This is a genomic window from Faecalicatena orotica, from assembly GCF_905197545.1.
In the GTDB taxonomy this organism is placed as follows: domain Bacteria; phylum Bacillota; class Clostridia; order Lachnospirales; family Lachnospiraceae; genus Faecalicatena_A; species Faecalicatena_A orotica.
Genome location: NZ_CAJJZH010000006.1, coordinates 173,015 through 288,357, shown reverse-complemented (window position 1 = coordinate 288,357; position 115,343 = coordinate 173,015). Strand labels below are relative to the sequence as shown.

The following is a 115,343-nucleotide window of genomic DNA, read 5'->3' as shown; positions in this document are numbered from 1 at the left end:
GGCGTTGTTCCAGATTATCAATGATTTGAAGGCGAGCGGCCTCGGAATCGTGTACATCAGCCACAGAATGGAAGAAATTTTCGAATTGTGTGACCGGGTGACTGTGATCAGGGACGGACAATATATTTCAACGAAAAATATCGCCGGGACCAGTAAGGACGATCTCGTGGCAGATATGGTCGGACGTAAGATGGGAAGTTATTACCCGAAGTCAGAGACAAAGATCGGGGAGGAAATCTTCCATGTGGAAGGGTACTATGATGAGGGATTTCTGGAAGACATCAGTTTCTATGTAAGGCGCGGGGAAATCCTTGGATTTGCGGGGCTGGCCGGGGCCGGCAGGACGGAGCTGATGGAATCGATCTGTGGATTCACAGGGCGTGCGGCAGGCACGATGTGGCTGGAAGGAAAACCACTTGAAATTAAGAACTATAAACAGGCAATGGAGAACGGGATTGTCTATGTATCAGAGGATCGCGGAAAGTACGGCCTGATCGTTGATATGACGATACAGCAGAACATTTCCCTTCCGCAGCTGGAGCGTTTCAAGAAAGGCCCGGGGTTTCTGGATGAGAAGAAAGAGAGTGAAAAAGGCAGGGAGTACATAGAGGAAGTCGGAATAAAAGCACCATCACCGGATTTCCTTGTCGCGAACCTTTCAGGAGGCAACCAGCAGAAAGTGTCCGTGTCAAAAGCACTTGCACTTGATCCAAAGCTTTTGATTCTGGATGAACCGACGCGGGGGGTAGACGTCAATGCAAAGGCGGAGATCCATAAGATCATCAGTGAACTGACCCAGAAAGGGCTGACGATTATTATGATTTCCTCAGAGCTTCCGGAACTGATCGGGATGTGTGACAGAATCTATGTCATGAAAGACGGATACATTGCAGGGTGCTTCGACAGAGAGGATGTTACACAGGAAAAGATCCTGACCGTTGCGCTGGAATCAAAGAAAGAGAGGCAGGAGGGGTAAGAGATGAATGAGAAGAAAAAGAAAGCGTCTTTTCTGACGACAGAATTTTACCTTGCGCTGTTCCTGATTCTGGTGCTTGCGTTTCTCGGAGTTGCGGCAAGAGATTTTTATTCCATCAACAATATCATGAGCCTGCTGAATACGTTCAGTTACATTCTGATCTCAGCGATTGGCATGAATATGATTATTATTACATCCAATATTGATGTATCCACGGGTGCGCTCATTTCCGTAGTATGCCTGTTCACCGCGGCAATCGGCAAGACAGGGGTGCCGTTCGCAGGTCTTCTTCCGGCAGCGATGCTGATGGGAGCTGTTTTAAGCACCATGAACGGGCTGTTTATTACAAAGATGAAGATACCGGCAATCGTGGCAACACTCGCTACGACACAGATATTTCAGGGGGTGCTCCCGCTTCTGGTGGAAGGTTCCATTTACGATCTTCCGGCAAGCTTCACATGGCTGGCATTTGACGCCAAGGTTTTCGGGATCATTCCGGCAAGCGTTCTGATCTGCCTGATTGTAACCGTGATAGCACTCATATTTATGAAATACTCCAAGTTTTCAAAGAAGATATATGCGATCGGCAACAATGCGAAAGGAGCCCGGCTTGCAGGTGTAAATGTAAACAAGACAATTGTTATTACTTATGCCATTGCAGGGGCACTGTTTGGTATATCGGCCGTGATCATTGCGACGGCAGGACAGAGAGTGACGAACACAATGGGAACCGGACTTGAGATGACATTTATCGCAGCGGTTGTACTGGGTGGAACAAGCACGGCCGGGGGCTCCGGGAAAATTATCGGAACGGTGATAGGGGCATTTATTCTGGCAATGATCGCCCCGGCAATCAATTATCTCGGAATCAGCCCGAACTGGTCTGACGCAGTAAAGGGAGCTATCATCATTATCTCTGTCGTCGTGAGCGGGGCCAAATATCTGAAGAAAAAGAGAGTCATCCATAAGGGCAGCACAGTTGAGGCAGGAGGTGGTGCATCATGAAGAAAATAATGAAGTTCTCCTTCAATAAGGCATTGTTCCTGATCTGGCTGGTTATATTTATCGGTATTTCAATTAAAAGTCCGTCCTTTTTGACTGCGCCTTATATCATCAACGTTATGCTTAGAAATATCGTAGAGATCGGGATGGTCGCACTTCCGATGACACTGATTATTATTACAGGGGGAATCGACCTGTCTGTAGGAAATACCATGATCCTGTCAGCCATGCTCGGCGGGATCGCCTATACAAAATGGGGGACCGCGGCAGCGGTGCTCGCAACCGTACTGACCGGTGCAGCCTGCGGACTTTTGAATGGCGTTATCATAGCAAAGGCAAAAATATCCGCAATGGTAACGACACTGGCGACAATGTATCTGTTCCTGGGTCTGGCAAGGGGCATTTCAAAGGGAGACAGTGTGTATTCATACGGTTTCGCGGAAGCACTTGGAAACACGTCCCTGGCTGGGCTTCCGATACAGATCTGGATTTATATACTGCTGGCCGTGATATTTACACTGCTGCTTGGGAAGGGATTGTTCGGAAGAAAACTTTACAGTATCGGACTGAATGTGAATGCAACCAGATATTCAGGCGTGAATACAGACCGGATGCTGATCATCATTTACACTGTATGTGGGATTATATGCGCACTGGCAGCGTTTATCTTCCTTGGCAGATTCACGAGTGTTAAGTATGACGCGGGAACAAGCTTCAACTTAAAAGTTATTACCATCGTCGTGCTGGGCGGAACAAGCATCATGGGCGGTGTCGGTGACATGAAGGGAACGATCCTTGGAACGCTGATCATTGCAACATTGAACAGTGGCCTGACGGTTATGAACATACCGATCGATGTGCAGACGATTGTACAGGGAGTTGTCCTGATCATAGCACTGATTGCATGTGCTGTTGTGACAGAACGGTCCAAAAAGAAACGAATCATAAAAGTAGACACCGGGCAGACGGTAAAAGCAGAACCGGTGTAAAAAAGATTGTAATACGCAAGTATTATATATACAATAAAAAGGAAAGGAAAGAGGAAGAAGTATGAAAGCAAAAGAATTAATGAAAAGGGCAGCAGGCGGAGCGTTAGCAGCAGTTATGGTATTGTCTATGCTGACAGGATGTTCGAAGACAGAGGCACCGAAAGCAGAGACGAAGACGGAGGATGATGCCTCCAAGGATGCGAAAGATTCTGATGGCGATATGACAATCGCAATGCTTCCGAAATTCAAAGGCGAGAACTATTTCGATGCCTGTAAGACAGGCGCGCAGGAAGCAGCAGATGAACTGGGAATCACTCTTTTGTATGACGGACCTTCTCAGGATCAGGCGACAAACCAGAAACAGGTTGATATTCTGGAAGGATGGATCGCACAGGGCGTAAACGTTATCGTAGTGTCACCTAACGATCCAACAGCAATTGCACCAACGCTGAAGAAAGCACAGGATGCAGGAATCAAGGTTGTAACTTTTGATGCGGATGCCCAGGAAGATTCCAGAGATATCTTTGTGAACCAGATCACGGCAGAGAGTGCGGCTAAAGGCCTTCTTGACGGTGCGGCAAATGACCTGAAAGCAAAGGGATACGGTGCAGATAAAACAGCAAACATCGCTCTTGTATCCAGTTCAGGAACAGACGCAAACCAGAAAGCATGGGAAGATGCCATTAATGCACTTCTTGAAACAGATGACTATAACTTCATGAAGATTAAGAACAAGGAAACAGATGTATATTATCCGGGAACAGACGAGACGAAGGTGAACAGCGAATGTGCAACATTGATCGGACGTATGGGTGAAGGCGAAGATAAGATTCAGGCTGCAATCGGTCTGTCATCTATGGCAACACCTGCACTTGGCGCCCAGTATCAGTCGGCATCCAGCAAACCGGACGCGAAAATCGTTTCCATGACAGGGCTTGCTACACCAAACGCATTGAAGACATACATCAAAGATGATGAAAATCCTCTGAACTCAGGTGTACTCTGGAATTGTATGGACCTTGGATATCTTGCGGTACAGACAGCATACCAGTTATCAGAAGGAACCATCACACCAGATGCAACAACAATTGATGCAGGAAGACTCGGTGCAAAAGATATCGTTGATGCACAGTGTGTATTAGGAGATGCCCTTGTATTTGATGCATCCAATGTAGACGAATTCGATTACTAAAAGAATACATACCTGCCGGGCGGCATGGGGGTTTTGCTTCGCGGGCAGGGTATCATAAAGGGGGATGCTGTACAACATGCAGCAGCCCTCATTGTGCTATAGACAGGGAGTGGAATAAACATGAAAAAGCAGAAGGCCGGGACAAAGCTGTCTATTACTTATGCGGTTTTTATCATTGTGCTGATTACGATAGTGGCAATTGTGTTTTATCGGTATAACCGTGATACGATATATGATGACGGGGTCAGCAACCTGATACAGACGACGAATGCTACAATGGAACAGATTGATAACCGGCTGACGAATATGGAGCAGGCCTCCATTGACGTGTTTACAAATTCCAATTTCCTGGAGCAGTGGCAGGAATACCAGAGGGGATGGAATCAGGGGACGGGGAGGAATGTAAAAAGAATTCTTACAAACGCTTATAAAAATAAATCGGATATCCGGCGGGTGGCTGTCTATGACAAGAAAGGCAGTTATATCTGTACGGGAAATGTGGAGACGGACAGGCAGCAGGTGATTCGGCGCGTGGAACACCTGGAGGAAAAATACAGCTTTAAGGAGGCTGACAGCAGGGTGTTTTTAGGACCGTCCGAAGATTTCTGGGAACCTTCGACAAACGCGAAAGTTATCACTGAGATTAAACCGGTGAAGACGCCTGCGAAGGAGATTGTCGGTTATATAGAAGTACAGCAGAATTATTTTTATATCCGGAATATCTGTGACGTGAAGTGGAGCGGGTATGACCTGAATACGATGGTTTTTATCGGAGACCATGCAGATCTGTTTTATGCAGACGTTACATGGAAAAAGCCGGAGAAACAGATCCAGTATTTTGCCGAACTGACGGAGCAGTATGTAAAGGTAAAGGACACCGGAGAAGAGATCGTAACGATGGCAAGTTCCAACTATTATCCCAGCCGGACGGTAATTGTACTGCCGAAAAAAGTCCTGTATAAGTCGATGCGGACCACGATTCAGGGAATCATCATGGTTGCGGTGATACTGATTGCATTTACGCTGTGTTATATTCTGTTTGTGACGAAGAAAATCATGCAGCCGATTGACACATTCGTGAAACGAATGCAGGTGACCCGTCTCGAGAATTTTACAGAACACCAGCCCACGAAGAACATGGACTGGGAGACACGGATTCTGCTGAAGGCGTTTGAAGACATGGCGGACCGCCTGCGTGAGTCGATGGAACGCCAGCAGCAGATGGCCGATGTCCAGACGAAAACACTGTTCAGTATCCTGCAGTCAGAGATCAGTCCCCACTTTATGTACAATACCCTTGGCAGTATTGCCAATATGTGTGAGAACGGAGAGCGGGAGGAGGCGGCAAATGCCTGCTACAGCCTCTCGGAGATCATGCGGTATGCATCAGATTACACGACCGTGGAAGTGACATGGCAGGAGGAACTGGACAATCTCAAGGCATATATGTCGATCATGAAGAGCAGATACCGGCAGCGGCTGGATTATGAGATTACAGTGGATGGGAATCTGGATTATTTTATGCTTCCCAAAGTAACGTTCCAGCCGATTGTGGAGAATGCGATTAAATACAGCCTTCTCGAATCCGAACATGTACTGATACAGATTTATGTTGTGGAATTTGACGGGTATGCAATTGTGGAGATCAAAGATAACGGCTGTGGAGTGACACAAGAAGATATTGAGCTTGTGAAGAGCCGGATTGAGACATTTTACAGGGATCACGGGTCAAGGGAGATCAGCGAGAATATTCAGTTTGGGGGAATGGGATTAAGCGGTACACTGATCCGGCTTTCTATTTTCTTTGGGGATGGTTTTTCATATGAAATACTGGGAAGAAATGATGCCGGAGGTACGACAATCGTTTTGAAGATGAAGCTGGAATAACAGGGGGGCTTAAAAGTATGTACAAAGTATTGTTGGTGGATGATGAGCCTGCTATACTGGAGGCAGAGAAGCGGGCAATAGACCAGAGGATCAGGGATTTTGAAGTGGCGGCGGAGGCTTATTCCGTGGACCGGGGGATTGAAATTTTCAATGAGATCCATCCCGATGTCGTACTTACGGATATGAAGATGCCGCGCAAAAGCGGGATAGAGCTGATTAAATACATCGGCTCCCAGGAAGACAAACCGGCAGTATGCATCGCCGTCAGCGGGTACTCAGATTTTCATTATGTGCACGATGCATTTATGTATGGGGGATTCGATTATCTGCTGAAACCGATTGAACCGGCAAAGATTGAAGAACTGTTTGGAAGGATCAGGCAGCTTCTCGTATCCATGAGAAATGATGCGGACAGTCCGGTAATTACTACGGAGAAGCCGTCCGGAAAAGAACTGGTGGCGATGATCGAGCACTATGTAAGAAGCCACTTGTCGGAGGATAACAGCATCATACGCATCTGCGGCAGGTATACGATCAGCCAGCCGTATCTGAGCAGGATTTTTAAAAAATATAAGAACTGCACTTATAATGAATATATTATTAATCTGAAGATCAGTGAGGCAAAAAAGCTTCTGGAGCGGCATGACTGCCTGATCGGGGAGGTGGCAGAAACACTCGGCTTCACCGACCAGTTTTATTTCAGCAAAGTATTTAAAAACAGCGTGGGGTGTACACCGCGCGAGTACCGGAAGAAGTTTTCAGAATAATAGATTTTGGATGATACAAAATAAGGAGGAACCAGATATGACAAATAGAGAGCGTGAGCAGGCAACACTGAATTTTAAAAGACCAGAGGGGAGGGGGACGGTCGCGGAGACTTTCTATCCCTGGGTGCTGACGACAGACCGTTTTAAGGAGGAAGGTATGCCTGCTAAGATTGCAGACGGGGCAAAGGATATTACAAATAATATCGTAGGCAACAAAGCGAACCAGACTGAAAAGTATCTGGCTGTAGAATGGGGGGAGGGCGTCATGGAGTACGAGAAGTACCTCGGTTTCGACCCTGTCAGAAGAATACATTTCGTACTTCCATTCAGGCGGTTTGAAGAAAAGATTGTAGAAGAGACGGCTGAACATATCATCAAACAGGATATCTACGGCAGACAGGTAATTAAAAATACAGGGTCGGACTTGGAACTGGACTATAAACCTGTGATTGAGACACAGGAAGACTGGGACCGCCTGAAGGAACACGCGGAAAAAGAGCTGGAGGAGTATTTTACGGACGAACTGATTGAGGCGGCGTACGGCCCGCTCGTGGAAGGGCACGAGAGAGGAGATTATTCGATCCGGCTGAATATCGAGGGATTCTTCTGGGTTCCAAGGGAATTGATGGGGATCGAGGCCCATATGTTTGCCTTTTATGATGAACCAGAGCTGATGCATGATATTAATGAATATATCCTGAAGATTTATCAGACCAAATTACTGAAAGTGATTGATCTGGTCAGGCCCGATGTGGTCTACCTTATGGAAGACCTTAGCGGGAAGAACGGCCCGATGGTATCACCGGAATGCTTTGATGAGTTTGTCGGGGCATATTATAAGAGGCTGATCCCCCTGTTAAAAGAGCATGGTGTGGGGAATGTGTTTGTAGATACGGATGGGGACTTTGCCCGGCTGATTCCGAATTTTATGGCAGCAGGCGTCGACGGTTTCCTTCCGATGGATGTGAATGCAGGAATGGATATCGTAGCAGTCAGAAAGCAGTTCCCGACATTAAAATTTATCGGGAGTTTTAACAAACTGGAGATCGCAAAAGGCCCTGAGGCGATTGACAGGGAGTTTGAACGCATTCTTCCGGTTATCCGCGGCGGCGGGTACATACCGGGATCGGACCACCAGGTGGCGCCGTCCACGTCTTTGGAGAATTATAAATACTATATCAGTAAATTGAAAGAGGTCATGGAACAGGCCGGGGCTGACATACAGTAATTTTGGTATTATTAGTAAATAGAACATGGGAGAAGTGTTGAGTTGCAAATTAACCAGCACTTCTTTTTTTGCACATATTTTTATGACTTACTATCTTTTTACTGTTTTAAATCGTTATACTTAATAGAATGGTAAAACGTTTTCAGTATGAAAAATGGAAAGGAGGGTTTTGTGAAATCAGATATGAAATTAATCGGGAAAATGAAACAAGGCGATGAAGAAGCTTTTGATATATTTATTCACATGTATTATCCGGAGATTCTGTCGTATTGTAATTATCATTGTTCTGATAAATGCTATGCACAAGATTTGACGCAGGAGACTTTTATACATTTTTTTGCGAACCTATCCTCTTACCGTCACAGCGGAAAAACTAAAAATTATTTATATACAATAGCAGGCAATTTGTGTAAAGACTTTTATAAAAAGAAGAAAGAACTCTATATACAAGAGCAGGATTTAGAAGGACAGCAGAATCTGCAGTATTGTTCAACGGAAGATGTGATACATAAGGTTACAATTGAATGGGCTTTGGAACAACTGTCTGACGAATTAAGGGAAGTCATTATTCTATATTATTTTCAAGAATTGAAACTTACGGAAATTGCGTCCATACTGCAGATCAGCCTTCCTTTAGTAAAGTATCGTGTAAGGCAGGCCAAAATGAAGCTTGGAGAGTTATTGCAAAAGGAGGAGGATTATGAATCTGAATGTACAGGTCAATGCCTATAAGAAGTCAGTTAGAATCAAACCAGATGAAGAAAAAATACGAGAAACGATTATAAAATCTAAAGAGGCTTTTTTTGAATATGAAGATAAAATAATGTTGTCATACTATGAATTTTTATGGTCACAGTTAAAATTAACACGAAAAAAGTGGTGGATTCTTCAAACCCTGCTCTTATGTCTTACTGGTATGATAATGCTTTCTGCGTATGAAGATATTTATATTCAAAAAAGTATGGGGATTATGGCTTCACTGTTTATTATTCTTGTTATTCCGGAATTCTGGAAAAACAGGTCATATCAATGTATGGAAATTGAGGAGGTTTCTTATTATTCCTTAAGGCAAATCTATTCTGCACGAATGGTATTATTTGGCACCGCAGATATTTTATTGCTGACAGTATTTATGGGGACAATGACAATCCGATTTCACTTTCAGCTAATGGAACTGGTGGTTCAATTTCTTTTGCCGATGCTCGTGACTGCCTGCATCTGCTTTGGAATTTTATGTAGTAAACATATTTGTAGTGAAACATTTGCAGTGTCCTTATGTGTGATTTGGAGCAGCATCTGGTCTTTTATCGTTTTAAATGAAAAAGTATATGCCATGATTTCTTTACCTGTATGGCTGTCGTTTACAGGAATTGTACTTATTGTTTTATGTGTTGTGATTTTCCGTACCATAGGGATGTGTGATAAATATTGGGAGGTGGTTTCTTATGGAAATGAGGCTGGATAATTTAACAAAGAACTTTGGGGATTTTACAGCAGTAAACAATCTGAATCTTACAATAACAAATGGTGTATATGGTCTGCTCGGCGTGAATGGCGCCGGCAAGACTACTTTGATGAGAATGCTGTGTACTTTATTGAAGCCTACAAGCGGCAGTATTACCTGTAATGGAAATGATACTTTCAAAATGGGAGGGGAATATCGGAAATTATTAGGGTACCTGCCGCAGGATTTTGGCTTTTATCCGGAATTTACAGTACAGGATTACCTTCTCTACATTGCTGCAATAAAAGGGCTCAGACCTGCCACGGCAAAAAAACGCGTGAAGGAGTTAATTCCACAAGTGGGGCTTTCTAAAGCAGCTGGCAGGAAAATGAAGAAATTGTCCGGCGGCATGAAACGCCGGACGGGAATTGCACAGGCGCTGCTGAATAATCCAAGGATTTTGATACTGGATGAACCAACCGCGGGACTAGACCCAAATGAAAGAATCCGTTTCCGCAATTTAATCAGCGGGCTTTCAGAAGATCGGATTGTCTTATTATCAACCCATATTGTTTCAGATATTGAATATATTGCCAATGAAATCTGGCTTATGCATGAGGGGATACTTGTACAAAAGGGTTCTCTGGAGGAGATTATCCATTCCATGCCGGAAAAAGTCTGGTCTTGTTTTATGGATCATGCAGCGGCCGCAGATGTAATGAAAAAGTATAAGGTTTCAAATATGAAATCAGAGTCAGGAGGTGTGGAACTGCGTATTATTTCAAAGAGACGGCCATTTGACAATGCAGTACCTGCAGAACCTTCACTGGAAGATGTTTTCTTATACTATTTTGGAGAAAAAGGTGGTGATGGGAAATGATGCGATTTGAAATCAAGAAAGTATTTTCTAAAAATGTAAACAAGATTGCATTATTGACATTACTGGTAATACTTGTAATTGTCAGTATGCTTACGGTTAACCGCGTTGAGTATACAGATGGAAACGGAAATTCTTACGCCGGAATAAAAGCAGCCCGAAATCTTAGGGAGGCAAAAAATGAATGGGCCGGTTATATTACAGAAGATGTTTTGGGAAAAGTATTTATAGAAAATAAAGAAATTTCCAACTCAAAGGATGCAATGTCCGATGACATACGGGAATCCAATAAAGCATATGCAAGAAAACAGGGGTTGAGTGATATTCTGGATATGATAATCAGTGCATACAGTAAATGGCGTGATTATGACTATTATGCAGTTGAAAATATTAGTCAGGAGGAAGCAAGGAATACTTATGAGCAGAGAATATCCGGTTTAAAGGAGTGGCTTGATTCTGGGGAGGAAGTATTTTCAGATAAAGAAAAAAACTATCTTGTCAGCCAATATGAGAAACTAAAAACACCTTTTTATTATGAATATATAAGCGGTTGGAGCGCCCTGCTGCAGAATATTCCGACTTTCATTTTGATCGTGGCCTTGATTATAGGCGTTCTCACATCCGGTATTTTTTCGGATGAGTTTCAATTGAAAGCAGATTCTATTTTCTTTTCCTCAAAATTAGGGAGGAATAAAGCTGTCCGGTCAAAAATGGCAGCGGCGTTCATGATTACTACAATTGTCTATGTCATATTTGTGTTTCTATATACAATGATTGTCCTTGGTATTTTGGGTTTTGACGGTGCTGCCTGTCCGATCCAGCTGGATATGTGGAGGAGCATATATAATATTACTTTCTTTCAGGCTTATTTACTGATTGTTCTGGGCGGATACACCGGCACTTTATTTGCATGTACATTATCCATGCTGGTATCTGCCAAAATACGTTCGACAGTTATATCTGCTATTATACCATTTATCGTATTATGCGTACTTCCGTTTACAAGCAGAATTATCACTCTGCCGCAGATCTTTAATTTATTTCCGAATCAGCTGATGGAAGTATATATTAGCATTAAGGACTTTTCGCTGTACGAAGCAGGAGGCTATATTATGAGTGATGTTATGGTAATTATACCGCTTTACATGATATTAAGCGTTGTTCTCCAGCCAATTTTATATGGCGTCTATAAAAGGGTACAAATAAGATAGCGAAACAAGAAAAGAGAAGTGCGAAACTGCTTTGCAGTTTATGAGCACTTCTCTTTTCGTAAAGGTTCCGGTATATCAATGGCTATTCATAAATTACAGCATCATCCCCATGATATAAAGATCGTAATATTTTCCGTTCAGGAGTGTGGAATTTCTGCAGCAGCCTTCTACGATAAATCCGAATTTCATATAGAGTGCAACCGCGGTTGGGTTATCGGCCCTTGTGTCCAGACGGATTCTGGTGGTCACTCCGTTTCCGCGGGCCCACTCGATCAGACGGGTGATCAGCTCGGTCCCAATGCCCTGTCCCTGATACTTCTTTGCGACTACAATTCCGAGTTCACCCTCGTGGCGTGCCTTTATCTTATGGCTGGAATTGATGGTTGCAATTCCTGCAATCTCATCTCCGTCCATCGCCATAAGCATGATGTTGGTCTCATTCCCTTCCAGAGCCTCAATAGCACTGACCTGTTCTTCGACATTTAGGGGATATTCGTCTTTCTCGAAACTGAGGAATGTGGTCTCCCCGCCGACAAAATTGTAAAATGCTACAATCTTTTCAGCATCCTCTGTCACTGCTTTGCGGTAAATAATACTTGAATCCTTCATTTGTATCCTCCTTCTCCTTTTCATAAACTGAAAATACAGTTACAAAACATAAATGGAGTCCGGTCTTATCTTTAATTGGACTGATACCATCCCCAGAAGTATAGTATCGGCCACAGCAGGCCAACAAGGTTCAGATAAGAAAAACCGACTGTAACGGATGAATAAATAATATTGGCTATATAGTAAGCGGCCAGTATGACTGCCATGATCAGTACAGACTGTTTGGATTTATACATGACTCCCATGATCCCTGATATAATAATAATCGCTGCGCCTACAATTGTCAAAATATATGAGAATGTGGACGGAACGTCGATTCCCATTGCTGCATAAGTCTGCTCAAAAGTTCCTCTCATAGCAATAGAAAAAATGCCGGAAAGCAAGCCTAACGCGCCAAAGACAATTAAGATAATTGATACTACTTTTAAAAATGTACTGCGTTTCTTCATTGTGAAACCCTCCTCGTTAAAATGAATTTAAAGTTTTAGTAATAAATATAGCTATCGTTACATCCTTCTGAGCGCTTCAATCGGACTTAATCTGGCGGCCTTTCTTGCCGGATAAATTCCAAAGACGATTCCGACGCTGCAGGAAAAGATGGTAGCGACCAATATAGCTGGGAATGAAAGCTGGGCTTTGATTCCCCCGATTCCAAGCGCGGTGATCAGCGCAGTAAGTGCGGCCCCTAATAGAATGCCTATGATACCGCCCATCCCTGAAATGATAGCGGATTCGCACAGGAACTGGGCGATGATGGATCCGGTCTTTGCCCCGAGCGCCTTCCGGATGCCGATTTCTCTTGTCCGTTCTGTGACGGATACAAGCATAATGTTCATGACCCCGATACCGCCGACGATCAGTGAGATTCCTGCTACCAGTGCGACAAATGCGGTTACGCCGTCCATGATTGAACCAAACATATCAGAGAAATCCATCGGCTTTTGCTGTATGAAAGGTGACTCGCCCAGATTCTGGTGTCTGGAATTCAGGATCTGTATCGCGCTTTTGGCAATCCGTGAAGCCTGGTCTTTGTCGTAAGCGGTGATGGATACAGAGGGAAACGCTTCTACAGGAGTTCCCAGGGAATTGGATACAGTATATGGCATTTCCAGATTTATGCTTTTGTCCATTCCCATTGCCAGATACTGCTTTTCAGCCTCCATCATTTCGGCGGAAGTTTCACGGATGCCGATGATTAGTACGTTCTGAATGCTGCTGTCTACCTGAAGTTCAATGCTCATGCCGATGACGTCTGTATTTCCAAACAGGTAGATCGCCGTCAGTTCATCAATGACACATACCATATTGGCGTTGGCTACATCATTGTCGTTAAAATATTTTCCCTTTACAAGCGGGCTCTGATACTGTGCATTTTCGTAATCCGGTGTAGTCAGCCCTACATAGGTGTCGAATTTTCCTTTTCTGGTCGAGATGGAACCAAGCGTTGCAGAATAGGAAGACACACTCTGGACAGAATCACCAAGCGAAGTCTTCAGAAACGAAATATCATCCCCGGTAATACAGTTCGGGTCTGAGACTTCTTCTGTATTAGACTGTATGGAAATTGTGTTATTCTGTTCATTTGAAGCGTCGACAACATCTTTCTTCAGTCCGTTACCGATGGAAACAATGGTAACGACAGAAGTGATGCCTATGATAATTCCCAGCATGGTCAGGAAGGAGCGGCCTTTATTGGAACGGATATTATCAAGAGCCATTTTTACATATTCTAAAAATTGTCCCATTTTATGTCCTCTTTTCTTTTCTGTCAGCCTATTCCTTTACTGCTTCTGCGGAAGCATCTGCCTCCTGTTTTTCTACAGGTGTGGCTTTCATGCCTTCCGTAATATCTACATTCAGGTCATTGACAACCTTTTCACCCTTTTTCAGTCCGCTTTTTACTTCGATCTGTGTCGTAGAGGCTGTACCAAGTTCAACCGTTTTTTTCCTGACAACACCGTCTTCAATGACATATACAAAGTCTCCGTCGGAAGAAGTGTTGATCACTTCTGTCGGGACAACGAGCACGTCATTCGCCTCTGCAACGGTCATTGTAATCTTAGCGGTGGCCCCGATACAGATGTTTTCATCCGGATTGTCAATATGAATTTCCGCACCGATGACTGGGTTCCCCTTCGCATTTTCAATTGCAATCTTATTGACCTTCTTTAACGTACCTTCATATTTGAATTCACCGACTGTAATGACTGCCTTGTTGCCGACCTTCATCTTTTCATAGTCATCCGGGGAAACTTCAATCTTTACACGTACCTTTTCTGTACTTGCGATGGTAAACATTGCCATTCCCTGTGTGGCTGCATTGGTCTGCAGTGCATCGACAGAGGCGATAACGCCATCCATGTCTGCCTTCATTCCTTCTTTGCCTTTAGCAACAAGCTCTGCCGGTGTCAGGGCGGAAAGCTCTGCTAAGTTATCGCTGATATCAAGATTCGCCATTTCGGCGGAAGTCATACCGGCGTCAGCAGATGCTGTATTGGCGGCATTATATGCAGCCTCCCACTCGGCGTATGCGGCATCGTATGCGGCTTTGAGTTCTGCATATTCGGTATTGCTGTACTCAGGATCCTTGATGGCATTCAAATCAGCTGTGGCTTTATCACATGCGGTCTTGGCTTCCGTATAAGCAGCCTGGGCTTTGTCAAAATCTTCAAACGCTTTGATCAGTGCCTTTTCTTCTTCCGTCAGACTGGTAAGAGTTGGATCCTTGGCTTTCGCAGCATCAGCTTCGGCACGACGGCCGTTGTAGCCTGCATTGACCCTGTCCATGATATTCTGTTGTTCCGTCATCACGGCCGTGTATTGGTCAATTTCCTCCTGTAGTTTTTCACGTGAGGCGTTGTTTGCATCTATTTCACTTTGAACGGTACTGAGGGCGGACTCATTCTGTGCATAAGCAGCGTCCAATTGTCCGGCCAGGTCATTTACCTTATCGGCCAGCTTGTTGGCCTGTTCAGCAGCCTGTGAGGATGCGGCGTTTGCTGCGTCTATCGCTTTGGCATTCTGCGCCTTGGTTGCCTGAGAAGCATTCAGGCTGGACTGCAGGGTAAGCTGTGCCTGCTGGTTATCACGTTCCAGATTAGTTGTGTCATAAGTAATGAGAACATCCCCGGCCTTTACCGTATTTCCCACAATAGCGCTGCACTTCTTGATAGGTGCGGATACCGGAGAATAGTATGTCTTCGTGTTCTCACTCTCAATCTTGCCGCTGGCATTGTAGACTTCCTTGATATTACCGGTGTCTACGCTGGAAACCTGCAGTGTTGCATCTTTAGCCTTGCCGCTTCCTTTGGAGAGCTGGGAAGCAACGGCAACGATGATGATAAATACGGCCGCTACAGGGATGATGACCCATCCGGGCAGCTTTTTCTTAGGCGGTTTGGAAGCTTCTTCATCTTCCAGTTCAAAGGACGACTCATCCCCGGTCATATCTGTGTCGATTGTGTCTAATATTTCATCCTGCTCTTTTTTCTTTTTGGAAAACATATTATGCTCCCTCCCTTTCTTCATTTAGATAATCTTCTTCAATCCTGCCGTCGATGATGCGGACGACCCGCTTGACCTGCTGGGCGATATCGTCATCATGAGTGATGATAATAACGGTGCGCCCTCCCTTGTGAAGCCCCTTCAGGATATCCATGATCTCTTTTGTAGACTTGGTGTCCAGATTACCAGTAGGTTCATCCGCCAGTACGATCGGAGGCTGTGCGGCAATGGCACGCGCCACGGCAACCCTCTGCTGCTGGCCGCCGGATAATTCGCTTGGCTTATGTTTCATACGGGCCCCTAACCCTACCTTCTTTAATGCCTCAACCGCGATCTTCCGGCGCTTCTGCTTGCCGAGCCCACGGTAAATCAGGGGCAGTTCTACATTCTCCACAGCATTCAGGTTTGCGATCAGGTTGAATCCCTGAAAGATAAATCCGATCTCCTTATTGCGGATATCTGACAGCTGATTGTCTGTCAGCTTAGACACATCGTGCCCGTTCAGGAAATAGTTTCCCGAAGTGGGGACATCCAGACAGCCAAGCATATTCATCAGCGTAGACTTGCCGGAACCGGAATGACCGATGATCGCAACGAATTCCCCTCTCTGAATTTCAAGGTCAATACCGTCCAGGGCACGGACCTCGTTCTCACCGGGATTGTAGATTTTATGTATGTTCTCAACTTTAATGAGTGGTTCCATGTAAAATCCCTCCATAGTTTTTGTGAAGTACTCTTAATTATATTGTTTTTTATTCACAATAAAGCACTTTGTATTACTTAACTAATACAATAATCTTTTGCACGAAAAAAGTCAATACTTTCTTGTTAAAGTTTATTTACGCTTTACTGCCGTACAACATCGTGCACTTCAACCCCGTTTACAGGCGGGTTTTCATCTGGTACAATGTTAGGTATCTTTGGTTATGATATGACAGATTATATACGGAGGGGTTGGAAGTGAAAAGATTATTACCATTTTTGAGCGGTTATAAAAAAGAGAGCGTGATTGGTCCGCTGTTCAAGCTGCTGGAAGCAACATTTGAACTGATCGTGCCTTTAATCATGGCGCAGATCATCGATGTAGGAATTAAAGAACAAAATATTCCTTATATATGGAAGATGGGGGCGGTTCTGGTTGTCTTTGGTGTACTGGGGCTTTCCTGTTCCCTGCTTGCACAGTACTTTGCAGCGAAGGCTGCGGTTGGTTTCGGGACTGGGCTGCGCCACGCATTGTTTCACCACATTGGGCAGCTCTCTTATGCTGAGATAGACAAGGCCGGGAGTTCCACGCTTGTCGTGCGAATGACCAGTGACATTAATCAGGTCCAGTCAGGGGTAAATCTGGTACTGAGGCTGTTCCTTAGGTCCCCGTTTATTGTTGTGGGGGCTATGATTATGGCTTTCACGATCGATGTGAAGGTTGCAGTGATATTTTTAATTACGGTTCCACTTTTATCTCTTGTGATTTATGGAATCATGATGCTGACGATTCCTTTGTATAAGAAGGTACAGAAAAGTCTGGATGATGTTCTGCTTTCTACACGTGAAAACCTTGCAGGGATACGTGTAATCCGTGCCTTTTGCACACAGGATCAGGAAAAAGAGGAGTTTGAGGAGAAGAGCAGTCTGCTGATGAGATTCCAGCAGCGGGTGGGGAAGATTTCAGCACTTCTGAACCCTTTGACATACGTGCTTGTTAATGTGGGAATCATTGCCGTTGTCTGGTATGGCGGAAGCGCTGTGGATACAGGAAGGATTACACAGGGGGAAGTCATCGCACTCGTAAACTACATGTCCCAGATTCTGCTGGCACTGGTAGCGCTGGCGAATCTGATCGTATCTTTCACCAAGGCCGTGGCATCGGCGGGAAGAATTAATGAAGTATTTGACCTGGAATCTGGAATCAGAGACGGCAGTGAAGATGATACATGCAGGGATTCCAATGCTCCGCGTGTAGAGGCGAAGGATGTTACATTCTATTATCAGGGAAGTAAAGAGCCGGCGCTGTCCCATATCACATTCACTGCACATGCAGGGGAAACGATAGGTATTATAGGAGGTACAGGCTGTGGAAAATCTTCGCTTGTGAATCTAATCCCCCGTTTTTATGATGCCAGCAAGGGGGAGATGCTCGTAAACGGCGTCAATGTGAAGTCGTGGAAGCTAAATGAGCTTCGTGAAAAGGTGGGGATTGTTCCCCAGAAAGCAGTACTGTTTCACGGTACAATCCGTGAAAACATGCAGATGGGAAAGGAAAATGCATCTGATGAGGAGATAAGAGAGGCACTGAAGACGGCTCAGGCACTGGAAATTGTCGAGACAAAACCGGAAGGTCTGGATACGCCTGTGAGCGAGGGCGGAAAGAATCTTTCAGGCGGGCAGAAGCAGCGGTTAACGATAGCAAGGGCACTTGTGAGGAAACCGCAGATTCTGATTCTGGATGACAGTGCGTCTGCGCTGGATTTTGCAACAGATTCCAGGCTGCGGAAAGCTCTGTCCGAGGATACGACTGGGATGACCGTATTCATCGTGTCACAGCGGGCGGCCTCTATTATGTATGCCGACAGAATCCTTGTGCTGGATGACGGGGAGATTGCAGGCTGCGGCACCCATAGTGAACTGCTTGAAACATGCAGTGTATATCAGGAAATCTGCTACTCACAGCTTTCCAGAGAGGAGGTAGGTTAACATGACGGGCAGAAAAGATAAAACGACGTGGAAAATTATACGTTTGATTAAACCATACCTGCACTATCTCATACTCTCTCTTTTATTTGCAGTCATATCTGTGGGCCTTACATTGTATGCGCCGATTCTGACAGGAAATGCGATTGACTATATTATCGGGAGCGGGCAAGTTGATTTTGATTCCGTTTTTTATATCCTGAAAATACTGACAGCGGTTGTCTTTCTCACAAGTGCTGCACAGTGGATGATGAACCTTTGCAATAATACAATTACCTACCGTGTTGTAAAGGATGTCAGGACGCGTGCATTTGCACAGCTTCAGATCCTGCCTTTAAAGTATATCGACAGTCATCAGTATGGTGAGACGATCAGCCGGATCATCACGGATGTGGAGCAGTTTTCGGATGGCCTGCTGATGGGATTTACCCAGTTATTCACAGGTGTGGTCACCATTGTAGGAACACTGGTCTTCATGCTTTCGATTAATGTGAATATTTCGCTGGTAGTTATCCTCATTACGCCGTTGTCGCTGTTTGTGGCAAGTTTCATAGCGAAGAGAACCTATATGATGTTTAAAGCGCAGTCGGAGGCGAGGGCAGAGATGACTTCCCTTGTAGATGAGATGGTAGGAAACCAGAAAGTGGTTCAGGCTTTCGGATACGGCGACAAGGCGCTGGAGAGATTTGATGAGATCAACAAAAAACTGCAGGAGGTAAGTCTGAAAGCAATTTTCTTTTCCTCGATCACGAATCCGAGTACACGATTTGTCAACGGACTTGTGTATACCGGCGTCGGTATTGTAGGAGCATTTACCGCGATGGGCGGGGCGATTTCAGTCGGACAGCTTTCCTGTTTCCTGAGCTATGCAAATCAGTATACAAAGCCCTTCAATGAAATCTCAAGTGTGGTAACAGAGCTGCAGAATGCCTTTGCATGCGCAAAGCGTGTATTTGATTTTATCGAGGAGACACCGGAAATTCCGGATGCAGGAGATGCCGAAATTATGGAGCAGGCAGACGGGAGCCTGAGGCTTGAAGATGTGTCCTTTTCCTATAAGAAAGATGTCACGCTTCTGGAACATCTGAAACTGGATGTAAAACCGGGACAGAAGATCGCAATCGTCGGTCCGACCGGATGCGGGAAGACGACGCTGATTAACCTGCTTATGCGTTTTTATGATGTAGACGCCGGCCAGATCATCTTAAGCGGACATGATATCCGCGAGGTGACCCGCGACAGCCTGCGGGCAAATTACGGTATGGTACTTCAGGATACATGGTTGAAATCAGGTACTGTAGCGGAAAATATCGCCTACGGGCGGCCGGATACGCCGAGGGAGGATATCATAGCAGCGGCAAAGGCGGCGCATGCCCACAGTTTTATAAAGAGAATGAAAGACGGATATGATACGGAGATACAGGAAGAGGGGGGGAATCTGTCCCAGGGGCAGAAGCAGCTTCTCTGTATTGCAAGAGTCATGCTGAACCTGCCGCCAATGCTGATTCTGGATGAGGCTACATCATCGATCGATACGAGAACAGAGATCAAGGTGCAGGAGGCTTTCCAGAGGATGATGGAAGGCAGAACAAGCTTCATCGTGGCACACAGACTTTCAACGATCAGGACGGCCGATGTGATTCTTGTCATGAAGGACGGTAATATCATTGAGCAGGGAAGCCATGAAGAACTGTTGGAAAAAGGTGGATTCTACCAGCGGTTGTATGAAAGCCAGTTTGCACATTAAGCCCCAGACTCTTTCCGTTCACAGAAAAAACACATTTCTGCTACATGGATGTCAAAAATTTTTCATACAATTATGCTGACTCATGGAGAAAAGCAGGTATGCTGGTAGATATCCGGAAATAAGGGGCAGAAAGGATGGTCTAATGAAAAAAAGATGGGTACGTATGATTCTGGGTATAACGATACTGTCGTTTGCATTCACAGGGTGCAGCCGTCAGGGGACGAGTGATGAAATTACTGTTTACGGACAGGTTGCGAAGATCGAGGGAGAACACATTACAATCGCACTGGCACAAAGGAAAGATTCAAGCTCCGAAATTCCGGAGGAAGACTACAGCAATGTGATATTGACAGGAGAAGAACAGGTTATCACTGTTTCTGATAAGACAGAAGTACAGGAGACCGAAGTATCTTCCGGAAAACAAGAGGAAACAGAAGCTGGGTCCATTGATGACATTGAGACAGGGGATATCATTGTGGCAATACTGGAAGGGGCAGATGCGAAGACAGTTACGATTCTGCCGGATGCCTCAAGCATTGAGAAACAGGACAGTGCAGATCAGGCAGAGACGGATGGAACTGCCAAGGGCAGCATTGAACTGTCAGCGGTCCTTCAGATAGATGGCAAAAGCGACACTTCCGATAAAGAATCACTGGGGTCAAGTAAAGAGAATGAAAGTGTTGTACTGGTAAAGAACAGTGGGACTTTGAATATGACAAATGCTAAGCTGACAAAGGCCGGAGATACAACAAGTGTGGATGAAAGTAGTTTTTATGGTGTAAATGCGGTTTTTGTAACGACCGCAGGAAGCGAATCCAGCATCGGCAAAAGTGAGATAACATCATCATCTGAAGGTTCCGGGGGGATTTTTTCTTCGGGGAAAGATGCATTAGTCCATGTCAGTGATGTGAAGATAGAGACGTCAGGGGGATCTTCAAAAGGTCTGACAGCGACATACGGCGGCACGATAGAGGCGGCTGACGTCGATATAACGACCAGCGGAGACCAGAGTCCGCCGATAGCAGCCGGAAAAGGCGGCGGAACAGTAAGTGTAACAGGCGGTAATATTTCTGCTTCCGGACAGGGGAGTCCCTGTATTTATTCGGAAGGGAAGATTGCATTGGAAGACCTGACCGGTAATTCTGAAACAGGACCGATTATCGTGGTTGATGGGAAGAATTCCGTGAGCCTGAACAAATGTGATTTTACAGGAGTCGGGAAACAGGGGATCATGCTGTATCAGAGTACTGAAGGGGATTCCAAAGAAGACCCGGCAAAACTGAAAGTAACCGATTCCAGGCTGACATCGACAGGGCAGGGACCCATGTTCTATATTACCAATACGAAGGCTGAAGCGGTTCTTACAAACACAGAATTGATATATCAGGGGAAAATACTTATTAACGCCGCCGGCAATGATACGAATAGCTGGGGGACGGCAGGAAAGAACGGGGGCGATATTACACTGACAGGAATTGCACAGAAGCTGCAGGGTGATATCATCTGTGATGAAATAAGCAGGGTGACAATAAATCTCACGGAACAGTCAACATTAAAGGGCACTGTAAATGGGGAAAACAAGGGACAGAATGTGGATATTTCTCTGGATAAAGACTCTAAATGGGAATTAACCGGGGATTCCTATGTAAATGTTATTAAGAATGATGATTCAAAATGCAGTAATATTCAGTCCAATGGACACTCTATTTACTACGACAGCTCAAATGCCGGAAACAGCTGGCTGAATAAAAAAACGATTACATTAAGCGGGGGTGGAAAACTCCTTCCGCGGTAATACTGGCACTATAATGCATAGGAAAAGGCTCTATTGAATACGCACAACCCGGATATTCCGGGCGTCACTGTATTCGATAGAACCTTTTTAACGTATAAGAAAGCAGCATCTGTTACAGAGATATGCTGAAGACTACTTCTTCGGAGTCATAGCCTCATGCTCCTGCCGGATTTCTGCAAAACATTCCTGTGTCGTCCATAACTGGTTCGTAGGAGTAAGCACTGCCTTGTAGGGGAGAGGGCCCGCCCCGCTCTTTTTTAGGGCTGCAAGTGCCTGATTCAGCCTGTTGTCATCGAAAAAGGCAAAGACAATCATCGTATCCGGCAGATCGTCCCCGTTATAGGCCCCTTCTTTGGGAACCGCGTCTTTCACACCCGCCAGTACGCCGAGCGGCTGATTGTACTCTTCCGTCTTTACTTTCTTTAGACGCACGTGTAGAGGGAATAATGCCATCTCTATTTTCAAAAGCTTCTCTTTATCTGGTACGTGAAATAATAATATAGTTTCTTTCATAGTGTAAAATCCTCCTGAATTCTCAAAAATCTAATGTAGCTTACAAGCTATTCTAATATATGTTTTACTTTATCTATACTAATATTACAAAGGGCGGCAATTTCTTCCGGTGATTTACCTTGCATGAAAAGTTTGAAGATCTGGCGGGTACGGCGTTCCCCTTCCTGTTCACCCAACTCTTTGCCCCTGCACATCCCAATTTCTTCTCCAGCCTTACGTCCGATTTCCTCGCCGGCTTTGCGTCCGATTTCCTCCCCGGCTTTGCGCCCAATCTCTTCCCCGGCTTTAAGCCCTCTCTTTTCAGCGCTTTTTATCTGGGTATTATAATCTTTCAATGCCTTTTCACGGGCCTCATATTCCAGCCGCTTTTTATCATCCGCACTCAGTTGGAGCAGTGTATTGTATGCTTCATCGAGATATTCGTTTGTCTTAGCCATAGTCTGAAACTCCTCTCTGTTTTTACCACTGAAGAACCTCATCCATGCAAGAACATCCTCGCCAGTCTTTACTTCAGGGGGCAGCTTTTTCAGTTCCAGTATCTGAAGCTCCATTTTATCGGAATACAGATCATAGGTGCTGTCATCCCGGAAATGAATCCTGCGGTAACATTCTTTGTCATTGGGAAAATGGATGAAATCTAAAATACTTACATGGATACATTTCTGCAGCTTTTCATAGGATTCACCCTTGCGGATCTGGCTGTCAAACATCTTACTGAGGTAGAACATGGCGCGTTCATCCCAGTATTCAAAGTATTTGACCTGCATTTCCATGTTCATCTGCGTCCCGTCCTTAAGCAGTACCCGCACATCCATGATTCCCAGCTTATCATCAGCCGAGTCTCTCGGAAGCAGCGTGGGCAGAAGGACCGTATCCTCGACTTCATCCGGCGACAGGTTCAGCAATGCTGAAATGAAGCCCTTCCTGACTTTGGGGTTCTGCATCAGTTCCTTGAAACAAAAGTCTACAGTGGGTAACATAATAAAGTTGTCTTTGGTCATAAAATGAAATCTCCTTTCCTGTGCAGAAAACGAATGGTACACATGTAAGGAGTTATTCTGATTTATTATTATCATATCATGATATATGGATATGTAAAAGACAGAAGTACCTTAAAAATGTAGAAGATTCATTGTTTTCTGCGGTTCTACTAAGTAATTAATTGGGTAAACCGGCGAACTGCCGATTGAAAAATGAAAGGTGACTAAAATTTATCTGAAAATGAAAATACTTTTTCTGCTTTGTTGAAATAGTACTATAAAAATGTACATATTTCTCTGATTTTGTACATAATGACGGTGAATGTGTTGAAATATAATGGAAAATGTATGTATTATACAATTACATCATGATTAATGCTTCTAAGACTAAAGAAGCGAAAAGTACATTCCGGCCGGACTGTTCTATATTCTGCACTTATTGGATGAAAAAATTTCAATGAGATTCGAGAGGAGAAGAATGATATGAAAAAGAAGTTATTGGGTATCTTGTTAGCAGGTGTGATGGTCATTTCACTGGCAGCTTGTTCGGGAGGAGAGAAGGCATCATCGGAGGATAGTACACCGAAAAGTGGGGAAACGACAGAGAAGACAGATAAAAAGGACGGAGATTTCAAAGTCGGTATTTCCATGAAGACGCTGGACGGGGCTTATTTTACAGCATTATCTACACATATTACAGATTTCTGTGAGGAGAAAGGCTGGACAGTGACAACACTGAATGCAGATTCCGATACACTGAAAGAAGCCGAAAATATGGATACATTCATTACACAGGGATATGATTTAATCTTCATGGACCCATACGATCCGGAGGGGGCAGTGGCAGCAATCGACAAAGCGAATGATGCAGGAATTCCGGTTATCTGCTGTGATAACAGCTGTGGGGAATCTGCACATAATGTGACGACAGTATTTTCTGACAACCTTCAAAATGGCCGTGAAGTAGGACTGTGGGTTGGGGCAAATTGTTTCGATAAGGACGAGCTTATCTCAGCAGTACTGATTGCAGGACAGAAAGGTGTGTATGCAGGACAGGAGAGAAGGACTGGAGTGATCTGCGGTGTTATAGAGACCCGTTCAGGATGCACAGAGGATGAAGCATGGGACGCTGCTGAAAAGATGGAAGCGGAGTTGATAAATAATGGTTCTGCTAAAAACGATGATGCAAACTTTGAAATCCGTGGTGTAGGCTGGGGAGACTGGAATGCAAATGGCGGACTGGCAGCGGCAGAGGACCTGATTGTAGCGAACCCGAATATTAACTTCCTCTTTGGTGAGAATGATGCAATGGTAATGGGAGCTATGACAGCAGTTGAAAACGCAGGGCTTACGGATAAAGTTGTTCTTGCAGCGGCAGCTGACGGGCAGAAAGAGGCATATGAATTAATCAAGAAGGGGACATCTTATAAGGCGACAGGAGAAAATAACCCGAAGGTTGTAGCAGAGACAGCAGTAGGAATCGCAGAAGATATTCTTGTGAATGGGAAAGACCCGGGCGGATATGAAAAGTATACGAAAACACCGGCTAATTGCATTAATCCTGACAACGTAGATGAATTCTATAGTCCGGACGCATTATTCTAAATATAACAGGAATCGGACAGAGGGTGCTGCCTTAAGCGGCATCCTCTGATACCAGACAAAAGCCGGGAGGAAAAAGATGGAAAATCAAGAGTATCGTATTGAAATGCTGGACATAAAAAAAGCATTTTCCGGAATTTATGCACTTAACGGAGCACAGCTTAAGGTGAAACCGGGAGAGATTCATGCACTGATCGGCGAAAACGGCGCGGGAAAGTCCACCTTGATGAAAGTTCTTGCGGGAGCGCTTCAAAGGGAAGACGGTATCGTAAAAATAGAAGGACAGGAAGTTCACTTTTCTACTCCGAAGGAAGGCAAGCTGGCAGGGATAGCTACAATATATCAGGAATTCATGCTGGCTCCGGAACTGACGGTTACGGAAAATATATTTATTGACAGGTTAAACAAAGAAGGAAAGATAATCAAATGGAAGAGGCTGACAGAGGAAGCGGCACGCCTGCTTTCTGAAATGGGATTTGATGAAATAAATCCCGGCACGAAGGTGGCAGAGTTAAGTGTTGCATATCAGCAGGTTGTAGAGATTTGTAAATCAATATCAAGAAATGCAAAGGTGCTTGTTCTGGATGAGCCGACGGCTGTTCTGACCGTGAAAGAAATTCAAAAACTTTTTAAACTTTTGAAAAAGCTGAAAGCAGATGGTGTCAGTATTATTTATATATCACATCGTCTGGAAGAGATATTTGAATTATGCGATACCATAACAGTTATGAAAGACGGCGCATTTGTAGACTGTATACCGGCGGATTCGATAGACAAAGAAGGCCTGATCCGGAAGATGGTCGGAAGAGATCTGAACCAGATGTTCCCTGACAGACATGCAGAAATCGGGGAAACTGTTCTGGAAGTGCAGCATATGACAGGATCAGAACTTGTACAGGATATCAGCTTTTCCGTAAAATCTGGTCAGGTGCTTGGCTTTTATGGACTTGTCGGTGCTGGAAGGACAGAAACTATGCGGGCAGTCTTTGGCGCAGACAAATGGGAGAGCGGAAGTATTCGTTTTCTGGGAAAGCAGGTTCACTTTAAATCACCGAAACAGGCGGTTAAAGCAAAACTGGGAATGCTGCCGGAGGACAGGAAACGTCAGGGAGTGCTTCTTGATCAGAGTATCAAGATGAATGCTTCAATTACGGCTATGGGAAAGGCACAGAATAAGGGGATATTCAGCTTAAGGAAGGAGACATCCTTCGTAAAAGAATTGTTAGGAAAAATAAATACAAAGTATGCATCTATTGAAGATCCGGCATCCAGCCTGAGCGGGGGCAACCAACAGAAGGTGGCACTGGCAAAGTGGCTTGCGGCAGACTGCAGATGCATCATTTTCGATGAACCTACAAGAGGCGTGGACGTGGGGGCAAAAACAGAAATCTACCATTGCATAAACCAACTGGCCCAGTCCGGTCTTGCAATTATTATGATCTCTTCTGAAATGCCTGAGCTTATGGGGATGTGCGATGATATTATCGTTATGCACCAGGGCAGAATACGCGGAACGTTAAGCCGCGCGGAATTTAGTGAAGATAATATTATTTTTGCGGCGATGGGAGGAGAAAAATAAATGGCACAAGAAAAAGGAAAATCAACTTTTAGTGTAAAGAATTTTATACTAAAAAATAATACATATTTAATCCTGCTGGTTTTATTTATTGTTTGTTCTATAGTATCAAGAGATTTCCTGACACTGAGCAATCTGGTAAATATCTGCCAGCAGTATGCGAGTACGGTAATTGTATCAATCGGGATGCTGTTCGTAATACTGACTGGGGGAATCGACCTTTCAGTTGGATCTATCGTAGCAATCGGAAGTGTTCTGTCTGCTTATTCATTAAGTTCCTGGGGCTGGGGTGTTGTACCGTCCTGCCTGATCAGTCTTTTACTGGGGACAGCCTGTGGGCTGTTTACAGGTTTTCTGGTTGCACGGACAGACATGGCACCGTTTGTAGCATCATTAGCAATGATGACAATGGCAAGGGGAATCGCATATATGGTATCCAATGGATCGCCGATTATGACTCCTGCCGGTTCCATCAGCGTACTGGGAACCGCAAAGGTATTTCCGTGGCTGACATGGCTTGCAGTAATTGCAGTAATAATTGTAGCTGTGGCATGGTTTGTAATAAATTACCTGTCTTTCGGGAGAATTACGATTGCAATTGGAAGTAACGAAGAAGCCGTACATCTGGCGGGGATTAACACATTTCCGGTGAAAATGGCAACGTACGCAATATCCGGCTTTTGCTCGGCAATAGGAGGAATCATCGCGTGTTCCCGAACCGGAATTGGATCTCCGGCAGTGGGAAATGGCCTAGAACTGGACTGTATAGCAGCCTGCGTGATCGGAGGAGCATCTTTAAGCGGGGGAATCGGTTCCCCTGTAAAAACGGTAGTAGGTGTGCTTGTACTGGCTCTGATAGGAAATATTATGAACCTTCTGGCAGTTCCATCTTATCCGCAGGATGTCATTAAAGGAATTATCATAATATTCGCTGTATTGCTCCAGAAAGTTACGAATAAGAATACAAAGTAAAGGAGAAATAGATGATGAAGGAAACGATGAAAGCACTTAGGATGCATGCACCATATGATTTTAGATACGAGGATGTTCCGGTACCGGAGATAGATGATGATGAAATTCTTGTAAAAATTGAAGGCTGTGGCATCTGTGCAGGTGATGTCAAGACTTATCACGGAGGGGTAAGAGTCTGGGGAACAACACCGGAAAACAGATATATCGAAGCGCCGGTTATAGGCGGACATGAATTTGTAGGACGGGTGGTTCAATTTGGAAAAAATGTTACCGGAGTAAACATAGGTGACCACATGGTGTCAGAGCAGATGGTTCCCTGCGGTGAGTGCAGGTTCTGTAAGGCAGGATATTATTCCATGTGTCAGAGACATTATATCTATGGATTTAAAAAAGAAGCCCAGGGAGGTTTCGCTGAGTATATGAAGTTTAGCAAAGAGGGGATCCATCATAAGATTCCAGAGGAGATGACTCTGGAGCAGGCTGTTCTGATCGAACCCCTGGCATGTGCAATGCATGCGGTCGAAAGAGCAAAAATACAGCACAATGACGTTGTTGTAATTAGCGGACTTGGAGCAATTGGGCTGGGGATGGTCAGTGTTGCCAGAAAACAGCAGCCAAGGCTGATTATAGGTCTTGACCTGCGGCAAAAGAGACTGGATAAGGCGCTGAAATGTGGGGCGGACATTGTGTTCAACCCGATGGAGGTAAACGTTGGTGAGGAAATCCGGAAACTGACAGAAGGATATGGATGCGATGTATATATTGAGGCATCAGGGAGTGAAAAGAGTGTCGTTCAGGGAATGGATGCTATCCGTTTTTGCGGAAGATATGTACAGTTTGGCGTTTTCCCCAAGGCAATTACAATTGACTGGAACGATATCGGGGACGGCAAGGAAATTGAGATCTACGGAGCACATTTAGGGCCGTACTGCTATGAACCGGTTATGAAAAGTATACTGGATGGTTCTATATATACGGAAGGGCTGATCTCGCATGCATTCAAAATGGAAGATTGGAAAGAGGCATTTGAAGTGGCAGAAAAAGATCCGGATGCATTTAAAGTCATGTTAATTCCGTAATCAGAATGATTGAACAAGGCTGCTGCAGATTAAACACTCATCAGACAGCAGCCTTTCTTTTTACAATGATTTATCCGTTGCAGATAAACGGTACTGGTTGGCCGTAACACCGACTTCTTTTTTAAATACCTGGCAGAAATAATTGTAGTTTTTGAATCCGGTCAGATCGACTATTTCCAGAATTGACATGTCCGTGGAGGCAAGAAGATACTTTGCCCGGTCGATGCGCTTAAGCTTTACATAGCGGCCAATACTCATATGTACTGTGTCGTTGAGCGTGTCATACAATTTCGTGCGGCTCATATAGAATTCCTGACAAAGAGCTTCGGATGTTATTTTATCATGGATATGACTGTCAATATACTCATCCAGTTTCAGGATAAATCCGTTCCGGTTGAGCCTCATGATCTCACGATACATGATATAGCAGGTACAGGCCTCCATGAGATGGGCGATGGAAAGAATCTCTTCTTTGCTGCGGATATTGATCCGGGAAACGAGATCATGGATATTTTGGATATCCAGACCATATTCCTCACACTTTTCCCGGATGGATTCTGTTAAATGTGTCTGTGCAGGAGAACAGATGATCTGTCCGAAAACAATGTATCCAATGATAATATCACTGTCCCAGAGCGGCGCTGCAACTTCTGAGAGCCCCATATGGCAGGTATATATGATCAATTTTTTTTCTTTTTTGCACTGTTCAAAAGCGTTCCTGTTACTCTGGGAGCAGAATAACTTGGTCTGGTCATTGTCGTGCATAATGGAACAGATTGGACTGTGTTCTTTTGGATAAGACAGGATTTTGGAGTAATTTCCATCATATATGGAGGCCCGGATGTGGGTCACGTTATAAAAGTCTTTTATAATGTTTTCCAATGACTCAAGTTCCAGATTAAGTGTCATGGCTAGTTCCTCCGATTCGTGGTTTAAAGAGTATTTTCATGCGATTTCTGTTAAGGGGGAAAGATACGGAATAGTATCTATAACAGTATTATCCGGCAATAAAATTGTGTTTAACTTTTGAAATGATCTAAAATATAAAATTTACATAAAAATAGTCTATACAATTATTATAACTAAATCTTCATATTATTGCAATGTTATAATTAAAACGCAAATACAGAAAGGGGAGATAGAAGTTGCTGGTTACACTAAAAGAAATTTTAGATTTATGCGAAGCTTCAAAATGTGCAGTAGGATCGTTTAATACTCCGAACCTTGAGGCCATTATGGCAGTGATACAGGCAGCGGAAGAGATGGACGTGCCGGTAATTATCCAGCATGCACAGGGACATGAGTCAATCATGCCGCTCAGGACGATAGGGCCAGTTATGATTGAGATGGCAAAGAAGGCCAAAGTACCGGTTGGGGTGCATCTGGACCACGGTGAGACCTTAGATTATATATATGATGCCCTCAATATGGGATTTACTTCGGTTATGTATGACGGCTCGGTTCTTCCTTATGATATGAATGTGGCAAATACCCGTATGGCAGTTGCAATGGCTTCACGGACAGGTGCATCTGTGGAGGCAGAAATCGGAAGTATGGGCCGCCGCGAAACCGGGGCTGCAGTCGGCGATGGAAAAGATCCGGACAAGATTTACACAGACCCTGCACAGGCGCAGCGTTTTGTAGAGGAGACTGGTATCGATGCACTTGCCTGTTCCTTTGGTACGACGCATGGTGTCTATGTCAGGGAACCAAAACTGGATTTCTGCGTGGTAGAACAGGTCCGGAAGAGAGCTCATATTCCTGTTGTTATGCATGGCGGGTCGGGAGTAAAGAAGGAAGACTTTCAGGAGGCTATCTCAAAAGGGGTCAGAAAGGTGAACTATTATACTTATATGGCGATTGCGGGAGGAGAAACCGTGGCGGATAGGTTCCGCATGGGATGTATTCCGGTCGAACATCAGGGGAAGCAGTATAAGTACTGCTATTCTCTGGTAGAAAGCAGCCGGGATACTCCGATATTATATCATGACATCGTCCAGTGGGGGACTGGGGCCATGAAGAAAAACTGTCTTGAAGCAATGGCGGTTTTTGCCATGAAATGATAGTATAGAAGCGAAAGAAGCCGATAAAAAGCCGGCTTCTTTTTTTGTCGTATAAACTGACGAAGAGGCTGAAAACTTGAAATGTAAAACAAACTTTACAAAAAATGTAAAACGCACTTGACATTTAATGTAAAGCGAACTATACTTTAATCAGAAAGACAAATACGGAAATATGATTCCGGGTTTTCATAATCCACAAAGTAGCAGAAAGGAGAAGTTCCAATGAGAAGAGATTTACGTAAGGAAGTAAAAATAGGATTATTGGTGTGTGCAGGAACGTTAACGATGGAACAGTTTTTTGCTGTGCCTGAGTTTATAAAAGGTGTGATGTTAGGATTCGGCATATGTTATGAACTAATAGGACTCCTGCCGGAAGAAAAGTACCAGAGACTGAAAGCGAAGAAGAAAGAACTTTTCAGATTCAGGTAGGACGCATACAAGGATCACAATAAAACATAAGAAAGCGGGGAAGCGTATTGATTAACCGGATTCAGGAATTAAGGAAAGCGCGGAAGATTACGCAGAATGAGCTGGCAGATGCGGTTGAAGTGACAAGGCAGACCATTATATCGCTGGAAAACGGAAAGTATAATGCGTCGTTGATTTTAGCCCATAAGATTGCACAGTATTTTGAAATGAGTATAGAGGAGATTTTTATATTTAATCTGGAGGAGGAGAACATATGATAGTGAAAACATTATTAAAAGGTGCAAAGACCGATGAGGAGTACAGGAACAAGTTGAAGAGCAGATGTAAGGCCGATATCCTGCTTTGTTTTGCGGGGGCTGCAGCCATAATTGCGGCGCTGTTTGCAATGATGCGTATGGAAACCATGCATGCAGGATTTGTATGCGGATTATTTTCAGGAACCGGGGCAGTTATCATTGTCATGGGAATTAAGGAGTATATAAAAGCAAAGAAACTTCTGCGTGATGAAAAACGTCTGAGGGCGGAACGGCTGAAAGAGTCCGATGAAAGGAACAGCCTGATCATGCAGAAGACGATGTACCTGACAGGATATATTATGCTTGGTCTCTGTTATGTGACAATGCTGATATCCGTGTTCTTCAATATGACGGTATTCTGGTGCATATGGGCAGTGACAATATTGTACTGCCTGCTTCTGGCTGTTATCAAAAAGTACTATGAGAAGAACCTGTAATTCCGGGTTCCTGATTTCAGGAAAGCAGACTGAGAAATTAAATATAAAAACCCAATATAAAAACAGGGATAAAACTGGTAAAATATTTTGGTTGACAAATAGATAACAAAGACTTATATTTGTATTAACACAATAATACAGATATGAGGAGGGGAGATTATGATTGAAATCAAAGGCATGACCAAGATTTATAAGCTGAACAAAAAGCAGATGAAGGAATCCAAGACGACGAATCCGGTCAAGACTGCTGTTAATAACCTGAGCCTGACTGCAAAGCCGGGAGAGATATATGGACTTTTAGGACCAAACGGGGCGGGAAAGACGACGACACTGCGCTGCATCTCTACGATTATCAAGCCCACAAAAGGAGAGATATTCGTTGCAGGACACGAGGTACAGAAGGAGCCGGAAAAAGTAAGGGAGAAGATCGGTTTCCTGACCGGTGATATCAAGCTGGACCCGCAGTTTTCCGTTGACTATATGTTTGACTTCTTCGGAAGACTGCATAATATACCGGAAGACAGGTTAAAGTCCCGGAAAGAAGAACTTTTTACTTATTTCGGGATCAAGGATTTTTCACATAAGAAGATCAAAGAGCTGTCAACAGGTATGGCACAGAAGGCGGCTATCGCAGTCTGCCTTGTGCACGATCCGGAGATTGTGATATTTGATGAGCCGACCAATGGGCTGGATGTTATCACGGCTAGAAGCGTAACGGATTATCTGAAAAAGCTGCGGGATGACGGCAAGCTTGTCATCATCTCCACACATGTGATGTCCGAGGCTGAGAAGATCTGTGACAGGATCGGGATTATCATTGACGGATGTAAAGTTGCTGAAGGGAATCTGGAGCAGATCCTCCACGATACGAATACAGAGGATCTCGAAGATGCTTTCTTTGAACTCTACAGAGACATAAAAGGGGGGAAGTAAGATGAGTGGAATCAGTCAGATATGCCGGAAAGAACTGGCCAGAGTATTTAAAGATAAGAAGATGATTTTTTCCGTATTCCTGCTTCCTGTCCTTATCATGGTCGGGATCATGACACTGGTCAGCAGTCTGAGCACGAGTGCACAGAATGATGTGGAAGCGCATAATTCTATTGTATATGTCCAGAATGCCCCGGACGGATTTGAAGACTTTTTAAGATCATCAGATAAAGAATGTGAGATTATCCAGATGAGTGACCGTGCAGGCACGGAAGATATGATCAGAGACGGGAATGCAGACCTGCTGATAGAATTTCCGGAAGGTTTCATGGACGCGGTTACGGAGTATAAGGCCGGTGATGCTGTCCCTCAGATCAAGACCTATTATAACCCGTCAGAAGATTATTCACGTGCGGCATATGATGCGATTTCATCAGGCGTGCTGGAAAATTACAGGGAGACACTTCTGGCAGACCGCGTGGAAGACATGGCGGGTCTGACCGTATTTACGGTGAATTCTGACAATCCGGATATGGTCATTCAGGATGAAGAAAAGGCCGGCGGGAAGATACTCGGTATGATGCTGCCTTACTTTATAACGATCCTGTTATTTGCTGGTGCGATGGGGATCGGGACGGATATGGTAGCCGGTGAGAAGGAACGTGGTACAATGGCAAGCCTTCTCGTGTCTCCGATAAAAAGAAGCTCGATCGTATTAGGAAAAGTATTCTCACTCATGATTATTTCCGGTGTCTCTTCGGTTGTCTATGTGGGGGCTATGGTAGCCTTTATGCCACAGATGATGGGCGGCATGGGAGGTTCGGATTTAGGCGTGAACCTGTCGCTGAACCCGGCACAGATAGGGATGCTGGCGGCGCTTTTAATTGCAATTGCGTTTATGTATTCCGCGATCATCGTTCTGGTATCTGTATTTGCCAAGACTGTAAAGGAAGCGAACTCCTATATCATGCCAGTGTATATGCTCGTACTTGTACTCGGAATCACAACAATGTTTACAACAAAGACCCCACAGGAATGGCTTTATGCCGTACCGATCTATAACACATCACTGACGCTGCAGGGAATCCTGACACAGGAGGTCACCATGATGCAGTATGGACTGACACTGGGAGTAACACTGGTTCTCGGAGCGGTACTGATCGGTGTAATCGCGAAAGCGTTTGAGAGCGAGAAAGTGATGTCAATTTAACCATTACACAGTATCACCGATTCTGAATGCCTGCATATAGTAACAGTAAGAATAACTGCTGTTGCCGTATGCGGGCATTTTTGTGTTATCAGAAAATGGGTCCGTATGAAGCAGGCTGACTGTTCAGGATGGGAAACTATGAGATTATGTGAACTGCGGGAAAAGGAAGTAATCAACGTATGTGACTGTAAGAGGCTGGGGTGTGTCGTAGATATAGACATCGATGTCAAAGAAGGCAGGGTTGAGGCGATCATAATTCCGGGCCCCGGGAAGATATGCGGGTTTCTGGGGACAGACTGCGAATATGTGATTCCGTGGCGCTGTATTAAGAAGATCGGTCCGGATATTATATTAGTAGAAATACAGGAGGAAAAGTTTCTTCAGAAGCTGTAAAGACCCCGCCCCGGAAAAGGGCAAAAAAGCCCGTAAATACGCGAAACATCATCTGGACACAGTAAAGGATATTGTGTATAATGAGGACAGAATTGGTAGGAAAGGCGGAATATATTATGAAATGTCCTTATTGTGGCCACCCCGATACGAGAGTTATTGATTCAAGACCGGCGGAAGAGAACAATTCCATTCGCAGAAGGCGTTCCTGCGATGTGTGCGGAAAGCGTTTTACAACTTATGAAAAAATTGAGACTATTCCGCTGATCGTGATCAAGAAAGATAACAACAGGGAACAGTATGACCGTGCCAAGATAGAACAGGGTGTTTTAAGTGCCTGTTATAAACGTCCGGTTCCTGCATCTGAGATCCAGAAGACGATAGATGAAATTGAACTGGAGATTTTTAACAGGGAAGAGAAAGAGATTCCGAGCAGCAAGATCGGCGAGATCGTGATGGACAAGCTGATGGCTCTGGACCCTGTAGCTTATGTTCGTTTTGCATCCGTTTACAGGGAATTTAAGGATGTGAATACATTTATGTCAGAGCTGAAGCAGTTCCTTGAATAAGTGATGGATATCATCTGTTTTGACAGGAAGAAAAGCACGTCTGCGGACGTGCTTTTCCATATATAAGGGGGAAACATGATTCGTATTGCAATCGTAGAGGATGATAAAGCTTTTATGAACAGGATCAAAAAGTATATAGACACTTATGTCATGGAAAACGATGTCGAAATCGATGTTTCTTGTTTTTCTGATGGAAGTGAACTGGTTTCAGACTATGAGCCGGTGTATGATATTCTGTTAATGGATATTGAAATGCCGAGAATGAACGGAATGGACGCGGCAAAGGTGGTGCGCAGGACAGATGACCGGGTCATTATAATTTTTATAACGAATATGGCACAGTATGCGATCAACGGGTATGAGGTCGGGGCTCTGGATTATGTACTCAAGCCGGTCAAATATTTTCCTTTTTCCATGAAGCTGACGAAGGCGGTTTCATCTATCCGGGAATCGGAGGCAGTAAGCCTGCTTGTTCCTCATGAGACGGGAGTTCGGAAGGTAATGTCTGATGATATTATCTATGCTGAGATAAGAGACCACTGGCTTCATATTATTACAAAGAGTCAGGAGTATAAAATGCTGGGGACTTTGAAAGAATTTGCAAACAAATTTGAGGAAAAGCATTTCACATGTTGTAACCACTGCTTTTGTATCAATCTGAAATATGTAACGTCACTTGAGAAAGAAACAGTTGAACTGGATGGCAGGTATGAGCTGAAGGTGAGCAGATCGCGCAAAAAGCAGTTAAAGCAGGCACTTTTAGATTATTACAAGGGAGGGCTGAGATAATGGGAGAGACAATTGCAGACTTGATATTACGGAGTTTTTTTACGATTAATATGCTTCCGATTGTTTTGCTGTTTTCAGCCGGTTTAAAGAAAAGGGACAGGTTCCCGTACCGTCTGGCCGGAGGGATTATATTCTGCCTGTTCTGTGCCAGTCTGTTCACCCACGGATTTTTAACGTATATTGTTGAATTCTGTGCAATGACAGTATTTTGCTTCCTCCTGTATGATATAACGGTAAAAGAATCTGTTTATTGTCTTGCGTGTGCATACATAACACAGCACATTTCTTACGGCCTGTACCAGATACTGTTCCGCCCGGATGGAAATCAGCCGGTTTATTCTATCGGCTATATACTGGTTTCCATAGCCGTACTTGCGGCAGTTTATTATTTGGTCGTGAGAAAGCTGCCAGAAAACGGCAGGTTTAATATTGATCTTAAATTTTCGATGTTTTCACTCTGTATTATATTACTGCTTGTACTGGTACTCAGTATTGTGGCGGATAATATTTATGCTGGGGACAGAAGCAGCATGTACTACGTTTGTATGGCATATGATCTGATCTGCTGTGTCTTTGTTTTATGGGAACAGGTTGATTATAAGAAAAAGCTGAAAAAACAGAGAGAACAGGATATGGAAAAGCAGATCTGGATGAAACAAAAGGAATTGTACAAGCTCAGGAAAGATGACATGGAGACGATCAATATGATCTGCCATGACCTGAAGAAGCATCTGGAGTCCCTTAAACTGTTTGCGAATGAAGAGGAGCGGCAGACATATTTCAATGAAGTCAGCAAAACAATACAGTCCTATGATTCCCAACTGGAGACCGGCAGCAAGGTGCTGGACATTCTGCTCTCGCAAAAGAATCTGATCTGTATGAAGAATGGTATTGACCTGACCTGTGTGGCAGATGGGAAAAAGATGGATTTCATTCATGCGGTAGATCTTTATACAATCCTTGGAAATGCGATAGACAATGCTATTGAAAGTGTACTTATGGTTTCTGATCCGGAAAAGAAGATAATTTCGGTTTCAGTGTGGACAAAAGGAAAACTTCTGCTTATGCAGGTGGAAAACTATTTTGAAAATGAGGACCTTATTTTTGAAAATGGTCTGCCGCTGACGACGAAGAAGGAGAGTGAAGGGCATGGATTCGGGCTGAAAAGTATCAGAAACAGCGTGGAAAAATATGATGGCTGTATGGATGTGGGGATACAAAACAATACATTTAGGCTGATGATTGTAGTTCCGATTCCGTAAGAAAGAAAAAAATGCAAAGTACGAAATGGAAATGACCTGTTACGAAATATCTGTGGATATTTTGTGAATTCATGATATATTTTACAAAAATAATGATGTGCACGGAATTATTTTATTCCCGCGGGCAGCGATTCAGGCAGACAGATTTGCATGTCCGGCTGGCGGCAGCAGCGGGAGTCGGGTTCCCTGCAGTTTGATGCAGTGTATCTGGCGCGATCATATATCATGGAGGAAAGGGAATGAAAATTAAGAAAGAACTGACACGAGGTTTAGGTGCAGTCTCGGCGTTCATGCTAGTTGCGGTGAACCTGGGCGCACCAGTTGCGGATTCGTATGAAGGCAGGATCAATACGGTTCTTGGAATTAACACAACGAAAATTGTATCTGATGATACAAAGGAAGAGGATACCGCATATTATAAGAGCGATTATGGAACAGATATTTATGACACAGACAAGCTTCAGGAACTGGAAGACGACTGTGCCGATGAGGCAGTGCTTGAACAGGAGGAAGGATCCGTACTTTTAAAAAATGATAATAATGCGCTTCCACTCTCAGAGGGCAGCAGCATCACATTATTCGGGCAGAATTCTATAGAAAGTGCCCAGAAGTCCGAGTCGGCTGGCGGGTTTGGAGCGGCGGCACCTGTCAGCGGGCCGTTTTACAGCTATCATTCAACAAGTGGGTCCACACAGGAACTGGTAACGTATTTATCTGCCATGCAGTCGGCGTATCATGTAAACGAAACAATGGTGAAAGCATACCAGAACAGTGGTTATACGCGCCTGAAGGATGCACAGAATCCGGAAATCGGAGAGGCACCGAAGGAATTATACACTGAAGATCTGAAAAACAGCTGGAAAAATGAATATAATGATGCGGCAGTAGTCATGCTGACGAGACAGGGAAGTGAAGACTGTGACCTTGTGCTGGAGGACTCAGAGGGGATCAGCCAGCTCGCACTGCATAAGGATGAGCGTGATCTTCTGGAAATGCTTAAGGAAGAGAAAGCAAACGGAACATTTAAGAAGATTATTCTTCTTGTAAACTCGAACTGGGCGATGGAACTTGGGGAGCTTGACGATTATGATGTGGATGCATGTCTCTGGATCGGGTCTCCCGGTGCAGTTGGTTTTACCGGCGTTGTAAACGTGCTGAAGGGTGATGTCAGCCCGTCCGGAAAACTGGTGGATACTTATGCGAAAAACTCCCTGTCAGCACCGGCAGTTACCTATGCGCAGGCTAAAAACACACCACAGTGGGAAAATCTGGATGAAGTTCTGGAATTCTGTTCAGATACGGACAAATATGTTTCTAATTATCTGATCTATTCCGAGGGTATTTATGTGGGATATAAATATTATGAGACAAGATACGAGGATACAGTGCTTGGCAGCGGGAATGCTACGGGTGCCGCCGGTTCTTCGACAAATGCAGCGTGGGATTATAACAACGAAATTGCCTATCCGTTTGGATATGGATTGTCTTACACATCCTTCACACAACAGGTAGATGGTGTAGAGTACCATGAAGAGACAGACAGCTATACAGTAAAGGTGACGGTAACAAATGAAGGAGATAAGGCAGGAAAATCTGTTGTCCAGGTTTATGCGCAGACTCCTTATGGTGATTACGAGAAAGAAAATGCAGTTGAAAAGTCTGCCATTCAGGTGGCCGGTTTTGAGAAGACTGGTATGCTGGAACCGGGCGCATCCGAGACTGTAGAGGTTGATGTGGAAAAATATCTGCTGGCCAGCTATGATTATACGAATGCAAAGGGATATATCCTGAGTGAAGGAGATTATTATCTTGCAATCGGTGATGACGCGCATGATGCATTAAATAATATTCTGGCGGCAAAAGGTGCGCAAGGAATGACAGACGTACTTGGCAGCCCGGCCGAAGGAGATGCGGACAAGGCATACACTTGGAAGGAAGAGAAACTGGATACAGAAACATATAGACAGTCACGTTATTCTGACGAGACGGTGACAAATCAGTTTGACGATGCCGACCTGAATAATCTGGAAACAGATACAGTTGATTACCTTTCCAGAAGTGACTGGGAGGGCACATATCCGGTTACACAGGTTTCTGTAACGGCGACAGAGGATATGATGAAAACTCTCGACGGCGAGCTGTACGAACAGCCAGAGGATTCTCCGTCCGTCGATGATTTTACACAGGGAAAAGATGCTGGCCTCTCCTTTGTAAGCATGAAAGATGTGGAGTTTGACGATGAGGAAACATGGAATACATTTTTAGACCAGCTGACGGCAGAGGAAATGTGTTCAATCCTTCCGGACCAGAATGGTTCTTCTATGATCGAAAGCGTAAATATGCCGGCCACATACAGAGGGGATGACATGGACTGTCTGGAGCAGGTGAAATTTAAGGCAACTGAAAAGTCTGGTATCGTATGGCCTTCAACGGTGGTCATGACTTCAACATGGAACAAGGATGAGATGGCAAGGCGCAGTGCCCTGACAGCAAACGAGGCTTACTTCATGGGCTGTACCGAGATCTGGTCAGGGGGGCCGAATATTCACAGGACACCATTTAACGGACGTGCATCCGCGTACTATTCAGAAGACGGTAATATGGGATATATCGTCGGAGCCATTGTCGGGGAAAATGTCCAAAAATACGGTATTATTCTGGGGCTCAAACACATGGTTGTCAACGACCAGGAGGCAAACAGGGAGAGTGTGGCGACCTTTACAAATGAACAGGCTTTAAGAGAGCAGTATCTCAGGGCATTTGAAGGCGCTTATACGAAAGGCGGCGCCCTGGGGACAATGACAGCGTTTAACCGTATCGGATGTACCTACTGTGGAAGCTCTGCGCCTCTTCTGACACAGGTACTGCGCGGTGAATGGGGCTTTAAAGGGCATGTGACAACAGATGCGGTTGTTGCAATGGATTATAAGACGCATTATACGTCGAATATCACAGCAGGCGTCGACTATTTCTGCTGGGATATGGCCGGATTCGGAGCATCAGAGGAGTCGGCGGCATCCAACCTCAGTAAAGACAAAGTATTAAAGGCAATTGAAGATGGCGATGGTTATATGCTGGAAGCATTGCGTAATGCAACAAAGCATACCGTCTATGCCCAGTCCAGATCCATTCTGATCAACGGACTTGACAGCAATGCAAAAGTAGAACACATTACACCGTGGTGGCAGACTGCTCTGAAAGCACTGAATGTTGTATTCATCCTGCTGACAGCATTGTTTATCGGACTATACTATCTGGAGGCATTTGTCTGGAGTAAAAAAGAACTAGGAGGGAAGCAGTCATGAAAGGATTATTAGTACAAAAAAGAATCAGCGGCCTGATCAATCTTGTGAATGCAGTATTTACTTTCATTATTATGATCGCTTATGCGGTTCTGTCAAATAAAGCAGGAGAATTCAATAAGAATGTAGTGATATATCTGCTGCTTGCTGTAATATGCTGTGCTGTATATTTCAGCGTTGATCATAAGTTTCTGGATATCGCAAATCTGGTCGCTGTTGTATTCCTTACGATGGGAATAGGGACATTTGCAATCGGCAGTATTAATACATTTGCCGACGCGCTGAATGGTATCTCCATGTTTGGATCATCCGGAGATATCGGGTATATTGTCGTTCTTCTGATTCTGCTTGCAGTGGCCCTGCTGGCTGAGATTGTATCCTGCTTTATGAGCAGGGAGCCGAAAGTCCCATTAGTAAAATTAACAGATAAAGTATCTGATTAAGAAGAGAAGTAAAGCCATACTGACATTGTACCGCTTCTGCATGGTACGGTGACAGTATGGCTTCATTTTTGTGGTAAAGGAGCAGCTTATAAAAGGTCTACAAGCTTTGCGGCCGCATCCTGCAGCATCTGATAAAAGGCTTCCTCGTCGGATGTGCTCTTTTGTTTTCCATTCTCTATGATCCGGATCAGCTCTTTGAGATCTTCATTATCCGGTTCTTCCTCCTGCATCAGTCCGCACAGCCTCTGGGACGCCTCTATCATTCTGAGAGGGCCATAGATATGCGGTTCGTTTTCTAAGCCGGCGGCACTGGTTATCATATAAATTAAAAGTTCCATATATGCTTCTTTGTTATTCATGTTTTTCCTCCCATCGGTTAAAAATCAGGACATCCTCCAGAGATTTCCGTCTGGACTCTCTGGGTTCTCCGTCCGGCCAGCCTATGGACATAAGCATTTCAATGCGGTGGGTATCGGGCAGATTCAGAAGCTTCCTGACAGCTGCGTCGTTATAAGATTTGACAGCACAGGTCCCGAGGCCTTCTTCAAGCGCGGCAAGCATAATGTTTTCGGCAGCCATAGAGGCATCCATCATGCAGCCGTAGATTTCAGAATTGCGTGAACCATGTTTCAGGGCATAGTCCATATCCGAACAAATGACCAGAATGACAGGCGGTTTGCCGCTCAAACCGGGACTGAACAGATCGACTTTACTTACTAGTTCGGGAAGCGTGACAAAGATAAACTTCCATGCCTGGAGATTACTGGCGCTTGGGGCGGACCGGCCGGCATCTGCAAGCTTCAGGAGGAGTTCCGTGGGTACGGGCTTATCCTGAAATTTTCGTATACTTCTGCGGGACTGGATTGCTTCAGTAACATTCATAGATTCATACCTCTCTTTCGTGGAATGCCATTCACTAAAAATTTCCAGTATGGGTATATATATTCCCCTGATATTTATGGGGACTGCGGATAAAATAATTATATCCCATATGATAAAATGTGTCACTTATTAAAAAAAAATATTGACATTCGGAGATGAAAATTTCATAATAAAATCAACTGAACTTTATGAGAATAAAGTATAGAATGAAGTATAGACTTTAGTCTAGTAAAGCTCGCGAAACCGTTGAAATTACAAAGGATAAGAAAGGAGAAAAGCAATTGAATGTTGTAACGTTAGGACTGCGCGTGGCTATCATAGGATATGCCCTCATATTTGCAGTGGTATTTATCAGAGACTGTCTGAACCATAAGGAGGATTTTAAAGGGCGGAAGCATGTTACCCTGTTTATCATCGGGGCAGTTACCAATTTTTTCGATACACTGGGAATCGGAAGCTTTGCGACAACACAGGCGGCCTTTAAACTGACAAAATCAAGTTCGGATAAGATTATGCCGGGAACTCTGAACGTTGGGGACTGTATTCCGGTCATGACGGAGTTTCTTCTGTTTCTCGGACTGGTAGAGGTGGCTCCACTGACACTGATCTCTATGATTGTGGGGGCGATTATAGGTTCACTTATTGGGGCAAATGTTGTATCCAAATGGTCCGTTAAGGTCGTAAGATATGCTTTGGGAGGCGCACTGGTATTTCTGGCAGTTATGATGGGCTGCAGGCTGATGGAGATCGGCCCGTTCGGTACAGCCGGGATGGCAACAGGACTTGCAGGGTGGAAACTCGCTGTCGCTGTCGGCGTAAATTTTTTGCTGGGTGCGCTAATGACTATAGGTGTCGGGCTGTACACCCCATGCATCGCTCTTTGCAGCGCACTGGGACTGAATGTAAAGATCGCCTTTCCGGTTATGTTCGGTTCTTGTGCCTTCCTGATGCCTTCCTGCGGATTTGCATTTATTAAAAAAGGAACTTATGACAGGGCTGCGGCTGCATGGCTGACAATCGGCGGGGCAGTAGGGATTTTTATTGCATTTTGCATCGTACGATCGCTTCCGCTGGAAATACTGACATGGATTATTATAGTAGTAATGCTGTATACTGCTGTCATGTTTTTTAAAGATGCAAGGAAAAATGCCGAGTAGGAATGGGATTCATTTTTGATAAATACTTGCCAAACGGTGCCAAATCCTATACAATGAAGTCGACAATTTAATAATGAAGGTTATTTGAAGAAGGAGACAGACATGAAAAGAAGAACAATGAGTATTCTTGTAATGCTTACGATGGCTGTAACTATTGCACTGAGCGGATGTTCAGGTGATAAGGGAGAGCAGAAGTCAACGACGGAGAATAAACTTTCAGGAAACCCAGTCGAGGGCGGAAGTATCAAGGTAGGTATTTCCCAAGATTTGGACAGTCTTGACCCACACAAAGCAGTTGCGGCAGGAACAAAAGAGGTTTTATTTAACATTTATGAAGGCCTAGTAAAGCCGGATAAAGATGGTGATTTAGTCGAAGCCGTAGCCAGCAGCTATTCAGTTTCTGATGATGCAAAGGTATATACATTTACCTTGCGTGATGGGGTGAAGTTCCATAACGGGAATGCTGTGACGGCAGAAGATGTGAAATATTCAATAGACAGATGCGCTGATACTTCTAATGGGGAACCATTGGTATCAGCGTATTCTATTATTGAGAGTGTGAATATTCTGGATGAGAAGACGGTTGAAATCCGCCTCACAGAATCCAATACCGAGTTCCTTGCCTATATGACGACAGCGATTATCCCGAAAGACTATGACAAGCTGGACACAGAACCAGTTGGGACAGGTCCGTTTAAGTACGTATCTCGCAGCCCGCAGGAAAATGTTATTCTGGAGAAGAATGAAGACTACTGGGGAGAAAAAGCACATCTTGATAAGGTGGAATTCAAAATTGTAGCAGACGCGGATATGCTGGTCACGAATTTGAAAGGCGGTTCCATCGACATGGCGATGCGACTTACTTCAAGTCAGGCCGCGGAGCTGACAGACGGCTTCCATATAGAAGAAGGAACCATGAATCTTGTACAGGCATTATACCTGAACAATGATGTGGAGCCACTGAACAACGAAAAGGTCAGACAGGCACTCTGCTACGCAGTCAATCCAGATGAAATCATGGATATGATGGCAGACGGCAAGGGCGTCCGCATCGGGACAAGCATGTATCCGGGATTAAAGAAGTACTACGATGAAGAATACGCGGATTATTACACACAAGATTTTGAAAAAGCAAAAGAACTGCTCAAAGAAGCTGGATATCCGGATGGATTTGACCTGGAGATAACCGTAAGCTCCGCAGACCAGCCACACGTAGACACTGCACAGGTGATTGCAGAAGAACTCAAAAACATCGGCGTCAATGTCACAATCAAACCGATCGAATGGGAAGCATGGCTGGAAGATGTCTACGCAAAACGCGACTACCAGTCAACCGTAGTTGGTGTAGACGCATCCAACCTGTCAGCACGCGCAATGCTGGAACGCTTCACATCCGATGCATCCGGAAACTTTATTAACTTCAAAGATGACGAGTACGATAAAGTCTTCAAAGAAGCAATCGCAGCAACAGACGAAACAGAACAGATCAAACTATACAAACAGGCAGAAGGAATATTAGCAGAAAAAGCCGCAAACGTCTACATTCAGGATCTGGCAAATCTGGTAGCAGTCAGCAATAAATACGACGGATATACATTCTACCCGTTATATGTACAGGATATGTCAACAATATATATGGTTGAATAAACCAAAAAAACCTTCAAAAAGGTACACCACTAAACGCAGTTTGGGACGTAGTAAAGTTGAAAAAGATTACGTCCCCAAGGAGGCAGGTATGAAGTTTGTTTTTAGGAAATTATCAGGTCTTATAATCGCATTATTAATTGTCAGTATGCTTGCCTTCCTTGCGTTTGAGGTGATTCCCGGGGACCCTGCGAGGTCGATTCTTGGCACGGAGGCGACTGAGGCGAAGGTCCAGGCTCTGCGGGAGGAGATGGGCTTGAACCGTCCCCTGCCGCAGCGGTATGGACTGTGGCTGAAGGATTTTGCCGCAGGGGATATGGGGATGTCTTATTCTTATCAGGTCCCGGTCAGGGAGATGATCGGGGATAAGATTCCTATTACGATTACGCTGACTCTGATGGGTTTTTTCTTTATTTTGTTGTTTTCTATACCGGTGAGTCTTTTGAGTGTGAGGTATGAGAATCGGTTTGTGGATCAGTTCTTTTTGATTCTGAATCAGGTTACGATGTCTGTTCCGCCGTTTTTTGTCGGGATTATTTTCACGGTGTTATTCGGATTGGTATTTAAGTTGTTCACGCCGGGGGGATATGTTTCTTATACGGAGAGTCTTACCGGATTTCTGGGATATCTGATTCTTCCGTCGATCGCCATCGCGCTGCCAAAGGCGGCTATGACTACGAAGCTGTTCCGCAGTTCGCTGATTACGGAGATGAGGCAGGATTATGTGCGTACGGCGATGAGCAGGGGGAACGCCCCGTGGAGAGTGCTTGTGCATCATGCGCTGAAGAATGGGATTCTTCCGGTGATTACATTTTTAGGAATGGCGATTGCGGATATGATTGCAAATAGTATTGTGATCGAGCAGGTGTTCGGAATCCCGGGACTCGGGAGGACGCTGATCTCGTCGATATCCAAACGGGATTATCCCGTGGTGGAGGCTGTGATTGTTCTGATTGCAGTGGTGATTCTGGTGATTAATGTAATTGTGGATTTACTGTATCGGAAACTGGACAAACGGATTGAGATATAGAGGTACTGATTTGAGCAGATTAAGTATAAACGGGATGAAAAAGGGAAAAACTTCCAATAACCTATTTTCCGGCAGGCCCCAAAAGCTGTCCGGGCAGAAGGCGGCCGGGGGCGGGCTGAGAAGTTATAATTTCACATTTGGGGCGGTACTTACGGTGGTTATGCTGGGACTGATCGTGCTGGGATTTTTCTGGGTGCCGTATGATACGGAAGCGATGCAGGGGTCGGTAAAATTAAATGCCCCGTCTCTTGCCCATATTTTTGGGACAGACCAGTTCGGCAGGGATGTGTTCAGCCGGGTTCTTTCCGGCGCAGGCAGCACGCTGGCGATTGCCGGGGGGACGATTCTGATCGGGGGCGGTATCGGCATTCTGATCGGGGCCGTGACCGGGTATTTCGGGGGCTGGCTGGATGAAGGGCTGATGCGGATCAACGATGTGCTGGCAGCATTTCCCAGTGTACTTCTGGCACTGGTGATTATCAGCATATGGGGAAGCGGGAAATATAAGGTCATGCTGGCTCTCGGAATCGCTTTTATCCCGAGTTTTGCAAGGATTGTGCGCGGTGAATTTATGCGCTGCCGGGAAGAAGATTACGTCACAAGTGCCAGACTGATCGGGGTATCCACGCCACGGATTTTGTTTGTCCATATACTGCCGAATATCCTTCCGGCACTCTTATCTTCCCTGACGATCGGGTTCAATAATGCCGTCATTCAAGAGGCTGGCATGAGCTATCTAGGGATCGGTGTGCAGCCGCCGGATGCCAGCCTTGGACGGATGCTTTCTGAATCCCAGACATATCTGGCAAGCGGACCGTGGTGTGCAGTCTTTCCCGGACTCTTTCTGGTCCTGCTGATTCTGGGAGTCGGAATGCTGGGTGAAGGGATTCTGGACAGATTCGGAGGTGGAAGATAATGCTGAAAGTGGAAAATCTGTCGATTCACTTCGAAGAGCGCGGAGACAGCCAGGAAGTCGTGCGGGACGTATCCTTCGAAATTCAGGACGGAGAAATCTTAGGAATCGTGGGTGAATCAGGCTCGGGGAAAACAATGACGGCTCTGACGATCGCAGGGCTTTTGAAAAACAATGCCATATTGGATAGCGGAAGTATCCGGCTGGACGGCGTAAACCTGCTTTCCCTGTCGGAAAAGGAAATGCGCTCAATTCAGGGAAAAGATATCAGTATGATTTTTCAGGAACCGATGACCGCACTCAATCCGACGATGAGGATTGGAAAACAAGTAGAGGAGGCACTAATCCTGCACACAGGTCTTTCAAAGGAAGAACGCAGGAAAAAGGTCATCAAAGCTCTGGAAGATGTGGAATTGACTCAGCCTGAAAAGCTGTGCCGCAAATATCCTTATGAATTATCCGGAGGAATGCGACAGCGCGTCATGATCGCCGCGGCAATCGTATGCCGGCCCAAACTTCTAATCGCTGACGAGCCGACAACTGCGCTGGATGTGGGGACGCAGGAGAGTATTCTGAAATTATTAAAGAAATTGAATAAAAAATACAATATGGGAATCCTCTTTATATCCCATAACCTGAGAGTGGTAAATGAACTCTGCAGCAGGGTCCTCGTCATGAAAGACGGCCGGGTGCTGGAGGAAGGACAGGCAGTGCAGATTTTTGAGCATCCGCAGACAGAGTATACAAAGGAACTAATCGCCGCGATCCCGACCCGGACAAAAGGAAGCAGATTCTATGAACTCCTGAAAGCAAGAGCCAGTGAGGAAGGATTTGCAGATTCGGATGTAAAGGCAGGTGAAGAAAATGCCTGAGAAAGTACTAGAGTTAAAGGGAGTAAACGCATATTATAAGGAAGGAAAACAGAAGAAACAAGTTCTCGAAGACGTTTCGTTTACCTTGTATGAGGGCGAAATCACGGGTCTGGTTGGAGCCAGCGGAAGCGGCAAGTCTACATTGTGCAAATGCGTGCTCGGCCTCCTGAAAGAATATGATGGAGAGATCATTCATTATACAAAATCCCCCCAGATGATCTTTCAGGACCCGTTCCGCTCCCTGAACCCAAAGAAATCGATCGGCTGGATTCTCGAGGAACCATTAAAAGTACAGGGCGGGGGCACGAAAGAGCAGCGCCGGGAAAAGGCGGAAGAGATGTTAAAACGCGTACATCTTCCGGTGGAACTATATGGTCGTTATCCGAGAGAACTAAGCGGCGGACAGAGGCAGAGGGTGAGCATCGCCCTGGCTTTAATTACAGGCACAAAATTTATTCTGGCAGATGAACCTCTGTCCGCACTGGACGTGACGGTTCAGGCCCAGATCATCGCTCTTTTAAAGGAGCTGCAGGAAAGTGAAAAAATCTGTTACCTGTTCGTATCCCATGATCTGGATGTGGTCAGTATGCTATGCAGCCGGGTTCTCTTTTTAAAAGACAGGAAAGTGAAGGAATATGCGGACTTATAAAATGACAATTATATACGATGGAACGAGGTACCAGGGCTGGCAGAGGCAGAAAAATACGGATCAGACAATTCAGGGTATCCTGGAGGCGTCCATCGGGAAAATAGCCGGTTATCCGGTGGAAGTAAATGGTTCCGGCAGGACAGACGGCGGTGTGCATGCAAAAGGACAGACTGCAAGCATAACCCTGTCCGGCAGAGTGGATGAAACAACATTCCGTGAAGAACTGAACAAAGTACTCCCCGAAGACATCCGGGTAAAGGAAATGCTCCTTGTGAAAAACGGTTTTCACGCCCGGCAGAATGCAAAAGGGAAGCGGTACGAATATTTCATAGATACCCGGGAAAAGCCGGATGTATTTGCAAGAAAATATTGCTGTCACTATCCTTATGGACTGAACATTGCGGCGATGGAAGAGGCGGCCGGTTATCTGATCGGGAAACATGATTTTTCAGGATTTACAGATAAAAAAGACGAAAAGTCCACAATTCGGACAATTTATGATATAATCATTGAGAAACAGGACAGCAAGATACGGATCGAATATTATGGGACGGGCTTTCTGTACCATATGGTCCGTATTCTGACAGGAACTCTTCTGGAGGTAGGCACAGGAGAGAAAAAGCCGGATGAGGCCATCTCCATTCTGGAGGCGGGAAAGCGTGAATATGCAGGCTTTCTGGCACCTGCCAGAGGATTGTTTTTAAAAGAAGTCTACTATACTTAAGAGGATGCAGGGGAGCCGGAATGCGGGGAAGAAAAGGATGTAGAGCAGATTCTGCTCATATTCATGCGATTCCCGGCAGCCGGCTCCTGATTTACTTTAGAATCAGATGAAAAGATAAGGAGGCCTAAATGAAATTTATATCATGGAATGTGAACGGCATACGCGCATGTGTGCAGAAAGGATTCGTGGAATTTTTCCGCGGGGCGGACGCAGATATTTTCTGCATTCAGGAAACAAAAATGCAGGAGGGACAGTTGGAACTGGATCTGGAGGGATATCACCAGTACTGGAACTATGCGGTAAAAAAAGGATACTCCGGGACAGCAGTATTTACAAAAAAAGAGCCCCTGTCCGTGGCTTATGGGATTGGTATCGAAGAACACGATCAGGAAGGGCGTGTCATCACGCTGGAATTTGAAGACTTTTACTTTGTAACTGTCTACACACCAAATTCCCAGAATGAACTCGCCAGACTGGATTACCGGATGAAGTGGGAAGATGATTTCCGGGCATATCTGAAGAAACTGGATGAGAACAAGCCAGTTGTTGTGACAGGCGACATGAACGTGGCACATCAGGAAATCGACCTGAAAAATCCAAAAACAAACCGCAGGAATGCAGGTTTTACGGATGAAGAACGCCAGAAATTTACGGATCTTCTGGATGCAGGATTCATCGATACATTCCGTTATTTTTATCCGGATCAGGAAGGCATCTATTCCTGGTGGTCTTACCGTTTCCGGGCCCGCGAAAAGAATGCAGGGTGGCGTATCGACTATTTCTGCGTATCAGAGTCGTTAAAAGACAGACTCAAAGGGGCAGGCATCCTGACGGAGGTGCTCGGTTCAGACCATTGTCCCGTCGTACTCGAGATGGAGTAAATAATTTAAATATAGAAACAGGAGGCAGTCAGCATGACAAAGATTGATATCATTTCCGGTTTCCTCGGAGCCGGAAAAACAACATTTATCAAAAAAATGCTTCAGGAGGCATTTCAGGGAGAACAGGTGGTTCTGATTGAAAATGAATTTGGCGAGATTGGGATTGACGGAGGATTTTTGAAAGATTCCGGGATCGAAATCCGCGAGATGAATTCAGGATGCATCTGCTGTTCTTTAGTCGGGGATTTCGGAAAGTCACTGAAAGAAGTAGTGGATAAGTACCACCCGGACCGGATCCTGATCGAACCTTCCGGAGTCGGGAAACTCTCCGATGTCATCAAAGCAGTGCAGGATGTCCAGGGAGAGATTGATGTGGTACTGAACAGTTTTACCACTGTGGTAGATGCAATGAAGTGTCGTCTGTACAGAAAGAATTTTGGTGAATTCTTCAGCAATCAGGTCGAGTATGCGGGGGCAATCATATTAAGCCGTACAGATAAAGCAAAACCGGAAAAGGTGGAAGAAAGCTATCAGCTTCTGCGCGAACTGAATGAGAAAGCACCGATCATTACAACTCCGATCGCGGAGCTTTCCGGTGAAAAACTGCTGGAAACAATGGAACACAGCAAGTCTCTGGAAGAAGAACTGCTGGCAGAGATTACCTGCCCTGAATGCGGCGGGCATCATGAGCATGGGGAAACATGCGGCTGCGACCATGACCATGCGGACCACGGGCACCACCATGAAGAACATGACCATGCTGGACATCATCACGAAGACAACGACCATGCTGGACATCATCACGAAAACCACGGCCACGAAGGGCACAGCCATGATCACGCCGGACACCCGCATGACCATGAAGGCCACGATCACGATGACCACTGTGGCTGCGGCCACGACCATCACCACGATCACGGCCACCACCATGCCGATGAAGTATTTACGAGCTGGGGATGTGAGACCATCAAAACCTACACGAAAGCGGAGATCAGCAGTATTCTTGAGACACTGGAGTCCGACGACACACTTGGTACAATCCTGCGTGCGAAAGGGATGGTTGCCGGGGAGGGAGAATGGATTTATTTCGATATGGTTCCCCAGGAACATGAAGTGCGCAGCGGTTCAGCTGAATATACTGGCAGAATCTGTGTGATTGGTTCTGAACTCAAGGAAGACAGACTTGTAGAATTATTTGGTATAAAATAGATGTAACTGTTCAAAACATACGAACAGCTGCATGCAGATATAAAAGCATGATTGGAGAGATTTAAAATGGCAGAACCAGATGTAATGGTTTATCTGATGACCGGATTTCTGGACAGCGGAAAGACACAGTTTCTGAAGTTCACGCTGGAGCAGGAATATTTCCAGATAGAGGGGACAACTCTGCTCATTCTTTGTGAAGAGGGTGAAGAGGAGTATGACCCGCAGGAAATGAAGAAATATAATGTAGTTATTGAGCATGTGGAAGATCAGGAAGAACTGACGGCACAATGGCTGGGGGAAATGAATGAAAAATACAGTCCCGAGCGTGTTGTAGTCGAGTATAACGGAATGTGGAAGGTCAGTGACTTTGAGGCACTGGAACTTCCAAAAGGATGGGGGATTGAGCAGAAGCTTACAACAGTGGATGCCAGCACTTTCCAGATGTATCTGGCTAATCTGAAGCCTTTGTTTGTAGAAATGGTCAGAAATTCAGAAATGGTATTATTTAACCGCTGCACAGATAAAAAACCGCTGGCAGGATACCGCCGGAGTGTAAAGGTTGTAAGCCCTCAGGCGGAAGTGATCTTTGAGGACGAACAGGGGGAAGTGGAAAATATTTTTGAGGACGATGTCCCGTATGACCTGAATGCCCCTGTAATCGAAGTGCGCCGGGAGGACTACGGAATCTGGTATGTAGATGTGATGGACAATCCGGACAGATATAAAGGGAAAACGGTAGAGTTTACGGCCAGAGTGTTGAAGCCGAAAGGATTTCCTTCCAAAGTATTCCTGCCGGGACGTATGGCCATGACCTGCTGTGCAGATGATACCACGTTTCTGGGATATATATGTAAGAGTTCCTATGCACCAAAATTAAAGCCGGGGCAGTGGGTGACCGTGCGTGCAAAAATCGGTTTCGGACGCGTGTCTGTTTACCGTGGTGTCGGTCCGGTGCTGGAGGCAGAGCATATTGAGTCTGCGGAACCTATAGAGGAACTGGTATATTTTAACTAAAAGTAATATTTGAACTGCACTTTTAAGGATTGCATAAAGGTGTAAAGTGCGTTAAAATTATATCAAATATGGAGAGATAAGAAGGAGAGAGTCTATGGAAAAGCAATTTGACGTAATCGCAATGGGGGAACTCTTGATTGATTTTACAATGAACGGACAGAGCGAACAGGGAAATGGCCTGTTTGAGGCATGCCCGGGCGGCGCTCCGTGCAACGTGCTTGCAATGTTGAACAAGCTGGGCAAGAAGACTGCATTTCTTGGAAAAGTCGGGAAGGACCAGTTCGGAGTTCTGCTCAAGAATACATTAGACGAAACAGGAATTGACACCTCTAATTTAAAAATGGATGCCGATGTGAACACAACATTGGCCTTCGTACATACATTCCCCGACGGGGACCGCGAATTCTCATTCTACCGTAATCCCGGAGCTGACATGATGCTGACAGAGGACGATGTAGATCCGGAATTCCTGAACAAGGCAAGATTATTCCACTTCGGTACGCTGTCGATGACACATGAGGGTGTCCGTAAGGCAACAGAAAAGGCTCTGGATACGGCAAAAGAGAATGGCCTTCTTATTTCCTTCGATCCGAACCTGCGCCCGCCGCTCTGGAGCTCACTCGAGCTGGCAAAAGAGCAGATGGAATATGGTTTCCAGTTCTGCGATATCCTTAAGATATCAGATAATGAGATCCAGTTTGTATCCGGGAAAGAGGACTATGACGAGGGAATCCAGTACCTTCAGGAGAAATACAACATCCCGCTGATCCTGCTGACCCTTGGAAAAGATGGAAGCCGCGCATACTATAAAGGCATGCGTGTCGAGAGAAGCGGATTCACCATGAACACAATCGAGACAACCGGTGCAGGAGATACCTTCTGCGGAAGCTCCCTGAATTATATACTGGAGCACGGTATCGACAATCTGACGGAAGAAGAACTCGGCGAGATGCTCACATTTGCCAATGCAGCAGCAGCCGTTATCACAACCCGTAAGGGGGCTATACGTGCGATGCCTGAGAAGGAAGAGGTAATGAGTGTCATTGGAGAGCAGGCGTAAGCGATATCATAGTGAGAAAAATGGAACAGTCCGGGAGATGAATGATATCGACCGGGCTGTTCTATTACTGTTCATAGGAACCTTGTAATCAGGAACAAAGGTATTGAGGAATAGTAATAGCTATGGTAAGATTTACCGAGGAGCAATTCATGTATAGAATGTGACTTTCAATTATATAATTAGTCAGTAAAACAGAAAGAAAACACCCTCTACTTTGGCAGGTTAGGGTGAAATCAAATTTTGGAAGACAACAGAGGAGATTCCTGATGAGAAAAAAGGAAGGCAAGATTATCTACAAACTATTTTCAATGCTGTTGATTAGCATTTGCATTCCCCTGTTCATTTTTTCCTATGTATCCTACGTGATGTCTTATCAAAGCATAGGCGCAGATTACAAAGAAAGTAAAAATAATCTGGACAGGCAGGTGGCCGAGAATATAGAGAACAATTTTTACACACTGCAGAACCAGTCGATCGCCTTGTATGACTACGACAGTATTTCCTATATTCTGGACACGGACAAGGCTGAGATTACTGACGAGTATGTTGAGAATTACAATCTTGTTTACGGAAATCTGGTCAGTATTATTCAGGGAAACCTGAAACTGGACAGTATCAGTCTGATTGATCTGGCCGGAGAAGTGAAGTTTTATTTTGACCGGAATATGTCCAGCCAGAATCTGAGCACCGTAGCGAATGAGCCTTGGTTTTCACGGACAATGGAGGCTCATGGGAGAGCAGTTATTGTGCCACCCCATGAAAATATATATACTAATAAAAAAGAAAAAGTTGTCTCCGTATGCAGGGTCATTATGAATCCTTATGATGATACCGTCTCGGGCATACTGAAGATTGATCAGGAAGTGAGTACGTTTGAGAGTATTTTTGATATGATAGATAAGGATGAAGGTGAGGCTTACTTCGTGTTCAGCAGCGAAGGCGAGTTGTTTTATGAGAGTGGCGGACTGAATACGGAGGAGGCGCAGTCTTTATTTCAGTATGTTGAAACCCATGAGGGCGGTGAGATGACTTGGAGTCATGGAGGTACAGAGATTGTTACGTATGGGACTTCATCGAAGGATAACTGGACAGTTATCTCTCTGGTTCCGGAGAAGAATATCCACGAGCGGGCTGCATTCATACGTAGGATTAATACAGGACTGACGGCTGTTCTTGTCATTATATGTGCCGGTGTTTCTGTCATGATTTCTGTGACGATTAATAAGCCAATCCGAAATCTGAAGACTTCTATGAAGGAGTTTCAGGGTGGCAACTTGAAGGCACAAGTGGAGATTAATCGGAATGATGAGTTCGGAATGATTGCCAATGTTTTTAACGGCATGGTAGAAAATATTAGAAAGCTGATCAATGAGCAGTATGAACTGAAGCTACTGAAAAAGCAGGCACAGTTGGAAAACTACCAGAGTCAGATCAACCCACACTACCTGTTCAATACGCTGAATTCAATCAAGGCAGTTTCTATGCAGGAGGGGGCTGGGAAGACAACCCAGATGATACAATGTTTTTCGGATGGTTTCAGGTATGCACTGAACCGTGGTGTGTACGTCGTCAGCTTCCGTGAAGAACTGGAATACATTGATAAATATATTCTGCTCCAGAGGATGCGGTTTGGGGAAAAGGTGCGGGTGGAGAAGGAGATTGAGAACGAGGTTTTGGATAACGAATGCCTGCGGATGGTTCTGCAGCCGATCATAGAGAACGCATTTTATCATGGGTTGGAAAAGACGAACGAGAGTGGGAGGATTATGATCGTAGCCCAGGAAGTAGGTGACGAATTTTTTATTTATATATCTAATACGGGCACGGTGGTGCCCCCTGAGCGGATGAAAGAAATCAATGAGCAACTTTCCTGGGATGAGGAACGCTATCGGATTGAGAACAGTGACAAGGTGGGGATATTTAATGTAAATGCACGGATTAAGTATCATTATGGAAGCCGATATGGACTAAGGATGATATATGGAATAGAAAATGAAACAACGATAAAGATTTATCTCCCGTGCCGAAAATTAAATTAAAGGGGAACCAAAGAAAATGAAAATACTGATCATAGATGATGAATATTTGGCAAGGGAGTCTTTGAAGACCCAACTGAAAAATCTGGGGGAGTATGTGCTTTATGAGGCGGAAAGTGCTGTGGATGCTCTGAAGATTATGGAATCAGAGAAACCGGATGTCGCGTTTGTTGATATCCAAATGCCGGAAATGTCTGGGATTGAGTTCATGGAACAGGCCAGAAAGTTTTTGTTCCAGTCTGTTTTTGTTGTCCTGAGCGGTTACAACTTGTTTGAATATGCACAGAAAGCCATTGAATTTGGTACATATAAGTATTTGCTGAAGCCGATCAGTGATGAGAGTCTGGCATCACTTATGATGGAGATCGAGAATCAGCTTTTTGTAAGGCAAAAAGAGCGTCAAAGATATGAAGAACTCTATATGTCAGATAAGAAACGAATACGCATACTGCAAAGAAAATATGTGTATGAGCTTTTGAATGCGCCGGCGGACAGGCGGGAACGGATTATGCAATTATTGGAGGAGAACGGAGTCATACTCGTCCGGCCCAATTTTCGGGTTATCATGATTCATACGAGTATAGTGGCACCGGAAGATGAGGAACTTTTGAAGTTTGGTCTTGAAAATATAGCAGATGAAATTTATCGTGAAATAGCAGATTCGGTTTGCTTTTTTGAGGAAGAGCGGGAGATGGGGATTCTGTTGAACCTGGAGAAACCAATTCAGCAGGAGGCATTTGACAGGCGGTTGGAAGTAATGTATAAGGAAATGATCAGGTTCACGAATATGCTGGATATACCAGAATTGACAATGGGGGCAGGGGAGATGAAAACCGGTACCAGTAAGTTGGGAGAAGCATATGATTCTGCAAAGCAGGCCTTGAATTTGTATCTGGTTGCCGGTACGAATAAAATTTATTATGCGGGAGAGAAGACAGAGGGGGAAACGTTCAGCAGGCAATACTGGGAAAAACGCTTTGAAAGGGAACTTCTGGTGAGAAACCAGGAGGGAATTGAAGGCTGTATCGAAGAGTTGTATACCAAGTTTCGAGGCGGCAGCCTAACCAATATCAAGGAACTGCATAAGCTGCATCTGAGTTTCTTCGTGATGCTCAGAAAATCTGTGGAAGAGACGGCGGCAGAAAGTAGCGAAGTGTTGGAGGATGAATTCTGGCTTTACAGAAAAATTCAGAAGTTCGATACCATAGATGATATGAAATATTTTCTGATGGAAAAAGTAAGATGCTGTTTTCAGGTATTTATGGATTCTTCAAAAACCGGCAATCAGAGAGCTGTGCAGAGGGGGAAGCAGTTCATTGAAGAAAATCTGGGAAATGAGCTGACGTTGAATGCCGCAGCGGAGCATGTGAACCTGAGTGCTGTATATTTCAGCAAGATATTCAAGGAAGAAGAAGGAAAAAACTTTATAGACTACGTAACACAAAGAAGGATGCAGCTGGCATGCGAGCTTCTGGAGAATAATGTAAAGACTGCGGAGATATGCGACAGAATTGGATATCATGACATGAAACATTTCTATAAGGTGTTTAAAAAAAATATGGGGATCAGTCCGGGAGAATATAAAAAGAAAACCGGAAAATAGTAATAAGAACATAGGAAACGAATGTTTTACTGACGTTTTCTTATGTTCTTTTTTTATGTTGAAATATCCCACTTTTTATTAAAAAAGCCCCACTAGGATAAATGGTGGTTCTGAGGTATAGTTTAGTCAAGAAGAAAATGTAACATTACATAAAAACAAGGAGGAATAGTTATGAAGAAGAAAATACTCAGCATTCTGCTGGTCGGAGCGATGGTGTTTGGAATGACCGGGTGCAGTTCGGGCGAGGCATCAGAAAAACAGAGAAGTGATGAAAGGGAAAAAGTAACTCTTAGATTCGTATCCTGGATGACAGGCGGGGAGGATAAGGCATATTTGGAAGGCTTCAAAGAAGCCCATCCTGAAATTAATGTGGAGGTGGAGGCGCTAGACGGCACAAATTATGATAAACTTCTGAAAACACGCCTTATGTCAGGCGATGCTCCGGATATATTTCTGATTAAGCCCGAGCAGTACGAGAAGTTTGTAAAAGAAGACTATCTTATGGATGTAAGTGACCAGCCGGCGATGGAGGTTTTAGGCGGATCAGAGTCAATGGATAAGCTGTATACCATTGACGGAAAGAAATATGGTTTTCCGATCTGTACACAGGGCGGCCCCCTTCCGGTATTCTATAACGTGAAGTACTTTGAAAAACTGGGAGTAACACCGCCGGATACGCTAGATGAACTGTGGTCACTTTCAGATAAGATCAAGGCAGACGGAGTAGAACCATTTGTATTCGGGGACAAAGATGCATGGACATTTGAAATGTTCTTCAGAGGACGCCACTTCGGCGATTATCTGAGTGAGAATCCGGAGTGGGGAGAGACACTTTACAAAGGAGATAAAAAGTGTTCTGAGATGTTTAAAAAAGAGTTTGAGATGGCTGAGATGATGGCAGAAAATGAGTATATAGGGAAGTCATCCCTTACCATGACCTATCCGCAGTCCGTCACTTATTTTGTGGAGGGAAAGGCGGCAATGCTGCCGCAGGGAACATGGATTCCGGGATTGGATGAGATTAAGAATGCAGATCCTGAGAAATTTGAACTTGGATGCTTTACGGTTCCGGTTGATGAGGTAAACGGAAAAATCTATACAACAGGTACTTCCGACAGAAGCATTGTCATTTCATCCTCTACAAAACACCCGGAAGAGGCTAAAGCATTATTTGACTGGTTTGTAGAACCGGAAAACTTGAGCGGGTATTTATCTTCCCAGTCACTGACGACATTCCTGCCTATGGAATATGACGTTGACCCGGTTATCAAAGACTATGTGACAGGGCTGACGACAGATAAATATGAGATTGTTATGAGCCAGAAAGCAACGATGCCTGCAGGGTTTACGTCTATGATGGAAAAAGGACTTCAGTCCATTTTGGCAGGATCTTCTGCATCAGATGAACTTACCAAATTAGATACGGAATTTGAAAAATTTAAATCTTCCATTGTTGTAGCAGAATAAATACAAGAAGTGTCCCAGAGTCCGTCAAACCATATTCGGCACCGTCTTTTGCGGTATGAAGTACTGGACGTGGAATCCGCTTTGGGGCACTTTTTGTCTCGATATACCGGGACATATTTAAAAGAAAACAGGAAAATGTTTTCAGAAAAAGGTAGGAGAGAATATGAGAAATAAGGCTGAAAAAAGGAAAAACATGCTGGCCACACTTCCGGCTCTATGTCTATTCCTGATATTTACATATATCCCACTTCTGATGACTCTGCGATATTCCGTCACAGACTGGAATGGGTTCAGCAAAGACTATAATTTTGTGGGAATTCAGAATTTTCTTGATATTTTTAAGGACAGTGAAGTAAGGAATGCATTTGGAAATACATTCTATTTTACGATTCTGTCTGTTGGTATCGGAATTGTGATTCAACTGATTCTTGCAATCTTTCTTTTTGAAAAGCTTAAAGGCAGAAATGTACTGCGTGCAATTCTTTATGCTCCTTGCATCATTAGTCCGGTGATTATCTCTCTGACATGGCTGAATTTCTTTCAGTATGCCGGAATTATCAACGAGGTGCTTGGAAAAATTGGATTTACGATAGATTGGCTGGGAGACATAAACATTGTCAAAAATGTGCTGATCTTTATTAACACATGGCAGTGGGCCGGTTATGGAATGATTATCTTTATGACCGGGTTGACCAGTATTCCTACAGATGTATACGAGGCATCCATGCTGGACGGTGCGTCCGGGTGGAAGAAATTCAGATATATTACACTGCCGCTTTTGATGCCGTCGGTAACCGTAAATGTGTTCGTATCCATTACCGGGGCACTCAGACTTTTTGATCTTCCTTTCGTTATGACCGGGGGTGGACCGATGGATGCAAGCAAAACGATTAGTATGACGATTTATGACAACGCTTTTCTTTATGAGCGGTTCGGATATTCCAGTGCTGTTGGTGTGCTGCTCTTTGTCGTCATCGCGGCGGTCACGATACTGCAACTGAAAATTACGAGGAGCAGGGAGGTTGAATATTAGATGAAGAAAATCGGTAAGGGTAAAAAATTGACTGTGGTTCGTTACCTCTTCACATATGTCTGCGCTGTTCTCGTTGTAATTCCGATATTGTATATGATTCTCTCCGCTTTTAAAAATCCAAATGAAGTAAACAAAATTGTATCGCTTCCTTCAGGTTTTTATCTGGAGAATTTTAAGGCCGTATTTGAAAACTCGGTTGCAGTGAGAAGTTTTATGAATTCGATCATCATATCGGGCACCACGATCATAATAGACATCGGGTTATGTTCGCTGGCAGCTTATGCAATAGGGCGGCGGAAAGAAAAATATTTTTCATTCTTATATATGCTCTTTTTAAGTGCGATGATGATACCTGTGGTAGCGAATCTTCCATCTATATATAACATTATCATGAAATTCCATTTAAAAGACACGAGAACTTCGCTTGTTTTAATTTATGCGGCAACCCAGATACCGATGGGGATTCTCCTGTTCACTGGTTTCATTAAGGGAATTCCAGCAGAATTAGATGAGGCGGCGATTATTGATGGATGCGGTTATATCAGAAGATTTAGAAGCGTTATCTTCCCTTTGCTGAAACCTGTAGTTGTTACCTATGCGCTAACTTCTCTGGTAACAGTATGGAATGATTTTCTGATGCCACTCATGATGATCTCCTCAGAAAATAAAAAACCAATCACACTGGCAGTATATTCCTTTGTAAACGAGCACCAGTCCGATTATGGTGCGATCTTCGCGATGCTGGTAGTGGCAATGCTGCCACCGATCATCCTGTTTGTGGCATTGCAGAAGCACTTTTATGAGGGGTTGTCTGCAGGTGCCGTTAAGGGGTAAGTGCGCCCAGAAAATACTAAACAAATAGCGGTAAATTGTGAAAAGTGCCGTTTTCATATACTTACGAGAAATAAAAAGAATAACAAAAAGGCAGGTTAAATTTATGAACAGAGAATATGAAGTAGCTGCTTATTATTTTCCTAACTATCATTTGGATAAAACAAATGAAGAATGGCATGGTCCGGGATGGAACGAATGGGAGTTATTAAAGGCAGCAAAGCCCAGGTTTGAAGGGCATATACAGCCCAAGGTACCAATGTGGGGATATGAGGATGAGGCAGACCCAGTTGTGATGGAGAAAAAAATCAGTGCGGCGGCTGATCATGGGCTTTCTGCATTTATCTTTGACTGGTACTGGCATGAAGAGGGACCTTACCTTGAAAAGTGTCTGGAAGAGGGGTATTTGAAGGCCACAAACAATGATAAATTAAAATTTGCCGTCATGTGGGCCAATCACGACTGGCTGGAAATACAGCCAGCACCGCGCTGCCAGCCGTATCAGGTACGCAGGAGGGGACCGGTTTCAAAAGAGATATTTGAAAAGGCAACACAGCATATTATTGATACCTATTTCTGTCATCCATCCTATTGGAAGGTGGACGGAAAACTTTACTTTTCAATCTATGAACTTATGAGTCTGGTGAAGGGGCTTGGTGGGCTTCAGGAAACAAAAAACGCATTGGACAATCTGCGTGACAGGGTCCGTGCGGCAGGTTTAGGAGCACTGCATCTCAACGCGGTAGTTTGGGGGCTAGAAACACTTCCCACTGAAAACACACTGACGAACCCGGCAGAGATCATAAAATATCTGGGGATAGACAGTGCGACGAGTTATGTATGGGTGCATCATTTAGAATTTATGCATTTTCCGGACACTTCGTATCCTGAATTACGTGAGAAGTGCAAAACGGAGCATGAACGGCTGCGTAGGGAATATAAAATCACATACTTCCCGAATGTGACGATGGGGTGGGATTCTTCACCGCGCACGATACAGACGGATGTGTTTGAAAATCTAGGTTATCCGTTTTATCCGGTGTATACAGGAAATACCCCGGAGGAATTTGAAAAGGCCCTGTGGGATATGAAAGCTTTTATGGATGAAGGAAATGTACAACCAAAGGTCTGTACCATCAATGCATGGAATGAATGGACAGAAGGAAGCTATCTGGAGCCAGATACAGTCAATGGAATGGGGTATCTGGAAGCAATCAGAAACGTATTTGGAAAATGTTAAAGAAATAAAAAGTTTACGGCAAACCATCGGAAATTTTTATTCAGATAAAATTTGATACACCCATACAGGGGCCTATGTGGCTGGCTTTTATTACGAGTTAGCTACATTTACATGAGTATGTTCATAGAAGAGAAAACCCGGCCGAGATGTGAGTCAACACATTAACAGCCGGGTATTTTTATACCATTCAGGGACAGAAACACTACCATTGAGGGTCAAAGTATATGAAATGACAATAATTCTGCTATAATCTTAAATAAGACGTGGCAGCAAAAATTCCAGCGTTTCTAAAACTAACTGCTGCTTTTCAGCGGGAAGCTGTTCTACGATATTTTTAATTCTCTCGGAAACAGATGTATCATCGGGATACACGAAGATATCACAAAGGAGTTCCTGGGGAGATGAATGTAAAGCATCTGCAATCGCGCAGACAGTATCAATAGAAGGCATAGAAGACCCACTTTCTATACGGTTCATGAAACTTGGAGATATGTGTATAGAATCAGCAAGAGCGCTCTGTGTTATATTTTTTGAGTTACGTACATACCGGATTCGTTCTCCTATTGTCATAAGTGCCTCCTAATAATCTTTCTTTTATTTTAGCAAGACTGATGAAGAAAGAGAATTTACTCATATGCAATATATTTACAAATAGTAAATAATGACGTACTATATAAAAAAAGGAGGATATAGTACAATGTTCTACGATGGTGTTGAAGTTGCAGGCATAAAAATGTCTGTGGCCGGTATTGAAAGTCTGGGCATATCGAGTAAACAGGTCTTATTAAAGAGTATAAAGTATCTAAGCAGTGATTTCGAAAAATTCCAAGAAGCAGGTTATCTAAAAAAAGCAATGTGGCATATTTATGCCTATATGGAACTGGGACATCCTTTTTGCGATGTAGAAGAAGAATTTCATATAATATTAGATTATCTGCATTTAAATAAAAAAGATGTATTTCCGGATGAAAAATGGCTGTATAAAGCTATGCCATTAAATAAATCTGTTATAAGGAATATATTAGGAAAATGGAGCCCCAACCTGCACTCCATGAAAATTGCAGATGCAGTTCAGGATATTATGAAAAATATTACTGAAAAGAGAGAAGGGGTCTATACATATTATTCAGGGAAAGTTCTGGCTCAGGAGGGAGACAAGACCTTGTGGGACAAAACATTTAAACTGTATATACAATCAGATGAGGCAATACTTTATGACGTAAATAGTAAGAAGTATTATACATTTTGAGGGAGACTTATGATTAGAATTGCAGTTGTCGATGACGAAAAAGCCATGCGGGACATGGTATGCAAATGTATTAAGCAGACAATGAAAGAGGATGAGAAAGAGAGCATTGAGATTCTGGAATATACAAGCGGCGAATCTTTTTTAGAGCAGGTAAAAAATGGAGAGCTGTTTGACATCCTGTTTACAGATATCCAGATGTCAGAGATGGATGGCATGGAGCTGGGGAAAAAGATACGGGAAGCACATTCTAAGATGTATATTGTTTTTATTACTTCTTATGCCGAGTATGCGGTTGAGAGCTATATGATTGAAGCGTATCAGTATATTTTAAAACAGGATATGGAATACCGTCTGCCGGATGTGGCACGACGGCTGATTGATAAAATCAGTCTCGACAGCAGGCAGTACAGGATGCTTAAAATCAATGAAGGAACAGTGAAGTTATACTATAAGGATATTATTTATATCTATAAAGCCAAAGGTGGTAAATATGTAACTTTTGTAGCTGGCAACGGAGAGTATCGAGAAAGAACTACACTGCATCAAGTTTATAAGGAGCTTGGGAGTAAGGCATTTGTGATGGTAGAGCGCGGGTATATTGTCAATATGAAACATATACATAAACTATCGGGCGATACTATTTATCTAGAAAACGGATACGAAGTGAAAATCAGCAGGGCAAAGCTGGCAGCGGTTAAGAAGGAGATTAATTTATACTGGGGGAAATAAATGAGAGATGAGGCAATTTTAAATGGAGCCTTGTTTGCAATATCTATTTATGAGGTTTGGTTGTATTATCAATTACTATTTGAAATATTAATAGAGAAAAAGTATTTAAAAAGGTCCAGTATGGTTATTCTGTGGATGAGTATCATACTTGTTGGCGTATCTTTGGGAATAAACCGTAAACTTATATTATTTTCAGATTCGCTGTTTATTCTTACGGTAGCCTTGTTGATATTTTTCAGCTACTTAATTATAAAAAGAAGGACATTTTTAATAGTCAGTATTGTTCTTGTTTACCATGCATTTGTTAGCCTTTTAGATTTCTTGTTTGCTTTTATAGGGATGCACTTTTTAAACGATAAGTTTGCTGAAGTTATTTATTATAATGGAATAAGTGTTCAGAAAATAGTTGTTTATATCTTTTCAAGGATGATTACAACAGTTTTAGTTATTATAATTATAAAAAGCAATTTGAAAAAAGATATATACGACCTGCGCAGAATATTGTTTTCAATGGGCATTATATTTGTAATACTGGTTAGAGGATATCAATTTTATATGGCTTCTATGGTACTTGGTGAAAGAACTAGGAATGCATTAGGTGGTGTATTATCATTAGTAACAGTGATAGTGATTATTATTTTTATAGGCATGTTATTATCTAAAAATAAGATGATTAAGATGGAATATGATTTCCTGTTGCTCAAAGAAGAGTTAGAGCGGCAAAAATATGAGGGATTAAATAGTGCATTAGAAAAGAATAAAGAATTGGTGCATGATATCAAAAACCATTATCTTGTTATAAGTGAGTATGAGAGTCTTGGTGAATATAAAAAGCTACACGATTATGTTGAGGAATTAAAAAGCGATTTTATCAAGGTCAATCCACAGATATTTACTGGAAATTATGTAGTAGATTTAATATTGAGTCAGAAAAAAATGTTGTCTGAGCAAAAGAATATCAATTTTATATTGCGGGCTATGCCGTTACCAAATCTGCCCTTTAAAGAAAGGGAAATATGTACTATATTTGGTAATCTGCTCGATAATGCAATTGAAGCTTGTGAGAAAGTAGATAGCTTAAGGTGGATAAGTGTAGAAATTGAAAAGCAAAAAAACCTGTTCTTTATTCAAATTATTAATACAATTAATGAAATGCCGCAAAAATATGAGAAGGGTTTTTTGACGTCCAAAATAAATAAGGAATTACATGGTTTTGGTTTAAAAAGTGTTCAGCGTATTATGGATGAATATGAGGGCGATATTTTATATCAAATTGAGAATGATACGTTTGCTGTAAGACTCTCTTTTTTTGATATAGAATAAAGTTTCATATAAAAAAAGATAGCAGGAGGAGAAAAAAGATGAAAGAAGAGAAGAGTTTGATGTTTGCTGGTGATTTATTAGAGGAGGTTAACGAGGTAAACAGACTTGTTCCAACTGAGAGGAATGTAGAGGTAACTAACACTCATACAGCAGTATGTTCACCACTATTAACAATTTACTGCTGCTAAATGCCAGAAAACGATAAAGGGGCTTCTGCAACATGAATTTTATATTAGATATTATGGAATTTGCATTCTAAGTAGAATATCTGATATGAAGTTACATTTGCAGCAGGCCTTTTATCTTTTTCTATGAAGAATAGGATGAGAATACATGGATATGAGGATGAGTTATTTATCGGAACGTGAATATAAGGAATGCGGTCAGGATACGGAGCGAAATCATGATAAATCCGCCTATTGGGGAAAGTTATTGGGGGAGCAGAATTTTGAACTTCTTTTAAAGAAGAATAAAAATTTTGCTTTTTATTTAAATTCAGCAGATTTTAAGGCTGATTTAAAATCTATATCAGATGAGTTGTTTCAATATCTTACACAGGATAATGAAAGTGAGAGGAAGTTAAGCTGTTTAGAATCCATAAAAGAGAAAATTGTTTTTTCGGAGTTCTATTTTAAAATATTACTGTACTATACAGATGGATTAAATTTGAGGATAAATAATTTAAAACAATATTTTGATGAAAATATTTATAAAGATTTTTCTATCCATTTAGCAGGGCAGCTACAGAATATATGTACAAGGACGTTAATTGTCCAAATGCATTTCTATAAACAAAAAGGACTTCTTCAGGGAGAAAATTCCAGTGACGAGTATGAATTTTACTGTACGCAGTATTTAGGTAAAGCAGAGTTCTACAGAGAATTATTTGACGCATATCCGGTGTTATACCGCTGTATCGTTCAGAAATGTGAACAATTAGTAGAATATTATGCAGAAGTGTTGATATGTTATAGCTGTGACCGGTCTGAAATACAGAGAGGAATATTTGCAGGAAAGGCTATTGGAAAAATTACTGGGATAAAGGGGGACTTTTCGGATACACATCACGGGGGAAAACAAGTACTTAGAATGCAGTTAGATGATACAGCTGAGATCTTATATAAGCCGCATTCAATGGAGAATGAAAGGGTATTTTACAAATTGCTGGGATGGCTGGGGGCTAAAACAGGGATAAAACAATCCGCATATCCTTTTATTCCTAAAGATACTTATAGCTGGTCGTCCTGTGTGGAGTACTGTTCATGCAAGACAGAACAGCAGTTGAAAGATTATTACCTGCGCTTGGGGGTCCAGTTGTTTTTAGCCTATGCCTTAGGTACAAAGGATCTGCATTGTGAGAACATCATAGCTTCAGGGGAATATCCGGTTTTAATTGATTTGGAAGTGCTGATGAGCATCGCAGATCAAAGAGGAAGGGAGACTGTCCGGCAGGAAATTAACGGCCGCCTGTCTGATTCCGTTCTTTTTTCCGGAATGCTTCCGTTTTATCACTGGAATAAGAATGGGGAAGGAATTAACCAGAGTGCTGTCAATGGTGTGGGAGGGCAGAAGTATCCATTCAGGGTGCCTGTGGTAGTGAATGAAAGAACATCAGACATGAGAATTGAATATCAGTCTCCGGTTTCCCGGAATGTACAAAACTTAGCGACACTGGAAGGAACGTTTTACGAACCATACCATTATAAAAAAGAAATGACAGAGGGATTTACCCGGGCATACAGGCAGGTTATAAACAATAAGGAGGACTTTTTCGATCAATTAAAGAATTCAAAAGACATAAAAAACAGGGTACTTATGGCAGATACACAAAGATACAGCATGATGATTTCAAGTTCTTACCATCCAAGCCTGTTGAGAGATGGGGCGGAGCGGGAGATTTTTTTGTATTCCATGCTGAGTGGCAGAGAAGAACAGGATATGGAGCTTGTGGATATTGAAGTGGCAGCTATGCTGGATGGGGATATCCCTTATTTTTATAATGTTTTGAGTCAGAAGGAATTGTTCAGCGAACAAAAAGTAATCGGACAGCATGATCTTCCAGAAGAGCCCATAGAGTTTGTTCATGCAAGAATAAGAGCACTGAGCGAAATAGATTTAGAAATACAGAGTGAGTATATTCGCTTGTCGCTGGAGCTGATGCCTGATAAAAATGATGGTTATATGAATCGTGTTTATCGAGTGACTGACAGTATGCTGATGGAGCAGGCGGACAAAGAGCGTGTGAGGTATACTGCGGAAGATCTGACAGACCGGATTTTGAAATATGCAGTTTGGAATCAGAAAAGAACGGAAGTAAGCTGGTATACTGTGCAGCTTTCTTCTTTTGGAAAGATGAATTGGGATATAAAGCCGATGAACCATTATCTGTATGACGGTTTATCTGGGATGCTGCTTGTTTTTTCTGAATTAAAAAAGAGAAATACAGACAAGAACATAACGGATATTTACAGAACACTGAAAAGAATGCTTTTCTTATATACGGATCAGGGAATGAAATCCCTTGACGGTTTAGACTCCCATAATACAGGGGCCTACGATGGGGAAAGCTCGATTATTTATGTGTACATCATGCTTTACAGGCAGGGCGGGAATGAAAAGTTTCTGAAATATGCCATGAAACATGCCGGGATTGTGGAGAAACTTATTGATCAGGATATTCGTTATGACCTGCTATCTGGCAATGCCGGCGCAGCCTGGATTATGATATTGCTGTATGAAATAACAAAGGATTCAAAATATATTCATTTGGCCGAACGCAGTATAGCCAGGCTGGATCAGAGGGCAGAGAGACAGTCATGTGGCTTAGGATGGATCGTGGAACAAGGCGAAATGCCTATGTCAGGTCTTGCACATGGGAATAGCGGGATTCTGATGCCTGTGAATGCACTATGGAAGTATACAAAGAAGGAACGGTACCGTGTATTGGCAGAAGATATTTGGAAGTATGAGGATTCATTATACAATTCCGTGATGAATAACTGGGAAGATCTGCGTAGCCATAAAGAGAGTGAAAAAGTAGACCGCATCGGCTCTGTTGCATGGTGTCATGGTGCAGGTGGGATTTTACTCTCACGTATTTTCTGTTATGAAATGGTTGAAGATGATGTGTGGAAAAAGCGGATAGAAACAGATATAAGACGGGCCTATTCTAAATTGAATGGTTATTGGCTGCGTGACAGTTATTGCCTTTGTCATGGGATATTGGGAAATCTTTGGATTCTGGACATCGCAGGAAGGAAGATGGATGAATTTGGGATGAAATCTTACATTGAACGGGAGAAAGAAAAACAGATTATAAGAAAGATAACTTTACTGCCGCAAGAAAGAATGAATTCCGGATTTATGAATGGCTATGGAGGGATTCTTTACAGACTTTTACAGAGTTTTTGAGGACACATATCATACCATTGGAGGACAAAGTGTTGCGCTGAAGGGATTCAATTTTTATAATGAAGTTGAATAGAAATGAGCAAATAGTCCAGCCCTAAATCGTTTACAAATCTAAGGTATGCATTTTGCTCATTACTATATATTTTAAGGAGTGGGGGAGGTGGATTTTATAAAAAGAGCCTGGGATGGGAAAAGAATCATTATGATTCAATAGCGATACAGGAGTTAAGAGGGACACCCATGTATTAATTAAAAATCTAATAGACAGTACCTGCATTTCATTGAAAAGATGGGAATTGTCTATTAGATTTTTGTGTTTAGAAAGTTTATTGATAGTTATTGTCCGCAGGAAATCTATGAGCAGAGATACCTTCTGTTATTAAGGGGCACCTACTACAAAATTATTACTATTTAAGGTCAAATAGAGTACAGTTTATGGTCATTTGGTTGTAAAATTTTAGGCATAAAAGTAATATAAGTATATAAAAGATATTGGGGGACAAAAGCTTCACTATAGTACTTTGAAAAGTTCATATATTTTGTGAGTATTCTGGGTGTTCAGCGCAATATAATATGCTGTGGAGAGCCATGTAAAAAATTGTACCGATAAGCTTCAAAAGGAGTAAACAAGGCAAAAAAGGTGGATCTCTTTCGTGGATTAGACAAAATACTTCAGTCAATGTAATTGTAGGCGCACTTATTATCAAAGGACTGTTTGACTATTTTGATGATGAATTAGTTGAAAATCTGATGCTAGATATTCAGCTGTAGTACGCACCTCATACAACAAGTTTTGATGAAAGACCTCTTAGCGACAAAACATTGGGCCAGTTTCAGAAACGTTGCCATACATATGAAAATTTATATAATGCAGACCTAAAATTGTCAAACTCGTTGTAAAAGCGGGCATTGATTCAGCGAACCATGAGTATTGAAGATTTCAAAAACTATGCGCCAAATCCAAAACTAGCCTAAAATAATGACTTAAAAATTAGAACATCAACAGGTATATACCAGAAAATAACTACAGAATATGAATTTTCAAGGTGCTATAGAAATGGGGAAAGTTAGAAATTAACTTTTGCTCCCGATATTATAATATTAAAGAAAATTTGATATTCCAACACAAATAAAAATTTAAAATGTGTATGTACAAAGAATTTTTTGGTACAAACTGGTATGCTAATGAATGATATTCAGGAGAGGAAAGTATGGGAAAAATAATAATTAAATGTTTTCAAACGCCCAAAAGAAAATATTTTTATGATCGATTTTTGGATTCTGTTGTGGCAGTAACTGATGATGAATATGAGGTGTTGAAAAAAGTAGAAAAAAGCGGATTACTTCCAATGGACGATTCGTTGAAACGATTTGAGGATAATGGATTGTTGCAGGAGACAATTCTGGAGAAAATTGAACATCCAGAAACAAGTGGTTTAAGGTATCTGTCAGAACATTATATGGAGAACTTAATTCTGCAGGTTACTCAACAGTGTAATCTTAGATGTAATTATTGTGCTTATTCTGGTAACTATTATAATCGGACGCATACATCTGAGCGGATGAGCTTTGAAACAGCGAAGAGTGCCATTGATTTTTACCTTGATAGAAGTGATAAAGCTGATAAATTATGCCTATCTTTTTATGGTGGAGAGCCATTACTAGAATTTGAACTGATTAAGAGATGTGCAGACTATATCACGGAGCACAAAGGAGATCAAGTGGTTACCTATTCAATAACAACAAATGGAACTTTATTGGATCAAGAGAAAATCGAATTCTTGGTAAAGCATGATGTTACTCTGATGATAAGCCTTGATGGGGCAAAGGAAAGTTATGATGCAAATCGCAAGTTTTTGTCGGGACAAGGTTCTTTTGATGTAATAATGAAAAACCTTACATTATTAAAGGAGTTTGATGAAAAATATTATTTTGATCAGGTTTCGTTTAATTGCGTTATAAGCACCACAACTGATTTGAATAAAACATATGAATTTTATGCTAATTCTGAACTTTTTCCTCCAGAACAGATTCACTATACGTATATTAATCCAGTAGATATAAAGGATAGGAGCATTTTAAAGATTACAGAACGTAATAATCAAATTGCTAAATTTGAGTACATAAAAATGCTGTTATCATTACTGGGGAAAAGAAAATGGGATTCAAGGGGGAAAATGCAAAGAGCACGTGCATCAGATATTGAATTATTGTATGAACGTCTGCATCGGCATACTCAGGAAGGAGTAGCAACACATCATGGGGGGCCATGTGTTCCAGGTGTTAGACGATTATTTGTAGAAACGAATGGTGATTTTTTCCCATGTGAAAGAGTGTCAGAGCAGGATGAACAGATGTGCATTGGTTCATTGATAAAAGGATTTGATTATGACAGGATGGATTTTTTTCTTAATCATGGGAAACTAATTAAAGAAGAGTGTTTGAATTGTTGGAATATAAGAGAGTGCTCATACTGCCTTAGTGGTATTGAGAAGAAAAATCAAGAACTTACAAAAGAACTACTAATGGAGAAATGTCGAGAATCTAAATATAGAACGGAAGAATTATTGCATGAACTTTGTGCGTTAGTGGAAATGGGATATATAGGAAATGAAAATTTGAAAGTTATCAAGTAGGGAGGGTTTTATGGAACGGTTATTACTTTTTCCGCTAAATGGAGATACGGAAGTTTTGTTACAAAATAAAGGAGCAAGTACTAAATATCAAATCACAGCTATATCAAGTTATTATGAGGATGTAAAGAGACTTGAGGAGTTGGAGAATAAAAATTCTTTATATTGTAGTGTTGATTTTAAAAGTTGTTTAAAAAAAGTTGATACGGTATTATTCGCTGAGAATACGATGGGACATGAATATTCCGGGTATAAAACGAGGGTAGAAGAAGCACTAAATGCGGGGAAAAATATTTATCTGGGAGCCTCATTGATGCAGAGATTAGATATTGATCCTAAAAATGAAAATATTAATATACTACAAAAAAGGGATTTGCCAGAAAAATTTAAAGGAACAAGATTGAAAGACATCCGGATTCCAATACTTGCTGTTATGGGAGAAGGTGAAAATTGTGATAAATTTAAACTACAGGTTATAATAAAAACTATAATTGAGAAAAAAGGGTATACAGTACTTTCAATCTGTTCAAATTTACTAGGACAATTTATAGGTATGGAGGCTTTGCCAGGTTTTTTGTTCTCTGAAAATTTATCGTTACAAGTAAAAATTGAAGCGTTTAATAATTGGATATACAAACAGCAGGAAAATAGTAAAGCGGATATTATTGTACTAGGATGCCCAGGAGGTATTTTGGAATTTGATGAGTATGAGTCTAATCATTATGGAGAAATTCCGTTAGCAATATTAAATGCAGTAATTTCAGATAAGAGTATTTTGACAATATATAGTAACTGCAAACAAGATGAGAATTCAATGAAAGATTTGAGTAATTTTTGCCAGATGAGATATAATACAGCTGTAGAAGAGTTTGTTATATCAGGTCAATATTTTAGAGCAGATCATGAACGGAAAATAATAAAATATCACAGTGGTAAAGAGCAGGCAGGTTCTGATTGCGAGGTAAAAGATTTGGAAATGGAGAATCTCTCAGATGTTGATGACAAAGGGAAAATAGAAAGACAAATAGACAGAATATTAATGGAATTAAAAAATAACTTTTTTGCTATTTAGAAGAGGAAAGAGTATATGGAAGAAACTTTACGCAATGTAATATTTAAGTATTTGAATATCTTTATAGAAGATACGGGGCAAAATTTGTTAACCTTTCCAGTGTTGCTGGAGTATTGGCCATATGTATTAATAGAGTTACAAGAGGTGTACCATTTTCCGATAATTCAGGTGATAGAACAAATGAGCTATGATGAATTCACTTTGGAAATTTTATGTGAAAGATTAACCCAAATTTCAATACAGTAGGTGAAAATTTGGATTAATAATAAAGCAGGAAGGAGGTATATGATAGCAACCTATACTAAGATTGTAGAATGAATTTATAGTATTGGTTAGCTGAATACAAAGTTACTTGTAAACAATATAGATAAAAAATGAAACATTATTTTATGAAATGACATTTTAGGGGGATGATTGTATTTTGTCTATATTTTGAAAAAGAATAAGCAGGTAACAGAGGTTTATTAAACTACGAGTTCGTTTATATGGAGGTATTAGTTATGAAGAAATTGGAAAAACAGTTTAGAAAACGACGTAATACAATTGAAACATACGGTGGATGTGATTGTGCCAAATCGTGTTGTCCTTGTTCCTTTTGTGCGGCAACATGGAGTGCTCAGTATAACTCGGATCTTAACAGAAATTTGAATACTAATTACACGGTATTACACAATTATTTTAATTAATAGCTAATCTAGCAATGAAGTGCCCCATGCTTTATGTTGCTTTTAGATGAAGAAAGTGATATCAAGCATGGGGCGGTGGCCGTATAAAAGACACAAATTACATATAATAAAGAAGTCTGGATTTCGGAGCAAGAGAGGAGAAGAAATTGAAAAAAGAAAAGAAGATTTATTTATGTATACTTATATCATTTACGTTACTTCTTTCTGGCTGTCAAGAAACACCGGATAAAAGCTCTGTGGTCAGCAAAGCTAGCGGTCTGAGTGATGAACTTATTATTTCCCCTCTAAAGTCAGGAGAGAAGAGAAACGTTGATGTGCCGGAACATTGGAGTGTAACAGAAAAGAAAAGCAATGACAGGGTAACGATATCTGCAAATTTGGATTTGGGAAAGCTGGAAACGGGTAATCTTCCTGTAGTGGAGATGGCGAATCATACGATGACGCAGAAGGAATTAAAAAAGCTTGTGGAGTATTTTGCTGGCGGTGAGCAACTTTATATACCACAGGGGGATACAAAAGAAGTATTCCAAAATATAAAAAAAAGAATAGATAATAGTGAAGGTGTATATGCGAACCCTTCTTTGGGATCATTTTCGGATCTGAAAAACTCTTTAGATGATGCAATCCAGCTCGCACCGGAGGCACTGTCAAAAGAGCAAAAAGTAGAATTAAAATTTCAAAAGAAAACAGAAGATGCCATTAAAAAAGCAGCTAACAGTTGGATTAAGATAGATATGGATGATGAACCGGTTACCGATGCAAAAGTGTTTTTTAGTGCAGATGTTGGTGAAAGTAGACTGGCCCATATTGAAGCGGAGTGCTATGATCCCAATATTATCAATAGTAGCAAGTTTGTCTGGAAAACAGGAACAGACAACTATAGCGCTGAATATATTCAGCAGTCTATAAGAATGAATGAATTTAGTACAGACACAACCGGTTATAAAGAAAAGTTTAGACAATTATTAAGTCAGTATCTGAAGGCTCTGGAAGAAGAGCCATTTACAAAGGAAGAAGGGCAAGAACAGGCTGAAAAAGTAATGGAAGATCTTCATGTACCAGATATGATACTCTTATATGTGGATAAGGTATTGTGGTTTTCAGAAGAAGTGATGCCAGATGTAAGATATGGACAACCAGAAGATTTCTATTGGCAGGCAGATTTGAAGAAGGCAAAAGTAGGTTATAAGTATGTTTTTACACGCGCATTCGGAGGTATATCAGCGGAACGGGCAGGTGGAGGAACTCAAGATACAAAAGATGCTTATACGTCCCCATTTCCTGTTGAAACTGTGTCAATCACTGTAACAGATGACGGCGTGAAAACTTTTTCGTGGATAGGTATGTGTGAAAAGGAATCTACTATTGCGGAGAATGTGAAACTACTATCTTTTGACGACATTCAAAATGAATTGCTTGAACAGATATTTTTCTACTATTTGGCTCATGAACAGCCAGAAGAGGATACTACTAACTTTAATTACACAGTAACCTCTGCTAAGTTGGGGTATACTAATATAACTGCATTTAACAAGCCACAAAATGCATGGTTGGTTCCTGCATGGTTTTTTGAAATAATGGAAAGTTCTGGTCAGGACGGAGATATGAAAGATGTATCGGCCTTTCCCGTTACAATCAATGCAATGGATGGAGGTGTTATTGTAAGATGATGGCAAACCTGAGTCTACGGCTCCATCAGGAGAAGAATCTCCAGATTTGGGTCTGGGAAAGCTGCATACAGGAAATATTCCAGTTGCGGAGATGGCAAATCACACGTTGACGCAGAAGGAATTGAAAGAATATGCGGAGTATTTTGCAGACTGTGAGGATTTTTATGTACCGCAAGTTGATACGAAAGAGGTTTTCCAGAAGGTGATAGACCGTATAGATCAGAAAGAAGGAGTCTATGCTAATCCAACTTTAGCACCGTTTAATGACTTAAAAAGTGCTTTGGAGGAGGCTGTTGAGTCTGCACCTGAGACACCGCCAGAAGATCAAAAGGCGGAATTTAAATTTTATAAAAAATCAGAAGATATAGTCGCAATGGCATCAGACTGCTGGTACTCGAAGTTGAGGGGAGAAGTGGATCAGACTCCGGATGCCGGGGCGTTTTTTTCGGCAGATGTCGGGAAAAACAGATTGTCCCATATTGAGACGAGGAGTTATAATCTTAAACTTGCTAACGGCAGTAGTTTTGTTTGGAAAACGGGAACAGGCGGCTATAGTCTGGAATATATTCAACAATATATAAGAATGAATGAATATAGCCCGGACACCTCAGGATATAAGGAGAAGTTCCGTGATTTGTTACAGAGATGTCACTTTTGTCTACGGATAAGATTCTGTGGTTTCCAGAAGAAGCGGCACCTGACAACAGGTATGGAAAGAGTGATGATTTTTATTGGCAGGCAGATCTGAAAAACGCAAAAATTGGATATCGTTATGATTTTACACGTTCATATGGGGGGATTTCGGCAGATGCGTCTATCGGGGGTGCCACAAAGGATACAACGGATACATATACTGCACCGTTCCCAATAGAAATGGTGTCAATGATAGTGACAGATGACGGTGTGAAATCTTTTTCATGGAAGGGAATGTGCGAGGAAGTAGCTGTCATTGCAGAGAATGTGAATCTCCTTCCCTTCGATGACATACAGAAACCGCTATTTGAGCAGATTTTTTATAGTTATTTGAATATTGGACAGCCGGCAGAGGATACGACAAAATTTGATTACAAGGTAACCTCTGCAAAGCTGGGTTATACTTATGTAACTGCCTTTCATAAACCGGAAAACGCATGGATGGTTCCAGCATGGTTTTTTCAGGTAATGCGAAGTGAGGGGCAGGCAGATAATATGAAGGACTTAGTGATTATACCGGTTGCGATCAATGCTATGGACGGCGGTGTCATTGTCGCACAGTAGTGTGACATTTTACAGCTGACAGGAGGGGGCTTATGGGGCATACATTAGCGGTTGAATGTAAAAACAGCATCTTGAATATTCGTTTTCTGGCCGGTGTGATTTTAATTCTGACTGCGGCACTTATATCGGAACAGGTGCACCTGCAGTTCCTGATAGACGCAGGTGGCTCACAGGAAGGGCCGGGATGGTTTCTGGCATATTCGTTTTGTTCTAATGGCACGAATACGCTTCTCTTCGTCCCAATAGCTGTTACTTTTGCGGCAGGAGGAGATGCGGAGATGGAGCTTCGCAGCAGGTATGCCCTGTTTAGCTGCATTCGTTCAGGAAAGAAACAGTATCTTCTCGGAAAGGCGGCAGGACTGTTTTTTTCCGGCGGGCTTATGCTTTGTTTTGCCATGCTGCTTATGCTGGGAGTCAGTTGTGTTGTTTTTGGTCATATTCCAATATTGAGTGATCATGGACCGGCATTTTCAGAACTTGTTTTAAAGGTGCTTGTCAGTTTTCTCAGAGGATTTCTGAACGGGGCTTTGTGGGCTGTGGCAGGAAGTTTTGCGGCGGTTGTGACGCGCAACCGGTATATGGCATATGCGGTGCCATTTATCCTATATTATGTGCTGAGTGTCTTTCAGGAGAGATACTACCGTGCGTTGTTTTTCCTGAATCCCAGATACTGGATGGCCCCAGTTTACTATAATGACTTGTTTTGTGTTGTGGTTCTGCTGGTACTTTCTGTTCTGACCAGCCTGTTGTTTATGTGGGCATTGAAAAGGAGGCTGGGGTATGCGTGATATTAGACAAGCTTTTCAAATCGCGGGACAGAACTTCTCCGGATGGAAGCGGAGCCCGCGAATCTGGATGTCATTTATTTTGGCGCTGGTCCTCTGCCTGATGCTTTCAAATCAGGTCATCTCCCATGCTGTGCAGTATGAATCCATTCTGCAGATACTGGAACCCTTTATCTGGACTTACGGGGATGCTGCTTCGGTGATGCTTTCCTCGCTTCTTCTGGTACTGTTGTTTGCGGATATGCCGTTTGTGAGTCAGGTTACACCATACTGGCTGGTCCGGACAAAGCGGAGTGTATGGCTGGCAGGGCAGGTGATTTATGTGGTTCTGGCAACAGTTATTTATAATCTCTTTTTGCTGGCTGTATTGGGGATTATGGGGGCACCTTTTTCTTTTACAGGAAATGTGTGGAGTGAGACGGCGGCGATGCTTGGATATGGAGGGGGAGAGAACATCACTGTTCCGGTATCCATTAAAACGATGGAAATCTCTACACCGTATTACTGTGCTTCGGTCGTTTTTTTGCTTATGCTTCTGTACTCACTCTTTATTGCGGTTCTGATGCTGCTTTTGAATCTGCTGGGAGGGAATGCGGCAGGCGTGCTGGGGGCTTTTGCTGTGAATCTGTATGGATTCCTTCTGAATCCATCAATCTTTCAAAGAATCTTCCATTTTACGGGGAATCTGGAGTATCGGGCAAATGTGTTGTGCGGATGGCTCTCACCATTGAATCATGCTACATTTCCCATGCATAATTTTGGCTATGATTACCTGCCGAGAATACAGGTGAGTGCGGGAATCTTTCTGGGACTGATTGCGATACTGGTTTTTCTGGCAGGAAGAAAAATGCGAAGTTATAATTTTTCATTTGTTCAGGTAAACGAATGATGTGAATGATTGTATGTGCAGCGTGGCAGGCAGTGATAAAGGATAAGTGTGATGCAGAACGAAAACGATACAAGGCGAAAGGAGTGCGGGATGGAAATTGCGGTAAGGCTGGAAAATCTATCGAAATCATTTAAAGAAGAGAAGGTCCTGAAGGGAATCACACATAGTTTTGAAAAAGGGCAAATACATGGAATCATGGGGTTTAATGGCTCCGGAAAGACGGTTATGTTTAAGTGTATCTGCGGATTCTTAAAGCTGGATGAGGGCGCTGTCTGGGTGGATGGAAGGCAGATCGGCAAGGATGTGGATTTCCCGGAATCTGTGGGGATGATTATTGAGAGTCCGGGGTTTCTGCCGGGACTTAGCGGGTTTGCTAATCTGAAAAGGCTGGCGGCGTTGAAAAGGTTGATTACGGATGAAGAGGTGCGGGAGTCAATCAGGAGAGTAGGGCTTGATCCGGACTCGAAGAAGAAAGTGGGGCAGTATTCTTTAGGGATGAGAGAACGTCTCGGTATTGCACAGGCCATCATGGAAGATCCCGAACTGCTGATTCTGGATGAGCCGTTTAACGGGCTGGATAAACGGGGGGCGAAGGAAGTCTGTGCTTTATTCGATGAAATCAGGGGGCGGGGGAAGACTATACTGGTTGCAGCGCATAATATGCTGGAGATCGAGTATCTTTGCGATACAATCAGTGAGATGGACGCGGGGGTACTGACACAGGTGAAATGAGCACTGTTAATACGCTGGAGCGCTGGAATACTTTGGAAAAGAAGAACAAAGGGCTGATCCAGAAGAAACAGTGCATTAGAATATAGTGTAAAGGGATAACAGCATGACAGGAAAGAAAATTGATATCGCTGTGATTGACAGTGGAATTTGGGATGAGGGAGTCATAAGAGGGAAGATTACTGCAAAAATAGATTTTCTTGCTAGGGATCATAAGGATATGGCGGCTTGGAATAAACGGTCATCCTGCGTTCATGGCACCACCTGCACAAAAATCATCAGAAGTATCTGCCCGCAAGCCTATTTTCTGGATTTAACGGCAATGCAGCCAGACGGGACAACAGATATTTCGAAATTACTGGAAGCGTTGGACTGGTGTGCACGGCATGGCGTGAGACTGGTCCACTTAAGTCTGGGCACGATAAACTACTTTGATATAATACCGCTAAAGGAACGAATCAGTAATCTGCTTGATCAGAATGTGATAATCGTCGCAGCATATCATAACCAAAATATCAGAACCTATCCCGCGGCATTTCCTAAAGTGTTTGGAGTACGTCAGGACAGAGAAGGGATTTTGAAAAACGGCCAGTTTTTTGTTCAGGAGCAGACTGGCTATAGTCATGAAAATTCAATCGTTGCACATTGGTGGGGGGAAGATGGAGATCAGTACTCCAACAGCTATGCGGCACCTGTTATTACGGGATATGCAGCGAAGGTACTATGTGAAAACAAAGAGGCTGGTTTTCATACTGTTTTAGAATTTTTGAAAAGAAATGCTGTAACGGGCATGAAGTATCAGGAGAAAATAGAATGTGTCATTCATAAAAATGTGAATCGTATTGATAAAAATAGAAATCCTGCCGGCAAAGCTGAGAATATAGAGATACCGGTGATTGCCGGGCAAGGCTGCCGGGCAGAGATGACGATGCTGACAGATGAATTTGAGAGAAAAGGTTTTCAGGTATTGCTCCTTCAGGAGAAGGCAGCAGATTCCCGCGCAATCCCAATAGAATACTATGGGGAGGCAGGTCGGCCGCTGGGGCAGATACTTGATACCGTGGACTTTATTTACAAACCTGATATTATTTTTCTGGATTATATATCTGGAAAGGCATACAGCATGGAAGAAAAACGGGAGATAGATATGCTTATTTCCCGTAGTCATGATGTATATACAATAACAGCCGGGGGGCTGCAAAGAACCGCCCAAAAGGCAGAAGAAATCAGCAGCATTATATGCCGGTATTTTTAGGGAAGGCAGGATATGGAAAAGAGGAAGAATGACAGTAAAATCTGGAGGCGGGTCTGCGGGCTACTTCTCGCATACAAAAAGTATTTCCCGGGTATTTTCATATGTTTAGTTTGCACTTCATTTATGACTTTTTTACAGCCGCTGGTTATCCGAAGGATAACAGATCAGGGGATGGTAGAGAAAGATATGGAGTGCATTCTTATTTACTCGGGAGTGCTGGTCGGTATCTCCGTGATTGTCCAAGTGACGGAAGTGATACAGACACGACTTTTTTCTAATATACATAACGGACTGACATTTTCCCTTTACAGAAAGGCGTATTGGAAAATGGACAATCTGAGTATAGGCTATTATGATGAAAAAGGAAGTGCGGAGATTGCAAACATGATTGGCAGTGATATCAGCAATGTGGCTTCTGTTGCAGACCAGATTACGACATTTTCCATCTCTTCTATTCTGCAGATCGTGGGAGGAATCGTGGGATTATCGATACTGGACTGGAAACTGGCATTGATGATCACACTGATGATTCCCGTAAAATTTCTGGTAGTACTCTATTTTTCCATAAAAAAGAACGAGGCTTTTGAACGCCTGATAGAAAATAACCGGGTGTTCTTCGGCTGGCTGGGTGATTGTATTAATGGTATACGGGAAATGAAGCTTTGGGATCTGTTTCGTATAAAGAATCCGGATTTTGAAAAATTGCAGGGAAAGATGATGGATTCTTACAGGGAAAACATGATGCTGGATGAATACAGGACCTTTAGTGTGTCTATGCTGGATGCCCTGATGAATGCTGTGCTCTATATATTGGGGGGGCTTTTAATTGTGAGAGGAGAGCTTACAATTGGCGGGGCATTTGCGTTTATGACATACAGTGCATATGTTGTTAGCCCGATCTCTTTTTTGATCAATATCAAATATTACTTTGCGCAGATTAAGCCGTCTGCGAAACGATACTTTGAATTTCTGGAGCAGCCGGAAGAAGGTGGGGAGCATGCGGGCAGTTTAAGCGGGTTTGATAAGGAAGCAGAAGTACCGGTTCTGGAACTGAAGGATGTGATATTTGGATACAAAGAAGGCACCCCCATCTTAAACGGTGTGAATCTGACGGTGCAGCAGGGGGACAGAATCGCGGTAATCGGGGAAAACGGGAGTGGGAAGTCAACACTGCTGGATTTGATTCTGGGTTTTTATCACCCGGAGAAAGGCGAGATAAAATTCTGGGGGATTCCGGCCGGGAATCTGGAACCTAAAATAATCAGGAACAGGATTGCAGTAGTAAGCCAGAAGCCATACCTCTTTCTGGGAACAATAGAGGAAAACGTGAATATCGGTGGGACGGCATCTCACGAAGACGTGGTTGATGCATGTATCAAAAGCGGTGCAATCACATTCATTGAAAAGCTGGAAGACGGGTTCATGCAGCGAGCAGGTCAGGATGGGGCAAAACTTTCGGGCGGAGAGAAACAGAAGGTGGCGGTTGCCCGAGCGATATTAAAAAAAGCCGATATATTACTTCTGGATGAAGCAACATCAGGTTTTGACAGGGAATCCGATAAAGCACTGATTAATCTGGTGCGCGGGGAATTGAAGGATAAGACAATCATATTTATTACACACAGATATGAAGAACTGGAAGGCGTGGAGAAGGTATATAGACTTGCGGGAGGGCAGCTGGAACTGATGGAAGGGCAGGTTTGAATGAATTGTTTGCCAGCTGCACATCTTCTGACTAATTTGGATTCCTTTTAAGCTTAGATATAAATATACATAGAAACAGCATAGTTACTCCAGCTATTATCCAAGTAATACCAATTGAAAATACATCACCTAAAATTCCCATTAAAACGAGGGATATCCACCCTCCAACCCTTTCTGCCATTGAGTTCACAGATAGCATTGTTGCCCTATTATCCGAGTCAATATATTTATTTATCAGAGCTTTTTGAATAGGGTCAAGCACTCCAAGCAATATTTCCATACCTATAATCACCGCAAATCCCACTAAAAGATTACTATTGATAGCTGCAATTATAAATATTGAGCCAAATAATATACATATTACAAACAATGCCTGTATTCTATTATATTTTTTGTGCAGATGTTCCCATAACGCATTTCCGGCGGTCATACTGATTTTAATGAATATCCACATCCATGCCAAAACACCTAACTCTCCCCCTCCCAATTGGAGAATATAAGGTGACCAGTATGTAAATAACGGTGATATTACAAATGCTACGCCCATATTTAAAAGTAGGATCGTTTTAATCGACTCTCCCTTTCGAATCGTATCATATATTGTAATAAAACTCCCCTTTAGCTCTGATCTGACATTTATTTTGAAATTACAAGTATGAATTTTACTTTGATTCAACTGTTTGTTTCTTACCCATCGTAAAACCAATAGTGTATAAATTATAGCTGTTATCAAAGGGATAATCCAAATATACCTTAAGCCTGCTTTTGCAATAAAAGTTCCTATAACCCCTCCTAATATCATAACAAAATTTCGAATTTTAGCACTTTTAGAAAAAACTGCATCCAATTCGTTATCATCCAATTCTGCAGTATTAACTACCCAGGCTTCTAAGGCGCCCGATTGCATAGCATAGCTAATCCCCCAGAAAATCTGCCCCAATATTAGTATTGAAATATTACCAGCATACAAAAAAAGTGCCATTGAAGACGATAATGCTATACCTGATATAATTAATGCACTTTTATTTCCTCTGTTATCACTGAGTGAGCCACTTGGTATTTCAAATATAAATACAAATACATTAAATACGCTTGTAATAATATTTGTAACAAATTTACTATAACCCAAATCATAAAAGTATAAAATATAAGTGGCCCCAATGATTCCAGAATGTAAGTAAAATAATGTTTCGAGAATAATATATCTATCGCATACTCTTTTCTTGCTCATACAGACAATTCCCCCTTCTCTGAGCCATTATTTTTCCATCTGGCAATGCCCGTGTAATAACCTGATTATAAAATAAGCCTGCATAGAGTACAACCCCTGCCGATTATAATAGTTATAAGAAGCAAAAATCAGAGTGCATATGTCAGAATTCAGGAGAGACGGCGGGCACAGGATGCAGCTGGTCAGACTCGCTTTTTATATAAGTATTGCGGTGCTCAGTATTTTTTACACGAAGGCGGTTCATATGGATAAACATGCACAATCACGGATTGCGGCGGCAGGAAACGGCGGGGAGGAAGAAAATGATCAATCTGGTGCAGGAGGCAGTTATATGGACGGTGGGAAAAAGGGTGCTTCTTCCGGGACGGGGGAGACAGACAGGATAATAATGGTTCCTTTTATGAATCAGAATGACTACCCGACAGGATGTGAGAGCGTGACTTCGGTGATGGCGCTGTCGTATGCAGGGGTTGACATTACTGTGGATGAATTTATAGACCAGTATCTGAGGATTGGGAAATATTACTGGAAGGACGGGCAATATTACGGGAACAGTCCTTATTATTATTTTATCGGTGATCCGAGGGGAAATGGTTTTGGCTGCTTTGCCCCGGTGATACATGATGCGCTTGTGGAGGCGGCGGGAGGAGAACGGGTGAAGGACCTGACAGGGATGACACTGCAGAATATATGCAGAGAATATATCGGCAATGGAATCCCTGTGATCCTCTGGGCCACGATTGGTATGCAGCCGAGCTATGAAGGACGCAGCTGGACCATTCTGGAGACTGGAAAAGAGTATATCTGGCCGGCAGAAGAACACTGTCTCCTGCTTGTCGGTGTGGATCGTGAGTACTATTATTTTAATGACCCACTGGAAAAGTCCGGGGGGACCAGATATGAGAAAGCGTTAGTAGAAGAGCGTTACCGGGAGATGGGCAGCCAGGCGCTGGCTGTGCTGCCCGGGAGTTAACGTTTCTCTTTCTTCATCTGCCGGATCATGTCGGCTATGGTCTGGTGCAGGGGGCGGGGATGATATCCCAGCTCTCTGCTTGCTTTTTCGTGTGAAAAGTTCCCGTTGGATGTTAGTGTATACATGGCATATGGTGTGAAAACAGGTGTTTTTTTCCAGCATTTGTAGTGCAGCTGTGCAAAAGGCGCCGCACATTTGGCGATCCATGCGGGGAGGAAGATCCGTGGCCTTTTCTGTCCGGTAGCTGCTGAGAGTTCCCCGAAGAGTTCTTTAAGCGTGACAAACCGGTTGCAGAGGATGTAGCACTCTCCAGATTTTCCTTTCTGGGAGGCCTTGATTACTCCGGATGCGACATCGCGCACGTCGACAAAATCATATCCGCCGCGTACCGCTACAGGCATCCCCTTCTGTGTATAATGGGCGATCATGTGAAGCATGCTGCCGGAAGGGTGTCTGGCAGGTCCGATAATGCCGGACGGATGTACCACCACGGCATCAAGTCCGCGTTTTGTACTGTCCAAAACGTATTGGGTTGCTTCTGCTTTTGTCTTGGCATAGAAGCCCGTTACGTCGTCAGGGGAGAAAGTCCTGATCTCAGATATAATTGTCTGGTCCGGTGTTTCGGGGATAGCGTGGACACTGCTGACATAGACCAGACGCTTTACATGGTGGCGGATACAGGCGTCTACGACATTCTTCGTTCCGCCCACATTTACGGAATACACGGCAGGGGTCGGGCCGCCGTAGATGGAAATGAGGCCTGCACAGTGGATCAGCACGATACCGGGCTTCCCGGTGGAGGCTTCATGCAGATTTTCTGATGCCGCAGTAAACAGCATTTCCATTGTTTCCGGATCACGGACATCCCCTGCGATATAGGAAAGTCCTGGGGGAGGGTCCGGTACATCCTGCAATTCATCCGGCAGGATGAGGCCCAGGACGGGATATCCCTGTTTCAAAAGTCCGGCTGCTATATGGCTGCCGAGGTGTCCGGCAGCTCCGGTTACGATATATTGTGTGTGTTTCATGATAAGCGCCTCCTTGGTTCTGAATAAATGGTTACTGTTTACGGATATACAACACGGCGTTGCTTTCTGTTCTTACTTAAAATATAATAAAGTCAGAGTAAGTTGACAACCATCAGATTTTTGTGAAACGTAAGTTAGACAACAGATTAGAAAGAAGTGTTGATTGTTTATGAAAAATTCAGATTTGGACAGGCGTGTCAGGTACACGAGGAATATGATACGGCACAGTTTTCTTAAGCTTCTGTCGGAAAAACCGCTGGGGAAGATTACTGTGAAAGAGATCTGTGGGATGGCAGATATTAACCGGGCGACTTTTTATGCCCATTATGAGGATGTATATGATCTGCTGGACAAGATTGAGGAGGAGTTTTACCGGGATGTGCAGGATTCCGCCAGCAATATGGTGCAGGAGGACTATACGGGAATACTGCCTATAGAGATTCTTAAGAAGATCAGGGAAAATGAAGAACTCTGCAGGGCGATGTTCGGAAAATACGGGGATAAGGAGTTCTTACGGAAGCTGATGTATTTTGCGGAGGAGGATTCATTGGGGGACTGGAAAAAGCTGTACCCGGATATAGGGGAGGAGAAACTGGAATGGCTGTATGGATTTATCGTCAACGGCTGTGCAGGCATCATACAGAAGTGGGCAGAGAGCGGATTTCAGGCAGAGCCTGAGGATATGGCCCGGTTTATGGCACAGATGTTCCGGTCATGCGTAAAGGGGATGGAAACATAGGCTGTGCCATGAGCGGGGCAAGGTGTCATTGACTGGAATCCTGCCGGATTAACTGGTTCTGGTTTCTCCAGCTTCGCGGAGAGAGCCCGTATACATTTTTGAAAGCCCTTGAGAAATGCAGCTGATTTGCGTAGCCAACCGCATTGCTGATATCACCGATAGAAAGTGTGGTGAGCTTCAGCAGTTCAGCTGCTTTTGCCATGCGGTAGTTCAGCAGGAATTCCTGAGGGGATTTTCCCACTGTATCTTTGAAGATCTTTCCGAAATAGCTCCTGTTCAGGCCGCATGTTGTAGCAATATCCTCGACGGAGATGTCATTCTGGAAGTTCTGCTCGATAAAAGCGAGTGCTTCGCGTATATAAAAGTCACGCAGCCGCCCGCCCTGGTTGAGGTGCATGGAGGCGGCCGAGCGGGTCAGAAAGTCCAGAAACAGAAATAAGTGCCCGATCAGATGAAACGGAGCCGCGTCTCCGTGCTGGGCAATGTATAGCATTTCGTTCATCATATCCTGACGCAGGTCCTTTGAATGCGCGTGGTAGACGGGATTATCACGGCCAAGTCCTGCGATTTCTATGGCTTCCTTCACACGGAGCCCGTCAAATTCAAGCCAGACATATTCCCAGGGATATTCTGCATCGGAAATATAGGTGTTGATCTGCTGCGGAAAGATCATGAACCCCTGACCGCTTTTTACCTGATAAGTCTGTGTCATACCTTTCGCATCATCTGCCATCAGTGTACCGGTTCCCGAGATGACATAGTGGAACAGAAAATGGTTGCGGGCAGCCGGTCCGTAAGAATGTGCCGGGGCGCAGTGTTCCCAGCCGAACTGGTAGAGGCTTAAGTCTATGAAATTTTCATTCGGAAATACAGAAAATAAAATATCACTCATGATACCTGGCTCCTTTCGGGATGGGATGTTTTTTTCATTATATACCATAATGCAAGGTGACTTCAAATTATTTTCCTAAATATTGCATAAAGGTATAAAAAGGCAAATATATGGATATTTATAGACGCATAATGAGATGTTATAATATAGTTAATCCAAAAAAAGGATGGTTTGAAGGGTGCCGGCAGTATTTAAACCATGCAAAAAGATATGAAAGGGAAGAGAAAAAGGAGAACATGAAAACAGTTGTACTGAGGAAAAGGTCGGTATGTCAGGAACTGGAAACACATAAGTGGGTTATCTTTGAAAGGAGTAGTGGCAGATGAAAAGAAGAAGTGTAAGACGATTAAGCCTGCTCACGGCGGGTACCATGCTGGCGGCCCTTGCCCTTACCGGATGCCAGTCCGGTGAGAAAAACAGCGGAAAAGTAGAAATTGAACTGGTACAGTACAAACCGGAAGCCGTAGAGGTTTTTAAGGAGCTTGAGGAAGAATTCAATGCATCACATGATGATATCCATCTGACGATTGATTCGCCAAATGAAGCAATGACAATTCTGAAGACCAGATTCGTAAGGGAAGACATTCCGGATATTATCGGCATCGGAGGGGATATTAATTATTCCTATTTTCTGGATTCCGATATGCTGGCAGATATCTCGGATTATGAAGGGCTAAGCGATATCAAGCCTGCTTATCAGGACATTCTGAAAGCCCTCGAGTTTGTACCGGAGGAAGGTGTTTACGGAGTCCCTTATGTGGCAAATGCCGCCGGAGTGCTTTATAACAGGGAGATGTTTGAGGAACACGGATGGGAGATCCCGGAAAACTGGGAAGAATTCACGGCCCTGTGTGAAGAGATAGAAGCAGCCGGAATCCGCCCGCTTTCCTTTGGTTTTAAGGACACGTGGACTTGTCTGGCACCGTGGAATGCATTGGCAGTGGATCTGGCTCCGGCAGATGTGTGCAGTCAGGTCAACAAAGGGGAAACGAAATTTAAGGATGAGTACCGGGAGGTTTCTGAGAAAATGCTGGAACTTCTGGATTACGGTCCGGAGGACCCGTTCGCATATGGATATAACGATGCATGTACCGCGTTCGCAAATGGAGAGTCTGCGATGTACACGATCGGGAGTTATGCAGTGCCGCAGATTAAATCAGTGAACCCGGATATGGATATTGATTCCTTCGTGATGCCGGGGAGCAGCGAGGCAGACGAGAATGTGCTGAATTCAGGTGTGGATTTACAATTCTGTGTGATGGAAGACAGTGAAAATAAAGAAGCGGCGTATGAGGTTCTTGACTTTCTTTTGAAGGATGAAAATGTGCAGAAATATCTCGACGAGCAGAACGCGGTTCCGTGTAAAGAGGGCGATTTCGATCTGGCTCCGATGCTGGACGGGGTAAAGTCCTTCATAGAGGAAGGCAGGATGACAGATTACCAGGATCACTATTACCCGAGTGAAATGGCGGTCGATGCACAGATACAAACGTTCCTGCTCAAACAGGATACAGATGCGTTCCTGAAGAAGTTTGATACGGACTGGTTGAGATATAACAGGGATATCATCCGTAAGGTAGAAGATTATGAAGCAAACAAGGGTTCTTCAAAATAGGGAGGAGAGGGAACTATGAGGAAAATGAATAACAGGAAGCTGACATTTCTGCTGATTACAATACCCATCCTGGCACTGTTTTTCTGTTTTAACACACTGCCTTTGATAAAGGGTGTTATTTACAGTTTTACAAATTATAAAGGTTATGGCGCCTATGACTGGGTAGGGATTCGAAACTATGTCGATCTGTTCCAGGACGTGAGGGTTGGTAAATCATACCTGTTCACGTTTAAGCTGGCGATTGTAACGACTATCGTGGTCAATATTATCAGTCTTCTGCTGGCACTTGGACTAAACAGCAAGATCAAGGGAAAGAGTGCACTGCGCGGTCTGTATTTTATACCGAAGATTTTAGGTGCACTGGTTGTAGGTTACATTTTCAATTACTTTTTTACATATATCCTTCCCGTCATAGCAAAGGCTCTTACGGGAAACGGGGCAAGCATGCTGTCAAGCACGAAATGGGCATGGGTTGCAATTATGATTGTCTGTGCATGGCAGGCGATTGCGATGAACACGATTATTTATATTTCGGGCCTGCAGACGGTGCCGGAGGATGTGTACGAGGCGGGCGCGATTGACGGGGCAACAGGTTTCCAGAAGTTCAAAAGCCTGACATTCCCCCTGATTCTTCCATTTTTTACGATTAACATGGTCCTCTGTATGAAAGATTTCCTGATGGTATTTGACCAGATCATGTCATTGACAAAAGGCGGGCCTGCACAGAGTACAGAATCTATCTCCTACCTGATTTACAACAACGGTATGAGCGGCGGGCAGTTTGGATTCCAGAGTGCGAATGCAGTAATTTTCTTTATTGTGATCGTATTTATTTCCGTATTCCAGATGAATTTCTTAGGAAAGAAGGAGGAGCAGTTATGATGGGCGCTAAGGTAAAAGTAAAAGAAAAAACGAACTGGCCGGTTACGATTATGCTGATCGTGGGCCTGATTACAGTTGCATTTCCGATGTACTTAACGATCGTAATTGCATTCAAGCAGCCTTCGGAAATGACGAACAGTATTTCGGGAATCTTATCCCTGCCGAAATCATGGAGTTTTGCTAATTTTGCCGAGGCAATGCGGGTCACAGACTTCTGGCATTCCCTTGGAAACAGTATCCTGATTACACTGGCTACTGTACTTATATCTATTGTGATTCATTCTCTGATCGGGTATGCGATTGGTAGAAACAAGACACACAGTAAATTTTATAATTTTGCGTATTTATATATTGTCAGCGGAATGTTCGTACCGTTTGCGATCCTGATGATGCCCCTGGTAAAGCAGACGGCGCAGCTTAGAATCGCGAATTGGTTTGGTGTTATTATTCTCTATGTAGTGTTCTATATGCCTATGAATGTGCTTCTGTATACCGGATACCTGAAAAATATCCCGGTTGCACTCGAGGAAGCGGCACGTGTGGACGGGGCGAGTACATGGAGAACCTACTGGAAGATCATTTTCCCGATCATGAAGCCTATGCATGCAACAGTGGCTGTACTCACGGCGCTGGGAACATGGAATGACGTTATGACACCTCTTGTTATTATGTCGGGAAGCGGAAAGAATACACTGCCACTGGCACAGTTGAATTTCCAGACACAGTTCGGTACGAATTACAATCTGGCATTTGCATCCTATCTGCTGGCATTGCTGCCAATCCTGATCTTCTACATCATCTGCCAGAAGCAGATTCTGAATGGTGTTGTAAACGGGGCTGTGAAGTAGATACTGTAAAACCAGGAATTGTATGGATGCAGAAGGAAATGTAGAATGAAAAACTGTAACGGGAAAAGGAGCGGCATCATGGGAATTACATTTGACGAAAAGAATAAGACGTTTACACTGCATACAAAATCTGCGATGTATCAGATGCAGGTTGATAAATATGGTTTTTTACTTCATCTTTACTATGGAAAAAAGGTACAGGGGTGCATGGATTATCTTCTGACATATTATGACAGGGGATTCTCCGGGAATCCCTATGATGCGGGAAATGACAGGACATATTCGATGGATGCGCTGCCGCAGGAGTTCCCCTGTGCCGGGAATGGGGACTACCGGACGCCTGCCCTGATTTTGAAAAACAGGGCAGGGACTTATGGCTGTGATCTTCGCTATAAGAGATACCAGATTTCGAGGGGAAAGTATGGCCTGAAAGGGCTTCCGGCTGTTTACGCGGGCGAAGACGAGGCTGAGACACTAAAGATTGAGCTGGAGGACCAGAATCAGGGGATTGCGGTAACACTGCTGTACGGGGTGCTGCCGGAGCCGGACATTATCACGCGGAGCGTGGTGATTTGTAATCATGGGTGTGGTGAAAACGGTGTGCCGGAAACGATTTTTCTGGAGAAGGTCCAGTCGGCCTGTCTGGATTTTGTGACCGGAAATTATGATTTTATCAGTTTTTACGGGCGGCATGCAATGGAACGGAATTTCCAGAGGGTTCCGGTTGCTCATGGGAGCCAGATGATCGGAAGCAGGAGGGGCACATCGAGCCATCAGTATAATCCGATGATGATTCTGGCAGATAAGGAAGCCACGGAAGATTCCGGAAACTGCTATGCGATGTCTTTTGTATACAGCGGGGGCTTTCAGGGTGAGGTTGAGAAAGACCAGTATAACCAGACCCGTGCAGTTCTGGGGCTTCAGGGCGAACAGTTTTCCTACCCGCTGGAGCCGGGAGAAGTATTTTACGCGCCTGAGGTGATCCTGACATACAGCGGCAGCGGACTGAATCGTTTGTCGCAGAATCTGCACACCTGCATCCGAAAACATATCTGCCGCGGGAAATACAGAGATGCGGTGCGGCCTGTTCTGGTAAACAGCTGGGAGGCAGCGTATTTTGATTTTAACGGCGATACGATCTGTGAGTTGGCAAAACATGCGGCCGATGTGGGAATTGAACTGCTTGTCATGGATGACGGCTGGTTTGGCAGCCGTGATGACGACAACAGGGGGCTTGGCGACTGGAAAGTGAACGAGGATAAGCTTGGCGGCACGCTGGGAGAGTTAATTGGGAAAATAAACGCGCTGGGCGTCAAGTTTGGTATTTGGATCGAGCCGGAGATGGTCAATGAGGACAGCGAGCTGTACAGGACCCACCCTGACTGGGCCTTTACAGTACCGGGCAGAAAGCCGCAGAGGTCCAGAAACCAGCTGGTACTGGATTTTTCCAGAAAAGAGGTCGTGGACGCAGTCTACGGGCAGATCTGTGGGATACTGGATCAGGGAAATATTGAGTATGTCAAATGGGATATGAACCGGAGCATTGCGGATGTTTATTCCGCGGCGGCAGAAAACCAGGGGAAGGTAATGTATGACTATATACTCGGACTGTATGATTTCCTTGAAAGGCTGTCCACCCGGTACCCGGATATTCTGATCGAGGGATGCAGCGGAGGGGGCGGACGTTTTGACGCAGGAATGCTGTACTACACACCGCAGATCTGGTGCAGTGATAATACCGATGCCATTGACAGAGTAAGGATCCAGTACGGAACCTCATTCGGGTACCCGGTATCCGCCGTGGGCTCACACGTATCCGCATGCCCAAACCACCAGACAGGAAGGCATACTTCCATGAAGACGAGGGCTGTCACGGCAATGGCCGGAACCTTCGGTTATGAACTGGACCTGTGCAGACTGACGGAAACAGAAAAAGAGGAAGTCAGAGAACAGATAAAAGATTATCACAAATATGCAGAATTGATCCAGAACGGAACATATTACAGACTGAGCAATCCGTTCGAAGAAGAGGCTGGGGCATGGGAATTTCTGGCAGAGGACAAGGGTGAGGTGCTCGTAAATGTCGTCATGCTGGCGAAACACGGCAATATGACAGTCAATTATGTACGGCTGCGCGGGCTGGATGAAGGAGCCATGTACAAAGACGAAAACAGCGGGGCAGTGTACAGTGGAAGCGCCCTGACAGAAGCCGGGATGCCATTACCGGTGGAATTGGGGGAATATTTAGCTTATCAGATACATCTGGTTCGGGAGGAAGCAGGACATGACAGTTGATGAAAGATACAGACAACGGATGGACAGACACCATGATGAATTGAAATGGCTTTATATGGAGCTATATGGAAACGATGATATGTTTTTTGAATTATGCAGCCAGATGTACAGCTTTTACCAGGGCCGGAGGCAAAGCCTGAAAAGGCTCGACAGGAAGAGGGAAAACAATCCTTCCTGGTATAGGGGAAATGACATGCTTGGCATGATGCTGTATATTGACCAGTTTGCCGGGAACCTGAAAGGGGTGGGGGAGAAGCTGGATTACCTGAAGGAATGTAATGTCAGCTGTGTCCACCTCATGCCATTTCTGGATTCCCCGGAGGGGAGGTCTGACGGCGGCTATGCAGTGGCAGATTTCCGCAGGGTAAAACCATCGCTTGGTACGATGGAAGATCTGGAGATTCTGGCCGATGAGTGCCATAAGGACCAGATAAGCCTTTGCATGGACTTTGTTATGAACCATACATCAGAGGACCATATCTGGGCGCAGCGCGCACGCTCTGGTGACGGGGAATATATGAGCCGGTATTTCTTTTATGATAATTATGAGATTCCGCGAGAATATGAAAAGACAGTGCCGCAGGTATTTCCGGTGACAGCTCCGGGGAATTTTACATATCTGCCCGAAACGGGACATCATGTGCTGACAACGTTTTATCCGTATCAGTGGGACCTAAATTACTCCAACCCACGTGTGTTTAATGAGATGATGTACAATTTCCTGTATCTGGCAAACCGGGGGATGGATGTGATACGGATTGATGCGGTGCCGTACATCTGGAAATCACTTGGGACATCATGCCGGAATCTGCCGCAGGTCCATACAATTGTCCGTATGATGCGGATGATAAGCGAGATCGTCTGCCCGGGTGTCGTGCTCTTAGGGGAAGTCGTGATGGAGCCAGAAAAAGTGGTTCCTTACTTCGGCACCGTGGATAAGCCGGAATGCCATATGCTGTACAATGTAACGACAATGGCGACAACCTGGAACTCAGTGGCCACGCGGGATGTCAGGCTCCTGAAAATGCAGTTAAATACGATTAGCCGGCTCCCGAAAGAATATACCTTCCTGAACTATCTCAGATGCCACGATGATATAGGCTGGGGGCTGGACTATGATACATTAAAATACTGGGGTATGAGAGAGGTGCCGCATAAAAAGTTCCTGAATGACTACTTTACAGGAAGAACTGAGGGCAGTGTAAGCAGGGGGGAATTGTATAACGAAGACCTTGTGACAGGTGATGCAAGATTCTGCGGAACAACAGCATCCATGTGCGGGATAGAAAGCGCCGGTTTCGAGGGGAATGAGGGGAAAATGGAGCAGGCTGTCAGAAAAGACCTGATGCTTCATGCCTATATGTTCATGCAGTCCGGCATTCCTATGCTTTACAGCGGTGACGAAATCGGGCAGGTCAATGACTACACCTATAAAGAAGATCCCGCAAAAAGAGAAGACTCCCGCTACATACACCGTGGGAAATTCCACTGGGAGCTTGTGGAAAACTGCGGGGATACAGACACCATACAGGGAAAAATATTTCAGGGACTGAGCAGGCTTGAACATATACGCAGACAAGAAAACGTATTCGGTGCAGATGCAGAAATGCAGGTGATAGAAACAGGAGACGATTCCGTATTGTGTATACAAAGAACAAAAGGAAGAGACACAATCATTGGAATTTTCAATTTTCATGATACCGAGAAAACAGTTCATATCATCTTGCCCGGAACCTACAGAAACCTGCTAAACGGGGAAATCATGGGACTTCAGGATGTCAGACTGCCCGGAAGCGGGTTTGTCTGGACAAAGTTAGTCGAATAAAACTTGAGAAAATTCTGAAAATGGAGAGCAAAGGGGTCTGACCCCTTTGCTCTTTCGCATATACTGTACTAACGATATATGCTCAGGAGTTTTTATGAGAAGAAGATTTTTTAAAGTAAGTCTGGGAACTTTTCTGGCGGTTATGCTGCTGGGCTGTTCATTTAAGTATCTTTCCGGCTATGTAACGGTATCCAGCAATGTCAGCGGCAGGGAACTCCCTATTTATTCTGTAGAGACGAATGAAAAGAAGGCGGCTCTGACATTTGATGCAGCATGGGGAAATGAGGACACGCAGAAGATTCTGGATATTCTGGAAAAGGAGAAGATCCATGTCACGTTTTTCGCAACCGGCGGCTGGGTGGAGCAGTATCCGGATGATGTGAAGGCTATACTGGCAGCAGGACATGATCTGGGCAATCACAGTGAGAGCCATAAGAATATGAGCCAATTGTCAAAGGAGGAACAGAAAAAGGAAATTATGACAGTACATAATAAGGTGAAAGAACTTACAGGATATGAAATGAAACTTTTCCGGCCTCCGTACGGGGATTATGATAATACTGTCATTAAGACGGTGCAGGAATGCGGATATTATCCGATTCAGTGGGATGTGGACAGTCTTGACTGGAAGGATTATGGCAGACAGAGCGTCATTGATACAATACTTGGCAATAAAGCGCTCCAAAATGGCTCCATTATTCTGTGCCACAATGGGGCAAAATACACGGCAGAAGCACTGGAGGAGGTGATTAAGGGACTGAAAAAGCAGGGATTTGAGATCGTACCGGTGTCGGAACTTATCTATAAAGACGGATACCATCTGGATGCGTCAGGAAGACAGATTAAAAATTAAATATTGCTCTTAGGATATAACAGCTGTGTATCTACCGGAATATGGAGCATGAGAAGTGGTTAGAAAGTGCTGAATTACATTAAAAAATATCGTAAATATCGTTAATTTTTACACTATTCTTTTCCGCATAATTAGTGTACAATATTAAACCGTGGCGACTATTGCCAGTAACTAAATAATTTCCATCAGGATAGATGGAATACTCTAAGATATTCAGGAGGGAACAGCCATGCCGGGGGAAACTTTGACATTAAATGCAGTAAGAGTGGGATTTTCAAATGTAAACGAGATTCAGGAATTTGTGCAGACAATCAAGGATTATAGAGGAGACCTTGATCTTGTTCAGGGGAGAATGGTTGTAGATGCCAAGTCGATCCTCGGAATCTGCAGTCTCAATATGCAGGAAGAGATGGAACTTCAGGTACATAGCGGAGATTTTGACAGACTTAGAGAGAAGATTTATAAATTCACAAGATAAAAGGATGTCAGTTACATCAGGATATGTGATCGGCATACACGAGAATATATAACCGGGAATTGACATTTTTAAAACAGATAGTTATAATAGGACGAAACAAGGGCGTTTTTCTTTAGAGGAAGAGCGCCCATTTTTATATTGTACTTTCAGGCAGGAGGGATAAAGATGTATAATTATACGAAAAAAGATATCCTGAATATGGCGGAGGAAGAGGATGTAGGATTCATCCGTCTCCAGTTTACTGATATCTATGGAACAATGAAAAATATGGCAGTCACGATGAACCAGCTTAAGAAAGCACTGGACAATAAGTGCATGTTTGATGGATCTTCTATTGAAGGTTTTTCAAGGATCGAGGAATCCGACATGTACCTGTATCCAGATCTTGACACGTTTGCAATCTTCCCCTGGAGGCCGCAGCAGGGAAAAGTGGCAAGGTTTATCTGCGATGTGCGGCGGCCGGATGGGACACCTTACGAGAGCGACCCGAGATATGTATTGAAAAAGGTTGTGCGGGAAGCTGCGGAAATGGGATATACTATGAATGCAGGACCGGAATGTGAGTTCTTTTTATTTCACACAAATGATGACGGGCTGCCTACGACAATTACTCATGAGCAGGGCAGCTACTTCGATGTAGGCCCGCTGGATTTTGGCGAAAATGCAAGACGGGATATGGTGCTGACACTCGAGGATATGGGGTTTGAGATAGAAACGTCCCATCACGAAATCGCCCCTGCACAGCATGAGATCGATTTCCGCTATGACGAAGCGCTTGCAACGGCAGATAATATCATGACTTTTAAGATGGTAGTCAAGACGATCGCGAAACGCCACGGGCTCCATGCGACCTTTATGCCAAAACCAAAGATCGAGGTCAACGGTTCCGGAATGCATATCAATCTTTCTCTGGCAAAGGACGGGAAAAATATTTTTCAGGACAGCACTGATCAAAATGGGCTGAGCAGGGAAGCCTATTATTTTATGGGCGGACTGATGAAACATATGAAAGCGATCACATGCATTACGAACCCGACCGTGAACTCTTACAAACGTTTTGTGCCCGGATATGAGGCTCCGGTTTATATGACATGGTCTGCTAAGACGAGGGAGCCGCTTATCCGGATTCCTTCCATGCGGGGGGATGGTACAAGGATAGAACTGAGAAGTCCCGACCCGTCGGCGAACCCATATCTTGCGCTGGCGGTTCTGCTTGCCGCCGGCATGGACGGGATAAAAAACGAAATCATGCCGCCGGAAAGTGTGGATGCCGACGTACAGTCCATGACGGATGAGGAGAAAAAACGTCTGAACATAGAAGCGCTTCCGAAAAACCTGATGGAGGCGGTCAGCGAGCTGGAAAAAGACACCTTTATCCAGGATGTGCTCGGAGCTGACCTGACTGCCAAACTGATAGAGACGCATAAAAATGAGTATCATGAATACTGCATGCAGGTGACAGAATGGGAAATCAACAATTACCTCCATAAGTTATAAAATTTGTCTGTAACAGATAGGAAACCTGTCAGATTATGGCGGGAAAACCGGAAACAAAGGGACAGGAGGTGTGCTGAAGTGTGGGCAGTATTGTAGTTGTATTTCCGAAAAAAGAAACGGCAGTTAATATCCGCAATGTTTTAATGCGGGGTGGAATCGAAGTTGCCGGTATCTGCACAACCGGTGCCCAGACGCTCCAGTTTGCGGATAATCTGGAAGAGGGGATTATCATATGTGGATATAAGATGCAGGATATGTTATATTCAGAATTGAGGGAATGCCTCCCGGAGAACTTCGAAGTCCTTTTAATTGCCTCTGCGGACAAATGGGGGCAGGGTCTTGTAAAAGGTGTAATCGGGCTCCCTATGCCGATCAAAGTATATGATTTACTGAATACGATAGAAATGATGCTTCAGAACATGCAGCGCCGGCGCCGGAAGAGGCGGGAAGCGGCAAAAAACAGAAATGCGGCGCAGCAGCAGGTCATAGATCAGGCAAAGTCATTGCTGATGGAACGCAATCAAATGACGGAAGAAGAGGCACACCGGTATCTGCAGAAATGCAGTATGGACAGCGGAACCAATATGCCGGAGACCGCGCGTATGGTTCTGACAATCATGGAAGAATAACCAAAAGGGATGAAGGAGAACAGGAAAATGAAGTTTACAAAAATGCAGGGACTGGGCAATGATTATGTCTATGTGAATGGATTTGAGGAAAAGATAGAAAATCCGTCTGAACTGGCAGTGAAAGTCAGCGACCGGCATTTCGGAATCGGCTCAGACGGGCTAATACTGATTAATCCGTCCAAGGTGGCTGATTTTGAAATGGAGATGTACAATGCGGATGGGTCCAGAAGCGAAATGTGCGGCAATGGAATCCGCTGTGTGGCAAAATATGTTTATGATTATGGCCTGACCGATAAAACACAGATATCAGTCGAGACACTGGGCGGGATCAAATATCTGGACCTGACAATTGATAATGGAAAAGCGGTCCGAATTAAAGTCGATATGGGAAAACCAATTCTGGAGCCGGCAAAGATACCGGTTGTATCTGAAGGGGATATTGTTCTGGATGAGCCGATTCTAGTTGACGGAACAGAATACCGAATGACAGCAGTGTCTATGGGGAACCCTCATACAGTCGTTTATATGGATGATATTGAGCATCTGGAGATCGAAAAGACAGGGCCTAAGTTTGAAAATCACGAACGCTTTCCAAACCGCGTTAATACCGAGTTTGTAAAGGTTCTGGACAGACATACCGTGCAGATGCGGGTATGGGAAAGAGGTTCAGGAGAAACACTTGCATGCGGAACCGGTGCATGTGCTGTTGCTGTTGCGTGTATCCTCAATGGTCTGACGGAAGATAAGGTTACAGTGAAGCTTCTCGGCGGTGACCTTCTGATCGAGTGGGACAAGGAGAAAGACACTGTATACATGACCGGTCCGGCGGAAGTCGTTTTCGAAGGAGAATGGAATCAATAAAGCAAAGGAGGAAGTTATGTTTAAGATCAATGACAATTACTTGAAATTACCAGGCAGCTATCTGTTTTCAACGATCGCAAAAAAAGTGAATGCATATACAGAGGCAAACCCGGATAAATCTATTATCCGTCTGGGGATCGGGGATGTCACACAGCCTCTGGCCCCTGCAATTATCGAATCCCTGCACAGTGCAGTAGACGAAATGGGGAACGCAGAGACATTTCACGGATACGCGCCGGATCTTGGGTATGAATTCTTAAGAAGCGCAATGGCAAAAAATGATTATCAGGCACGCGGCTGTGACATAGCAGCAGACGAAGTATTTATTTCAGATGGTGCAAAGTGTGATTCCGGAAACATTCAGGAGATCTTCAGCACTGACAATAAAATAGCAGTATGTGATCCCGTCTATCCTGTCTATGTAGATACAAATGTGATGGCCGGACGAACCGGGATTTACAATGCAAAAACAGAAACATGGAGTGATGTCATCTATATGCCATGCACTGCAGACACCAATTTTGCCCCGGAACTTCCGAAAGAAACACCGGATCTTATTTATCTGTGTTTCCCGAATAACCCGACTGGATCCACTTTGACAAAATCACAGCTTCAGGACTGGGTAGATTATGCAAACAGGGTGGGGGCAGTCATCATCTACGACGCCGCATATGAGGCTTATATCTCCGAGGAGAATGTGCCGCATACCATTTACGAATGCGAAGGTGCAAGGACGTGTGCAATTGAACTGAGAAGTTTCTCCAAGAACGCCGGTTTTACAGGCGTACGCCTTGGTGCAACGATCATTCCAAAAGACCTGAAGTGTGGCGAAGTAACCCTGCACTCCCTCTGGGCAAGAAGACACGGCACAAAATACAACGGCGCCCCCTATATCGTTCAGAAAGCAGGAGAAGCAGTATACTCCGAAAAAGGCAGAAAACAACTGAAAAAACAGATAGCATACTATATGAATAACGCGAAAATCATCTATCACGGATTAAAAGATGCCGGGTATAACGTCTCCGGAGGTGTCAATGCACCATACATCTGGTTAGAGACACCCGAAGGAATGAGTTCCTGGGATTTCTTCGATTACCTGCTCGAGAAGGCCAATGTGGTAGGCACACCGGGCTCAGGATTCGGCCCAAGCGGAGAAGGATACTTCAGACTGACCGCATTCGGCAGTTACGAAAACACATTGGCGGCGATGGAACGAATCAAGGCACTGTAAAGCAGATGGGCTTTAAAGGGGTCTGACCCTTTTGAAGCCCGTTTTCAGAATATTCTGAAAATAACCATAGAAATTTTTTTTTGATGGAAATTAAAAAAAGGGGTTGATTTTTTCGGGGAGTCTGATATAATAACGATGTTGCGTCGGACAAGACAAAACAAAATGCTGATGCGGATTGGTGTAATGGCAGCACAACAGACTCTGACTCTGTTTGTGAAGGTTCGAGTCCTTCATCCGTAGTTGAGAATCTGCGAAAGCAGATTCTTAATTTTCTCTTTACGAGAAGACAAGTTCATACATATCGGAGTGTGGCTCAGCTTGGTAGAGCGCTACGTTCGGGACGTAGAGGTCGCGTGTTCGAATCACGTCACTCCGATTGATTGAGTAAGATACCGGAATCCTTTGTAAGATGGGGATTCCGGTATTTTCTTTCTGTGATTATACCGCAGCTTTATATGGTGGAGCACATTCTTTTTGAGGGTTGTCCCAGCCACTCTTGTATTTCTTTTGGATGCCATCCAAGTTCGAATAATATGGAAGCCGTTGAATGCCTAAGTGAATGGAAGGTCATATCGGGTCTGCCAAAAACCTCTGCTAACTTTTTAAAGTGGTGATAAACATAATCAGGGCGTATAGAATGTCCATCATCCCATACGAATATCTCCTTATTGTCGACATATGTATCTCCATAAAATAATTTGTTTTCTTCCTTTTTTAGTACTACACCTTTAAAGAAAGATTCCATTTCTTGTGTAAGATAGTACGTTCAATTTTCAGTAAATGCCTTTTAAAATCCAGCGACTTTTCTGTTATACCAAATACCTCTGATCGTCTTAATCCATAATGCAGTGTTGCGTATATTATATGCTTGGTATTTAGAATATATCCTTCCCAATGCGAGTGCATAAAATATATCCCAATGGTGGAAAATTGTCTTGAAATGTTGAAAGCAATGGTTGTAGAAATCAATGAATCACAGGTTTAAGAAAAGGAGCAGTTGGGAAACAGCATATATGCATATAACAGACAGTCAGGGAAGGTTTACATTGCCCTGTAGAAATAAAACTTAACCTAGCCATTGTGCATATGATTTGTTACAATAATTAAAAAGCCAGAAAGATTGTTAGGAGTGCAAAATGGATTTAAAGAGAGATATATACGAAAATCTGCTGCAGTGGAAAAAAAGGGATTCTGGAAAGGTTCTGGAAATTAATGGGGCGAGACAGGTTGGCAAGACATATATACTGACCAAGTTTGCCGAGGAGAATTATAATAATTTTATTTACATTAATATGATGCAGACATCCGGGCAGGAGTTTATCTCCTGTCTGGATAAAGCGACGGAATGGGAGCCGGGGCAGAAAAGGATAGAGAAACCAATCCATAAGGCATTGGAACTGTTTGATCAGGAATTTACAGATGACCGTGAAACCATTATACTGATAGATGAAATACAGGAATCTGCTAAAGTATTTTCTCTCATCCGGCAATTCTCCCGGGAATTTGCGGCGCATTTTATTGTGACTGGCAGTTACCTTGGAAAGACCGTACAGAAAGAATATTTTCTTCCGGCAGGAGATATTGAAACTATGACGCTGGAGACTTTATCATATGAAGAATTTCTGGAGGCGGCAGGAAAAAGGGACATTTATGACGGACTGGATTTGTTTGGAAGGGGCAGCCATGAACAATACGATGAATTAAAGCAACTATATGACGTATATTGCCAAATTGGCGGATATCCTGCAGTAGTGAATGAATATTTTGAGTCGGGAGATTTGGACAAATGCCAAAAACTTCTGCAGGAGCTGATCAGTATTTTTATAGAAGAATCAGAGCGGTATTTTGACAATGTACTGGAGATGAACCTTTTCGAACAGATATTTCCTGCAATAGCCCAGACTATGGTACGAGAGAAAAAAGGCTCAAAAGACCTGATGACGGACTTATCGAAGATTATTTTTAAGGAAGAATCGAACAAAGTAACGAAGACAAGCATCCACAATGCGATTGCATGGCTGTACCGTTCAAATATCATAGGATATTGTGATAGAGTGAATGAAGGAGATATTCTGGATGTGACCTTTAACTGCCGTTTTTATTTTAAAGACATAGGTGTTGCACGTCTGTTTCTTAAGATGGCAGGAGCAGACCGACGAAATATTGAAGGGATAATAAATGAGAACTTTGTATGCCGTTATATAGAACAGATGATTCGTGAGATGGAAGTGGCAGGACGGTCACCTATGTTTGGACTGTATAAGGGCGGTGAGATTGATTTTATTGTGAAGAGCCTTCAGGACGAATGTGTCTACGGAATAGAAGTGAAGGCAGGGAAAGATATCGGGAAAACAGCCAACCGGATGCTGAAAGAGGGGAAGATCAGATATCTGTTCTTATTGAAAGGAGACACTTATGGCGGTGTAGCGGAGGGGAGAAAATATACAGTGCCAATATATATGGCAGGAAAATTAAACTTTAATGACAGATAATTTATTAACAAATAATTGCCTTTCAGGCATTTTAAAATATTGAGAGATAAGACGGCTGCCAGAGGTGATATTACTCTGGCAGTTTTTAATTCTCGGTAAATGGTAATTGTGATGAATATATTAGAAAAGGACGCGTATGGTTAGAAAAACAGTTTATGGATATGCAAGGGTCAGCAGTAGGGAACAGAACTTGGACAGACAGATAGCTGCACTTAGTCAGTATGTTCCTGAAGAAAATATTCTTGTAGATAAAGCAAGCGGGAGCAGCCTTGAACGTGAATCTTATAAGGCGTTAAAAGGTGCACTTGGATTGAGGCCGGGAGATACACTGGTTATCACATCTCTGGATAGATTATCCAGAAACAAACAGGATATAAAACAGGAACTGGAGTGGTTTAAGGATAATGGTATTCGATTAAAGATTTTGGATTTGCCAACTTCTCTAATAGAAGCACCGGAAGGGCAACAGTGGATTATTGAGATGATACAGAATGTTTTAATTGAAGTGTTGGCAAGTATCGCGGAGCAGGAACGCCTGACTATCAGGAAACGGCAGAGGGAAGGAATTGATGCCGCCAAGTTAAAAGGCAAACATCTTGGAAGACCAGCAGTACTAAGACCTCCAGATTTTGAACAGATATATCAGAGATGGAAACAGAAAGAAATCACGGCAAAAAAAGCCATGATTCAGTTGCATCTGTCAAGCAGCACATTTTATCGGTTCGTCAGGGCTTATGAGGATGAACATGTATCAAAAGCCGGTTCTATTTTGGCAGATAAACCAGAATAGTTAATTATACTTTTTGGGAGACAGCCTGATGTGGAATTCAGGCTGTCTCATAAGGTAGAGGTTGTGGGAGTTTATTTTTTGACATTTTAATATACTTATATGTTGAATTATAGGAAATATAATAATTTTTTATTCAAGTGAAGCGTAGAAGAAACTGGTAAATGACGATATCTTGTAGTAAAATGAAATATAAATGTATTTACTTTAGATGATGCAGAGGGGCGGAAATGCAGAAAAAGCTATCACTTGATAAAACAAAAATATATGAAAAATCATTTGCATTGGAGCAAATATCTAAAATGCTGGTTGAATTTACAAAGGGGTTGCCTCATGTCTTACAGATTGGAACGGAGCAAGGTGATATCCCAGTTTGGGATGATTTTGTTATGACTGATAGTGATTTAAGCACTATATATGTTCAAATTAAGCGACAAACTACTGATTTTTGCTCAGACATAAAAAATGAAAAGGTTGTTAGAGATAATTATATAAAAGGAAAGTTAAAAGATCAGCCAAGAGAGTTAAATGTTTTTGATAAAACTATTTGTGCATTGGCAAAAGCTACGCTAAATGATTGCCATAACAAAGATCAATTTTGGATATGTTTACCAGAGGCACATGTTCATATAAAAAAAGAAATTACTATAAGAGAACTTAGGAATTTTAAAGATAGTATTACATCTGTTACAAAAGGAACAGATATGGAAAATTTAGCTTCTATAGATAAGCAAATCAAAAATGTTTATTTATGGCTAACTACATGGTGTGAATTCGATGACTGGAATCATATTGTTAAAGCTTTTAAATTATTGTGTATAAAGACAATAGGCTATGAAACTGAACTTAGAAATAGGGCAGAAGAAAAGTTAAAAGATATATTTATAGCGTCAGAGATTGATACAGTGTGTTCAATCCTTTTGGCATTTATGGATTCGAATTCCACATATGCTGGTGCGTTTGCCCCAAAAGATTTGTTGATTCACTTAAAGAAATATATGTTACCGGATATTGCCACATGGACATTGTTTAAGGCGGAGGACACTTCATGGTTAGTGTCAGGTATGAATGACTTAACCGGGGGTAACCTTGAAGACCCTCTTAAAGTAGTAGAGGCATCATGGGGAAGAGCAGTTACACATAGATGTAACTTGAAAATAATTGGAATTGGTTCCAAACGCTGTAAAATCACTCGAAGTTTAATGAGATTATCATTACATCAAGAGGGGATAAAGGCTACATTAAGTTCTAATCCAGATGTATGGAATGGTTCACTCAGGGAGAGTGTGGGGGGAACTCTTGGAGCATCTGAAAGTGATTTGGCTAACTTAAATGTTATGCCAGCAGGTGATGATTTTGGAAATAATCTAAATTGTCAAGAATTAAAATCTTTGAGCGATAAGGAAGAGTATGCATTAGCCTTAGAAACTGAAATGTATAAGGTTACACTGGATAGTGTGAACTTGAAAATGTGTGATAAATTGGAACACATGAAAGCAAGTGAGTTAAGAGATAAACTTGAAACATGCTGGAATGAATGGTATGAAAAATTAGGAAGAGATGTAGAATGTCAAAAAGAATTTTTTGATGGGATTTTACATCCCAATAGTGAGGGAAAAGCTATTTTAGGTGAACTACGTGTGGGACGTAAAACGGTTGGAATTATAGTAGAGGCTCTTTTTTTAACAATGGTAGTCGTTATTACATTTGGAGATAAAGAAGAGTACAGTTGGATGCAACTTAATAATTCTCTAAATTTAAGAACTATTGGGGTAAAGTATTGGAGTGGTCCAGCAGATTCAATAAAAGATGTCATTGAAATTGATGACTATAGGGGCGTACCTAAAATGCTCTCAGAAGAGAAATCGGATGTTATAATATTGTCTGGTACAAAGTCATCAGTGAGTGATATATTAGAAGCAAATCTTGCAGATGATTATGGACATAATGCTTTGTTATCAGATCGAAAACAACCTAAACTTTTAATTTCATTTGATATGAAGATTAAGAGATTAATAGATGAAGGAAATATAAAGAGCATTAGAGAATACTTGCAACCTCGGATTGATAAATTTAAGGAAAAGACAGAGTTAGCAATTATAGATATTGTGGGTGATGAAAATGGGATTTGAGAATATAGTGCCAATTATACAAGAATATGCTGTCGGTAAGTATAAGATTAATGTAGATAATAAAAAAGTAGAGGAATTAAAAGATTTTTTTGATGCTACGGATGGTAGCGTAGAAGTATTACGTATAAAAAGATGGAATTCGGTTGACATAAGAGAGAAAACACTGGTATGTGTAGATCTTTCCGTTTTTACAGATGGGATAAAGAATAGATTAAAAAATATATTAAAAACGACAGCTTTATTAAAAGAATCACTTTTTGATACAGAGAATGTCGATTTGTATTTGTTTTTAGCATTGCCCAAAAGTATTAGCGAAGAGGAATGCATAAGGATTGAGTCAACAGAACAATTATGTCGTAAATATGTATTAATGCCACACGAAGAATTAAATACCTTTTTGGATAGAACGTTTTTATCAAAGATTATGTTACAACAGGAATCAATCGATATCCAAGATCCTGTACAGCGTTCTTTTAAAAGAATTGAAAAGAAATACGAATGGCTGTCTGATGGAGTACAAAATAATTGGAAAGAGTATTTTAGAAATTATTCTGGCAGTGAGTTGGTCGAAAAAATAATTGATGAGGTGGTCTGATGATTCAATTGGATAAAATAGAAGTAAGTAATGCGAGAAGATTGGGAGAAAAAGTCCAAATTGAATTTGGTGAAGGAGCCACTATTTTATTAGCACCAAATGGAACGGGGAAGACAACTATATTTGAGGCAATAGAACTGGCTATTACTGGAGAAGTACAAAGATTAAGAGGGAATAAAGATGCTTTTGTTAATGCAAAAAGTGACAATATGAATGTTGAGTTATATTTTAATAATAAAGAGTTTATTAAAGCAACTTTACATAAGAATGGAGTTTATAACAGGGAGGGGGATATAAACAAAATTTTAGGGATTTCTCAAGATATTTCAATACCGTATTTATTTAAAATGACTCATTTTTTTGAGCAAAATACTAAAAATTGGTTTGTTAGCTGTGATGATACAGAAGCAGGAAAATTATTAAATAGTCTTCCTATTAGCAGTGAGATTCAAAATATCCTATCAAAAAAAACTAGTGTTTTAAGATCATTTACCAATATTGAAAATAATGTAAAAATGGAATGGGAAAAATATAGTAATGAACTTAAGACATTTGAAGAGTTATTAAATAAAAAGGTAGAATTAAATGCTACTAGTCCAGAGCTGAAGCTGGAGGATGTACTAAAAGGAATAAAAAGCCTGGCTTTAAAGTATGATGTTCAAATCGAAACATACGATAATGATTTAAATAAGTTATCAATCAAGTTGTCATACGTAAGAAATAAAATAGTAGAAATGCGTGAGAAATGTTTGGCGGATTATAATAAATTATTTTCTTATGAAGACCGAATTAAATTATACATTAAAAACAAGGCTATGATTACGGAAAAAAATGAAAAAATTAATATATATAAAAGTGAAAAGAAAAAGAAAGAACAGAGTTTAAATGGACTAGTAACGGAAAAAAATAAGCTTATGGAAGAATTAGATGAGCTATCACAATCAGAGTTTAAAGTGGGTCAAATAATTTCTCAATTTAATGAGCTAGAATTAAAGAAAAAGGAGATTGTTGTAAATAAAGAGAATATTGAGAAGTATAGGAAAGAAGAAAAAGAGACAGAGGAATTTATTGAAAATCAGAATAAAAAAATTGAAGACTACTGTCATTCTCAAAGTGTAATACAGGATTTTCAGGATTCTTTAAAACGCCATAATGAAAAGTTAATAAATCTAGAAAAGAAAAAAGAGAAATTAAATGATATAGAAGAGAAAATATCAACGTTATTAGCGGAGAAAACTAAGTTACAGGGTTTGAAAAATCTTATAGATGAAGAAAATGAGAAAAAAGTTAATGTAGAGGAACAGGTTGGGGAATATAAAAGATGTTATGTCTCACAAAAACAGAATGTGGAACTGTTGAAAAAGAGTGAAACAGAGATTGAAAGTGCCTTATCTGTGATAAGACAAAATATAACAGAAGAGTCACGGATTTGTCCTTTGTGTCAGGCAAAATATGAACCAGGTGTATTGCTCAAAAAAATAACAAAGATATTAACGACTCTAAATCCTCTGTTCAATGATGCTATTATTGAAGAAAAAAAGGCACATGATTTAGTGAAAAAACATGAGAAGAGTTTAGCAGAAATTGAAAAAAATATAGAAACTTTGAATACTGAGTATGATAAAACAAATCAATTAATTAATCAAAATAATATTATTATAGATCAAATTAAAAGAGATCTAGTACTAGGAGAGGAGAGCTTTGAATATGAAAAAAGTAATATAAATTTGAGAATTAGAGAGCAAAAAAAGGTGATTTTGGAATTAAAAAGTGAAGAAGAAAAACTTCCTAAACTAGATATAGAAGATTACAATAACGTTATGTTACTTAAACAGAGTAAGGAAAGAAGATTAGCTCAGTTAAAATCTGAGATAAACTCTTTGAAATTAGTAATTGCAAATAATTCTTCTGATATTGAGGCTCTGGAAAAAAGTATTAAAGACAAAGATTCAGATGAGAGTGTGGCGGAGAAAAATAAATATACTACCGAATTGATAAATTGTAAACAAAAATTATTAAGCAATGAAAATAAATATGGTAAAACAAAAGATGAATTTCAGAGATTGACAGAAAATATTATTTATGAAGAAGAAGCGCTTTCGACTATTAATGCGACACAAGCTAATTTGTTAATGGAATGGAAAGAATTTAATTTGGGTAAGAATCCTGATGAACAAAAAGTGAAAAATGAATGTGTTAGACTTGAGGGAGTGATTTTACAAATAAAGAAAGATTTGCAAGCTTTTTATGATTTACAAAATCGTTTGTCAGCATGGAGAATATTTTTAGAGGATGAAGAGATTAGTAAGAAAATTGCTAGCATGGCAGGTACTAAAAGTGCTGAGAAATATCATAATGAGTTGAAAAACAAAGTCATTGATAAGGCGAAAAAATTGGAAGATATCACGATGAAAAAAGAGGCTGTAAATGCTTTTCTTAATGAGATTCTAAAAGAATCTGATGAAGTGCAATTACAGCTAGGACTAATTAACGATTCTTGGAAAAGAATTTTAAAAAGGATAGTTATTAACCCATTAATTACAACAGCCCCCTTATTAAAGAATGAAACCCATCGAAACAAACAAATGGCTTCTACAATAGCAACGATCCGTGATAAAGGAATTGATATAACTGATATTGCAAGTGAAGGTCAAATTGCAGATATACAATTATCATTTATTTTAGCACTGGCCAATGAGTATAGTTGGACGCCGTGGAAAGCCCTTTTATTAGATGATCCAGTTCAACATCATGATCTTGTACATGCTTCGTCAGTTTTTGATGTTTTGAGAGATTATATTGCAGATTTAGGATACCAAATAATGTTAAGTACACATGATAAGCTCCAGGCAGATTTTTTTGTCAGAAAATTAAAAAATGATGGGATTTCATCTAGAATTTATCAATTGGTACCAAGAAAAGAGGGGGTGACTGTAGAGCAAACTGGATAAGTTAGACCAATCATTTGATAGGGAAAATGTAATAGAATTGTAAACTTATGTTGCATTTACAAAAATAATGTAAAGCATATAGATGTGAATATTTATGGTAATGATTGTGCAAACTATGATATACTGTGTATAAGTAAAATGTTAGGAGGTGGTTTTAATGATAACAGCAGAAAAAGTTGTTTTCTCTCCAGAGGAATTAGCAAGAATGGAAATTCGTAACTTTATCAATGAAGGTTTGAAAGATGTCCAAGATGGTAATCTCTATGATTTCGATGAAGTATTTGATGAAATAGAAAGCAGGTACAAAGATGCCTGATTATAAGATTATACTTACCAGGCGGGCCAAAGATGACATTATTGATATAGGTGACTATATTACATATACGTTATTAGAGCCTGAAACTGCACGGAACTTTATTACCGGTCTACGAAGCACAATAAGTAGACTGAAAGAATTACCAGAACGCTACCCCTTAGTAGATGATGTTGTTTTAGCCAGTCAAGGGATTCGCTGTATGCCATATAAGAATCATTATATTTTTTATGAAATAATGGACATGATGAAAACAGTTATCATATTAAGGGTTGGTCATAATCGTCGGAATTGGAAAGAGTTATTAATTAAATAAGAGCAGATCAATATAAGGGAGTGCGGTTTATGCAGTCCCTTAATAGATTGAGGAAATATATTTTTTAATCAAAATTGATATGTTTGGATATCTGCCCGTTCTAACAATTTTAAAGTTACTGCATTACAGATTATGAACAACAGTTTTACCGACCACTTGCAACCCTGTAAATTCAAGGGCTTTAAAGCATATAGAGATAATTCAGTTACCTCAGAGTGCAAAGCTACCAAATTGTTCGGGACGTAGAGGTCGTGTGTTCGAATCACGTCACTCCAATTGACTGGGGGAACCAGTAAATATAAAGGATTGCGAATTTTCGCGGTCCTTTATTTTTGTTACTTTGAAGCTTGTCTGATGGTTTTGCCTAATAAAAATTTTAATTTCTGTGATATTTGGCGATACAAGCAGAGGGAAGTATGTTTGTAGAAAATTGTGATTGTAGGAAAAGACATGAAAAATATCCACGAGAACAATCGTGTTGCAGGGTGCGTTGACCTCATTCTATAAGAATGGGGGTGATGCCTATGAAAAATCAAAACAACCATTTTGATTTTAAGTATTTGATGACCTTTGGTCTTTTCCTTCTGGCATTACTTACATTCGTTTTTACGTTTTGTAAGTAGTACTACATAGAAAAACCACCCTGATACTTTGACCGGTGCAGGGTGGAGTTTCTATTCTTTTAACTGGTCAACCCCTTGTGGGCGGTTGTTCCATTTATGTTTATAATATAGCATAAGTCTTCAGCTGTTTCAAGAGTTATTCTTATAGATAGGGCTATTTATCACGGATGCTTATTCCGCATACATCCCCTGTCCTCATTCCAAAATTTATCTGATTCAATCCCTTTATTCTTGTTGGAAGGTTTTTGAATGCTTTCAGGAAAGACAAAATTAGGTCATATATAAAATTAAAATTGTGCAAAATCACCTACAGGCTTTTGCCTGTAACTTGCAAAGTGTTTCTGTGTTAGACAAAGTGTGCTAAAAAGGTTAGTATTTTATTAAAGAAATAGTAAAAATGCATATAAGAAAATCATTTGTCTTTCGATTCAGTGAAAAGCAGGCGGGCCTCTTTAAGAAAACAGATTTCGGCGGTATGCAGGTGTTTTCCTTTCTCATAGCAGATAGCGAGCTTGGGGTCAAATCCCGTGATATCGATCGGGTAATGAAGCAAATTATCTGCTGGCCGGGAGGGGGAAGCAAAAAAGCGCCGGTTCATGAAATCTGTCGGTGCCAGAAGGCATCCGGCTCCCTTTACGCACATCTCGGCATTGAGGTCTCCGTTTTCAGAGAGGAACCCTATCTCGGGTGTGAAATTGTACTGCTGGAAGATGCTGTTCAGGTCACGCGCAAGCTGTCCCTGCCGGTCTTTCAGGACAAGGAACGGCATCTCCTTTAAAAGGGAGAGATCACGGGTCTCTATTAGTTTTTCTTCGATGGAAGGCCAGCGGTCACCGTATACCTTCTCTGCGAGGCTTTTGTGGAATATGGCATGGTAAGGATCATGGTTAATCAAAATCACATGCTCCAGTTCCTCATCCAGAGGCAGATAACTGATGTACAGGTCAACCCCGCGCATGTTGTGGGAAATGTCCGTATGCAGGCGTTTAACAACACTGACATCATACTGTGGGTACTTTTCGGAGAAACGCATCAGCAGGTCGGGCAGGAACGGGGGAACATCATAGGTCGAGATCCCAATCGTAATCTTGCTCCGGCGTTTCGTTGTCACGTTGTCAATATTGGCAAGCATCCGGTCATAGGCACTGAGGAGCTCCTTACCACCCTCGAAGAAGCACTCACCGGCAACAGTTAAACTCAATGGGGTTTCACGGTTGAAAAGAGGCACTCCGATCTCGCTTTCCAGCTTCTTGAGATGTTCACTTAAGGACTGCTGGGAGACAAATAATTTTCGCGCAGCAGCGCTGATGCTTTGTTCTTCTGCAATTGCCATAAAATATTTGATGTTTAAAAAATTCATATGGATTCATCCTTTGCCAAAGTGTTTCATTTATTGTAACATCAAAAGAATTTTCTGCGCAAGTGAAAGCTTAATATGCAATTTATTATTTTCAAAAACTGATACTGTTTCTATAAACAGTAACTAAAAATTAATTCTGTGAAAACAGAAAGGAAAATGTACGAAGTGGAGGTACAAAAATGGCTGGGAAAAAAGTGAAGAGGATGCTGGCAGTTTTATTGGCCGGAGCAATGGTTGTTTCGACGGCGGCCTGCGGAGGGAACAAAGATGCAGACACAAAGAGCAGTACAGACAGTGGTGACGGGGCAGCAGGTCAGGAAACTGTGGCTGCAGAAGGCGAAGAAGGCGCCCTTGTCGTAGGAATCTACGGAGGGTTAGACTCCCTGAACCCCTGGACAAGCGGACGAATTACAAAGGATATGGTTACATATGTGCTCTACGAGACACTCGCGAGCTGTCAGAGCGGTTCAAAGGATCTGGACAATATCCTGATGAAAGGATTTGAAAAAGTAGATGACAATACTTTTGATGTTGAAATTTATGATTACATAAAAGATGCAGAAGGCAATGCCATCACAGCAGCTGATGTGGTTTTTAGTTTTGAACAATATATGCAGAATTGGGCAACAACAGTAGAAGCGGTTACAGCAAAGGATGATTACCATGTGGAACTGAAGCTGAACACAACGGCGGCAGGAGCTTTTGAGTATATTGTATGTAAGGTGCCGATTGCAAGTGAGAAGGCATACAATGACAGCGCGGACCAATTTGCATCTACATCCTGCGGTACCCTGCCGTATACAGTGGCCGGCGGAAAAGACTATGTAAACGGGACTAAAATTGTTGCAAGGAAAACAGGCACATACTGGCAGACGGATGAGAGTCTGATTTACCCCGGAAGCGCTGCAAACGCAGAGGTAATCCAGTTTGACATTCTGGAAGAACCTACACAGATGGCACTGGCAGTAGAAGAAGGAAGAATCCAGTTTGCACAGTACATCGACCCCAGCCTCCTGGATGAGGTTGCCGCAAAAGACAATCTGGAACTGTGTATGGTGCCGTCTTCTGAGGACCGCGGTATTATGCTCTGCATGACAGAAGACAGCCCGTTCTATGATAATCTTGCCCTGAGGCAGGCAGTCCTGTATGCAATTGACAACGAGGCAGTAGCCGAGGCGTGCGGATACGGTTACGGTTCTCCTTCTATCGTAACGTGTGGGAATGCCGACCTGACGATCGGTTATGACTCTTCATGGGAGACAAAACCATATGATTATGACCCGGATAAAGCAAGAGAACTTCTGAAAGAAGCTGGATACGATGAAGGTAAACTGCACTTAAGACTGCTCTGCAATAATAATAAAACAATTACAACCATGTGGCAGATTATACAGGCAAACCTGCTGGATGTAGGAATCGATGCGGAACTGAATGTATGTGAAGGAACCACATATGGCTCCTACCGTGACGGTACAAGCGGACAGTATGAACTGGCATACGCAGGACCGGGTAATGGCGGATATGTAACATCTGATTTATGGAATACATTGTTTAACCGCAAAAACTATGCGTCAGGAGCAACATGGGCCGGGGCAAAGGATGATAAGCTTCAGGAATTGTATGATAAGATTGCCGCGCCAGATGGATACACACAGGACAACATTAATGCTTTTTATGAATATATAACAGACAATGCATATTATTACAGGATTTATGACCTTCCTGAGTATGCGGCATATGACAAAGAAGCTGTCAGCGGCTACTTTGTAGACTGGAACAGATTTATCCGTGCAAATACAATTGCCTTAAGTAAATAATGAGTCTGGACCGCTGCCATAAGTCTAAAATAACGGGGTATGGGATGAGCTTACAGGGCCATATCCCGTTATTTAAAGGTAGAACAAAATCGGATACTTTGAGGCGGAATACATATGATACTGGATCTCAAGGATACAGTACAAGAAAACTGGAGTAATGACTTTATGGGTAAATATATTTTAAAACGAATTTTATTGATGATACCTGTTATCTTAGGTGTTGTAATTTTAGTTTTTACCTTAATGCAGCTGACTCCCGGTGATCCGGCACAGGTGATTCTGGGGACAACGGCTACAGATGCGCAGATTAATGCACTGCGGCAGGAGATGGGATTGAATGACCCGTATATCGTACAGCTTGGAAGGTACATATACGATGTATTTATCCGTTTTGATTTTGGAACCTCTTACATCAGCAATGTATCGATTACTTTAGAACTTGCACAGCGTTTTCCAAAGACACTTATTTTTGCAGTATCTGGAATGATCCTGTCTCTGGTGATCGGCATCCCTCTGGGAGTGACGGCGGCAGTACATCAGAATAGTGTCGCAGATTATGGTTCCATGACGCTGGCGCTTATTGGTACCTCCCTGCCGGGATTCTGGTTTGCATTAGTGCTGATTCTGTTTTTCAACGGCAAACTGGGATGGCTCCCGGCTTACGGGACAGGCGGGCTGAAATTCTGGATTCTGCCGATTGCGTCGACTGCGTTCGCCGGAATTACGACAATGGCAAGGCAGATGCGGTCAGGAATGCTGGAAGTGATCCATTCGGACTATATCACAATGGCAAAGGCAAAGGGGGTAAAGAAACGCTCCGTTATTTATAAACATGCCCTGCCAAACGCCCTCATACCTGTTATCACAGTTGCAAGCATGAGTTTTGGTACTTCACTCGGCGGCACGCTGATAGCAGAAACAATTTTTGCAATCCCCGGAGTGGGTGTTTACATAGTCAACGCAGTAAACAACCGCGATTATCCGGTTGTACAGGGAGGGGTAATTCTTCTGGCAATTACATTCTCCATTATCATGCTGCTTACGGATCTTCTGATCGCTTATGTTGACCCGCGTGTAAAAGCGCAGATTACCGGTGGTAAGAAAAGGGGTAGGAAAAAATGACGGATGTAATAAATGTGAAAACAAATCAGGAACCTGTAAAAAAGAAAAGTCAGTTTTTAGAGGTCTTAAAAAGGCTCTCTTATAATAAAGGCGCCGTGTTCGGCGGAATTCTGTTTTTAGCAGTTCTGCTGCTGGCTATTTTCGCCCCTCTGATTGCGCCATATGATTACGCCGCGATTAATATTAAAGACCGTTTCTTATCCCCCTGTCTGGCCCACTTGTTTGGAACAGACCACATGGGCCGTGACATTTTGAGCCGTGTCCTGTATGGCGCAAGGTATTCACTACTGATCGGAATCGGTTCAGTCATTTTCAGTGCTGTTTTTGGTATTATTATCGGGGCGATTTCGGGATATTATGGCGGATGGGCCGACAATCTGATCATGCGTATCTGCGATATCATCCAGTCAATCCCCGGTCTGATCCTGAACATCGCACTCGCCTGTGTACTTGGCCCCGGCGTATTTAATACCATCCTTGCACTTGGGTTTGAAGGGATTGCCGGAACGGCCAGACTGATGCGGTCTTCGATTCTGAACGTGCGGAAAATGGAATATCTGGATGCGGCACGTACGAGCAACTGCAGTAGTTACCGCATCATTTTAAGACATGTTTTCCCGAATACGTTTGCACCGATCCTTGTCCAGTCGACAATGGGGGTGGGGGCGAGAATTATGCTTGCGGCAAGCATGAGTTTTATTGGAATTGGTGTTCAGCCGCCGACTCCCGAGTGGGGAGCCATGCTGGCCGACAGCCGTGATTTCCTGATGAAGTTCCCTTATATGTGCCTGATTCCGGGTATTTGCATCATGTTGGTTGTCCTTGCGCTGAATCTGCTCGGAGACGGTCTGCGCGATGCATTAGATCCAAAGCTTAAGAAGTAGGGGAGAACGATATGAGTGAGAAAAAAACATTTTTACAGGTGAAAGACTTAAATGTGGAATATGTGACAAAAGAAGAGACGGTATCTGCTGTAAACGGGGTATCTTTTGAACTGGAAAAAGGCAGGGTGCTCGGTCTGGTGGGAGAAACCGGCGCCGGAAAGACAACAATCGCACGCTCCATCCTGCGGGTGCTTCAGGAACCTCCGGCAGTATTGAAAAAAGGTGAGATCCTGCTGGATGGAAAGAATCTTCTTAAGCTGTCAGAGGAAGAAATGTGCAAGGTACGTGGTGAGAAAATCACAATGATTTTTCAGGATCCGATGACTTCCCTGAACCCGGTTATGTCGGTAGGGGACCAGATCGCAGAAGTAATCGCACTGCATGATAATATACCGAAAAAAGAGATACGCAAAAAAGCGGAAGATATGCTGGAAACCGTAGGAATCCCGGCAGAACGGTATGATGAATATCCACACCAGTTTTCCGGCGGGATGAAACAGCGTGTCGTCATTGCGATTGCGCTGGCGTGTAATCCACAGCTACTTCTTGCGGATGAGCCGACGACAGCACTCGATGTGACGATTCAGGCACAGGTGCTGGAGCTGATGCAGAAATTAAACAGGGAAAATAATACAACCACAATTTTGATTACCCATGATCTGGGTGTTGTTGCCCAGATGTGCGATGAGGTTGCTATCATATATGCAGGAGAAATCGTAGAATCCGGTTCTCTGGAAGATATTTTTGAAAACCCGGCGCATCCCTATACAGTTGGACTTTTCGGGGCGCTGCCAAAACTGAATGAGGATGTGGAGTGGTTAAGCCCCATAGACGGGATGCCGCCGGACCCGACCAATCTTCCAAAAGGATGCAAATTCAGCCCGCGCTGTCCTAAAGTCACCGGGCAGTGCAAATGTTCACAGGTAGAACTGAAAGAGATCTCGCCGGGGCATAAGTGCCGCTGCCTGTCAGACGTAGGGAGGAAACAGATATGTCCAGATTAATTGAAATCCAGAATTTAAAGAAATATTTTAAGACCGGCCGGGGCATGGTCCATGCGGTGGATGATGTGAGTTTCAGCATTGAACAGGGACGTACTATGGGAATCGTAGGGGAGTCCGGGTGCGGTAAATCAACGCTTGGAAGGATGCTCGTACATCTGGAGGAGAGCACCGGCGGACAGATTATTTTCAATGATGAGGATGTGACACAGCTCGGGAAAAATGATATGAAAAAGTTCCGTGAACATGCACAGATTATTTTTCAGGACCCATACTCCTCTCTGGATCCGCGCTATACGGTGGAGGACTCTATCAAGGAATCTCTGCTGATCTCGGGGAAGTATAACCGCACACAGGCGCTGGAGAAAACACAGGACCTGATGGAACTGGTCGGGATTGCGCCGAGGCTCCGCCTGTCCTATCCCCACGAACTGGACGGCGGGCGCAGGCAGCGTGTCGGGATTGCCCGGGCACTGGCACTGGACCCTGAGTTTATCGTATGTGACGAACCAGTGTCTGCGCTGGATGTATCCATACAGGCCCAGATTCTGAATCTGCTGAAAAAACTTCAGCAGGAGCATAACCTGACCTACATGTTCATTACCCATGACTTATCTGTTGTGAAGCATATATCCGATGATATCTGTGTGATGTATCTGGGACAGCTGGTAGAGACGT

General features: G+C 42.9%; 105 protein-coding genes and 2 tRNA genes (2 of these 107 running past the window's edge). 91 read left to right on the top strand and 16 right to left on the bottom strand.

The window, feature by feature from the left end:
* From ABIN22_RS14635 to ABIN22_RS14585, 11 genes are all read left to right on the top strand, one after another.
* Positions 1–976, top strand: partial view of a sugar ABC transporter ATP-binding protein gene (locus tag ABIN22_RS14635; protein ID WP_346909567.1) — the 3' portion only. 545 nt of this gene lie to the left of the window's left edge; the window shows 976 of its 1,521 coding nt (coding positions 546–1,521); its start codon lies off the left edge, out of view; its stop codon occupies positions 974–976.
* A 3-nt stretch (positions 977–979) separates the two neighbouring features.
* A complete protein-coding gene (locus tag ABIN22_RS14630) occupies positions 980–1,981 on the top strand; it encodes an ABC transporter permease (RefSeq protein ID WP_109733909.1) in 1,002 nt (333 codons plus the stop codon).
* The gene (locus ABIN22_RS14625) at positions 1,978–2,967 is read left to right on the top strand and encodes an ABC transporter permease (RefSeq protein WP_242996270.1); all 990 of its coding nucleotides are present in this window, start codon (positions 1,978–1,980) and stop codon (positions 2,965–2,967) included. The genes ABIN22_RS14630 and ABIN22_RS14625 overlap by 4 nt, the downstream gene beginning before the upstream one ends.
* A 61-nt stretch (positions 2,968–3,028) precedes the next feature.
* Complete coding sequence (locus tag ABIN22_RS14620; protein ID WP_109733911.1) at positions 3,029–4,159, top strand: autoinducer 2 ABC transporter substrate-binding protein; 1,131 nt, start codon at positions 3,029–3,031, stop codon at positions 4,157–4,159.
* A gap of 120 nt (positions 4,160–4,279) precedes the next feature.
* Positions 4,280–6,046 (top strand): sensor histidine kinase, encoded by a 1,767-nt coding sequence (locus tag ABIN22_RS14615; RefSeq protein ID WP_109733912.1) that lies wholly within the window; start codon positions 4,280–4,282, stop codon positions 6,044–6,046.
* A gap of 17 nt (positions 6,047–6,063) precedes the next feature.
* Positions 6,064–6,813 (top strand): response regulator transcription factor, encoded by a 750-nt coding sequence (locus ABIN22_RS14610; protein WP_118622018.1) that lies wholly within the window; start codon positions 6,064–6,066, stop codon positions 6,811–6,813.
* A 37-nt stretch (positions 6,814–6,850) separates the two neighbouring features.
* Positions 6,851–8,041 (top strand): uroporphyrinogen decarboxylase family protein, encoded by a 1,191-nt coding sequence (locus ABIN22_RS14605; protein ID WP_346909563.1) that lies wholly within the window; start codon positions 6,851–6,853, stop codon positions 8,039–8,041.
* 171 nt (positions 8,042–8,212) lie between these two features.
* Positions 8,213–8,773 carry an RNA polymerase sigma factor gene (locus tag ABIN22_RS14600; RefSeq protein WP_346909561.1) on the top strand — a complete coding sequence of 187 codons (561 nt, stop codon included), beginning with the start codon at positions 8,213–8,215 and terminating at the stop codon, positions 8,771–8,773.
* The gene (locus tag ABIN22_RS14595; RefSeq protein ID WP_346909559.1) at positions 8,742–9,506 is read left to right on the top strand and encodes a hypothetical protein; all 765 of its coding nucleotides are present in this window, start codon (positions 8,742–8,744) and stop codon (positions 9,504–9,506) included. The genes ABIN22_RS14600 and ABIN22_RS14595 overlap by 32 nt, the downstream gene beginning before the upstream one ends.
* Entirely contained in the window at positions 9,487–10,365 is an 879-nt protein-coding gene (locus ABIN22_RS14590; protein WP_346909557.1) for an ABC transporter ATP-binding protein, read from the top strand. The genes ABIN22_RS14595 and ABIN22_RS14590 overlap by 20 nt, the downstream gene beginning before the upstream one ends.
* A complete protein-coding gene (locus tag ABIN22_RS14585) occupies positions 10,362–11,573 on the top strand; it encodes an ABC transporter permease (RefSeq protein WP_346909555.1) in 1,212 nt (403 codons plus the stop codon). Before ABIN22_RS14590 ends, ABIN22_RS14585 begins: the two co-directional genes overlap by 4 nt.
* Before the next feature lie 93 nt (positions 11,574–11,666).
* Here ABIN22_RS14585 and ABIN22_RS14580 read toward each other — a convergent pair whose 3' ends face one another.
* The 5 genes from ABIN22_RS14580 to ABIN22_RS14560 all read right to left on the bottom strand — a co-directional run bounded on the left by ABIN22_RS14580 (position 11,667) and on the right by ABIN22_RS14560 (position 16,389).
* On the bottom strand, positions 11,667–12,182 hold the full coding sequence (locus tag ABIN22_RS14580) for a GNAT family N-acetyltransferase (protein ID WP_346909553.1): 516 nt from the start codon (positions 12,180–12,182) through the stop codon (positions 11,667–11,669).
* A gap of 71 nt (positions 12,183–12,253) precedes the next feature.
* Positions 12,254–12,631 (bottom strand): hypothetical protein, encoded by a 378-nt coding sequence (locus ABIN22_RS14575; protein WP_109733929.1) that lies wholly within the window; start codon positions 12,629–12,631, stop codon positions 12,254–12,256.
* Between the two features lie 57 nt (positions 12,632–12,688).
* Positions 12,689–13,927, bottom strand: a complete 1,239-nt coding sequence (locus ABIN22_RS14570) for an ABC transporter permease (protein ID WP_346909550.1) — start codon at positions 13,925–13,927, stop codon at positions 12,689–12,691.
* A 28-nt stretch (positions 13,928–13,955) separates the two neighbouring features.
* Positions 13,956–15,686 (bottom strand): permuted SH3 domain-containing protein, encoded by a 1,731-nt coding sequence (locus ABIN22_RS14565; RefSeq protein ID WP_346909548.1) that lies wholly within the window; start codon positions 15,684–15,686, stop codon positions 13,956–13,958.
* Between the two features lies 1 nt (position 15,687).
* A complete protein-coding gene (locus ABIN22_RS14560; RefSeq protein WP_109733932.1) occupies positions 15,688–16,389 on the bottom strand; it encodes an ABC transporter ATP-binding protein in 702 nt (233 codons plus the stop codon).
* Between the two features lie 257 nt (positions 16,390–16,646).
* Here ABIN22_RS14560 and ABIN22_RS14555 point away from each other — a divergent pair, with 257 nt between their 5' ends.
* The 3 genes from ABIN22_RS14555 to ABIN22_RS14545 all read left to right on the top strand — a co-directional run bounded on the left by ABIN22_RS14555 (position 16,647) and on the right by ABIN22_RS14545 (position 21,916).
* Positions 16,647–18,377 (top strand): ABC transporter ATP-binding protein, encoded by a 1,731-nt coding sequence (locus tag ABIN22_RS14555; RefSeq protein WP_346909546.1) that lies wholly within the window; start codon positions 16,647–16,649, stop codon positions 18,375–18,377.
* 1 nt (position 18,378) lies between these two features.
* A complete protein-coding gene (locus ABIN22_RS14550) occupies positions 18,379–20,121 on the top strand; it encodes an ABC transporter ATP-binding protein (RefSeq protein WP_346909544.1) in 1,743 nt (580 codons plus the stop codon).
* Between the two features lie 142 nt (positions 20,122–20,263).
* A complete protein-coding gene (locus ABIN22_RS14545; protein ID WP_346909542.1) occupies positions 20,264–21,916 on the top strand; it encodes a hypothetical protein in 1,653 nt (550 codons plus the stop codon).
* Positions 21,917–22,048: 132 nt separating this feature from the next.
* On the opposite strand, the gene ABIN22_RS14540 is transcribed toward ABIN22_RS14545, so the two are convergent.
* Both ABIN22_RS14540 and ABIN22_RS14535 read right to left on the bottom strand, forming a co-directional pair.
* Positions 22,049–22,429, bottom strand: coding sequence for a DUF3783 domain-containing protein (locus ABIN22_RS14540; protein WP_346909540.1), 381 nt, complete (start codon positions 22,427–22,429; stop codon positions 22,049–22,051).
* A gap of 47 nt (positions 22,430–22,476) precedes the next feature.
* Entirely contained in the window at positions 22,477–23,409 is a 933-nt protein-coding gene (locus ABIN22_RS14535; RefSeq protein ID WP_346909538.1) for an Rpn family recombination-promoting nuclease/putative transposase, read from the bottom strand.
* A 483-nt stretch (positions 23,410–23,892) separates the two neighbouring features.
* On the opposite strand from ABIN22_RS14535, the gene ABIN22_RS14530 reads away from it, so the two are divergent.
* From ABIN22_RS14530 to ABIN22_RS14515, 4 genes are all read left to right on the top strand, one after another.
* Positions 23,893–25,014 (top strand): substrate-binding domain-containing protein, encoded by a 1,122-nt coding sequence (locus ABIN22_RS14530; RefSeq protein ID WP_182440797.1) that lies wholly within the window; start codon positions 23,893–23,895, stop codon positions 25,012–25,014.
* Positions 25,015–25,090: 76 nt separating this feature from the next.
* Positions 25,091–26,590 carry a sugar ABC transporter ATP-binding protein gene (locus ABIN22_RS14525; protein WP_346909536.1) on the top strand — a complete coding sequence of 500 codons (1,500 nt, stop codon included), beginning with the start codon at positions 25,091–25,093 and terminating at the stop codon, positions 26,588–26,590.
* Positions 26,591–27,559, top strand: a complete 969-nt coding sequence (locus ABIN22_RS14520) for an ABC transporter permease (RefSeq protein ID WP_346909534.1) — start codon at positions 26,591–26,593, stop codon at positions 27,557–27,559. It begins immediately after the preceding gene.
* Between the two features lie 11 nt (positions 27,560–27,570).
* Entirely contained in the window at positions 27,571–28,638 is a 1,068-nt protein-coding gene (locus tag ABIN22_RS14515) for an alcohol dehydrogenase catalytic domain-containing protein (RefSeq protein WP_346909532.1), read from the top strand.
* A gap of 60 nt (positions 28,639–28,698) precedes the next feature.
* On the opposite strand, the gene ABIN22_RS14510 is transcribed toward ABIN22_RS14515, so the two are convergent.
* On the bottom strand, positions 28,699–29,547 hold the full coding sequence (locus ABIN22_RS14510) for a PocR ligand-binding domain-containing protein (RefSeq protein WP_346909530.1): 849 nt from the start codon (positions 29,545–29,547) through the stop codon (positions 28,699–28,701).
* Positions 29,548–29,783: 236 nt separating this feature from the next.
* Here ABIN22_RS14510 and ABIN22_RS14505 point away from each other — a divergent pair, with 236 nt between their 5' ends.
* The 12 genes from ABIN22_RS14505 to ABIN22_RS14450 all read left to right on the top strand — a co-directional run bounded on the left by ABIN22_RS14505 (position 29,784) and on the right by ABIN22_RS14450 (position 40,758).
* A complete protein-coding gene (locus ABIN22_RS14505; protein WP_346909528.1) occupies positions 29,784–30,701 on the top strand; it encodes a class II fructose-bisphosphate aldolase in 918 nt (305 codons plus the stop codon).
* A gap of 222 nt (positions 30,702–30,923) precedes the next feature.
* Positions 30,924–31,130 (top strand): hypothetical protein, encoded by a 207-nt coding sequence (locus ABIN22_RS14500; RefSeq protein WP_118622062.1) that lies wholly within the window; start codon positions 30,924–30,926, stop codon positions 31,128–31,130.
* Between the two features lie 47 nt (positions 31,131–31,177).
* Positions 31,178–31,387, top strand: a complete 210-nt coding sequence (locus tag ABIN22_RS14495) for a helix-turn-helix transcriptional regulator (protein WP_109730860.1) — start codon at positions 31,178–31,180, stop codon at positions 31,385–31,387.
* Positions 31,384–31,863 (top strand): hypothetical protein, encoded by a 480-nt coding sequence (locus ABIN22_RS14490; RefSeq protein WP_346909525.1) that lies wholly within the window; start codon positions 31,384–31,386, stop codon positions 31,861–31,863. The genes ABIN22_RS14495 and ABIN22_RS14490 overlap by 4 nt, the downstream gene beginning before the upstream one ends.
* Positions 31,864–32,022: 159 nt before the next feature.
* Positions 32,023–32,796 carry an ABC transporter ATP-binding protein gene (locus ABIN22_RS14485; RefSeq protein WP_109730862.1) on the top strand — a complete coding sequence of 258 codons (774 nt, stop codon included), beginning with the start codon at positions 32,023–32,025 and terminating at the stop codon, positions 32,794–32,796.
* A gap of 1 nt (position 32,797) precedes the next feature.
* Positions 32,798–34,003 (top strand): ABC transporter permease, encoded by a 1,206-nt coding sequence (locus ABIN22_RS14480; RefSeq protein WP_118622064.1) that lies wholly within the window; start codon positions 32,798–32,800, stop codon positions 34,001–34,003.
* Between the two features lie 138 nt (positions 34,004–34,141).
* Positions 34,142–34,396: a YlmC/YmxH family sporulation protein gene (locus ABIN22_RS14475; protein WP_109730864.1), complete on the top strand. Its 255-nt coding sequence runs from the start codon at positions 34,142–34,144 to the stop codon at positions 34,394–34,396.
* Between the two features lie 116 nt (positions 34,397–34,512).
* The gene (gene nrdR, locus ABIN22_RS14470; protein ID WP_109731108.1) at positions 34,513–34,962 is read left to right on the top strand and encodes a transcriptional regulator NrdR; all 450 of its coding nucleotides are present in this window, start codon (positions 34,513–34,515) and stop codon (positions 34,960–34,962) included.
* A gap of 75 nt (positions 34,963–35,037) precedes the next feature.
* The gene (locus tag ABIN22_RS14465) at positions 35,038–35,751 is read left to right on the top strand and encodes a LytR/AlgR family response regulator transcription factor (protein WP_118622066.1); all 714 of its coding nucleotides are present in this window, start codon (positions 35,038–35,040) and stop codon (positions 35,749–35,751) included.
* Positions 35,751–37,013: an ATP-binding protein gene (locus tag ABIN22_RS14460; protein WP_109730866.1), complete on the top strand. Its 1,263-nt coding sequence runs from the start codon at positions 35,751–35,753 to the stop codon at positions 37,011–37,013. Before ABIN22_RS14465 ends, ABIN22_RS14460 begins: the two co-directional genes overlap by 1 nt.
* Positions 37,014–37,252: 239 nt before the next feature.
* Entirely contained in the window at positions 37,253–40,318 is a 3,066-nt protein-coding gene (locus tag ABIN22_RS14455) for a glycoside hydrolase family 3 protein (protein WP_346909521.1), read from the top strand.
* A complete protein-coding gene (locus ABIN22_RS14450) occupies positions 40,315–40,758 on the top strand; it encodes a hypothetical protein (protein WP_109730868.1) in 444 nt (147 codons plus the stop codon). The genes ABIN22_RS14455 and ABIN22_RS14450 overlap by 4 nt, the downstream gene beginning before the upstream one ends.
* 86 nt (positions 40,759–40,844) lie before the next feature.
* Here the strand turns inward: ABIN22_RS14450 and ABIN22_RS14445 are convergent, their stop codons facing one another.
* The gene (locus tag ABIN22_RS14445; protein WP_118622074.1) at positions 40,845–41,117 is read right to left on the bottom strand and encodes a DUF6092 family protein; all 273 of its coding nucleotides are present in this window, start codon (positions 41,115–41,117) and stop codon (positions 40,845–40,847) included.
* Positions 41,110–41,640, bottom strand: a complete 531-nt coding sequence (locus ABIN22_RS14440) for a nitroreductase family protein (protein WP_346909519.1) — start codon at positions 41,638–41,640, stop codon at positions 41,110–41,112. The genes ABIN22_RS14445 and ABIN22_RS14440 overlap by 8 nt, the downstream gene beginning before the upstream one ends.
* A gap of 281 nt (positions 41,641–41,921) precedes the next feature.
* Between ABIN22_RS14440 and ABIN22_RS14435 the strand changes: the two genes are divergently transcribed.
* The 17 genes from ABIN22_RS14435 to ABIN22_RS14355 all read left to right on the top strand — a co-directional run bounded on the left by ABIN22_RS14435 (position 41,922) and on the right by ABIN22_RS14355 (position 61,003).
* Complete coding sequence (locus ABIN22_RS14435) at positions 41,922–42,797, top strand: permease (RefSeq protein ID WP_346909517.1); 876 nt, start codon at positions 41,922–41,924, stop codon at positions 42,795–42,797.
* A gap of 102 nt (positions 42,798–42,899) precedes the next feature.
* Positions 42,900–44,444, top strand: coding sequence for an ABC transporter substrate-binding protein (locus ABIN22_RS14430; protein ID WP_346909516.1), 1,545 nt, complete (start codon positions 42,900–42,902; stop codon positions 44,442–44,444).
* Positions 44,445–44,532: 88 nt separating this feature from the next.
* The gene (locus tag ABIN22_RS14425; protein ID WP_109730873.1) at positions 44,533–45,471 is read left to right on the top strand and encodes an ABC transporter permease; all 939 of its coding nucleotides are present in this window, start codon (positions 44,533–44,535) and stop codon (positions 45,469–45,471) included.
* 160 nt (positions 45,472–45,631) lie between these two features.
* Positions 45,632–46,387 (top strand): ABC transporter permease, encoded by a 756-nt coding sequence (locus ABIN22_RS14420; RefSeq protein ID WP_243099450.1) that lies wholly within the window; start codon positions 45,632–45,634, stop codon positions 46,385–46,387.
* Positions 46,387–47,256, top strand: a complete 870-nt coding sequence (locus ABIN22_RS14415) for an ABC transporter ATP-binding protein (protein ID WP_346909515.1) — start codon at positions 46,387–46,389, stop codon at positions 47,254–47,256. Before ABIN22_RS14420 ends, ABIN22_RS14415 begins: the two co-directional genes overlap by 1 nt.
* Complete coding sequence (locus tag ABIN22_RS14410) at positions 47,249–47,905, top strand: ABC transporter ATP-binding protein (RefSeq protein WP_346909652.1); 657 nt, start codon at positions 47,249–47,251, stop codon at positions 47,903–47,905. The genes ABIN22_RS14415 and ABIN22_RS14410 overlap by 8 nt, the downstream gene beginning before the upstream one ends.
* A complete protein-coding gene (gene truA / locus ABIN22_RS14405) occupies positions 47,892–48,629 on the top strand; it encodes a tRNA pseudouridine(38-40) synthase TruA (RefSeq protein ID WP_118622084.1) in 738 nt (245 codons plus the stop codon). Before ABIN22_RS14410 ends, truA begins: the two co-directional genes overlap by 14 nt.
* 128 nt (positions 48,630–48,757) lie before the next feature.
* On the top strand, positions 48,758–49,510 hold the full coding sequence (locus ABIN22_RS14400; protein ID WP_109730877.1) for an exodeoxyribonuclease III: 753 nt from the start codon (positions 48,758–48,760) through the stop codon (positions 49,508–49,510).
* A 33-nt stretch (positions 49,511–49,543) separates the two neighbouring features.
* Complete coding sequence (locus ABIN22_RS14395; RefSeq protein ID WP_346909513.1) at positions 49,544–50,719, top strand: CobW family GTP-binding protein; 1,176 nt, start codon at positions 49,544–49,546, stop codon at positions 50,717–50,719.
* A gap of 66 nt (positions 50,720–50,785) precedes the next feature.
* Entirely contained in the window at positions 50,786–51,733 is a 948-nt protein-coding gene (locus ABIN22_RS14390) for a TIGR03943 family putative permease subunit (RefSeq protein WP_346909511.1), read from the top strand.
* Between the two features lie 94 nt (positions 51,734–51,827).
* Positions 51,828–52,793, top strand: coding sequence for a carbohydrate kinase family protein (locus ABIN22_RS14385; RefSeq protein WP_109730880.1), 966 nt, complete (start codon positions 51,828–51,830; stop codon positions 52,791–52,793).
* A gap of 266 nt (positions 52,794–53,059) precedes the next feature.
* The gene (locus tag ABIN22_RS14380; protein ID WP_346909509.1) at positions 53,060–54,832 is read left to right on the top strand and encodes a cache domain-containing sensor histidine kinase; all 1,773 of its coding nucleotides are present in this window, start codon (positions 53,060–53,062) and stop codon (positions 54,830–54,832) included.
* 16 nt (positions 54,833–54,848) lie between these two features.
* Positions 54,849–56,432: a response regulator transcription factor gene (locus ABIN22_RS14375; RefSeq protein ID WP_346909507.1), complete on the top strand. Its 1,584-nt coding sequence runs from the start codon at positions 54,849–54,851 to the stop codon at positions 56,430–56,432.
* Between the two features lie 171 nt (positions 56,433–56,603).
* On the top strand, positions 56,604–57,899 hold the full coding sequence (locus ABIN22_RS14370; RefSeq protein ID WP_346909505.1) for an ABC transporter substrate-binding protein: 1,296 nt from the start codon (positions 56,604–56,606) through the stop codon (positions 57,897–57,899).
* 163 nt (positions 57,900–58,062) lie between these two features.
* Entirely contained in the window at positions 58,063–58,932 is an 870-nt protein-coding gene (locus ABIN22_RS14365) for a carbohydrate ABC transporter permease (protein ID WP_346909503.1), read from the top strand.
* Positions 58,933–59,766: a carbohydrate ABC transporter permease gene (locus ABIN22_RS14360; protein WP_346909501.1), complete on the top strand. Its 834-nt coding sequence runs from the start codon at positions 58,933–58,935 to the stop codon at positions 59,764–59,766. It abuts the gene before it with no gap.
* 103 nt (positions 59,767–59,869) lie between these two features.
* Positions 59,870–61,003 (top strand): glycosyltransferase WbsX family protein, encoded by a 1,134-nt coding sequence (locus ABIN22_RS14355; RefSeq protein ID WP_346909499.1) that lies wholly within the window; start codon positions 59,870–59,872, stop codon positions 61,001–61,003.
* Positions 61,004–61,255: 252 nt separating this feature from the next.
* On the opposite strand, the gene ABIN22_RS14350 is transcribed toward ABIN22_RS14355, so the two are convergent.
* Positions 61,256–61,573: a helix-turn-helix domain-containing protein gene (locus ABIN22_RS14350; RefSeq protein WP_109730882.1), complete on the bottom strand. Its 318-nt coding sequence runs from the start codon at positions 61,571–61,573 to the stop codon at positions 61,256–61,258.
* A gap of 127 nt (positions 61,574–61,700) precedes the next feature.
* Here ABIN22_RS14350 and ABIN22_RS14345 point away from each other — a divergent pair, with 127 nt between their 5' ends.
* From ABIN22_RS14345 to ABIN22_RS14270, 16 genes are all read left to right on the top strand, one after another.
* Positions 61,701–62,252, top strand: a complete 552-nt coding sequence (locus tag ABIN22_RS14345) for a hypothetical protein (RefSeq protein WP_346909496.1) — start codon at positions 61,701–61,703, stop codon at positions 62,250–62,252.
* A 9-nt stretch (positions 62,253–62,261) separates the two neighbouring features.
* Positions 62,262–62,981, top strand: coding sequence for a LytR/AlgR family response regulator transcription factor (locus tag ABIN22_RS14340; RefSeq protein WP_346909494.1), 720 nt, complete (start codon positions 62,262–62,264; stop codon positions 62,979–62,981).
* The gene (locus tag ABIN22_RS14335) at positions 62,982–64,304 is read left to right on the top strand and encodes a sensor histidine kinase (RefSeq protein WP_346909492.1); all 1,323 of its coding nucleotides are present in this window, start codon (positions 62,982–62,984) and stop codon (positions 64,302–64,304) included.
* 38 nt (positions 64,305–64,342) lie between these two features.
* Positions 64,343–64,492 carry a hypothetical protein gene (locus ABIN22_RS14330; protein ID WP_346909490.1) on the top strand — a complete coding sequence of 50 codons (150 nt, stop codon included), beginning with the start codon at positions 64,343–64,345 and terminating at the stop codon, positions 64,490–64,492.
* Between the two features lie 145 nt (positions 64,493–64,637).
* Complete coding sequence (locus ABIN22_RS14325) at positions 64,638–67,715, top strand: type 2 lanthipeptide synthetase LanM family protein (protein ID WP_346909488.1); 3,078 nt, start codon at positions 64,638–64,640, stop codon at positions 67,713–67,715.
* A 1,211-nt stretch (positions 67,716–68,926) separates the two neighbouring features.
* Positions 68,927–70,351: a Cys-rich peptide radical SAM maturase CcpM gene (gene ccpM / locus ABIN22_RS14320; protein ID WP_346909486.1), complete on the top strand. Its 1,425-nt coding sequence runs from the start codon at positions 68,927–68,929 to the stop codon at positions 70,349–70,351.
* Between the two features lie 10 nt (positions 70,352–70,361).
* Complete coding sequence (locus tag ABIN22_RS14315; RefSeq protein WP_346909484.1) at positions 70,362–71,420, top strand: TIGR04066 family peptide maturation system protein; 1,059 nt, start codon at positions 70,362–70,364, stop codon at positions 71,418–71,420.
* Positions 71,421–71,435: 15 nt separating this feature from the next.
* Positions 71,436–71,666 (top strand): hypothetical protein, encoded by a 231-nt coding sequence (locus tag ABIN22_RS14310; protein WP_346909482.1) that lies wholly within the window; start codon positions 71,436–71,438, stop codon positions 71,664–71,666.
* A gap of 586 nt (positions 71,667–72,252) precedes the next feature.
* Positions 72,253–73,776 carry a DUF6034 family protein gene (locus tag ABIN22_RS14305; protein ID WP_346909480.1) on the top strand — a complete coding sequence of 508 codons (1,524 nt, stop codon included), beginning with the start codon at positions 72,253–72,255 and terminating at the stop codon, positions 73,774–73,776.
* 91 nt (positions 73,777–73,867) lie between these two features.
* Positions 73,868–74,524: a hypothetical protein gene (locus ABIN22_RS14300; protein WP_346909478.1), complete on the top strand. Its 657-nt coding sequence runs from the start codon at positions 73,868–73,870 to the stop codon at positions 74,522–74,524.
* Entirely contained in the window at positions 74,431–75,033 is a 603-nt protein-coding gene (locus tag ABIN22_RS14295; RefSeq protein ID WP_346909476.1) for a DUF6034 family protein, read from the top strand. The genes ABIN22_RS14300 and ABIN22_RS14295 overlap by 94 nt, the downstream gene beginning before the upstream one ends.
* A 32-nt stretch (positions 75,034–75,065) precedes the next feature.
* Complete coding sequence (locus ABIN22_RS14290) at positions 75,066–75,821, top strand: ABC transporter permease (RefSeq protein WP_346909474.1); 756 nt, start codon at positions 75,066–75,068, stop codon at positions 75,819–75,821.
* Positions 75,814–76,707: a hypothetical protein gene (locus tag ABIN22_RS14285; RefSeq protein WP_346909472.1), complete on the top strand. Its 894-nt coding sequence runs from the start codon at positions 75,814–75,816 to the stop codon at positions 76,705–76,707. Before ABIN22_RS14290 ends, ABIN22_RS14285 begins: the two co-directional genes overlap by 8 nt.
* Before the next feature lie 90 nt (positions 76,708–76,797).
* The gene (locus tag ABIN22_RS14280) at positions 76,798–77,439 is read left to right on the top strand and encodes an ATP-binding cassette domain-containing protein (protein ID WP_346909650.1); all 642 of its coding nucleotides are present in this window, start codon (positions 76,798–76,800) and stop codon (positions 77,437–77,439) included.
* Positions 77,440–77,542: 103 nt separating this feature from the next.
* Positions 77,543–78,691, top strand: a complete 1,149-nt coding sequence (locus ABIN22_RS14275; protein WP_346909471.1) for a S8/S53 family peptidase — start codon at positions 77,543–77,545, stop codon at positions 78,689–78,691.
* Positions 78,692–78,703: 12 nt separating this feature from the next.
* The gene (locus ABIN22_RS14270; protein ID WP_346909469.1) at positions 78,704–80,395 is read left to right on the top strand and encodes an ABC transporter ATP-binding protein; all 1,692 of its coding nucleotides are present in this window, start codon (positions 78,704–78,706) and stop codon (positions 80,393–80,395) included.
* A 31-nt stretch (positions 80,396–80,426) separates the two neighbouring features.
* Here ABIN22_RS14270 and ABIN22_RS14265 read toward each other — a convergent pair whose 3' ends face one another.
* On the bottom strand, positions 80,427–81,626 hold the full coding sequence (locus ABIN22_RS14265) for an MFS transporter (RefSeq protein WP_346909467.1): 1,200 nt from the start codon (positions 81,624–81,626) through the stop codon (positions 80,427–80,429).
* 139 nt (positions 81,627–81,765) lie between these two features.
* Between ABIN22_RS14265 and ABIN22_RS14260 the strand changes: the two genes are divergently transcribed.
* Positions 81,766–82,599 (top strand): C39 family peptidase, encoded by an 834-nt coding sequence (locus ABIN22_RS14260; RefSeq protein ID WP_346909465.1) that lies wholly within the window; start codon positions 81,766–81,768, stop codon positions 82,597–82,599.
* Here the strand turns inward: ABIN22_RS14260 and ABIN22_RS14255 are convergent.
* Positions 82,596–83,627: an NAD-dependent epimerase/dehydratase family protein gene (locus ABIN22_RS14255; RefSeq protein WP_346909463.1), complete on the bottom strand. Its 1,032-nt coding sequence runs from the start codon at positions 83,625–83,627 to the stop codon at positions 82,596–82,598. The genes ABIN22_RS14260 and ABIN22_RS14255 overlap by 4 nt on opposite strands.
* A gap of 169 nt (positions 83,628–83,796) precedes the next feature.
* Here ABIN22_RS14255 and ABIN22_RS14250 point away from each other — a divergent pair, with 169 nt between their 5' ends.
* The gene (locus tag ABIN22_RS14250; RefSeq protein ID WP_346909461.1) at positions 83,797–84,366 is read left to right on the top strand and encodes a TetR/AcrR family transcriptional regulator; all 570 of its coding nucleotides are present in this window, start codon (positions 83,797–83,799) and stop codon (positions 84,364–84,366) included.
* A 25-nt stretch (positions 84,367–84,391) separates the two neighbouring features.
* On the opposite strand, the gene ABIN22_RS14245 is transcribed toward ABIN22_RS14250, so the two are convergent.
* A complete protein-coding gene (locus ABIN22_RS14245) occupies positions 84,392–85,258 on the bottom strand; it encodes an AraC family transcriptional regulator (RefSeq protein WP_346909459.1) in 867 nt (288 codons plus the stop codon).
* Positions 85,259–85,368: 110 nt separating this feature from the next.
* Here ABIN22_RS14245 and ABIN22_RS14240 point away from each other — a divergent pair, with 110 nt between their 5' ends.
* The 14 genes from ABIN22_RS14240 (at position 85,369) to ABIN22_RS14175 (ending at position 98,648) form a co-directional block, all read left to right on the top strand.
* Positions 85,369–85,584, top strand: a complete 216-nt coding sequence (locus ABIN22_RS14240; protein ID WP_146203269.1) for a hypothetical protein — start codon at positions 85,369–85,371, stop codon at positions 85,582–85,584.
* Positions 85,581–86,873, top strand: a complete 1,293-nt coding sequence (locus ABIN22_RS14235; protein ID WP_346909457.1) for an ABC transporter substrate-binding protein — start codon at positions 85,581–85,583, stop codon at positions 86,871–86,873. Before ABIN22_RS14240 ends, ABIN22_RS14235 begins: the two co-directional genes overlap by 4 nt.
* 15 nt (positions 86,874–86,888) lie before the next feature.
* Positions 86,889–87,755, top strand: a complete 867-nt coding sequence (locus ABIN22_RS14230) for a carbohydrate ABC transporter permease (RefSeq protein ID WP_109730905.1) — start codon at positions 86,889–86,891, stop codon at positions 87,753–87,755.
* Positions 87,752–88,603, top strand: coding sequence for a carbohydrate ABC transporter permease (locus tag ABIN22_RS14225; RefSeq protein WP_109730906.1), 852 nt, complete (start codon positions 87,752–87,754; stop codon positions 88,601–88,603). The genes ABIN22_RS14230 and ABIN22_RS14225 overlap by 4 nt, the downstream gene beginning before the upstream one ends.
* A 78-nt stretch (positions 88,604–88,681) precedes the next feature.
* Entirely contained in the window at positions 88,682–90,898 is a 2,217-nt protein-coding gene (locus ABIN22_RS14220; protein WP_346909648.1) for an alpha-galactosidase, read from the top strand.
* A complete protein-coding gene (locus ABIN22_RS14215) occupies positions 90,888–92,723 on the top strand; it encodes an alpha-amylase family protein (RefSeq protein ID WP_346909454.1) in 1,836 nt (611 codons plus the stop codon). Before ABIN22_RS14220 ends, ABIN22_RS14215 begins: the two co-directional genes overlap by 11 nt.
* Before the next feature lie 94 nt (positions 92,724–92,817).
* Positions 92,818–93,576, top strand: coding sequence for a polysaccharide deacetylase family protein (locus ABIN22_RS14210; protein WP_109730908.1), 759 nt, complete (start codon positions 92,818–92,820; stop codon positions 93,574–93,576).
* 229 nt (positions 93,577–93,805) lie between these two features.
* Positions 93,806–94,054, top strand: coding sequence for an HPr family phosphocarrier protein (locus tag ABIN22_RS14205; RefSeq protein WP_109730909.1), 249 nt, complete (start codon positions 93,806–93,808; stop codon positions 94,052–94,054).
* Positions 94,055–94,219: 165 nt separating this feature from the next.
* Positions 94,220–95,551 carry a glutamine synthetase family protein gene (locus ABIN22_RS14200; RefSeq protein WP_346909451.1) on the top strand — a complete coding sequence of 444 codons (1,332 nt, stop codon included), beginning with the start codon at positions 94,220–94,222 and terminating at the stop codon, positions 95,549–95,551.
* Positions 95,552–95,631: 80 nt separating this feature from the next.
* A complete protein-coding gene (locus ABIN22_RS14195; protein WP_109730911.1) occupies positions 95,632–96,180 on the top strand; it encodes an ANTAR domain-containing response regulator in 549 nt (182 codons plus the stop codon).
* A gap of 27 nt (positions 96,181–96,207) precedes the next feature.
* Positions 96,208–97,041 (top strand): diaminopimelate epimerase, encoded by an 834-nt coding sequence (gene dapF, locus ABIN22_RS14190; protein ID WP_346909449.1) that lies wholly within the window; start codon positions 96,208–96,210, stop codon positions 97,039–97,041.
* Positions 97,042–97,057: 16 nt separating this feature from the next.
* Positions 97,058–98,272 (top strand): LL-diaminopimelate aminotransferase, encoded by a 1,215-nt coding sequence (locus tag ABIN22_RS14185; RefSeq protein ID WP_118620004.1) that lies wholly within the window; start codon positions 97,058–97,060, stop codon positions 98,270–98,272.
* A gap of 169 nt (positions 98,273–98,441) precedes the next feature.
* Positions 98,442–98,512 (top strand) — tRNA-Gln (locus ABIN22_RS14180).
* 62 nt (positions 98,513–98,574) lie between these two features.
* Positions 98,575–98,648: transfer RNA gene (locus ABIN22_RS14175), tRNA-Pro, on the top strand.
* Positions 98,649–98,723: 75 nt separating this feature from the next.
* On the opposite strand, the gene ABIN22_RS23360 is transcribed toward ABIN22_RS14175, so the two are convergent.
* Positions 98,724–99,017: a tyrosine-type recombinase/integrase gene (locus ABIN22_RS23360; RefSeq protein WP_430517203.1), complete on the bottom strand. Its 294-nt coding sequence runs from the start codon at positions 99,015–99,017 to the stop codon at positions 98,724–98,726.
* Between the two features lie 391 nt (positions 99,018–99,408).
* Here ABIN22_RS23360 and ABIN22_RS14170 point away from each other — a divergent pair, with 391 nt between their 5' ends.
* The 7 genes from ABIN22_RS14170 to ABIN22_RS14140 all read left to right on the top strand — a co-directional run bounded on the left by ABIN22_RS14170 (position 99,409) and on the right by ABIN22_RS14140 (position 107,858).
* The gene (locus ABIN22_RS14170; protein WP_346909446.1) at positions 99,409–100,764 is read left to right on the top strand and encodes an ATP-binding protein; all 1,356 of its coding nucleotides are present in this window, start codon (positions 99,409–99,411) and stop codon (positions 100,762–100,764) included.
* A gap of 136 nt (positions 100,765–100,900) precedes the next feature.
* Complete coding sequence (locus ABIN22_RS14165) at positions 100,901–101,554, top strand: recombinase family protein (RefSeq protein ID WP_346909444.1); 654 nt, start codon at positions 100,901–100,903, stop codon at positions 101,552–101,554.
* Between the two features lie 227 nt (positions 101,555–101,781).
* A complete protein-coding gene (locus tag ABIN22_RS14160; protein WP_346909442.1) occupies positions 101,782–103,683 on the top strand; it encodes an ABC-three component system protein in 1,902 nt (633 codons plus the stop codon).
* Positions 103,667–104,278 carry an ABC-three component system middle component 1 gene (locus ABIN22_RS14155; RefSeq protein WP_346909440.1) on the top strand — a complete coding sequence of 204 codons (612 nt, stop codon included), beginning with the start codon at positions 103,667–103,669 and terminating at the stop codon, positions 104,276–104,278. The genes ABIN22_RS14160 and ABIN22_RS14155 overlap by 17 nt, the downstream gene beginning before the upstream one ends.
* Positions 104,278–107,229, top strand: coding sequence for an AAA family ATPase (locus ABIN22_RS14150; protein WP_346909438.1), 2,952 nt, complete (start codon positions 104,278–104,280; stop codon positions 107,227–107,229). Before ABIN22_RS14155 ends, ABIN22_RS14150 begins: the two co-directional genes overlap by 1 nt.
* 157 nt (positions 107,230–107,386) lie before the next feature.
* Positions 107,387–107,545: a hypothetical protein gene (locus ABIN22_RS14145; RefSeq protein ID WP_346909436.1), complete on the top strand. Its 159-nt coding sequence runs from the start codon at positions 107,387–107,389 to the stop codon at positions 107,543–107,545.
* The gene (locus ABIN22_RS14140) at positions 107,538–107,858 is read left to right on the top strand and encodes a type II toxin-antitoxin system RelE/ParE family toxin (protein WP_346909434.1); all 321 of its coding nucleotides are present in this window, start codon (positions 107,538–107,540) and stop codon (positions 107,856–107,858) included. The genes ABIN22_RS14145 and ABIN22_RS14140 overlap by 8 nt, the downstream gene beginning before the upstream one ends.
* 1,035 nt (positions 107,859–108,893) lie before the next feature.
* Here the strand turns inward: ABIN22_RS14140 and ABIN22_RS14135 are convergent.
* Positions 108,894–109,841, bottom strand: coding sequence for a LysR family transcriptional regulator (locus ABIN22_RS14135; protein ID WP_109730917.1), 948 nt, complete (start codon positions 109,839–109,841; stop codon positions 108,894–108,896).
* Positions 109,842–110,020: 179 nt separating this feature from the next.
* On the opposite strand from ABIN22_RS14135, the gene ABIN22_RS14130 reads away from it, so the two are divergent.
* The 5 genes from ABIN22_RS14130 to ABIN22_RS14110 all read left to right on the top strand — a co-directional run.
* Positions 110,021–111,658 carry an ABC transporter substrate-binding protein gene (locus tag ABIN22_RS14130; RefSeq protein WP_346909432.1) on the top strand — a complete coding sequence of 546 codons (1,638 nt, stop codon included), beginning with the start codon at positions 110,021–110,023 and terminating at the stop codon, positions 111,656–111,658.
* A gap of 165 nt (positions 111,659–111,823) precedes the next feature.
* Positions 111,824–112,780, top strand: a complete 957-nt coding sequence (locus tag ABIN22_RS14125; protein ID WP_109731112.1) for an ABC transporter permease — start codon at positions 111,824–111,826, stop codon at positions 112,778–112,780.
* Positions 112,777–113,664 carry an ABC transporter permease gene (locus ABIN22_RS14120; RefSeq protein ID WP_346909430.1) on the top strand — a complete coding sequence of 296 codons (888 nt, stop codon included), beginning with the start codon at positions 112,777–112,779 and terminating at the stop codon, positions 113,662–113,664. The genes ABIN22_RS14125 and ABIN22_RS14120 overlap by 4 nt, the downstream gene beginning before the upstream one ends.
* Before the next feature lie 11 nt (positions 113,665–113,675).
* Positions 113,676–114,668 carry an ABC transporter ATP-binding protein gene (locus ABIN22_RS14115; protein WP_118620015.1) on the top strand — a complete coding sequence of 331 codons (993 nt, stop codon included), beginning with the start codon at positions 113,676–113,678 and terminating at the stop codon, positions 114,666–114,668.
* Positions 114,656–115,343, top strand: partial view of an ABC transporter ATP-binding protein gene (locus ABIN22_RS14110; protein ID WP_109730921.1) — the 5' portion only. The gene runs 266 nt beyond the window's last position; only the first 688 of its 954 coding nucleotides appear in the window; it begins with the start codon at positions 114,656–114,658; the stop codon falls past the right edge of the window. The genes ABIN22_RS14115 and ABIN22_RS14110 overlap by 13 nt, the downstream gene beginning before the upstream one ends.

What these genes read in the sequence shown, in the direction of transcription:
- ABIN22_RS14630 (WP_109733909.1), top strand. Translation starts at nt 980, where the DNA reads ATGAATGAGAAGAAAAAGAAAGCGTCTTTTCTGACGACAGAATTTTAC.
- ABIN22_RS14625 (WP_242996270.1), top strand. Translation starts at nt 1,978, where the DNA reads ATGAAGAAAATAATGAAGTTCTCCTTCAATAAGGCATTGTTCCTGATC.
- ABIN22_RS14620 (WP_109733911.1), top strand. Translation starts at nt 3,029, where the DNA reads ATGAAAGCAAAAGAATTAATGAAAAGGGCAGCAGGCGGAGCGTTAGCA.
- ABIN22_RS14615 (WP_109733912.1), top strand. Translation starts at nt 4,280, where the DNA reads ATGAAAAAGCAGAAGGCCGGGACAAAGCTGTCTATTACTTATGCGGTT.
- ABIN22_RS14610 (WP_118622018.1), top strand. Translation starts at nt 6,064, where the DNA reads ATGTACAAAGTATTGTTGGTGGATGATGAGCCTGCTATACTGGAGGCA.
- ABIN22_RS14605 (WP_346909563.1), top strand. Translation starts at nt 6,851, where the DNA reads ATGACAAATAGAGAGCGTGAGCAGGCAACACTGAATTTTAAAAGACCA.
- ABIN22_RS14595 (WP_346909559.1), top strand. Translation starts at nt 8,742, where the DNA reads ATGAATCTGAATGTACAGGTCAATGCCTATAAGAAGTCAGTTAGAATC.
- ABIN22_RS14590 (WP_346909557.1), top strand. Translation starts at nt 9,487, where the DNA reads ATGGAAATGAGGCTGGATAATTTAACAAAGAACTTTGGGGATTTTACA.
- ABIN22_RS14585 (WP_346909555.1), top strand. Translation starts at nt 10,362, where the DNA reads ATGATGCGATTTGAAATCAAGAAAGTATTTTCTAAAAATGTAAACAAG.
- ABIN22_RS14580 (WP_346909553.1), bottom strand. Translation starts at nt 12,182, where the DNA reads ATGAAGGATTCAAGTATTATTTACCGCAAAGCAGTGACAGAGGATGCT.
- ABIN22_RS14575 (WP_109733929.1), bottom strand. Translation starts at nt 12,631, where the DNA reads ATGAAGAAACGCAGTACATTTTTAAAAGTAGTATCAATTATCTTAATT.
- ABIN22_RS14570 (WP_346909550.1), bottom strand. Translation starts at nt 13,927, where the DNA reads ATGGGACAATTTTTAGAATATGTAAAAATGGCTCTTGATAATATCCGT.
- ABIN22_RS14565 (WP_346909548.1), bottom strand. Translation starts at nt 15,686, where the DNA reads ATGTTTTCCAAAAAGAAAAAAGAGCAGGATGAAATATTAGACACAATC.
- ABIN22_RS14560 (WP_109733932.1), bottom strand. Translation starts at nt 16,389, where the DNA reads ATGGAACCACTCATTAAAGTTGAGAACATACATAAAATCTACAATCCC.
- ABIN22_RS14550 (WP_346909544.1), top strand. Translation starts at nt 18,379, where the DNA reads ATGACGGGCAGAAAAGATAAAACGACGTGGAAAATTATACGTTTGATT.
- ABIN22_RS14545 (WP_346909542.1), top strand. Translation starts at nt 20,264, where the DNA reads ATGAAAAAAAGATGGGTACGTATGATTCTGGGTATAACGATACTGTCG.
- ABIN22_RS14540 (WP_346909540.1), bottom strand. Translation starts at nt 22,429, where the DNA reads ATGAAAGAAACTATATTATTATTTCACGTACCAGATAAAGAGAAGCTT.
- ABIN22_RS14535 (WP_346909538.1), bottom strand. Translation starts at nt 23,409, where the DNA reads ATGTTACCCACTGTAGACTTTTGTTTCAAGGAACTGATGCAGAACCCC.
- ABIN22_RS14530 (WP_182440797.1), top strand. Translation starts at nt 23,893, where the DNA reads ATGAAAAAGAAGTTATTGGGTATCTTGTTAGCAGGTGTGATGGTCATT.
- ABIN22_RS14525 (WP_346909536.1), top strand. Translation starts at nt 25,091, where the DNA reads ATGGAAAATCAAGAGTATCGTATTGAAATGCTGGACATAAAAAAAGCA.
- ABIN22_RS14520 (WP_346909534.1), top strand. Translation starts at nt 26,591, where the DNA reads ATGGCACAAGAAAAAGGAAAATCAACTTTTAGTGTAAAGAATTTTATA.
- ABIN22_RS14515 (WP_346909532.1), top strand. Translation starts at nt 27,571, where the DNA reads ATGATGAAGGAAACGATGAAAGCACTTAGGATGCATGCACCATATGAT.
- ABIN22_RS14510 (WP_346909530.1), bottom strand. Translation starts at nt 29,547, where the DNA reads ATGACACTTAATCTGGAACTTGAGTCATTGGAAAACATTATAAAAGAC.
- ABIN22_RS14500 (WP_118622062.1), top strand. Translation starts at nt 30,924, where the DNA reads ATGAGAAGAGATTTACGTAAGGAAGTAAAAATAGGATTATTGGTGTGT.
- ABIN22_RS14490 (WP_346909525.1), top strand. Translation starts at nt 31,384, where the DNA reads ATGATAGTGAAAACATTATTAAAAGGTGCAAAGACCGATGAGGAGTAC.
- ABIN22_RS14485 (WP_109730862.1), top strand. Translation starts at nt 32,023, where the DNA reads ATGATTGAAATCAAAGGCATGACCAAGATTTATAAGCTGAACAAAAAG.
- ABIN22_RS14480 (WP_118622064.1), top strand. Translation starts at nt 32,798, where the DNA reads ATGAGTGGAATCAGTCAGATATGCCGGAAAGAACTGGCCAGAGTATTT.
- ABIN22_RS14475 (WP_109730864.1), top strand. Translation starts at nt 34,142, where the DNA reads ATGAGATTATGTGAACTGCGGGAAAAGGAAGTAATCAACGTATGTGAC.
- nrdR (WP_109731108.1), top strand. Translation starts at nt 34,513, where the DNA reads ATGAAATGTCCTTATTGTGGCCACCCCGATACGAGAGTTATTGATTCA.
- ABIN22_RS14465 (WP_118622066.1), top strand. Translation starts at nt 35,038, where the DNA reads ATGATTCGTATTGCAATCGTAGAGGATGATAAAGCTTTTATGAACAGG.
- ABIN22_RS14460 (WP_109730866.1), top strand. Translation starts at nt 35,751, where the DNA reads ATGGGAGAGACAATTGCAGACTTGATATTACGGAGTTTTTTTACGATT.
- ABIN22_RS14455 (WP_346909521.1), top strand. Translation starts at nt 37,253, where the DNA reads ATGAAAATTAAGAAAGAACTGACACGAGGTTTAGGTGCAGTCTCGGCG.
- ABIN22_RS14450 (WP_109730868.1), top strand. Translation starts at nt 40,315, where the DNA reads ATGAAAGGATTATTAGTACAAAAAAGAATCAGCGGCCTGATCAATCTT.
- ABIN22_RS14445 (WP_118622074.1), bottom strand. Translation starts at nt 41,117, where the DNA reads ATGAATAACAAAGAAGCATATATGGAACTTTTAATTTATATGATAACC.
- ABIN22_RS14440 (WP_346909519.1), bottom strand. Translation starts at nt 41,640, where the DNA reads ATGAATGTTACTGAAGCAATCCAGTCCCGCAGAAGTATACGAAAATTT.
- ABIN22_RS14430 (WP_346909516.1), top strand. Translation starts at nt 42,900, where the DNA reads ATGAAAAGAAGAACAATGAGTATTCTTGTAATGCTTACGATGGCTGTA.
- ABIN22_RS14425 (WP_109730873.1), top strand. Translation starts at nt 44,533, where the DNA reads ATGAAGTTTGTTTTTAGGAAATTATCAGGTCTTATAATCGCATTATTA.
- ABIN22_RS14420 (WP_243099450.1), top strand. Translation starts at nt 45,632, where the DNA reads ATGCTGGGACTGATCGTGCTGGGATTTTTCTGGGTGCCGTATGATACG.
- ABIN22_RS14415 (WP_346909515.1), top strand. Translation starts at nt 46,387, where the DNA reads ATGCTGAAAGTGGAAAATCTGTCGATTCACTTCGAAGAGCGCGGAGAC.
- ABIN22_RS14410 (WP_346909652.1), top strand. Translation starts at nt 47,249, where the DNA reads ATGCCTGAGAAAGTACTAGAGTTAAAGGGAGTAAACGCATATTATAAG.
- truA (WP_118622084.1), top strand. Translation starts at nt 47,892, where the DNA reads ATGCGGACTTATAAAATGACAATTATATACGATGGAACGAGGTACCAG.
- ABIN22_RS14400 (WP_109730877.1), top strand. Translation starts at nt 48,758, where the DNA reads ATGAAATTTATATCATGGAATGTGAACGGCATACGCGCATGTGTGCAG.
- ABIN22_RS14395 (WP_346909513.1), top strand. Translation starts at nt 49,544, where the DNA reads ATGACAAAGATTGATATCATTTCCGGTTTCCTCGGAGCCGGAAAAACA.
- ABIN22_RS14390 (WP_346909511.1), top strand. Translation starts at nt 50,786, where the DNA reads ATGGCAGAACCAGATGTAATGGTTTATCTGATGACCGGATTTCTGGAC.
- ABIN22_RS14385 (WP_109730880.1), top strand. Translation starts at nt 51,828, where the DNA reads ATGGAAAAGCAATTTGACGTAATCGCAATGGGGGAACTCTTGATTGAT.
- ABIN22_RS14380 (WP_346909509.1), top strand. Translation starts at nt 53,060, where the DNA reads ATGAGAAAAAAGGAAGGCAAGATTATCTACAAACTATTTTCAATGCTG.
- ABIN22_RS14375 (WP_346909507.1), top strand. Translation starts at nt 54,849, where the DNA reads ATGAAAATACTGATCATAGATGATGAATATTTGGCAAGGGAGTCTTTG.
- ABIN22_RS14370 (WP_346909505.1), top strand. Translation starts at nt 56,604, where the DNA reads ATGAAGAAGAAAATACTCAGCATTCTGCTGGTCGGAGCGATGGTGTTT.
- ABIN22_RS14365 (WP_346909503.1), top strand. Translation starts at nt 58,063, where the DNA reads ATGAGAAATAAGGCTGAAAAAAGGAAAAACATGCTGGCCACACTTCCG.
- ABIN22_RS14360 (WP_346909501.1), top strand. Translation starts at nt 58,933, where the DNA reads ATGAAGAAAATCGGTAAGGGTAAAAAATTGACTGTGGTTCGTTACCTC.
- ABIN22_RS14355 (WP_346909499.1), top strand. Translation starts at nt 59,870, where the DNA reads ATGAACAGAGAATATGAAGTAGCTGCTTATTATTTTCCTAACTATCAT.
- ABIN22_RS14350 (WP_109730882.1), bottom strand. Translation starts at nt 61,573, where the DNA reads ATGACAATAGGAGAACGAATCCGGTATGTACGTAACTCAAAAAATATA.
- ABIN22_RS14345 (WP_346909496.1), top strand. Translation starts at nt 61,701, where the DNA reads ATGTTCTACGATGGTGTTGAAGTTGCAGGCATAAAAATGTCTGTGGCC.
- ABIN22_RS14340 (WP_346909494.1), top strand. Translation starts at nt 62,262, where the DNA reads ATGATTAGAATTGCAGTTGTCGATGACGAAAAAGCCATGCGGGACATG.
- ABIN22_RS14335 (WP_346909492.1), top strand. Translation starts at nt 62,982, where the DNA reads ATGAGAGATGAGGCAATTTTAAATGGAGCCTTGTTTGCAATATCTATT.
- ABIN22_RS14330 (WP_346909490.1), top strand. Translation starts at nt 64,343, where the DNA reads ATGAAAGAAGAGAAGAGTTTGATGTTTGCTGGTGATTTATTAGAGGAG.
- ABIN22_RS14325 (WP_346909488.1), top strand. Translation starts at nt 64,638, where the DNA reads ATGGATATGAGGATGAGTTATTTATCGGAACGTGAATATAAGGAATGC.
- ccpM (WP_346909486.1), top strand. Translation starts at nt 68,927, where the DNA reads ATGGGAAAAATAATAATTAAATGTTTTCAAACGCCCAAAAGAAAATAT.
- ABIN22_RS14315 (WP_346909484.1), top strand. Translation starts at nt 70,362, where the DNA reads ATGGAACGGTTATTACTTTTTCCGCTAAATGGAGATACGGAAGTTTTG.
- ABIN22_RS14310 (WP_346909482.1), top strand. Translation starts at nt 71,436, where the DNA reads ATGGAAGAAACTTTACGCAATGTAATATTTAAGTATTTGAATATCTTT.
- ABIN22_RS14300 (WP_346909478.1), top strand. Translation starts at nt 73,868, where the DNA reads ATGGCAAATCACACGTTGACGCAGAAGGAATTGAAAGAATATGCGGAG.
- ABIN22_RS14290 (WP_346909474.1), top strand. Translation starts at nt 75,066, where the DNA reads ATGGGGCATACATTAGCGGTTGAATGTAAAAACAGCATCTTGAATATT.
- ABIN22_RS14285 (WP_346909472.1), top strand. Translation starts at nt 75,814, where the DNA reads ATGCGTGATATTAGACAAGCTTTTCAAATCGCGGGACAGAACTTCTCC.
- ABIN22_RS14280 (WP_346909650.1), top strand. Translation starts at nt 76,798, where the DNA reads ATGGAAATTGCGGTAAGGCTGGAAAATCTATCGAAATCATTTAAAGAA.
- ABIN22_RS14275 (WP_346909471.1), top strand. Translation starts at nt 77,543, where the DNA reads ATGACAGGAAAGAAAATTGATATCGCTGTGATTGACAGTGGAATTTGG.
- ABIN22_RS14270 (WP_346909469.1), top strand. Translation starts at nt 78,704, where the DNA reads ATGGAAAAGAGGAAGAATGACAGTAAAATCTGGAGGCGGGTCTGCGGG.
- ABIN22_RS14265 (WP_346909467.1), bottom strand. Translation starts at nt 81,626, where the DNA reads ATGAGCAAGAAAAGAGTATGCGATAGATATATTATTCTCGAAACATTA.
- ABIN22_RS14260 (WP_346909465.1), top strand. Translation starts at nt 81,766, where the DNA reads ATGTCAGAATTCAGGAGAGACGGCGGGCACAGGATGCAGCTGGTCAGA.
- ABIN22_RS14255 (WP_346909463.1), bottom strand. Translation starts at nt 83,627, where the DNA reads ATGAAACACACACAATATATCGTAACCGGAGCTGCCGGACACCTCGGC.
- ABIN22_RS14250 (WP_346909461.1), top strand. Translation starts at nt 83,797, where the DNA reads ATGAAAAATTCAGATTTGGACAGGCGTGTCAGGTACACGAGGAATATG.
- ABIN22_RS14245 (WP_346909459.1), bottom strand. Translation starts at nt 85,258, where the DNA reads ATGAGTGATATTTTATTTTCTGTATTTCCGAATGAAAATTTCATAGAC.
- ABIN22_RS14240 (WP_146203269.1), top strand. Translation starts at nt 85,369, where the DNA reads ATGGATATTTATAGACGCATAATGAGATGTTATAATATAGTTAATCCA.
- ABIN22_RS14235 (WP_346909457.1), top strand. Translation starts at nt 85,581, where the DNA reads ATGAAAAGAAGAAGTGTAAGACGATTAAGCCTGCTCACGGCGGGTACC.
- ABIN22_RS14230 (WP_109730905.1), top strand. Translation starts at nt 86,889, where the DNA reads ATGAGGAAAATGAATAACAGGAAGCTGACATTTCTGCTGATTACAATA.
- ABIN22_RS14225 (WP_109730906.1), top strand. Translation starts at nt 87,752, where the DNA reads ATGATGGGCGCTAAGGTAAAAGTAAAAGAAAAAACGAACTGGCCGGTT.
- ABIN22_RS14220 (WP_346909648.1), top strand. Translation starts at nt 88,682, where the DNA reads ATGGGAATTACATTTGACGAAAAGAATAAGACGTTTACACTGCATACA.
- ABIN22_RS14215 (WP_346909454.1), top strand. Translation starts at nt 90,888, where the DNA reads ATGACAGTTGATGAAAGATACAGACAACGGATGGACAGACACCATGAT.
- ABIN22_RS14210 (WP_109730908.1), top strand. Translation starts at nt 92,818, where the DNA reads ATGAGAAGAAGATTTTTTAAAGTAAGTCTGGGAACTTTTCTGGCGGTT.
- ABIN22_RS14205 (WP_109730909.1), top strand. Translation starts at nt 93,806, where the DNA reads ATGCCGGGGGAAACTTTGACATTAAATGCAGTAAGAGTGGGATTTTCA.
- ABIN22_RS14200 (WP_346909451.1), top strand. Translation starts at nt 94,220, where the DNA reads ATGTATAATTATACGAAAAAAGATATCCTGAATATGGCGGAGGAAGAG.
- dapF (WP_346909449.1), top strand. Translation starts at nt 96,208, where the DNA reads ATGAAGTTTACAAAAATGCAGGGACTGGGCAATGATTATGTCTATGTG.
- ABIN22_RS14185 (WP_118620004.1), top strand. Translation starts at nt 97,058, where the DNA reads ATGTTTAAGATCAATGACAATTACTTGAAATTACCAGGCAGCTATCTG.
- ABIN22_RS23360 (WP_430517203.1), bottom strand. Translation starts at nt 99,017, where the DNA reads ATGGAATCTTTCTTTAAAGGTGTAGTACTAAAAAAGGAAGAAAACAAA.
- ABIN22_RS14170 (WP_346909446.1), top strand. Translation starts at nt 99,409, where the DNA reads ATGGATTTAAAGAGAGATATATACGAAAATCTGCTGCAGTGGAAAAAA.
- ABIN22_RS14165 (WP_346909444.1), top strand. Translation starts at nt 100,901, where the DNA reads ATGGTTAGAAAAACAGTTTATGGATATGCAAGGGTCAGCAGTAGGGAA.
- ABIN22_RS14160 (WP_346909442.1), top strand. Translation starts at nt 101,782, where the DNA reads ATGCAGAAAAAGCTATCACTTGATAAAACAAAAATATATGAAAAATCA.
- ABIN22_RS14155 (WP_346909440.1), top strand. Translation starts at nt 103,667, where the DNA reads ATGAAAATGGGATTTGAGAATATAGTGCCAATTATACAAGAATATGCT.
- ABIN22_RS14150 (WP_346909438.1), top strand. Translation starts at nt 104,278, where the DNA reads ATGATTCAATTGGATAAAATAGAAGTAAGTAATGCGAGAAGATTGGGA.
- ABIN22_RS14145 (WP_346909436.1), top strand. Translation starts at nt 107,387, where the DNA reads ATGATAACAGCAGAAAAAGTTGTTTTCTCTCCAGAGGAATTAGCAAGA.
- ABIN22_RS14140 (WP_346909434.1), top strand. Translation starts at nt 107,538, where the DNA reads ATGCCTGATTATAAGATTATACTTACCAGGCGGGCCAAAGATGACATT.
- ABIN22_RS14135 (WP_109730917.1), bottom strand. Translation starts at nt 109,841, where the DNA reads ATGAATTTTTTAAACATCAAATATTTTATGGCAATTGCAGAAGAACAA.
- ABIN22_RS14130 (WP_346909432.1), top strand. Translation starts at nt 110,021, where the DNA reads ATGGCTGGGAAAAAAGTGAAGAGGATGCTGGCAGTTTTATTGGCCGGA.
- ABIN22_RS14125 (WP_109731112.1), top strand. Translation starts at nt 111,824, where the DNA reads ATGGGTAAATATATTTTAAAACGAATTTTATTGATGATACCTGTTATC.
- ABIN22_RS14120 (WP_346909430.1), top strand. Translation starts at nt 112,777, where the DNA reads ATGACGGATGTAATAAATGTGAAAACAAATCAGGAACCTGTAAAAAAG.
- ABIN22_RS14115 (WP_118620015.1), top strand. Translation starts at nt 113,676, where the DNA reads ATGAGTGAGAAAAAAACATTTTTACAGGTGAAAGACTTAAATGTGGAA.